The sequence below is a fragment of the uncultured Roseibium sp. genome (assembly GCF_947496995.1).
Lineage (GTDB): Bacteria > Pseudomonadota > Alphaproteobacteria > Rhizobiales > Stappiaceae > Roseibium.
The window spans coordinates 1-113671 of sequence record NZ_CANMFD010000004.1 but is presented as its reverse complement, the minus strand read 5'-3'; the positions used below and the strand labels follow the sequence as shown (position 1 = coordinate 113671).

At 60.3% G+C, this 113671-nt stretch carries 102 protein-coding genes, 1 tRNA gene and 1 pseudogene (1 of these 104 cut by a window edge); 50 read left to right on the top strand and 54 right to left on the bottom strand.

Annotated features, from left to right (window positions below; genetic code table 11):
* Positions 1–2990, top strand: the 3' portion of a protein-coding gene (locus Q1B40_RS16535) for an AAA family ATPase (RefSeq protein WP_299816770.1). The gene continues 844 nt to the left of window position 1, outside the view; 2990 of the gene's 3834 nt are visible here — the last part of the coding sequence; the start codon falls outside the window, past its left edge; its stop codon occupies positions 2988–2990.
* Between the two features lie 34 nt (positions 2991–3024).
* On the opposite strand, the gene Q1B40_RS16530 is transcribed toward Q1B40_RS16535, so the two are convergent.
* The gene (locus tag Q1B40_RS16530) at positions 3025–4839 is read right to left on the bottom strand and encodes an adenylate/guanylate cyclase domain-containing protein (protein WP_299816768.1); all 1815 of its coding nucleotides are present in this window, start codon (positions 4837–4839) and stop codon (positions 3025–3027) included.
* Between the two features lie 395 nt (positions 4840–5234).
* Between Q1B40_RS16530 and Q1B40_RS16525 the strand changes: the two genes are divergently transcribed.
* The 5 genes from Q1B40_RS16525 (at position 5235) to Q1B40_RS16505 (ending at position 10172) form a co-directional block, all read left to right on the top strand.
* Positions 5235–5909, top strand: a complete 675-nt coding sequence (locus tag Q1B40_RS16525; protein ID WP_299816766.1) for an ABC transporter substrate-binding protein — start codon at positions 5235–5237, stop codon at positions 5907–5909.
* A gap of 231 nt (positions 5910–6140) precedes the next feature.
* Positions 6141–6884 (top strand): ABC transporter substrate-binding protein, encoded by a 744-nt coding sequence (locus Q1B40_RS16520; protein ID WP_299816764.1) that lies wholly within the window; start codon positions 6141–6143, stop codon positions 6882–6884.
* Between the two features lie 164 nt (positions 6885–7048).
* Positions 7049–8227, top strand: coding sequence for an aminotransferase (locus Q1B40_RS16515; protein ID WP_299816762.1), 1179 nt, complete (start codon positions 7049–7051; stop codon positions 8225–8227).
* A gap of 69 nt (positions 8228–8296) precedes the next feature.
* Positions 8297–9325, top strand: coding sequence for an asparaginase (locus Q1B40_RS16510; RefSeq protein WP_299816760.1), 1029 nt, complete (start codon positions 8297–8299; stop codon positions 9323–9325).
* A 46-nt stretch (positions 9326–9371) separates the two neighbouring features.
* The gene (locus Q1B40_RS16505) at positions 9372–10172 is read left to right on the top strand and encodes a dimethylarginine dimethylaminohydrolase family protein (RefSeq protein ID WP_299816758.1); all 801 of its coding nucleotides are present in this window, start codon (positions 9372–9374) and stop codon (positions 10170–10172) included.
* 47 nt (positions 10173–10219) lie between these two features.
* Here the strand turns inward: Q1B40_RS16505 and Q1B40_RS16500 are convergent, their stop codons facing one another.
* The 3 genes from Q1B40_RS16500 to meaB all read right to left on the bottom strand — a co-directional run bounded on the left by Q1B40_RS16500 (position 10220) and on the right by meaB (position 13309).
* A complete protein-coding gene (locus tag Q1B40_RS16500; protein ID WP_299816756.1) occupies positions 10220–11590 on the bottom strand; it encodes a TIGR03808 family TAT-translocated repetitive protein in 1371 nt (456 codons plus the stop codon).
* A gap of 104 nt (positions 11591–11694) precedes the next feature.
* Positions 11695–12303 (bottom strand): peptidase C15, encoded by a 609-nt coding sequence (locus Q1B40_RS16495; protein ID WP_299816754.1) that lies wholly within the window; start codon positions 12301–12303, stop codon positions 11695–11697.
* 7 nt (positions 12304–12310) lie between these two features.
* Complete coding sequence (meaB, locus tag Q1B40_RS16490) at positions 12311–13309, bottom strand: methylmalonyl Co-A mutase-associated GTPase MeaB (RefSeq protein WP_299816752.1); 999 nt, start codon at positions 13307–13309, stop codon at positions 12311–12313.
* A 177-nt stretch (positions 13310–13486) separates the two neighbouring features.
* Between meaB and Q1B40_RS16485 the strand changes: the two genes are divergently transcribed.
* Complete coding sequence (locus Q1B40_RS16485) at positions 13487–14524, top strand: phytanoyl-CoA dioxygenase family protein (RefSeq protein ID WP_299816750.1); 1038 nt, start codon at positions 13487–13489, stop codon at positions 14522–14524.
* Between the two features lie 286 nt (positions 14525–14810).
* Here the strand turns inward: Q1B40_RS16485 and Q1B40_RS16480 are convergent, their stop codons facing one another.
* From Q1B40_RS16480 to Q1B40_RS16455, 6 genes are all read right to left on the bottom strand, one after another.
* Positions 14811–15401 carry a DUF1131 family protein gene (locus Q1B40_RS16480; RefSeq protein ID WP_299816748.1) on the bottom strand — a complete coding sequence of 197 codons (591 nt, stop codon included), beginning with the start codon at positions 15399–15401 and terminating at the stop codon, positions 14811–14813.
* A gap of 152 nt (positions 15402–15553) precedes the next feature.
* Positions 15554–16135: a TIGR00730 family Rossman fold protein gene (locus Q1B40_RS16475; RefSeq protein WP_299816746.1), complete on the bottom strand. Its 582-nt coding sequence runs from the start codon at positions 16133–16135 to the stop codon at positions 15554–15556.
* A gap of 96 nt (positions 16136–16231) precedes the next feature.
* Positions 16232–17620 (bottom strand): dipeptidase, encoded by a 1389-nt coding sequence (locus Q1B40_RS16470; RefSeq protein ID WP_299816744.1) that lies wholly within the window; start codon positions 17618–17620, stop codon positions 16232–16234.
* Positions 17621–17770: 150 nt separating this feature from the next.
* The gene (locus tag Q1B40_RS16465; protein WP_299816742.1) at positions 17771–19708 is read right to left on the bottom strand and encodes a mechanosensitive ion channel family protein; all 1938 of its coding nucleotides are present in this window, start codon (positions 19706–19708) and stop codon (positions 17771–17773) included.
* A gap of 94 nt (positions 19709–19802) precedes the next feature.
* Entirely contained in the window at positions 19803–20750 is a 948-nt protein-coding gene (locus tag Q1B40_RS16460) for a cation transporter (protein ID WP_299816740.1), read from the bottom strand.
* 8 nt (positions 20751–20758) lie between these two features.
* Entirely contained in the window at positions 20759–22318 is a 1560-nt protein-coding gene (locus Q1B40_RS16455) for a helicase HerA-like domain-containing protein (RefSeq protein WP_299816738.1), read from the bottom strand.
* A 244-nt stretch (positions 22319–22562) separates the two neighbouring features.
* On the opposite strand from Q1B40_RS16455, the gene Q1B40_RS16450 reads away from it, so the two are divergent.
* Together Q1B40_RS16450 and Q1B40_RS16445 are read left to right on the top strand one after the other, a co-directional pair.
* Positions 22563–22955 carry a DUF2780 domain-containing protein gene (locus tag Q1B40_RS16450; RefSeq protein WP_299816736.1) on the top strand — a complete coding sequence of 131 codons (393 nt, stop codon included), beginning with the start codon at positions 22563–22565 and terminating at the stop codon, positions 22953–22955.
* A gap of 45 nt (positions 22956–23000) precedes the next feature.
* On the top strand, positions 23001–23408 hold the full coding sequence (locus tag Q1B40_RS16445) for a DUF4332 domain-containing protein (protein ID WP_299816734.1): 408 nt from the start codon (positions 23001–23003) through the stop codon (positions 23406–23408).
* A 154-nt stretch (positions 23409–23562) separates the two neighbouring features.
* On the opposite strand, the gene Q1B40_RS16440 is transcribed toward Q1B40_RS16445, so the two are convergent.
* A complete protein-coding gene (locus Q1B40_RS16440) occupies positions 23563–24273 on the bottom strand; it encodes a helix-turn-helix transcriptional regulator (RefSeq protein ID WP_235867120.1) in 711 nt (236 codons plus the stop codon).
* Positions 24274–24774: 501 nt separating this feature from the next.
* On the opposite strand from Q1B40_RS16440, the gene Q1B40_RS16435 reads away from it, so the two are divergent.
* From Q1B40_RS16435 to Q1B40_RS16425, 3 genes are read left to right on the top strand one after another with little or no spacing between them, the layout of a single operon-like run.
* Positions 24775–26796, top strand: coding sequence for a methylmalonyl-CoA mutase family protein (locus Q1B40_RS16435; RefSeq protein WP_299816730.1), 2022 nt, complete (start codon positions 24775–24777; stop codon positions 26794–26796).
* On the top strand, positions 26793–28958 hold the full coding sequence (gene scpA, locus Q1B40_RS16430) for a methylmalonyl-CoA mutase (RefSeq protein ID WP_299816728.1): 2166 nt from the start codon (positions 26793–26795) through the stop codon (positions 28956–28958). The genes Q1B40_RS16435 and scpA overlap by 4 nt, the downstream gene beginning before the upstream one ends.
* A 26-nt stretch (positions 28959–28984) precedes the next feature.
* Positions 28985–29404 (top strand): GFA family protein, encoded by a 420-nt coding sequence (locus tag Q1B40_RS16425; RefSeq protein ID WP_299816726.1) that lies wholly within the window; start codon positions 28985–28987, stop codon positions 29402–29404.
* A gap of 34 nt (positions 29405–29438) precedes the next feature.
* Here the strand turns inward: Q1B40_RS16425 and Q1B40_RS16420 are convergent, their stop codons facing one another.
* The 6 genes from Q1B40_RS16420 to dctP form a co-directional block, all read right to left on the bottom strand.
* Positions 29439–29744, bottom strand: a complete 306-nt coding sequence (locus Q1B40_RS16420) for a hypothetical protein (protein ID WP_299816724.1) — start codon at positions 29742–29744, stop codon at positions 29439–29441.
* A 122-nt stretch (positions 29745–29866) separates the two neighbouring features.
* Positions 29867–30088: a helix-turn-helix transcriptional regulator gene (locus Q1B40_RS16415; RefSeq protein ID WP_299816722.1), complete on the bottom strand. Its 222-nt coding sequence runs from the start codon at positions 30086–30088 to the stop codon at positions 29867–29869.
* Positions 30089–30138: 50 nt separating this feature from the next.
* Positions 30139–30717, bottom strand: a complete 579-nt coding sequence (locus Q1B40_RS16410) for a DUF2975 domain-containing protein (protein ID WP_299816720.1) — start codon at positions 30715–30717, stop codon at positions 30139–30141.
* Between the two features lie 214 nt (positions 30718–30931).
* Positions 30932–32287: a TRAP transporter large permease subunit gene (locus tag Q1B40_RS16405; RefSeq protein WP_299816718.1), complete on the bottom strand. Its 1356-nt coding sequence runs from the start codon at positions 32285–32287 to the stop codon at positions 30932–30934.
* A 4-nt stretch (positions 32288–32291) separates the two neighbouring features.
* Positions 32292–33614, bottom strand: a complete 1323-nt coding sequence (locus Q1B40_RS16400; protein ID WP_299816716.1) for a TRAP transporter small permease subunit — start codon at positions 33612–33614, stop codon at positions 32292–32294.
* Between the two features lie 213 nt (positions 33615–33827).
* Positions 33828–34934, bottom strand: a complete 1107-nt coding sequence (gene dctP, locus Q1B40_RS16395; RefSeq protein ID WP_299816714.1) for a TRAP transporter substrate-binding protein DctP — start codon at positions 34932–34934, stop codon at positions 33828–33830.
* Here dctP and Q1B40_RS16390 point away from each other — a divergent pair.
* Complete coding sequence (locus Q1B40_RS16390) at positions 34933–35295, top strand: hypothetical protein (protein ID WP_299816712.1); 363 nt, start codon at positions 34933–34935, stop codon at positions 35293–35295. The two genes, dctP and Q1B40_RS16390, sit on opposite strands and share 2 nt — an antisense overlap.
* On the opposite strand, the gene Q1B40_RS16385 is transcribed toward Q1B40_RS16390, so the two are convergent.
* Together Q1B40_RS16385 and Q1B40_RS16380 are read right to left on the bottom strand one after the other, a co-directional pair.
* Complete coding sequence (locus Q1B40_RS16385) at positions 35279–35941, bottom strand: haloacid dehalogenase type II (RefSeq protein ID WP_299816710.1); 663 nt, start codon at positions 35939–35941, stop codon at positions 35279–35281. The genes Q1B40_RS16390 and Q1B40_RS16385 overlap by 17 nt on opposite strands.
* A 125-nt stretch (positions 35942–36066) precedes the next feature.
* Positions 36067–36501 carry a VOC family protein gene (locus Q1B40_RS16380; RefSeq protein ID WP_299816708.1) on the bottom strand — a complete coding sequence of 145 codons (435 nt, stop codon included), beginning with the start codon at positions 36499–36501 and terminating at the stop codon, positions 36067–36069.
* A gap of 281 nt (positions 36502–36782) precedes the next feature.
* On the opposite strand from Q1B40_RS16380, the gene Q1B40_RS16375 reads away from it, so the two are divergent.
* The gene (locus Q1B40_RS16375) at positions 36783–37640 is read left to right on the top strand and encodes a branched-chain amino acid aminotransferase (RefSeq protein ID WP_299816706.1); all 858 of its coding nucleotides are present in this window, start codon (positions 36783–36785) and stop codon (positions 37638–37640) included.
* A 39-nt stretch (positions 37641–37679) separates the two neighbouring features.
* Here the strand turns inward: Q1B40_RS16375 and Q1B40_RS16370 are convergent, their stop codons facing one another.
* Both Q1B40_RS16370 and Q1B40_RS16365 read right to left on the bottom strand, forming a co-directional pair.
* Positions 37680–38855 (bottom strand): YbfB/YjiJ family MFS transporter, encoded by a 1176-nt coding sequence (locus Q1B40_RS16370; RefSeq protein ID WP_299816704.1) that lies wholly within the window; start codon positions 38853–38855, stop codon positions 37680–37682.
* A gap of 206 nt (positions 38856–39061) precedes the next feature.
* Positions 39062–39394 carry a hypothetical protein gene (locus Q1B40_RS16365; RefSeq protein WP_299816702.1) on the bottom strand — a complete coding sequence of 111 codons (333 nt, stop codon included), beginning with the start codon at positions 39392–39394 and terminating at the stop codon, positions 39062–39064.
* 455 nt (positions 39395–39849) lie between these two features.
* Between Q1B40_RS16365 and Q1B40_RS16360 the strand changes: the two genes are divergently transcribed.
* The 4 genes from Q1B40_RS16360 to Q1B40_RS16345 all read left to right on the top strand — a co-directional run bounded on the left by Q1B40_RS16360 (position 39850) and on the right by Q1B40_RS16345 (position 42705).
* Complete coding sequence (locus Q1B40_RS16360; RefSeq protein WP_299816700.1) at positions 39850–40452, top strand: superoxide dismutase; 603 nt, start codon at positions 39850–39852, stop codon at positions 40450–40452.
* 269 nt (positions 40453–40721) lie between these two features.
* Positions 40722–41183 carry a cytochrome c gene (locus Q1B40_RS16355; RefSeq protein ID WP_299816698.1) on the top strand — a complete coding sequence of 154 codons (462 nt, stop codon included), beginning with the start codon at positions 40722–40724 and terminating at the stop codon, positions 41181–41183.
* A gap of 42 nt (positions 41184–41225) precedes the next feature.
* Positions 41226–42158: a cytochrome c gene (locus Q1B40_RS16350; RefSeq protein ID WP_299816696.1), complete on the top strand. Its 933-nt coding sequence runs from the start codon at positions 41226–41228 to the stop codon at positions 42156–42158.
* 28 nt (positions 42159–42186) lie between these two features.
* The gene (locus Q1B40_RS16345; RefSeq protein WP_299816694.1) at positions 42187–42705 is read left to right on the top strand and encodes a GNAT family N-acetyltransferase; all 519 of its coding nucleotides are present in this window, start codon (positions 42187–42189) and stop codon (positions 42703–42705) included.
* Here Q1B40_RS16345 and Q1B40_RS16340 read toward each other — a convergent pair.
* From Q1B40_RS16340 to Q1B40_RS16320, 5 genes are all read right to left on the bottom strand, one after another.
* On the bottom strand, positions 42693–43076 hold the full coding sequence (locus Q1B40_RS16340) for a hypothetical protein (RefSeq protein WP_299816692.1): 384 nt from the start codon (positions 43074–43076) through the stop codon (positions 42693–42695). The genes Q1B40_RS16345 and Q1B40_RS16340 overlap by 13 nt on opposite strands.
* Positions 43077–43306: 230 nt before the next feature.
* A complete protein-coding gene (locus Q1B40_RS16335) occupies positions 43307–44881 on the bottom strand; it encodes an ABC transporter substrate-binding protein (protein ID WP_299816690.1) in 1575 nt (524 codons plus the stop codon).
* A 175-nt stretch (positions 44882–45056) separates the two neighbouring features.
* Positions 45057–47141, bottom strand: coding sequence for a S9 family peptidase (locus tag Q1B40_RS16330; RefSeq protein WP_299816688.1), 2085 nt, complete (start codon positions 47139–47141; stop codon positions 45057–45059).
* A 90-nt stretch (positions 47142–47231) separates the two neighbouring features.
* Complete coding sequence (locus tag Q1B40_RS16325; protein WP_299816686.1) at positions 47232–48470, bottom strand: MFS transporter; 1239 nt, start codon at positions 48468–48470, stop codon at positions 47232–47234.
* A gap of 162 nt (positions 48471–48632) precedes the next feature.
* Complete coding sequence (locus tag Q1B40_RS16320) at positions 48633–49502, bottom strand: SDR family oxidoreductase (protein WP_299816684.1); 870 nt, start codon at positions 49500–49502, stop codon at positions 48633–48635.
* A 152-nt stretch (positions 49503–49654) separates the two neighbouring features.
* Here Q1B40_RS16320 and Q1B40_RS16315 point away from each other — a divergent pair, with 152 nt between their 5' ends.
* On the top strand, positions 49655–50074 hold the full coding sequence (locus Q1B40_RS16315) for a helix-turn-helix domain-containing protein (protein WP_299816682.1): 420 nt from the start codon (positions 49655–49657) through the stop codon (positions 50072–50074).
* Positions 50075–50111: 37 nt separating this feature from the next.
* Here Q1B40_RS16315 and Q1B40_RS16310 read toward each other — a convergent pair whose 3' ends face one another.
* The 3 genes from Q1B40_RS16310 to Q1B40_RS16300 form a co-directional block, all read right to left on the bottom strand.
* Positions 50112–50819: an ABC transporter substrate-binding protein gene (locus tag Q1B40_RS16310; protein WP_299816680.1), complete on the bottom strand. Its 708-nt coding sequence runs from the start codon at positions 50817–50819 to the stop codon at positions 50112–50114.
* Positions 50820–51022: 203 nt separating this feature from the next.
* Positions 51023–51493 (bottom strand): peptide-methionine (R)-S-oxide reductase MsrB, encoded by a 471-nt coding sequence (msrB, locus tag Q1B40_RS16305; RefSeq protein WP_299816678.1) that lies wholly within the window; start codon positions 51491–51493, stop codon positions 51023–51025.
* A gap of 163 nt (positions 51494–51656) precedes the next feature.
* Positions 51657–52646, bottom strand: coding sequence for a diguanylate cyclase (locus Q1B40_RS16300; protein ID WP_299816676.1), 990 nt, complete (start codon positions 52644–52646; stop codon positions 51657–51659).
* 563 nt (positions 52647–53209) lie between these two features.
* Here Q1B40_RS16300 and Q1B40_RS16295 point away from each other — a divergent pair.
* From Q1B40_RS16295 to Q1B40_RS16260, 8 genes are all read left to right on the top strand, one after another.
* Positions 53210–55594: a putative monovalent cation/H+ antiporter subunit A gene (locus Q1B40_RS16295; protein ID WP_299816674.1), complete on the top strand. Its 2385-nt coding sequence runs from the start codon at positions 53210–53212 to the stop codon at positions 55592–55594.
* Positions 55594–56013 carry a Na(+)/H(+) antiporter subunit B gene (locus Q1B40_RS16290; protein ID WP_299816671.1) on the top strand — a complete coding sequence of 140 codons (420 nt, stop codon included), beginning with the start codon at positions 55594–55596 and terminating at the stop codon, positions 56011–56013. The genes Q1B40_RS16295 and Q1B40_RS16290 overlap by 1 nt, the downstream gene beginning before the upstream one ends.
* Positions 56013–56390 carry a Na+/H+ antiporter subunit C gene (locus tag Q1B40_RS16285; protein WP_299816669.1) on the top strand — a complete coding sequence of 126 codons (378 nt, stop codon included), beginning with the start codon at positions 56013–56015 and terminating at the stop codon, positions 56388–56390. The genes Q1B40_RS16290 and Q1B40_RS16285 overlap by 1 nt, the downstream gene beginning before the upstream one ends.
* A gap of 5 nt (positions 56391–56395) precedes the next feature.
* The gene (locus tag Q1B40_RS16280) at positions 56396–57994 is read left to right on the top strand and encodes a Na+/H+ antiporter subunit D (protein WP_299816667.1); all 1599 of its coding nucleotides are present in this window, start codon (positions 56396–56398) and stop codon (positions 57992–57994) included.
* Positions 57991–58467 carry a Na+/H+ antiporter subunit E gene (locus tag Q1B40_RS16275; protein WP_299816665.1) on the top strand — a complete coding sequence of 159 codons (477 nt, stop codon included), beginning with the start codon at positions 57991–57993 and terminating at the stop codon, positions 58465–58467. Before Q1B40_RS16280 ends, Q1B40_RS16275 begins: the two co-directional genes overlap by 4 nt.
* Positions 58464–58820, top strand: coding sequence for a cation:proton antiporter (locus Q1B40_RS16270; protein WP_299816663.1), 357 nt, complete (start codon positions 58464–58466; stop codon positions 58818–58820). The genes Q1B40_RS16275 and Q1B40_RS16270 overlap by 4 nt, the downstream gene beginning before the upstream one ends.
* A complete protein-coding gene (gene mnhG / locus Q1B40_RS16265) occupies positions 58817–59167 on the top strand; it encodes a monovalent cation/H(+) antiporter subunit G (RefSeq protein ID WP_299816661.1) in 351 nt (116 codons plus the stop codon). Before Q1B40_RS16270 ends, mnhG begins: the two co-directional genes overlap by 4 nt.
* A gap of 316 nt (positions 59168–59483) precedes the next feature.
* Positions 59484–59900 (top strand): MucR family transcriptional regulator, encoded by a 417-nt coding sequence (locus Q1B40_RS16260; protein ID WP_299816659.1) that lies wholly within the window; start codon positions 59484–59486, stop codon positions 59898–59900.
* Positions 59901–60015: 115 nt separating this feature from the next.
* Here the strand turns inward: Q1B40_RS16260 and Q1B40_RS16255 are convergent, their stop codons facing one another.
* A complete protein-coding gene (locus tag Q1B40_RS16255; RefSeq protein WP_299816656.1) occupies positions 60016–60447 on the bottom strand; it encodes a SufE family protein in 432 nt (143 codons plus the stop codon).
* Between Q1B40_RS16255 and Q1B40_RS16250 the strand changes: the two genes are divergently transcribed.
* Positions 60434–60676, top strand: coding sequence for a hypothetical protein (locus tag Q1B40_RS16250; protein ID WP_299816654.1), 243 nt, complete (start codon positions 60434–60436; stop codon positions 60674–60676). The two genes, Q1B40_RS16255 and Q1B40_RS16250, sit on opposite strands and share 14 nt — an antisense overlap.
* Before the next feature lie 98 nt (positions 60677–60774).
* Here Q1B40_RS16250 and Q1B40_RS16245 read toward each other — a convergent pair whose 3' ends face one another.
* Positions 60775–61260, bottom strand: coding sequence for a DUF5330 domain-containing protein (locus tag Q1B40_RS16245; RefSeq protein ID WP_299816652.1), 486 nt, complete (start codon positions 61258–61260; stop codon positions 60775–60777).
* Positions 61261–61646: 386 nt separating this feature from the next.
* Between Q1B40_RS16245 and Q1B40_RS16240 the strand changes: the two genes are divergently transcribed.
* The 3 genes from Q1B40_RS16240 (at position 61647) to Q1B40_RS16230 (ending at position 64531) form a co-directional block, all read left to right on the top strand.
* Positions 61647–63305, top strand: a complete 1659-nt coding sequence (locus Q1B40_RS16240) for a hypothetical protein (RefSeq protein ID WP_299816650.1) — start codon at positions 61647–61649, stop codon at positions 63303–63305.
* Between the two features lie 8 nt (positions 63306–63313).
* On the top strand, positions 63314–64063 hold the full coding sequence (locus Q1B40_RS16235) for a peptidoglycan-binding domain-containing protein (RefSeq protein ID WP_299816648.1): 750 nt from the start codon (positions 63314–63316) through the stop codon (positions 64061–64063).
* A gap of 90 nt (positions 64064–64153) precedes the next feature.
* Positions 64154–64531: a DUF1491 family protein gene (locus Q1B40_RS16230; RefSeq protein ID WP_299816646.1), complete on the top strand. Its 378-nt coding sequence runs from the start codon at positions 64154–64156 to the stop codon at positions 64529–64531.
* A gap of 179 nt (positions 64532–64710) precedes the next feature.
* Here Q1B40_RS16230 and Q1B40_RS16225 read toward each other — a convergent pair whose 3' ends face one another.
* The gene (locus Q1B40_RS16225; RefSeq protein ID WP_299816644.1) at positions 64711–65853 is read right to left on the bottom strand and encodes a DUF2336 domain-containing protein; all 1143 of its coding nucleotides are present in this window, start codon (positions 65851–65853) and stop codon (positions 64711–64713) included.
* A 459-nt stretch (positions 65854–66312) separates the two neighbouring features.
* Here Q1B40_RS16225 and Q1B40_RS16220 point away from each other — a divergent pair, with 459 nt between their 5' ends.
* Positions 66313–67170, top strand: a complete 858-nt coding sequence (locus tag Q1B40_RS16220) for a hypothetical protein (RefSeq protein WP_299816642.1) — start codon at positions 66313–66315, stop codon at positions 67168–67170.
* Between the two features lie 147 nt (positions 67171–67317).
* Here Q1B40_RS16220 and Q1B40_RS16215 read toward each other — a convergent pair whose 3' ends face one another.
* The 3 genes from Q1B40_RS16215 to Q1B40_RS16205 are packed head-to-tail and all read right to left on the bottom strand — an operon-like array spanning position 67318 to position 70756.
* A complete protein-coding gene (locus tag Q1B40_RS16215) occupies positions 67318–67878 on the bottom strand; it encodes a hypothetical protein (protein ID WP_299816640.1) in 561 nt (186 codons plus the stop codon).
* Positions 67875–68561 carry a DUF1214 domain-containing protein gene (locus Q1B40_RS16210; protein ID WP_299816638.1) on the bottom strand — a complete coding sequence of 229 codons (687 nt, stop codon included), beginning with the start codon at positions 68559–68561 and terminating at the stop codon, positions 67875–67877. Before Q1B40_RS16210 ends, Q1B40_RS16215 begins: the two co-directional genes overlap by 4 nt.
* A complete protein-coding gene (locus Q1B40_RS16205) occupies positions 68558–70756 on the bottom strand; it encodes a transglycosylase domain-containing protein (RefSeq protein WP_299816636.1) in 2199 nt (732 codons plus the stop codon). The genes Q1B40_RS16210 and Q1B40_RS16205 overlap by 4 nt, the downstream gene beginning before the upstream one ends.
* Before the next feature lie 322 nt (positions 70757–71078).
* Between Q1B40_RS16205 and Q1B40_RS16200 the strand changes: the two genes are divergently transcribed.
* Positions 71079–71558, top strand: a complete 480-nt coding sequence (locus Q1B40_RS16200; RefSeq protein ID WP_299816634.1) for a YcgN family cysteine cluster protein — start codon at positions 71079–71081, stop codon at positions 71556–71558.
* 31 nt (positions 71559–71589) lie between these two features.
* Here Q1B40_RS16200 and Q1B40_RS16195 read toward each other — a convergent pair whose 3' ends face one another.
* A complete protein-coding gene (locus tag Q1B40_RS16195) occupies positions 71590–72207 on the bottom strand; it encodes a TetR/AcrR family transcriptional regulator (RefSeq protein WP_299816632.1) in 618 nt (205 codons plus the stop codon).
* A gap of 110 nt (positions 72208–72317) precedes the next feature.
* On the opposite strand from Q1B40_RS16195, the gene Q1B40_RS16190 reads away from it, so the two are divergent.
* Positions 72318–72899, top strand: a complete 582-nt coding sequence (locus tag Q1B40_RS16190) for an NAD(P)H-dependent oxidoreductase (protein ID WP_299816630.1) — start codon at positions 72318–72320, stop codon at positions 72897–72899.
* A gap of 86 nt (positions 72900–72985) precedes the next feature.
* Here Q1B40_RS16190 and Q1B40_RS16185 read toward each other — a convergent pair whose 3' ends face one another.
* The gene (locus Q1B40_RS16185) at positions 72986–73990 is read right to left on the bottom strand and encodes a P1 family peptidase (protein ID WP_299816628.1); all 1005 of its coding nucleotides are present in this window, start codon (positions 73988–73990) and stop codon (positions 72986–72988) included.
* A 55-nt stretch (positions 73991–74045) separates the two neighbouring features.
* Positions 74046–74573: a flavin reductase gene (locus Q1B40_RS16180; RefSeq protein ID WP_299816626.1), complete on the bottom strand. Its 528-nt coding sequence runs from the start codon at positions 74571–74573 to the stop codon at positions 74046–74048.
* A gap of 218 nt (positions 74574–74791) precedes the next feature.
* Between Q1B40_RS16180 and Q1B40_RS16175 the strand changes: the two genes are divergently transcribed.
* The gene (locus Q1B40_RS16175) at positions 74792–75898 is read left to right on the top strand and encodes a branched-chain amino acid ABC transporter substrate-binding protein (protein ID WP_367279138.1); all 1107 of its coding nucleotides are present in this window, start codon (positions 74792–74794) and stop codon (positions 75896–75898) included.
* Between the two features lie 50 nt (positions 75899–75948).
* On the opposite strand, the gene Q1B40_RS16170 is transcribed toward Q1B40_RS16175, so the two are convergent.
* Positions 75949–76569 carry a YceI family protein gene (locus Q1B40_RS16170; RefSeq protein WP_299816624.1) on the bottom strand — a complete coding sequence of 207 codons (621 nt, stop codon included), beginning with the start codon at positions 76567–76569 and terminating at the stop codon, positions 75949–75951.
* 297 nt (positions 76570–76866) lie between these two features.
* Here Q1B40_RS16170 and Q1B40_RS16165 point away from each other — a divergent pair, with 297 nt between their 5' ends.
* Complete coding sequence (locus tag Q1B40_RS16165; RefSeq protein WP_299817727.1) at positions 76867–77340, top strand: L,D-transpeptidase; 474 nt, start codon at positions 76867–76869, stop codon at positions 77338–77340.
* Between the two features lie 247 nt (positions 77341–77587).
* The gene (locus Q1B40_RS16160) at positions 77588–78502 is read left to right on the top strand and encodes a hypothetical protein (protein ID WP_299816622.1); all 915 of its coding nucleotides are present in this window, start codon (positions 77588–77590) and stop codon (positions 78500–78502) included.
* Positions 78503–78605: 103 nt separating this feature from the next.
* Here Q1B40_RS16160 and Q1B40_RS16155 read toward each other — a convergent pair whose 3' ends face one another.
* Positions 78606–79811 (bottom strand): VWA domain-containing protein, encoded by a 1206-nt coding sequence (locus tag Q1B40_RS16155; RefSeq protein WP_299817724.1) that lies wholly within the window; start codon positions 79809–79811, stop codon positions 78606–78608.
* 46 nt (positions 79812–79857) lie between these two features.
* Positions 79858–80796 (bottom strand): MoxR family ATPase, encoded by a 939-nt coding sequence (locus Q1B40_RS16150; RefSeq protein WP_299816620.1) that lies wholly within the window; start codon positions 80794–80796, stop codon positions 79858–79860.
* A gap of 162 nt (positions 80797–80958) precedes the next feature.
* Here Q1B40_RS16150 and Q1B40_RS16145 point away from each other — a divergent pair, with 162 nt between their 5' ends.
* Both Q1B40_RS16145 and Q1B40_RS16140 read left to right on the top strand, forming a co-directional pair.
* Positions 80959–81306, top strand: a complete 348-nt coding sequence (locus Q1B40_RS16145) for a cytochrome c (RefSeq protein ID WP_299816618.1) — start codon at positions 80959–80961, stop codon at positions 81304–81306.
* 137 nt (positions 81307–81443) lie between these two features.
* On the top strand, positions 81444–81716 hold the full coding sequence (locus Q1B40_RS16140; protein WP_299816616.1) for an usg protein: 273 nt from the start codon (positions 81444–81446) through the stop codon (positions 81714–81716).
* Between the two features lie 8 nt (positions 81717–81724).
* Here the strand turns inward: Q1B40_RS16140 and Q1B40_RS16135 are convergent, their stop codons facing one another.
* Together Q1B40_RS16135 and Q1B40_RS16130 are read right to left on the bottom strand one after the other, a co-directional pair.
* Positions 81725–82528: a methyltransferase gene (locus tag Q1B40_RS16135; RefSeq protein WP_299816614.1), complete on the bottom strand. Its 804-nt coding sequence runs from the start codon at positions 82526–82528 to the stop codon at positions 81725–81727.
* A 5-nt stretch (positions 82529–82533) separates the two neighbouring features.
* Positions 82534–82770 (bottom strand): DUF2007 domain-containing protein, encoded by a 237-nt coding sequence (locus tag Q1B40_RS16130; RefSeq protein ID WP_299816612.1) that lies wholly within the window; start codon positions 82768–82770, stop codon positions 82534–82536.
* A gap of 256 nt (positions 82771–83026) precedes the next feature.
* Between Q1B40_RS16130 and Q1B40_RS16125 the strand changes: the two genes are divergently transcribed.
* The gene (locus Q1B40_RS16125) at positions 83027–83962 is read left to right on the top strand and encodes a polyprenyl synthetase family protein (RefSeq protein ID WP_299817721.1); all 936 of its coding nucleotides are present in this window, start codon (positions 83027–83029) and stop codon (positions 83960–83962) included.
* Between the two features lie 82 nt (positions 83963–84044).
* Here Q1B40_RS16125 and Q1B40_RS16120 read toward each other — a convergent pair whose 3' ends face one another.
* Positions 84045–84926 carry a 4-(cytidine 5'-diphospho)-2-C-methyl-D-erythritol kinase gene (locus tag Q1B40_RS16120; RefSeq protein ID WP_299816610.1) on the bottom strand — a complete coding sequence of 294 codons (882 nt, stop codon included), beginning with the start codon at positions 84924–84926 and terminating at the stop codon, positions 84045–84047.
* Positions 84927–84937: 11 nt separating this feature from the next.
* Positions 84938–86725, bottom strand: coding sequence for a tetratricopeptide repeat protein (locus Q1B40_RS16115; RefSeq protein ID WP_299816609.1), 1788 nt, complete (start codon positions 86723–86725; stop codon positions 84938–84940).
* Between the two features lie 274 nt (positions 86726–86999).
* Here Q1B40_RS16115 and ppdK point away from each other — a divergent pair, with 274 nt between their 5' ends.
* Both ppdK and Q1B40_RS16105 read left to right on the top strand, forming a co-directional pair.
* On the top strand, positions 87000–89669 hold the full coding sequence (gene ppdK, locus Q1B40_RS16110) for a pyruvate, phosphate dikinase (protein WP_299816607.1): 2670 nt from the start codon (positions 87000–87002) through the stop codon (positions 89667–89669).
* A 44-nt stretch (positions 89670–89713) separates the two neighbouring features.
* Positions 89714–90667 (top strand): methylmalonyl Co-A mutase-associated GTPase MeaB, encoded by a 954-nt coding sequence (locus tag Q1B40_RS16105; protein WP_299816604.1) that lies wholly within the window; start codon positions 89714–89716, stop codon positions 90665–90667.
* Between the two features lie 16 nt (positions 90668–90683).
* Here Q1B40_RS16105 and Q1B40_RS16100 read toward each other — a convergent pair whose 3' ends face one another.
* From Q1B40_RS16100 to map, 3 genes are all read right to left on the bottom strand, one after another.
* Positions 90684–93005 carry a bifunctional diguanylate cyclase/phosphodiesterase gene (locus Q1B40_RS16100; protein ID WP_299816602.1) on the bottom strand — a complete coding sequence of 774 codons (2322 nt, stop codon included), beginning with the start codon at positions 93003–93005 and terminating at the stop codon, positions 90684–90686.
* Between the two features lie 204 nt (positions 93006–93209).
* The gene (radC, locus tag Q1B40_RS16095) at positions 93210–93887 is read right to left on the bottom strand and encodes a DNA repair protein RadC (RefSeq protein WP_299816600.1); all 678 of its coding nucleotides are present in this window, start codon (positions 93885–93887) and stop codon (positions 93210–93212) included.
* Between the two features lie 11 nt (positions 93888–93898).
* The gene (map, locus tag Q1B40_RS16090; RefSeq protein WP_299816598.1) at positions 93899–94729 is read right to left on the bottom strand and encodes a type I methionyl aminopeptidase; all 831 of its coding nucleotides are present in this window, start codon (positions 94727–94729) and stop codon (positions 93899–93901) included.
* Between the two features lie 288 nt (positions 94730–95017).
* Here map and Q1B40_RS16085 point away from each other — a divergent pair, with 288 nt between their 5' ends.
* Entirely contained in the window at positions 95018–95677 is a 660-nt protein-coding gene (locus Q1B40_RS16085; protein WP_299816596.1) for a DNA methyltransferase, read from the top strand.
* Positions 95678–95735: 58 nt separating this feature from the next.
* Here Q1B40_RS16085 and Q1B40_RS16080 read toward each other — a convergent pair.
* Positions 95736–95821, bottom strand: a tRNA-Leu gene (locus tag Q1B40_RS16080).
* Positions 95822–96121: 300 nt separating this feature from the next.
* Between Q1B40_RS16080 and Q1B40_RS16075 the strand changes: the two genes are divergently transcribed.
* Positions 96122–97693 (top strand): alpha/beta hydrolase, encoded by a 1572-nt coding sequence (locus Q1B40_RS16075; protein WP_299816594.1) that lies wholly within the window; start codon positions 96122–96124, stop codon positions 97691–97693.
* 225 nt (positions 97694–97918) lie between these two features.
* Here the strand turns inward: Q1B40_RS16075 and Q1B40_RS16070 are convergent, their stop codons facing one another.
* Both Q1B40_RS16070 and Q1B40_RS16065 read right to left on the bottom strand, forming a co-directional pair.
* Positions 97919–98263: a BA14K family protein gene (locus Q1B40_RS16070; protein ID WP_299816592.1), complete on the bottom strand. Its 345-nt coding sequence runs from the start codon at positions 98261–98263 to the stop codon at positions 97919–97921.
* 202 nt (positions 98264–98465) lie between these two features.
* Positions 98466–99167: a Crp/Fnr family transcriptional regulator gene (locus Q1B40_RS16065; RefSeq protein ID WP_299816590.1), complete on the bottom strand. Its 702-nt coding sequence runs from the start codon at positions 99165–99167 to the stop codon at positions 98466–98468.
* 393 nt (positions 99168–99560) lie between these two features.
* Between Q1B40_RS16065 and Q1B40_RS16060 the strand changes: the two genes are divergently transcribed.
* Positions 99561–100079, top strand: a complete 519-nt coding sequence (locus tag Q1B40_RS16060; RefSeq protein ID WP_299816588.1) for a FecR family protein — start codon at positions 99561–99563, stop codon at positions 100077–100079.
* 68 nt (positions 100080–100147) lie between these two features.
* The gene (locus tag Q1B40_RS16055) at positions 100148–101962 is read left to right on the top strand and encodes a CHASE2 domain-containing protein (RefSeq protein ID WP_299816586.1); all 1815 of its coding nucleotides are present in this window, start codon (positions 100148–100150) and stop codon (positions 101960–101962) included.
* 209 nt (positions 101963–102171) lie between these two features.
* Here the strand turns inward: Q1B40_RS16055 and Q1B40_RS16050 are convergent, their stop codons facing one another.
* Positions 102172–102420 carry a DUF1127 domain-containing protein gene (locus Q1B40_RS16050; RefSeq protein ID WP_299816584.1) on the bottom strand — a complete coding sequence of 83 codons (249 nt, stop codon included), beginning with the start codon at positions 102418–102420 and terminating at the stop codon, positions 102172–102174.
* Positions 102421–102932: 512 nt separating this feature from the next.
* Here Q1B40_RS16050 and Q1B40_RS16045 point away from each other — a divergent pair.
* From Q1B40_RS16045 to Q1B40_RS16035, 3 genes are read left to right on the top strand one after another with little or no spacing between them, the layout of a single operon-like run.
* On the top strand, positions 102933–103922 hold the full coding sequence (locus tag Q1B40_RS16045; protein WP_299816582.1) for an efflux RND transporter periplasmic adaptor subunit: 990 nt from the start codon (positions 102933–102935) through the stop codon (positions 103920–103922).
* Positions 103923–103944: 22 nt separating this feature from the next.
* A complete protein-coding gene (rbbA, locus tag Q1B40_RS16040; protein ID WP_299816580.1) occupies positions 103945–106740 on the top strand; it encodes a ribosome-associated ATPase/putative transporter RbbA in 2796 nt (931 codons plus the stop codon).
* Position 106741: 1 nt separating this feature from the next.
* A complete protein-coding gene (locus Q1B40_RS16035; protein ID WP_299816578.1) occupies positions 106742–107866 on the top strand; it encodes an ABC transporter permease in 1125 nt (374 codons plus the stop codon).
* Positions 107867–107966: 100 nt separating this feature from the next.
* On the opposite strand, the gene Q1B40_RS16030 is transcribed toward Q1B40_RS16035, so the two are convergent.
* On the bottom strand, positions 107967–108533 hold the full coding sequence (locus Q1B40_RS16030) for a cytochrome b (RefSeq protein ID WP_299816576.1): 567 nt from the start codon (positions 108531–108533) through the stop codon (positions 107967–107969).
* Between the two features lie 195 nt (positions 108534–108728).
* Positions 108729–108944, bottom strand: coding sequence for a hypothetical protein (locus Q1B40_RS16025; protein WP_299816574.1), 216 nt, complete (start codon positions 108942–108944; stop codon positions 108729–108731).
* Positions 108945–110111: 1167 nt separating this feature from the next.
* On the opposite strand from Q1B40_RS16025, the pseudogene Q1B40_RS16020 reads away from it, so the two are divergent.
* Positions 110112–113671: pseudogene (locus Q1B40_RS16020) on the top strand (hypothetical protein); the annotation flags it as partial.

Genomic DNA, 113671 nt, shown 5'->3' with positions numbered 1-113671 from the left:
AGCAGCTTGATGCCGAAGACAGCACCGAGCTCATGGAAACGATGGAAACCTTGTGCCGGGACACCGTTCCGAAATTCGGAGGCCGGTTCCTGGGCCGCTCCGGAGACCGGTGTCTGGCGATTTTCGGGTATCCGGCGGTGGGGGAACTTGACGCTGAAAGAGCCGTTTTCGCCGCAACGGATCTGCACGGCAAGAGCGTCGACACGACGAGCGGAGACGAGGTGCAGATCTGTTGCGGTATCGCCAGTGGAGAAGCTCTGGTGCAGATCGGGCAGGGGGATAACCTGACGCCTGGCGATGTGTCCGGCGGGTTGATCACACAGGCCACCACACTGAGTTTCACGGCCGCCGGCATCGGTGTCCTGGTGTGCGGAGCGACACTCGCGCTGATGCGCCGCGCCTTCAAGACCAGTTTTGTCCCGATCCCCGGTCACGCGACCGGTGCCTACCGTATCGGCAGTGAACGGGTCGCGGCCAACCGTTTCGACATCGGCGAACGGCAGAACACCCTGTCGTCCTTCACCGGCCGGGATGGAGAGCTGAAGACACTTGCCACTCTCTGGCAAAAAGTGCTCGAGGGCGGAGGGCAGGCTGTCTCGATTGTCGGGGAACCGGGCATCGGCAAATCGAGGCTGGTCCATCATTTCCTGCGCAACAAGGTGGTGGAAGTTGCCACGCGCCTGCATTTCAGCGGTTCGCTGCATCACAGGAACACGGCCTTTTATCCGCTTATCCAGGAACTGCGCAGGGTCATCGGGTTCAAGCCGTCGGATGACAGAGGCACGCAGGCAAAGGTCCTGTCGTCCTGGCTTGCGGAGCTCGGCCGCAGCTCGGAACAGGACCTGACACATCTCTGGACGCTGCTGGAACCGGATATCAGGTCTTCGGAACATGAGGCGGACGCGGCGGGGCTTCTCGGCACCATTCTCGGCTGTCTGTTGCAGATGGCTGAACAGGCACCGGTCATACTGGTTTTCGAGGATGTGCACTGGATGGATTCTAGCTCCTCGGATCTGCTGCATGCGCTGCAAATCGGCATAGCCGCCAGGCGTATCCTGCTGGTTTCAGTCACACGGCCGGTTTCGGAACCCGAATATCCGCTGCCTGAAACAGTCTGCCAGCTGGAGCTCAGCCGGTTGAGCAAGCAGCAGATAAGCTCGCTGGCGCGACACATCCGGCCCAGCTATCTCACCGAGGCCGATACCGCGGAAGTGGCCCGGCGTTCGGACGGCATTCCGCTTTTTCTCGAAGAACTGATGAACGGTCTGCCGCCGCAAGTCGAAGCTGCGGCGCAATTCGCCAAATCCCCGATCGTTCCGGCGAGTTTGCAGGAAACCCTGATGGCCCGCATTGACCGGATGGGGGACGAAAAAGAAATTCTTCACATCGCAGCTGCGATCGGCAAGGTGTTCGACTACGCCTTGCTGAAGGCGGTCACCGACTGCGGGGAGACTCGGCTGCAGGACTATCTGCAACAGCTGCAGGATCAGGATCTGGTGTTTCGAATAGGTCAGATCCCTTATGCCCGCTACGAGTTCAAGCATGCTCTGGTTCAGGAACTGACCTACATCTCGATCCTGCGCAGCACCTGCAGGAGCTATCACCAGCGCATCGCCGAAGCCCTTCAATCCGAGATCATGGCGACCAGTTCCATCGAGCCGGAGCTTATCGCATGGCATCTGGAAAAGGCCGGAGTGTCTGACAAGGCAATCGATTTTCTGGAAATCGCGGGCCGGCATGCGGTGGGGGTGTCGGCACATCACGAAGCCGCTCAGCACTTCCGCCGGGCGCTGGACCTGGCCAGCAGAAACAATGCGTCAGGCAAATACAATGAGAGGATCAAGCAGTTTCTCCTGTTACTCGGGCCCCAATTGCTGGCTGAAAGCGGATTTGCTTCGGCGGAAGTCAAATCCGTCTACCGGCGGGCGAAGTCCCTGTCGAATATCTGCGTGGACAAGTCTCAGAACAGCGAGATCCTGTGGGGGCTGTGGAGCAATTGCATCGTTCGCGCAGAACTCCACACGGCCGTCGAACTGGCAGAAGATTTTTTGAGCCTGGCACCGGAAACGGGTGACCCTCTCAACAAGATTGCCGGATTTTATGCACGCGGCATCTCCAGTTACTATAAGGGGGCGTTCGCACTGGCGGAACAGGACCTTGCGAGTGCGGTGGCTGCCTACGAGGCGCGGTTCGACGAGGAAATGGCCCTGCGGTTCGGGGTCAACCTGCGGGTTACCGCAAATGCCTATCTGCTCTGGATCCATAGCCTGTCCGGCAACTTTGACAGGGCCATCAGGTCCGCTGCGTCGCTGATCGGTGAAACGGAAGTCTGCAATCACGATGCCAGTACCGGATTTGCCCATAATTTCATTTCGGGCATGCATAATTTCATGGGCAACCACATTGAGGCGGAGCACCATGCGAAGGTGGCCGAAGTCCTCTCGGACGGCCAGGGTTTTGCCCAGTTTCGTGCGCAAGCCCGGATAAACCTGGGCCGGGCCCAAGACCGGCTCTGTCAGGCGCAGGGGCTGGAAATGCTCAGGCAGGGGCTTGCCGAGTACGTCGACACAGGGGCCCGGCTCGCCCTGCCTTATGCGCAAGCCTGGCTGGCCGAAGCCTTGCTGGAGCAAGGGAAACTGACACAGGCACAGGAAGCAGTTTCCACCGGACTGGATTTTTCGGCGCGTTCCGGCGTGCAATATTTCGACGCCGAACTCCTGCGCATCAAGGCGATCATTCTGGACCGGTTCGGCCCGTCTCCGGACGCGGAAATCATTGACATCTACGAGCAATCGCTCGCAGCCTCCAACAAGGTTGGAGCCTGCGCGCTCCATACCCAGGCTTCCGGCAGTCTGTTCAGTTTTCTCAAGCGCCGCGGCTATCACGAAGCGGCCAGCAGGATTGCAGTCGAAACACTGGAAACCAACGCCGTGAAAGGGTCGGCGCCGATATCGGAAAATGTCCACGAAGTGCTGTCCGGTTCAAGCTGAAGCCGCCACCCATGACCGGGCCGGCCCCGGGGATCTATTCTCCCAGCCGGACAACTTCCATCGGCTCGACGCGGCCCTTGACGGAGTGCGCGCCCATTGGCTTCTGCCGGATGTCCCCGTCCAGCCTTTCGGCGACCTCTCTCGAAGCCAGGATGATCACCTCCGCGTCCGGATCGATGTCCTTGCCGAGGCTTTCCAGTCTCGAGGTGGCGTTCACCGTGTCGCCGATGACCGTGTAGTTGACCCGCTCCGGGGCGCCGATGTCGCCGACGACGAGGGGGCCGACATGGATGCCGATGCGGATGCGGACAGGGGCCTCGCCGCGCTCGATGCGGGCCTGATTGTCCGCGTGGATGGCTTCTGCCATGCCAAGAGCGGCGCGGGCGGCCGGTTCGGCCGGATTGTCCAGATGCTCCGGCGCCCCCCAGAAAGCCATGACGCTGTCACCGATATATTTGTCGATGGTGCCGCCGTGCCTGGTGATCTCGGCGCCGAGCAGGGACAGGTGATGGTTGACGAAGTCGGCGGTCTGCGTCGCCGACATGCCTTCGGAGGCGGAGGTGAAACCGGCTATGTCGGTGAACAGCACCGCGACCTCGCGCGCTTCCGGAGGAGCGTCGGCGCGTCCTTCGCGCAGGAGCTTCTGCACGAGGGTCCTTGGGACATAGCGGCTGAACGCCTTCAGGCCCGAGACCATGGAATTGAAGCCGCCGGACAGGTCGTCCAGTTCGCGGATAACGCTGCCGGGGAGCGGTTCGACGTCGTCCAGGTTCAGGTTCGCAACCTGCATGGCCGCAATCGAGGCGCGCTGCACCGGCCGGGCGATACGCCGGGCCAGAAGCGCGGCGCCGACCAGGGAGAGCAGGAGAAGGCCGGCGCCAACGATGATCGCCACCATCAGTTCCTGAAGCGGCTGGTCGAGATAGCCGGCGGGGAAATGCACACCGATTCGGGCGGGCAGGCCCTTCAGGTCTTCGTTCTTCTGTTCGAGCACGACGAAGCGCTTGTTTCCGTTTTCATCGTGGCCATAGTGAAGATCCAGCCCCTCGGCGATGTCGAACGCCAGATTTTCGAGCTTCTGCATGTCTGCAAACGTCGCCAGAAACCCGTCGGAGATCTGGCTGACATGAAGCAGGGGCGTTTCAACACTCAGATGATCGAATTTTTCATGCAGGTCCTGATGGGCAATGATCTCGTGGCTGCCTTCCTTCATCAGGAAGACAGACATTTCATCGGTTGAAATAAACCAGGTGATCTCCGACATCCTGTCGAGAGACATGCCGATCAGCAGACTGCCGCGGTAGTCCTCCTCTTCGTAAAGCGGCTGGACATAGACGAAATAAGTGTGCTCGCGCTCCGGCATGAAGAGGGCGTCGCTCCAGAATGGCTCGGCTGTGCCTGCGGCCTTTTCGGTGAGCGGCAGGAGGGCCGGGATGTCGGCTGTAAGGTCCACGTCGCCGCCAAGCAGCACGCCATCGGCGTCCCCGCGGTCCACATCCACGCCTTTTCCCGTTTCATCGACCAGCACCAGAAAGGAGACCTGTTCCGTCGGAGCAAGGGCGCCGAAAAGAAAGCTGACCAAGACGTCCGGTTCATCGAAGGCGAGTTCTCCCTCTTGCCAGGCCAGCTTCGTGTATTGGCCGGTTTCGGTGACCGCGTGGAGCTGTTCGACGAATGCGGTTTGCGCGGACTCCAGGCCGAGGTCGACCAGTTCCCCCCCCAGTTGGCGGACGATCTTTTCCGAGGTGATGGCCTGTATGATCAGAATCGCCGCGGCGGTGATCAGAACGAAACTTCCGATTACGGTTGCCAGCGTCGGTGTAATGAAGAGTTTTTTACGCTGTGGCACGTTTTCTTTCCGCGTTTCCGCTGCCATAGGGCACGGCCCGAAACAGGCCTGACCAAATCCGACTATATCTCAATCTCTGTCAAATTCCGGACTTAAGCGCAATGCGCTTACAGGCCAGGGAAAGCAGGGCCGGGAAGGCAAGAGCGACCCAGGGCGGTGAGGGTGTCTTCATCCGGTCCCTGCCAGAGTGACCTAGCGTTTACAGGCATTTGCCGTGTAATTTCCGCGGGTAGATTCAATTATTCCTAACTTTTTGATATTATTAATTAATATCCTTCCTAATAATCGCGAAGCCTATTGAAATCCAGGGTTGCTATATGTCGTTTGTTCCCCTCCGGTGCTTGCTGCCGCTTCTTCTACTTGCAGCTGCGACTTTTCCGGTGAAGGCGGCCGAGATGCTGCTGGCAACGGACGAGTGGTCCCCAAGGACAATACCGGCACTCAGGAGCAAGGCGGGACCGGATGTGGATCTCATCAGGGAGATTGCCAGGCGAAGCGATGCGGACCTGAAGGTCGCCCAGATGCCCTGGGGACGGGGGCTCGCCTCGATGCAGAGCGGTGCCGTCGATGTCATGACCGGCCTGGCCTACCGGGACGAACAGGCCAAATACATCGTCTATACGGATACGCCCTATTTCCAATGCAGGACGGCGTTCTACTCGCTGCGCGGAGTGTCACAGGATATTCGCGGCTACTCGGACCTTGCCGGACACCAGATCGGCTACGTGCTGCATTCGGCCCATTTCGACCGGTTCGATACGGACGCAACCCTGAACAAGGTCGGCGTTCCGGCGGAACAGACCCTCATCGACATGCTGCTGAAGCGCCGATTTGCAGTGGTGATCGGGACAGATTGCCAATTCGATTATTATATCAGACAGCAGGGACTGGCTGCCGTCGTTGAAAAAGCGCCTTACAGTCCGGGCAGCGCCGTGGATCTTTTTCTCGGGGTCTCCAAGAAATCCGCGTGGGCCGGACGGATTGACACGCTGAACAGGATCATCAGGGATCTTGTCGATGAAGGCTATGTCGACAGGATTACCCGGGAATATTCCCGGGCACCGTCATAACGACATCCGCCTGTCCGGTTGGTTCGCAGCATGTGAATGCGCTTCTTCAACTGACGAGAGCGTTGTCCGCATGTAAATTCGGACAGTGTCATTATCTACGGGCGCAAAGCCGACAGGTTGCATTGGTCCGATAGCTACTCCTAGAGTTAAGGTGTGTTGAATTTCCGGAAATCTGTCTGGAACAGTCGTGATTTCACAAATCCGGCAGTTGCGCACCATTGGGGGGAGCATATGCACCGGCTACTTGTCTATGCCCTTTGTGGCATCCTGACATCCGCAAGCTGTGTATCCGCGCAAGAAAAACTGCGCTTTTCGGGCTTTACGGCGCGAGGTTTCACGCCGGTCGCCGAACAGATCCTTTCCAGTGCCTATGCGGAACTGGGTATCGAGATCGAGACAGTCATTTCGAACCCGCGCCGGGCTCTTCTCGACGCCGCTTCGGGCAAAACCGACGGCGAACTCGTGCGGATCAAGAATGTCGCCGATCGGTACGAGACACTGATCCGGGTCGATGTACCTGTCGTGGTCTCGCGCATTTCTGCTTTTACCCGCAATTCGCAATTGCAGGGAAAATCCCTGTCCGAGCTCAAGTATCTCAGGGCCGGGCACATATCCGGCGCGCGCTTCGGAGCTGAGATCACCGAGGGTTTTTCGGAAGTCTGGACGGCGGAAACACCCGAACAGCTGATGGAGATGCTTCTTCGGGACCGCGTCGACGTGGTTGTTATCAGTGAAAACTCCGGCCATCGGCTTATCAGCGAAATGGGTTTGAGCGATGTCTTCTCGATTCAGCCTCCGTTGAAGGAAATCGCCTTCTATCATTTCCTGCATGTGAAACACGCCGACCTGGTTCCCCTGATCGAGGACGTTCTCAGACGTCGGATCGGGAACACCGAAGGGGATGGGCAGGACGATTCCAATCGGCGTGAACCTGCCACCAAATTTTTGACCCGGCTCCAGTTCGAAATGAGCTGATATTCTAACTCTCCCGGTCTGGATCTTGAAGCGAAGAGGGGGAGGGCCGGTTGAATCCGGTGCTGAGCCCGGCACGCGCACGACTGTCTTCAAGCCGTCAGGAAAAAGCTCGACGCGCATCTTCCGGAGGATTAAAACCGCGCAAAATACTTGCGGGAGGAACCATGAAGCCGACCAATCCGGTGTTTACCGGCATCGACACGACCGTGTTTGAAACCATGTCCCGTCTTGCCATGGCTCATGGCGCGGTCAATCTGGGGCAGGGGTTCCCCGATGTGGACGGGCCGGAAGACATCCGCGAGGCCGCGGCGCGGGCGCTGCAGGACGGACCGAACCAGTATCCGCCTATGCTCGGCGTGCCGGAATTGCGCCAGGCGGTTGCGGAGACGAACAAGCGCTTTTACGGCCTCGACATCGATCCCCTGAGCGAGGTTCTGGTGACGTCGGGTGCAACGGAGGCACTTGCCGACTGTATTCTCGCGCTCGTGTCTCCCGGCGATGAAGTGGTGCTGATCGAACCGCTGTATGACTGCTATCTGCCGATTGTAAAACGGGCGGGCGGTGTGCCTGTCCGCGTGCGGGTGACACCGCCGGAGTGGCAACTGGACAGGCAGGCGCTGCAGAACGCGTTTTCCGACAAGACCAAGGCCATTCTCCTCAACAATCCGATGAACCCGACCGCCAAGGTGTTTTCCGACGACGAGCTGCAATTCATCGCGGACCTTTGCATCAAACACGATGCCTATGCGATCTGTGACGAAGTCTATGAGCATCTGGTGTTTGAGGGGCTTTCACACAGGCCTCTCATGGCTTTCGACGGCATGCGTGAGCGCACGGTGCGGATCGGGTCCGCCGGCAAGACATTCTCGCTGACCGGATGGAAGGTCGGCTATGTCACCGGACCGGCCGGCCTGTTGGACCCGATTGCAAAGGCGCATCAATGGGTGACGTTCACGACGCCTCCGGCTCTGCAAAAGGCGGTTGCCTTCGGCCTGCGCAAGGATGACGATTACTATCAGGCCTTCACGCATGACCTGATGACGAAGCGCGACCGGATGGCGGACGGTCTGGCCGCTCTCGGTTTCACTGTTCTTCCCTGCAAGGCGACCTATTTCCTGACGTGTGGCTTTGCAGGTCTCGGACTGGGCAGGACGGATGTCGAGGCCTGCGAGACGCTGGTGAAACAGGCAGGCGTTGCTGCCGTGCCTGTTTCGGCCTTCTACGGATCCGATGCGCCGACCGGTTATATCCGCTTCTGTTTCTGCAAGCGGGAGGAGGTCATCGACGAGGCCCTGGCGCGGCTCTCTGCCTTTTTGACTGCAGGGCGGGCCGAATCCGCCTAGGTTATCTGCTTGAAATGTTTCGCGTTCAGGTGGACGCGGAAAATGACCCTGTTCCGGATGAGAAACCACATGGACAATCCCGCACTCGTGGACGTTACCCGCGGCAGCCTGACCGAAAGTCTTCACCGCGGCAGCGTGGCGGTTTGCGATGCTGGCGGCAAACTCGTTTGCAGCATCGGCAATGTGGACGCCCGTGTGTTTCCCAGGTCCGCCATCAAAGCGATGCAGGCTCTGCCGCTGGTGGAATCGGGTGCGGCCGAAGCGCTGGCCCTGACGGATGCCGAGCTGGCGCTCGCCTGCGCCTCCCACAACGGCGAGGAAATGCATGCCAATGCGGCCAGGGTCATGCTGCTGAAGGCCGGCCTCACCGAAGACGCGCTGGAATGCGGGCCGCAATGGCCGCAGCGCATGGAGGATGCGGCCAAACTGATCCTCGCCGACGAGACGCCTTGTGGACTGCACAACAACTGTTCGGGCAAGCACGCCGGGTTCCTCGGGCTTGCAAAGATCATGGGCGTTGAAACCCGTGGCTATGTCGAACCTTTCCATCCTGTCCAGCGCGAAATCCGGCTGGTGATGGAACAGCTGACCGGCGACACCCTGACCGAAGACGTCTGCGGCACGGACGGCTGCTCGATTCCGACCTATGCCTCGCCGCTGAAGAGCTTCGCTCGTGCGTTTGCCGCATTCGGGACCGGAGAGGGGCTGGAACCTCTGCGGGCGGATGCCGCGCAGCGGCTGTTTGATGCCTGTATCAACGAGCCCTACATGGTTGCGGGGGCTGACCGTTTCTGCACCAAGGTGATGGAAGGCTTCCGTGGCAGGGTTTTCGTCAAGACCGGTGCGGAAGGGGTGTTCTGCGCCTCCATCCCCGAGCTCGGCTTCGGTGTGGCGCTGAAATGCGACGACGGCGCTACACGCGCGGCCGAAGTAATGATGGCAACCGTCATCGAGACGATGCTTGACCTCAATGACGACGAAGCCGTGCTTCTGGACGGTCTCGTCAACCCTCCGGTTCTGACGCGGCGGGGAATTCAGGCGGGGCATATCAAGCCAAGGCCGGAGTTCCTGTCAGAGCTGAAATCGGCGCTTAACTGAGGTCCCATCTCGGCTTTCCGCCTGTCATTCTGTCTGGAGATTTCTCATGCCACCGCGGGCCGGTCTGTCTTTCCGTTTCACCCATGCGATCACCAGAACCCCCGCCGACAGTGTCGCCGGGGGCCTTCGTGCGGTCGATGCAGGCAATCCCAGCGGCCAAAAATTCCGGCAGGAACACGAGCTTTACGTGCAGGCCTTGCGGGGCGCCGGTCTGAGCGTCGATGTTCTTCCGCCGCTGGAGGATTATCCGGACAGCTGTTTCGTCGAAGACCCGGCCTTCTGCCTTCCGGAAGGCGCGATCCAGCTGCGGCCCGGAGCTGAAAGCCGGCTGGGTGAGGGCCGGGAAATCCGCGCCGCGCTGGACCGGCATTTCGGCAAGGTTGTCGAGCTGCCGGGCTCGGGTCATGTCGACGGCGGCGATGTTCTGATGTTGGACGATGTCATCCTGATCGGCCTGTCCGCCCGCACCGACCGGGACGGCGCCAATGCCTTTGCGGCGCTGCTGGGGACGTGGGGATACAGGGCTGAAGTCTGTGACACTCCGGAAGGAGTGCTGCATTTCAAGACGGCCTGCTCGACGCTGGGAGACGGCGTCATTCTGGCAACGAAAGTCATGGCGGAAAGCGGCTTTTTCTCCGGACGCCGGGTGATCGAGGTGCCGGAAGGCGAGGATTATGCGGCCAACGTCATCCGTGTGAACGACGTGGTGCTCGTCCCGGAAGGCTATCCGAAGACGCTTGCCGCCATAAGGGACGCCGGGTTCGATACGGTTGTTCTACCGACCCACGAGGCGGGCAAGGTGGATGGTGGCTTGTCCTGCCTGTCCCTGAGGTTTTCTCTCGACTGATGCCGGCCGCCGGGTGCGGTCATGCCCTCATGTTCGAAAGGGAATACTCAGGCGGCGATCTGGTTGCCCTGTATGGTCAGGTTGTCAAATTCCGAAGCGTTGTTGAGTTCGCCCGTGACCTTTTCCAGCCAGCGGAAACCGTTGATCGATCCAGATTTTGCACCCTGGACGATATTGTTGGTGATGACGGCCGGCCCGGCGCCTTCGACCACGGTGACGGCAATGCCCGTGCCACAATCCCGGATGATATTCTGGGAAGCGGCGATGTTGCGCATGTAGGGTCCCCAGCCGAGCAGCAACCCGAATTTCGGCGCGCCCTCGATCACGTTGCCGGTCAGGGCGGTGTCGGCTTCCGCGGAAATGCCGATGCCGAAACCGGCGACTTCAGACGGGTAGGGGCCGACGTCGGAAATGTTGCGGACGAGATTTCCGGAGCACACGGCCATGCGGCCGCCATCCATGAAATTGGCGATTGAAATCCCCGTCGTGCCGCCGTCGACGATGTTGTCGGAGATCACGGCACCCTGAAAGCCGAATTCGGAATAGATCCCGGTTTCGCCGGAACGCAGGCAGGAGTTGCCGATGATCTGCACATTCGATCCGGTGTTGGAGCGGATGGCGGAAAAGGCGCAGTCGGCGATCCGGTTGTTGGATATCATCACGCCGTGGGCGCGGAACACGTTGATGCCGTTGCCGAACTGTCCCGTGCCGCCGTAGCGGGCGCCGATACGCTCGACCCGGTTTCCGGAGACGATGGTGCCGTCCTCCCCCTCGCGCCAGCGATGCACCCAGATGCCGCCATTGGCGCAGTCTGTGACCGTGTTGCCGGTGATCGCGAGGCCGACGGCCTCGTTGGACCGAAGCCCGGCTTCGGCTGCGCCTGAAATACGGCAGTTCTCCACCCGGCCCGAGCAACGGTCCATGACAAGGCCCATTTTGGACGAGCCGGTGATCTCGCAATTGTCCAGCACCGCATTGCGGACGCCGATGAAGTGCAGCAGGCCTTCGGTGAAGTCGCCGATGGAGCGGTTGGCGCCGTCGAAGGTGAGCCCGGTAAGACCGATATTGCTGACACCTTCGGCGCGGATGAGCTGTCCGCCGCCGCCCTGATAGACAAGCCGGGTGCGGCCCGGAACGCCGACGATGAGCGTGCCGGACGGCAGCCGCAGATTGGCGACTGGATAGGTGCCGGCAGGCAGAAACAGCGCACGGCCGCGTTCAACGGCGCGGTTGACGGCGTTCTGGAACTGGGCGGTCTGATCGTCCGAGGCGTTGGGAACCAGCCCAAGTTCGGCGGAATCTATGGAGCCCCTGAGGTCGGCGACCTTCATTTGCGCGGAAACCGCTGTCCCGGAAAGGCACAAAGCTGTCCCGGCAAGAAACGCTCGGCGGTTCAGTTTTGATGTTTCTCGTGTCATGGGCTCCGACCAGTTGCTTTCAGCGTCCCGGAATGGGAAGCGATCCGGTTTCCTTTCCGAAAGGAGCAAGAGGTGTGCCGGTTGCGGTCTTAACCTGAAGCGCTTCAGCGCAAGCGCCTGGCGGTTTCCTGCAGAAGACGGACTGCCGCGTCTTCAACCACATGGTAGGACGGACGCCCGTCGCGGCGGCCCCTGGGGAGCGCGGGAACATGTACGAAGATGCTTGGAATGCTGGAGCCGATGGAGTCCCAGAGCGTGGCGTTGCACAGATAGGTGCCGGCGTCGGTGGACACCAGCGCAGGCGCACCTGCTGCTCCGGCCGCCTGGCAAAGTGCCCGGCCGGGCAGGGTGCTGCTGCGGGTGCGTTCGAGGCCGCGGCCGAGTTCCGGACGCGCGGGCGCATGGCCCTCGGCATCGGGGCGCACACGGATCGCGCGGTTGACCGCACGGGTTTCGATATTGAGCGTGCGGCGGGTACCGTCGACACCGAAGTGAACAATGGCGTCCGGCCGGATCTCGCGGCGGAGCCTGTCCGTCACGTCGGCCCGGCCTGCCCAGGTCGTCGGCAAGACATGAAACAGGAAACGGCAGCCGGACCGGTTGCCGCCCAGCCGTATCGGCAGACGGCGCATCAGCCTCTCGGTCGGATTTACCGGAGCACCCGGAAACGGAGAGAAGCCTGTGACCAGAATGGTTTTGAGCGCATTGTTCATCCGTCGCTCATTCCTCCAGGCCCATCAGCTGTGCCAATTCGTCCACGGCGAAGGAAACGGCTGTCGTGCCGTCGCGAACGCTGGCTTCCAGGGTTTTCAGGCGGTCGGCGGTGTGCCGGTTGGTCGTGAGCGCTTCCATCATCCGCTGGCGCAGCATGTCCCACATCCAGGCGACTTGCTGCCGGCTGCGTTTTTCCTGCCATTCGCCGCTGGCCTGTGTGCGTTCGCGGTAGATGCCGATCTGCTCCCAGAGATGGTCCAGGCCCTCGTTGGCAAGACCCGAGATGGTGATCACCGGCGGCGTCCAGGTCGGGGATCTGGGGGCGAGGATATGCAGCGCGGCACGGTAGTTCGAGGCGGCGGACCTGGCGCCTGTCAGCCCGTCTCCCTCGGCCTTGTTGACGGCGATCATGTCAGCGATCTCCAGAACGCCCTTCTTGATCCCCTGAAGCTCGTCGCCCGCACCGGGCAGCATCAGGACGAGGAAGAAGTCGACCATGTCGGCGACCGTGGTTTCCGACTGGCCGATGCCGACGGTTTCCACCAGGATGACGTCAAAGCCTGCCGCCTCGCACAAGAGCATCGTTTCGCGGGTCTTGGCGGCAACTCCGCCGAGCGTACCTGCGGAAGGGGACGGGCGGATGAAGGCATTCGGATCGACCGCGAGCCTTGCCATGCGGGTCTTGTCACCGAGGATCGATCCACCCGTGCGGGTCGAGGACGGATCGACGGCGAGAACCGCAACCTTGTGCCCTGCGGCGGTGAGATTGGAGCCAAGCGTGTCGATCGTCGTGGATTTGCCGACGCCCGGCACGCCGGTAATGCCGACGCGCAGGGCATTTCCCGTCAAGGGCAGGAGATCCTGGACCAGACGATGGGCGAGGCGCCGGTGGTCGGTTTTTTTCGATTCCACCAGCGTGATCGCCCGCGCCAGCGCGGCGCGCTTTCCCGCCTTCAGATCGCAGGCGAGTTGCTCCGGATCGATGGATCGTGCCTTGGTCATCATGCATCAAGGCTTTACCGCAGGAATCGACAAAGGTCACGGTCGCAAAAGGGTGAACATGGAGACTCGTCCGTCCGGCCGGACAGGGGAGCTGTCCTCGGGAGGTTATCTCCATTGTGAAAATCGGGGCAAATCTGATAGATACGGGCTGATGATTTTTCCTGCATCTACCGGTACAGCATGACGCCCTTATCCTATCTGAAAGCCCCTCTCTGGCTCATTGGTCTTGCCGGGACGGACAAGTCCCCGCGCAAGAATCCCATTCTCGGCAGCGAACGGCTGAACACCTGGGGCCTGCACCGGAAGCGGGTGACGATTGCGGCGAAACTGGCATCGCAGCGGCGTGCGCGTCTGGCGGATAGTGTCGATCCCGAACACCGCGCGTTTTTCGACGAGAATGGCTATTTCCTGGTCAAGGACTTCCTGCCGGACGAGGTTTTCAGGCAGTTGAAGGAAGAGGCTTTCAGCCAGCCTTTCGAGACCCGGGAAATGCGCCAGGGGCAGGCGGTGACCCGCATGACACTGCTGCCGCCGGAAGTCCTGAAAAGGAATGCCGCCCTGGCAGCGGCCGTGCACGATCCGCGCGCACTTGCCATGATCCGTTACGCGGCTTCCCACGGCGGACAGCCACTCAACTTCCTGCAGACCGTGCTGGTCGAGCCGCTGAAGGTCAAGAAGAAGGATCCGCAGTCGGACGCCCATGCGGACACCTTCCACGCGACTTCCAAGGCCTGGCTGTTCCTGCAGGATGTGGGCGAGGAGGACGGGCCGTTCTTCTTCGTGCCGGGATCGCACAAGCTGACGCCGGAACGGCTGGAATGGGAATACCAGTGTTCCCTGTCAGCCGCCAAGGACCCGCGCTCCCATCACGCCAGCGGTTCGTTCCGGATCAGGGCCGATGAGCTGTCAGCGCTGGGCCTGCCGCAGCCGGTCAGGATGGCGGTGCCGGAGAACACGCTTATCGTTGCCGACACCTTCGCCTTTCATGGCCGCACGCCGTCGGATAAGCCGACCGTCCGCTCGGAAATCCACTGGCACATGCGGCGCAATCCGTTCCTGCCCTGGACCGGGCTCGACATCAAGTCGCTACCCTTCCTGAAGGATCGGGAGATGTCGATGCTGATGTCGCTGGCCGATTTTGCCGAAAAGACTCTTAAGCAGCGCAACATCTGGCGACCGGTCGGCGACGTGACGGTGCGCTCGGAGCCGCATGTCTAGTCCGAACCAGGGTTGGTAGCCTAGGGCGTAAACTCATAAATGAAGACGAAATGGCATGGGAAATGGCGAAACCCCGTTAGGAAGCGCGCGATGAGCGGGCTTACTGCCCGGTCAAGCACGCTGACGACACGGGGTGAAGCCATTTTCATGTCCTTCGGATTTGACCGAATTGGTCCTCCTCTGCGTCGCAAAAGGCTTGAAAATGAACCACATTTCCTGCGCTTTTGCTCCTTGATGAAGACCAATTCGCCTCAAACCATTTCATCTTCATTTATGAGTTTACGCCCTAGCTCTTCGGCGTCCAGAGAATGCGCTGAAGTTCGGCATCGAACAGGTCGTTTGATGCCGGTAACTGGTCGAATGGGCCCTGGTATCCGGGGATTGCGTAGACCAGCTCGACATTCGGATGACCCTGCGACTTGCAGATCGCCATGCCGCGCCAAAGGTTGTTGCCGACACGGCAGTCGACCCGCGCCGAGCCGACTTCTCCGAAGGTCATGCCGATGCGTTCGCCGTTCGGACCCTGAAGATGATGGGTCACACCATGCACCGTGCGGACCTTGCCGTCATTGCCCTTGAAAATCTGAAGGACCTGAAAGCCGTCGCTGTTGAAGGCGGCCAGTGCCCATTCCGTCCTGTCTTCCTCGGCGGTCTGAATGCCTTCGGTGGTGAAGCCGGGCAGGGCGGCTTCGATTGCCTTCGAGCCGTAGGTGGTCTCGCTGGTGATCCCGCCGATACTGTCCTCGGTGATCTGTACCAGCGTCAGATCGGAGGTCCTGACCAGGCGGCCCGATGTGCCGTCATAATCGCCGGTGGGAGAACACGCGGCCCCTGTGAGAGCAAGTAGACATGCAAAACCGGCAGCTCTTTTACGCATAAAAATATCTCGGAAGGAGTTTCGGCCGCGTGTCGGAACGCGGACTGGACACCGGACTTACCAATTAACGTGTTGTTTGCAAAGGGGCAGCTTGCCCTGTGGACAATCGACCCGGATCCACCCGTCACCCGGGGCGTTGCGCCCGCAAACCCTCAGGTTTCCTCCCGGTCGATCCACTTGGGAGAAGAGGGCGGGGTATAGGATGTGAACTGGTCGATCAGGTTTTCCGGCGTGCCGGCGAACATCGCCATGTCGCGCATCACCTTCTTGGTGAAGCCCTCCTGGGTCTGGTGATCGAGGAAGGCGATCAGGTGGTCGTAATAGCCTTCGACATTCAGGAAGCCGCAGGGCTTTTGATGATAGCCGAGCTGGCCCCAGGTCCAGACCTCGAAAATTTCCTCCAGCGTGCCGACACCGCCGGGCAGGGCGATGAACCCGTCGGAGAGGTCGGCCATCAGAGCCTTGCGCTCGTGCATCGAGCCGACAAGATGGAGTTCGCTCAGGCCCTGATGCCCGATCTCCTTTTCCTGAAGGGATTCCGGCAGAACGCCGATCACTTCGCCGCCGGCCGCAAGGGCTGCGTCCGCAACGGTTCCCATCAGTCCGACCTTGGCGCCGCCGTAGACAAGCCGGTAGCCCTGCTCGGCGATGACACGGCCGGTTGCCGCCGCCGCCTGGCCATACTCTTCAATGGCGCCGTGGCTGGAGCCGCAAAAGATGCAAAGGGATTTCATGAGTGCACTCCTGTGGGACGGGTGGAGATTTGTGGCGCCTGCCGCGACCCGCAGCTTTCACCCGACGTCTGCGAAAGCGGGATAGGTCCTCTCAATTCACTCGTCCGCCAGTTCGTTCAGCACGCGGGCCCAGGACCGGATGCCCTTGTGGAAACTGGTCAGATTGTATTTTTCGTTCGGGGAATGGATCTGGTCGTCATCCTGGGCGAAGCCGATGAGAAGGGAATCCATACCCAGCATGCGCTTGAAGTCGCCGACGATCGGGATGGAACCACCCATGCCGGTAAGGGCTGCCTCCTTGCCCCATTCATCCTTGAGCGCCTTTTTGCCTTTTTCCAGCGCCGGCATTGCAAAGTCGAGGCGCAGGGCGGGGCTGCCTTCCTTGGCGATGAAGTCCACGGTGCAATCGGCAGGTATTTTCGAGCGGACATAGGCGCGGAAGCTCTCCTGCACCTTTGTCGGGTCCTGATCGCCGACCAGCCGGAACGTGAACTTGGCATGGGCTTCGGCCGGAATGACGGTCTTGGATCCCGCGCCCTGATAGCCGCCCCACATGCCGTTCACTTCCGCGGTCGGGCGGGTCCAGATATGCTCCAGCGCCGTGCGGTCCTTTTCGCCGCGGGGATATTTCAGTCCCACCTCGCCGAGGAAGCTCTCGGCGGTAAAACCGAGTTTCTCCCACATCTGCTTGACCTTGTCCGGCACTTCGATGACGCCGTCGTAGAACCCGGGCAGCGTCACCCGGCCGTTTTCATCATGCAGGCCCGCGATGATGTCCGCCACGATGTGGTTCGGGTTCTGCGCAGAGCCGCCATACATGCCCGAATGCAGGTCGCGGCTGGCCGCCTTGACGATGATCTCGTCGCCGACCATGCCGCGCAGCATGACGGAGATCGCAGGAGTCGTAGGGTCCCACATGCCGGTGTCGCAGACGAGTGCCAGGTCGCAGGACAGTTCGTCCTTGTTGGCCTTGAGGAAGGGGTGAAGCGACGGCGAGCCGGATTCCTCCTCGCCCTCGAACAGGATGGTGACGTCGACGGGCAGATCGCCGGTTTCGGCGATGAAGGCGCGGGCGGCTTCCACGAAGGTCATGAGCTGACCCTTGTCGTCGGATGCGCCTCGGGCGACGATCACCTTGGTACCGTCCTCACGTGTGACGATGGCAGGATCGAAAGGGTCTCTGTCCCACAGGTCGAGCGGATCGACCGGCTGAACGTCATAATGGCCGTAAAACAGCACATGCGGTCCCTGTTTGCCGGACTGGCGGTGGCCGACAACCATCGGGTGACCGCTGGTGCTGCGGACCGATGCTGCAATTCCGATGGAGTTCAATTCGCCGGCAAGCCAGGTGGCGGCTTCGCGGCAGGGCTCGGCAAAGGCCGGGTCTGTGGAAATGCTCTTGATTTTAAGAAGATGAAACAGACGATCGAGGCTGGATTCGAGATTGGCGTCGATATGCGACAAGACCTTATCGATGGAACTCATGACGGATCCTTGAAATTTTGACGGATTCGAGCGGGCCGAACGAAAACGGCCTCTTTCGGAAGGTCCCTAAAAGGCCACAACAGAGCTTTGAGCGCAAATGGATATTGCGTTCTTTTCTGTTTGCTTTTGCTGCTTGCGACCGTCTCGCCCTCAGGCGACCTGCCGGTCCTTGCCGGGCTGCTGACCCGTCTTTGGGGTCGGGTCTTCGGCAGCCGGTTCGCTGCCTCTGGACAGGTAGACGGTGGAGGAAGGATAGGCAAAGCCCGAACCGTTGGTCTCGATGATGGCGCGGATCTCAAAGAGCATCTGTTCCTGAATTTCGAGAAACCCGGGATAGTCGGGAGCCAGCACATAGGCATAGGCCTCGACAGGGACGGCATAGTCGTTGAAGCCGATCATCCGGACACGCGTCGTTTCGGCAAGAACCCTCTCGTGAGCGGTCAGATAGTCGCGGATCGCGGCAAGAATTCTTTTCAGGTTCTCCGGTTCCGTCTCATATCGAAGCGCGAATACATGCCGGAAATGAAACTGGTCACGCTCACTGAAGTTGATGATCTTGCGTTTTGCGAGATCCGCATTGGCGATGGTGATGACCGTCCGGTCGAGGGCGCGGATGCGCGTCGATCTGATACCGATGGATTCTATGGTGCCGGCCAGTTCGTCAAACTGGCAGAACTCGCCGACACGGACCATCCGGTCGGCATAGAGGATGACGCCTCCGATCAGGTTTTCAATCGTCGGCTGGGCCGCGAGCGCGATGGCCAGACCGCCGACCCCAAGACCGGCGATGACGCCGTAGATCGGAATGCCGATCTGGGTGGCTCCGTAGCCGAGAACGATCAGGGCGATCGCCAGGGAAAACACCCGGAAACCGGTGCGCAGCAGGCTGGCGTCGAGGCCTTGCCGTGCTGTGCCCGGTCCACGCACGAACCACAGATAGATCAGTTGCAGCAGATGATAGACCAGCCAAGCGGTTGCGGACCAGATCACCGCTGTCGTGATGGTCGTGATTGCGACCAGGACTGCGCCGGTGATGTTGATATGCTCTTCACACAGATAGCGGAAAAAAGCGGCGCTCAGAATTACGAGAAGGGGGTTGAGAATCGAATGACCGACCCGGGTGCGCTCGTCGACGGAAACAGCCCGCCACCTGCGCCAGCGGACGAAATATCCCACGCAGGCCGCATAGGCTGCGAGCAGGACGAAGAGCGCCAGCCACTGCCAGTAGGCCTGGTCGGCGAAATGTCCGTGAAGCCAGTCCGGACCGGCCTGGATGAATTCATACCAGCGCGGGGCAATGAGATTGCCGGGGGTGTAGATGTAATACTGAAACAGGTCCTCGCCGCGGTCGGCGCGCAGGGGCAGAACGCTGACGACGGCATAGTCGTCGGGGATCCTGCGGACGGAGTCTGCCGAGAACAGGAAATTTCCCCGCTGTTCACCGGTCTCCTGACGCAAGATGCTGATGCTGGTGCTTGGCAGCATCCACCGGTCGGGCAGCTCCGCAGTACCGGCGGAATGCACGAAGCGGCCTGCGGCATGACCGGGAATCTCGGAAAAGTCGTGCGCGGGAATACGGTCGAGAATTTCCTGAAGCTGCAGGGCGATCTCGATGCCGGCCCGCTCGCGGGAGGTTACCGGTATCTCCGAAAGGTCAAAGGTTTGCGCCGCCTTTTCCAGCAGCGCCGTGATCATGACCTGTTTCGCGCGTTGTTCCTCGGTCAGGAAAATCCGGTTGCTGTTTTCATAGTCCTGCCGCACGGCGTTCCACAACTGGCTTGCCTCGCGCATGACGAAGACAAAGCTTTCGAGCGTCGCGCGGGGGCTCGTGGTGTCCGGAGGAGATATGGGGTTGTCGAGCAGATACATGCGGGCCTGTTCGACCCGCTCGGGATCAAGTGCCTCCGGTCCTTGACTGGTCTCGGGACCCGGCATGGCCGCATCCTGGGCACGGGCACTTCCCGGCAAACCGGGTACGAGCATGATGAGGGCCAGCCAGCACAAAAGCACCGCTCTTATCGTTGAAGGCGGTGGTTTCAGGCAGTTGTTGCTGCCTGAAAAGAGTGTCTCGTTGCCCCGGTTGCGCATAACGGCCTACCTGCGATTGATTGCCCGAAAAGCCTAACGCGGATGGGTAACGATCTTATTACCATGAGGATTTTTGACGTGTTGCAGTGCCGCGTTATGATCGGGGGTGCGCAAGGCCATCGGATGCGGTCACAACGACTTCCAATCGGGTCGGTCCGATCCGGTCCTCCAGGCGGGCTGCAAGGGCGTCGCGAAATGCATCCACTTCGTCTGCCCGGACAGGCTGCTCCGGATCGAGATAGACCACGACCCAATGCATGCGTCCTGCCTGCAGAACAGCAGCGCGGTGAAACTTGTAGCCCTTCTCCCGGGCAACATCGCGTGCCGCCCGCGCGGCCTTGGCATGGGTGCCGCTCGGGGCGCTGATACCGGCAAGGTCGGCAAGGGTTGTGCGGAAGGTGGCCAGGGGTTGCCAGATGATGGCCAGGATCAGCACAAGCACGATCACCGCGTCGCCGATGGGAACGTATGGCCCCAGAACCGTCCCTTCCAGAAAAGGCAGGGACAGCAACGCGGCTCCCGAGCCGAGGCTCAGCGCGCCGTCGATCACGGCGGCACGGGACTCCATCTTCAGGATCGAGCTGCGTTTTCCCGTCCGGCGGTAGGCGCGGTAGTAATTCAGGGCCAGGCCCAGGCAGATGGCAACGATGACCACGGCGTAGAGCGCGATCGGACCAAAAACCAGTTCGGGTACACTGCCGCCGGAGAAGAACGTCCAGATCTTCGTTCCCGCAACGAAGGCGGCGAACACTAGCACCCCGATCAGGATCAGGCTGCGGAACGTCACGTAGAGCACTTCGTCGAAGTCGTGCCCCCAGGGACGGGTGCGGGTCGGCGGCAGGCCGACACGCGCGCCAATTCGGGCTGCTGCAATCGCGGAGGCGAAATTCACGGCTGAATACAGCCCGTCCACCAGCATGGCATCGGATCGCGAGGCCCAGGCCGTTGCGATGCCGGCGAAGGCCATGAAAAGGTTGGCCCATTTGCCCAAGGCCAGAGCCTTGCGCTCAACGGCCTGATGCTTTGCCCTGTCGTCAGCCATGCGGTCGCTCAGTTGCCGCGTTTCAGGGACCCGAGAAGACCGCGGACCAGAGCTCTGCCGAGCGAGGTGCCGAGGCTTCGGGCTGCCGACTTGAGGCCGGCTTCCAGCACGTTGTCGCGCTGGCTGCGGCGGTTCGTGCGTCGTTGGACGCTGTCCCTGCGCGGGCGATCGTCGCGGCCGAAGTCGGGCAGCTGGAATCCCGAGCGGCTCCGGCGCGGTTCGCCGTGCTTGCGGACCTGATTTTCTTCCTTCTCCCGGCGGCGCTCTTCCTGGCGTTGCGTTTCTTCCGCACGGCCGGTCAGGATTTCATAGGCGGATTTCCTGTCCTTGGTGCGGTCGTATATGCCGAAGACCGGGCCGGATTGCATGAGCGTGCGCCGCTCGGCCTTTGTAATCGGGCCAAGCCGCGAGGACGGCGGGCGGATCAGCGTGCGTTCCACCACCGAGGGAATTCCCTTGCCTTCCAGCGTGGAAACCAGAGCTTCACCGACACCCAGCTCGGTGATGACACGCTCGGTGTTGAGGTCCGGATTTGGCCGGAAGGTTTCCGCGGCAGCCCGAACGGCCTTCTGGTCGCGCGGGGTGAAAGCCCGCAGGGCGTGCTGAATGCGATTGCCGAGCTGGGACAGCACGGTTTCAGGAACATCGAGCGGGTTTTGGGTGACGAAATAGACGCCGACCCCCTTGGAACGGATCAGGCGCACGACCTGCTCCACCTTTTCGACCAGTGCCTTGGGGGCATCGGTGAACAGAAGGTGGGCCTCATCGAAGAAAAACACCAGCTTCGGTTTTTCCGGATCGCCGATCTCGGGAAGTTCCTCGAAAAGCTCGGACAGCAGCCAGAGCAGGAACACCCCGTAAAGCCGCGGCGAGGTCATCAGCTTGTCGGCGGCCAGAATGTTGATCACGCCCCGGCCGTCCGGCGCGGTTCGGATCAGGTCGCGGATGTCGAGCGCCGGCTCGCCGAAGAAGTTTTCGCCGCCCTGGCGCTCAAGCACCAGAAGCCTTCTCTGGATCGCGCCGATCGAGGCTTTCGAGACATTGCCGTAAAGGGTGGAAAGCTCGGACGCGCGCTCGGCCACATGGGCGAGCATGGCGCGCAGGTCTTTCAGGTCGAGAAGCAGCAGACCTTCGTCGTCGGCCAGCTCGAACATGATGTTGAGCACGCCTTCCTGGGTGTCGTTGAGTTCCAGGAGGCGGGCCAGCAGCAGCGGACCGATTTCCGATACCGTGGTGCGGACGGGATGACCCTGCTCGCCGAACAGATCCCAGAAGACGGCCGGAAAGGCCTTGTAGCTGTAGGTTTTCTCCAGTCCGACTTCCCTGGCCCGTTTTTCCAGGAAATCCTTGGACACGCCTTCCGCGGCCAGGCCCGACAGGTCGCCCTTGATATCGGCGCAGAAAACCGGGACACCGGCCTTGGAAAAGCCCTCGGCCAGAATTTGCAGGGAAACGGTCTTGCCGGTGCCGGTCGCGCCCGCGATGAGACCATGTCGGTTCGCGAGCTTGAGGGCCAGGGTTTCGGTCCTGGTGCTGGCACCGATAAATATACTGTCTTTTGCCGTCACGATTCCGCTGTCTCCCTCCGAATCCGGTCGTCGTTGCGGCAGCCTAACCCAGCCCGGGAAAAAATGCGCGTCCCTGACTTAATACCAGGGAGCGGTGATTTTGCCCCATCGACGGACCTGCGTCCGGCCTTGTATAGAGGGTCAGCTTATTTTGAGTCCATAAACGAAAGCGCGGGGACCTGAAGCGCCGGCACTTGGTGTGCCGGGCGGATGCAGCGCAAGCTTGTTGAATTGGGAGAACGGTATGGAAGAACTCGTCAACCGGATCATGGCAGCAGCGGGAATCGATGAAGATGTCGCCAAGAACGCCATCGGCATCATCCTCGGTTTTCTGAACAAGGAAGGCCCCGAAGACAAGATGCAGCTTATCTTCGACGCTCTTCCGGGAGCAACCGAGCTGGTTGCCGCGCGTGAGCAGCAGTCTTCCGGCGGCGGCCTTCTGGGCGGCCTGGGCAGCATGATGGGTGGCGGAATGGGCGCCATGGCGGCGCTAAATGAGTTGACAAATGCCGGACTCGACATGAACGGGGTTCAAAGTGTTGTCAAAGAACTCATCTCCTATGCTAAGGAAAAAGCAGGGGAAGACGTTGTGGATGAAGTGGTTTCACAAATTCCGGGACTGAGCCAAATCGTCTGACTGCCCCAGCGTTCGGTCACCGGTCTGGAAGGGAGTTCTGTGCGGATGTCTTATTCAATTGCCGAAATCGAGGGCATCGGCCCGACCTATGCTGAAAAGCTGGGTAAGGTCGGAATCAAGACTACGGGAGCGTTTCTGGAACGGGCAAAAGACCCGAAAGGGCGCAAGGCTCTCGAGGACGAAACCGGAATTGAGGGCAAGCGCCTTCTGAAGTGGGCCAATATGGCCGACCTGATGCGCATCAGCGGCGTCGGAGAGGAATATTCCGAACTCCTGGAAGCAGCCGGTGTCGACACGGTCAAGGAACTCAGGAACCGGAACGCGGCCAATCTTGCGGCGAAGATGCAGGAAGTGAACGCGGACAAGAAACTCGTGCGACAGGTTCCCAGCGAAAGCCAGGTGACCAAGTGGGTCGATCAGGCCAAGGAACTGCCGCCGATGATGACCTACTGAGACAACTGGCGCTGCCGCCTGGCGTGGCGCGCCGGTCAGTCACGGTTGATGACGTCACCATGGATTTCAATTGAAAAAGGCGCGCCACCGGCGCGCCTTGATTGTTTGTGGCAGTGAAAACCCCGGAGGCGTTAAGCCCCATGGCTTTCCGAAGTTAAACGCTGATCTGGCCGTAGCGGAGCGCCTCGACAACAGTGTGTGTCTTGTTGGAAGCGTTCAGCTTGACGCTGGCGTTCTGCAGATGTGCATGGACAGTCCGCTGGGAGATGTCGAGCACGTCGGCAATCTGACCTGCCGTCTTGCCATAGGCGGTGAGTTCGAGAACACGGCGCTCGCGGGTCGACAGGGCGCCCGGGCGCTGACCGGAAATCACGCCGAGTTCGCGCAGACGGGAGAAGGCTGCAGCCGACAGAACTTCCAGGTTGGCAAGATCGTATTTGTTGACCTGCAGCGCGGGACCGCTTGCAAACACGAATGCCTGGAACGGATAGAGTTCGGTAACCGGAACGACCACGATCTGGCTGCCTTCGCCGGCGGAAGCCAGAAGATCCGAATGCTCCATGTCGCCTGCGGTAATTGTCCAGATCCGGGCTCTGTTGGAGCCGAGGCCAAGCATCAGTGCGCTGTCGTTTGCGGAAAGCGAAGTGCTTTCAATTCCGTCATTGCGCTGGTCGGGCCAACGAAACCGCTGAACGAGGTTGTCGATCGGACGGTTCGGCATCGGCAGGCCAGTGATGAGAATATGTGTCGCGCCCATGCGCCGAAGGTTGGATTCAAGAATATCCAGAACGTGGTGGGCTGCGTTTGCTTCCGAGATTGCTCTGAGTTTGCTTTTCAATTCCGTTTGATCAAGCACTGTGCACATCCTTTGCGGCCTGTTTTTTGCCGCTTTTTTGCAGACTCCTCGAAAATTCCTGAGGATTCGTCCGCTGATGGGTTAGTCACGTGTCCCGTCCAACCCTTGCAGGTGAAGACTGAACCCGAATGCCGCGCACTTCATTATCGGGGGGTAGAAATTCCCATGCGTCAACAGCCATAAGCTACAATACAATTGATGATCGTACCAATAGGGAAAATCGGTGAATTTGGCTTAATACGCCAAAAATTTGACAGTTTCTTGTCATCTTCTGCAAATTCTGCCTTCTTTCTACATGCTCATCGTCTTTTATTGTCGAAGAACAGGCGCAAAATTTGCGCTGTAAATTTATTTCCGGTGGGGAAGTAAGCACTTCGTCCATTCGGATTCTTGTCGGAAATCGCAAACATTACCTTAGGTCATGTCGTTGGCGGGCCAACCTTACCCTTTCTGCTGAGTTGCCAAGCTTGAAGGCCGGGGACTAAAACGGTGCCAAGGGAGATGATTGCAATGCCGCGCAGCTTTACCGGACCCGACAGTTTCTTTTCCTCTGACGAGAAGGCGTGGTGGGCATCCGTCGACAAGGCCCTGAAGGGAACGCCGAGAGAGAAACTTTTCGGATCGACCGAAGACGGTCTGGAGATTGCGCCGCTTTACGCGCGCCGCTCGGACACACCCGCCCGATCGCTCCGCTCCGGGGAGGGCGACTGGACGGTCGTTCAGAAGATCGACATCGCGGATCCGGACAAGGCCAATCAGCAGATCCTTGACGATCTCCAATCCGGAGCAAGCGGACTTGAGCTGGTTCTGCCGGGCGCTCTTGCGATGCATGATCATGCCATCGGCGTCGCCGATCTGGCAGGCATGGAAGCTCTTCTCAAAGACGTTCAGCCAGACCTTATAAATATACGCATCGATGCGGGGCCGCAGACACCTGAATTTCTGGCGCTGGTGCTGGCGCTTCTGGAAAAGCGCAAGATCGACCCGTCGCTGGTCGCCATCACCTCAGCTTTCGACCCCTATGGCTGGATGGCCACGAAGGCAGCGCCAGATCAGGACTTTGAAGTTGTCACGAAGCGTTTGCAGGACGTCGTCCTCGCCGCGCGGGAGATCGGCAGTCCGGCGCGGGTCATGAATGCCGATGGCGCGGTCTGGCACAATGCCGGTGCGACAGCGGTTCAGGAACTGGCTTTTGTGCTTTCGGCTGCGGTCGCCCATCTGCGCGCGCTTGAAGGCGCCGGTCTGCCGCCGGATGAGTGGGCGGAGCGGATATCCATGTGCCTGGTGGCGGACGCCGACCAGTTCGGCACGATTGCAAAGGCACGGGCGATACGTGCCCTGTGGTCCTGCGTGCTGGAGGAGGCGGGACTGCCGCAATCCCCGGCGGCGCTGCATATGACGACGTCTTACCGGATGCTGACTGCACGCGACCCCTGGGTCAATCTGCTGCGCAACACCGTTGCGGCCTTCGCAGCCGGTATCGGCGGCGCCGACAGTGTCTGCGTCCTGCCGCACACGCTTGCCGTCGGTCTGCCGGACGGTTTTGCCCGCAGGCTGGCACGCAACACCCAGTCCATTCTACTGGAAGAGAGCAATCTGGCGAAGGTGACGGACCCGGCTGCTGGATCCGGTGCGATGGAAGACAGGACCGAGAAACTCTGCAAGGCTGCCTGGGAGCTGTTTCAGGAGATCGAGGCGGCAGGTGGACTGGCGGCCGCGCTCAGCCAAGGGCTCGTCCAAAAGCACATCAGCGCGGCAAAAGCCGAGCGGGACAGCAATGTCGGCCGCAGGAAGCGCCCGATCACCGGAGTGAGCGAGTTCCCGGATCTCTCGGAAAAGGCCGTCTCCGTGCTTCACGAGAGCGCAGACGCCGTGCGTTCTGCGCAGCGAGAGCTGCCGGATCTTTCGGCACTGCCCGCGCCGGGCGACGGCCTGTGGTTCAAGGCACTGCGGACGCTGGCTTTTGAGGGTGCTCCCTTGGTCGATCCTGCCGCGAGAGAAGGTCAGGGGAACCGCGATCATTCCTTTCCCATCCTGGCTGCAGGCCGGATCGCCGAGCCCTTCGAAGAGCTGCGCGCAGCCGCGGCAAGCTTCGAGGCGGCAACCGGTGCGCCGCCAAAAATCTTTCTGGCAAGTCTTGGCACTCCGGCGCAGTTCACGCCGAGAGCCGCCTGGACGGCAAATGCCTTTGCTGCGGGCGGCATTCGGGCGGACGGACCGGCAGTCCACGCTTCGCTGGAAGCGCTTCTTGCTGCGTTCAAGGAAAGTGGCGCCACGCTTGCCTGCCTTGCCTCCTCCGATGATGTCTATGAAGTCGAGGCGGAAAGCGCGGCGCGCGCGCTGAAGGACGCCGGGGCCGCACATCTTTATGTGGCAGGCAGGCCGGGCGCGGGCGAGGCGGACTATAAAGGGGCGGGCGTGGACACATTCCTTTACGGCGGCTGCGATCTGCTGGCCCTTTTGAAAGACGCGCATAGGCACCTGAAATCGGTCTATGATGGCGGGCAATCTGATCAGGAGGTCCTAAAATGAGCAGGATCCCGAATTACGCTGGAAAGCCGTTCGGCAATTTTTTGAAGTCGGCGGAGCCCGGATCACAGCCGGGCTGGCGGACGCCGGAGGACATCGAGGTACCGCCGGTCTATCAGGCAGCGGAACTTGACGGTCTGAAGCATGTGGATACCTGGCCCGGCCTGCCGCCTTTCCTGCGCGGGCCCTATCCGACGATGTACGTGCAGCAGCCCTGGACCGTGCGCCAATATGCCGGATTTTCCACGGCGGAGGATTCAAACGCCTTTTACCGGCGCAATCTGGCCGCCGGCCAGAAAGGCCTGTCGGTGGCCTTCGATCTTGCCACCCACCGGGGCTACGACAGCGACCATCCGCGTGTTTCCGGCGATGTCGGCATGGCAGGTGTGGCGATCGATTCCATCTATGACATGCGCACGCTGTTTTCCGGCATCCCGCTGGACAAGATGAGCGTCTCCATGACCATGAACGGCGCGGTCCTGCCTGTTCTGGCGCTCTATATCGTTGCCGCGGAAGAGCAGGGGGTTGCCTGGAAGGACCTGTCGGGAACCATTCAGAACGATATTCTGAAGGAGTTCATGGTCCGCAACACCTATATCTATCCGCCCAGCCATTCGATGCGGATCATCTCGGATATCTTCCAGTTCACGTCGCAGAACATGCCGCGCTTCAACTCGATCTCGATTTCCGGCTATCACATGCAGGAAGCCGGTGCGACGGCGGACCTGGAACTGGCCTATACGATTGCCGACGGGATCGAATATGCCCGCGCCGGTGTCGCCGCCGGCATGGATATCGACCAGTTCGCTCCGAGGCTTTCGTTCTTCTGGGCCATCGGCATGAACTTCTTCATGGAAGTCGCCAAGCTGCGCGCGGCGCGGCTGATCTGGGCGACGCTGATGGAAGAAAACTTCCAGCCGAAGAACCCGAAGTCCCTGTCCCTGCGCACCCACTCCCAGACATCCGGCTGGTCGCTGACCGCTCAGGACGTCTTCAACAACGTGATCCGCACCTGTGTCGAGGCGATGGCGGCGACGCAAGGCCACACCCAGTCGCTGCACACGAACGCGCTGGACGAGGCGCTGGCCCTGCCGACGGATTTCTCGGCGCGCATCGCCCGCAACACCCAGTTGTTCCTGCAGCAGGAAAGCGGCACCACCCAGGTGATCGATCCCTGGGGCGGGTCGTATTATGTCGAGAAGCTGACCGCGGATCTTGCGGAAAAGGCGATGGCACATATTCGCGAAGTGGAAGAGCTCGGCGGCATGGCCAAGGCCATCGAGAAGGGCATTCCGAAGCTGCGCATCGAGGAAGCCGCCGCCAAGACCCAGGCGCGGATCGACGGCGGCGCCCAGACGGTGGTCGGTGTCAACAAATACAAGCCGGAGAGCGAGCAGGACATCGACGTCCTGAAGGTCGACAACGCGCAGGTGCGCGCTGCCCAGATCGACAAGCTGAAGCGGCTGCGGGCGGAGCGCAACGAAGCGGAAACCCAGGCAGCGCTCGATGCGCTGACGACATGTGCCGAAACCGGCGAAGGCAATCTGCTGGATCTTTCGGTCAAGGCGGCCCGCGCCATGGCGACTGTCGGGGAAATTTCCCTGGCAATGGAAAAGGTCTTCGACCGGCACAAGGCCGAGATCAAGTCGATTTCCGGGGTCTACAAGCGGGAGGCGGGCGCCATGTCCGGGACCATCGAAAAAGTTCAGAAGCTGGTCGAGGCCTTTGAGGACAATGACGGTCGCCGGCCCCGCATCCTCGTCGCCAAGATGGGGCAGGACGGCCACGACCGCGGCCAGAAGGTGATCGCCTCCGCCTTTGCCGATCTCGGTTTCGACGTCGATATCGGCCCGCTGTTCCAGACGCCGGAAGAAGCCGCCCGGCAGGCGGTGGAGAACGACGTCCATGTGGTCGGCGTGTCCTCGCTTGCCGCCGGGCACCTGACGCTGGTGCCCGCACTGAAGAAAGCGCTGGCCGAGGAAGGCCGGGAGGACATCATGATCGTCGTTGGTGGTGTCGTGCCGCCGGGGGATTACGATGCGCTCTACAAAGCCGGCGCGGCGGCGATCTTCCCGCCGGGAACGGTGATCGCGGAAGCCGCCGTCGGCCTCATCGGCAAGCTGAACGAACAGCTTGGCTACGGGTCTGCCGAGGCGGCCGAATAACACAAGATCGCAGGAGAAGCAGGCACATGTCCCGAAAGCTGACCGGAGGGTGCCTCTGCGAGGCGGTGCGCTATGTGTGCGATGCGCCGCCGACGGTCACGGTGAAATGCTATTGCCGGGACTGCCGCAGGATCGGTGGTACAGGGCACGCGACGCACAGCGTCTTTGCGCAAGAAGCCTTCTCGCTGACGGGCACGGTTACCGAATTTGAAAAGACCGCCGATAGCGGCCGGACCATCAACAGGCGGTTCTGTCCCATCTGCGGCAGCGCTCTTTATCATACGCGCGATGGCATGGAGGGACTCGTGGTCGTCCGGGCGTCGTCTCTGGATGATCCGGAAAGCGTCACACCGGAACGGGCCATCTACGTGTCACGCGCGCTATCCTGGGACCCGGTAGATCAGGAACTGGTCTGTTTCGAGGAAATGACACCGCAGGCAAAATAGGCGTCCGGCCCGGAGATTGCGGCAGGAATTCCTGTCAGGGGTCCACTGTCATCCCAAGCGGTATCGGCGGCTCCAGATAGGCGCCGAAGAGATAGGGGCCCATGCGCCAGCAGATCTGGGTGAATGCCAGTGTCAGATCCTTGTTGTCCTGAATAAGGACCCGGTCCGGTACGGACAACTCGGTTTCCGCCACGACAATGCCGATATCGCCGTCTTCCAGATCATAGAGCGTGCATTCACAGATCGGCTTTTTGTCCAGGTCGAACAGTTTGCCGGAACGCAGACGGGTTCTGGTCGCGGGTGTGGGCCGGTCTTCCGAGTAAAAATGGGTCTGTTGCATTCCAGCGGGCCTCACCTGTGTCAACCGGGGTGTCGTTGGACTCTCCAGTGTTGGAGTACCCGTTGAAACTTGCGCGGGGCTGTTGGGCGTTCGCGTTTGCCAGCACTGCTCCCCCTGGAGGATCAGTCTTTCGGCTCTTCGGGAGGTTGGTAGACGAGAATGTCGCCGGGCTGGCACTCGAGCGCGGCGCAGATCTGCTCAAGCGTTTCGAACCGGATGCCTTTCACCTTGCCCGACTTGAGCAGGGACACATTCTGCTCGGTAATGCCGATGCGCTCCGCAAGTTCCCTGGATCGCATCTTCCGGCGGGCGAGCATCACATCAAGTTCCACGATTATCGGCATTGCATTCCTTTGTTCACCGGATGGCGGCTGAAGGCTCCAGGAGCGCGGCGTCAGACAAACTGGCGGTTTTCGTTCGCAAGCGCGGCGGCCTCGCGCATGATCCAGCCGAACACGAGCATGAGCGCTCCGAAAACAAGGAAGAAGAACTCTCCGCCGTTCAATGCAATCTCAAGGCTGCGTTCGCCCGGCGCATTGTCCCAGGTCAGGAGTACGGAACTGATCGGGTCGCTGAGGATGTCGAAGACACCATAGGCCAGCAGCCAGAGACCGGCGTTCAGAACGTGAGCCTGCGTGGCGGGGGCGAAAAACGCGCCGCCCTGAAACTGGGCGAAGAGCTGGCGGATGTTCCAGAGAATTTTGCGGAGCAGGAAAAAGGCGAACAGCACCATTGCAATCAGGCCAAGGCGCTGGGCGAGGGGAATGTCGCCCAGTCTCCGCTCTTTCCCGGCCAGATCGAGCATTCCGGTCGAGATATCGAGAAGGGCGGGCAGCAGAAGGATGAAAACCAGAATTGCGCTGACAACGGAAATCAGGATCAGCAAGGCTGTCACAAACCATTTCATCACGTTCGAGAGCCGCCGTATCCGCGTCAGCCGCTTGTCCCGTTCAAGTCCTTCAAGGGTGCTCATAGCCGTCTCCACAGGGTCGATCAGATCGCGGTGATGCTATGCCGGACAACGGCATGGTTCAATGCTTGAAAAACGTTTTGCATTTAAAAATTATCGTAAAACAACAAATTTTATTTGTTTTGTGATGTTTCTCTCTTTGCACAGTAACGTTTCTCGCAGCAAGGGCCGCACTCATGACAAGTGCGGCCCAGGCGTTCTTCGATGCGGCTGAAAATCAGCCGTAGACCATGTTCGGCAGCCAGGTGATCAATTCCGGGAACATCATGCACAGGACAAGTCCGACGATCTGCAGTGCCAGGAAGGGCAGGGCGGATTTGAAGATGTCCGTCATCGGAATTTCTTTCGGCGCGACGCCGCGCAGATAGAAGAGTGCATAGCCGAAGGGTGGTGACAGGAAGCTCATCTGCATGTTGACCAGATACAAAACCCCGAACCACAGCACCAGATCGTCCGGGCTGTCGAGACCGAAGGAGGCCGCGCCCAGTGCCTTGATGATCGGCACGAAGATCGGCACGCAGAGGAGGAGAATTCCGACCCAGTCGAGGAACATGCCGAGCACGACCAGGACAAGCTGCATGATGATCAGGATGCCCCAGGGGCCGAGGCCCGTGGCTTCAAGCGCTCCTTGCACGAATTGCTGGCCGCCCTCGAGCACATACAGCCCGACGAAGATCGTCGCGCCGAACATGATCCAGATCACCATGGCGGACGCCTTGAGGGTGGTCAGGGACGCTTCACGCAGTGTCTGCCAGTCGAGATTGCGGTGAATGGCTGCGACGATGATGGCGCCGAACGTGCCGATCCCGGCCGCCTCGACAGGGGTGGCCACACCGGTGAAGATCACGCCCAGCACGATCACGATCAGGACGATCGGCGCGGACATGTTCGACAGCAGCCGCATCTTTTCCTTGAAGGGGATGCGCTCTTCTTCCGGGATCGGCGGGCCCTTCTTCGGGTCGATCACGCAGCTTACGATGACGTAGAGAATGTAGAGACCCGACAGCATGAGGCCGGGAACGACCGCACCGATGAAGAGTTCGCCGACCGACTGTTCCGCCACCACGGCATAGATGATCGCCAGGATCGACGGGGGGATCAGGATGCCGAGCGTGCCGCCGGCCATGATCGAGCCCATGGCGATCTTGGGATCGTAGGAGCGCTTCAGCATGGCGGGAAGCGCGATGATGCCCATGGTCACGACCGCCGCGCCGATGACACCGACCATGGCGGCCAGTATCGTCGAGGCAATGATAGTGGCCGCCGCAAGGCCGCCCTTGACGCCGCCGAGCACCTTGTAGATGACGTCGAACATCTCGTTGATGATGCCCGCTCGTTCCAGCATCGACGCCATGAAGATGAACAAGGGTATCGCCGAGAGCTGATAGTTGGTCATCAACGGGAAGATGCGTGACGGCACGATGTTGAGCGCGCGTTCATCGCCCAGCACGAACAGGAAGACGCAGGCGAGGCCGCCGGTCACGAAGGCAAGCGGCAGGCCGGCCATGAGCAGGACCAGCAGCGAGCCGAACATGATGAGTGTCAGCCACTCGATTCCGATTTCAAGTCCCATGGATTCAAGCCCTGCCCATTAGCGCGCGGAGATCCTGCGCGAATTTCGAAATTCCCTGAAGCACCAGGAGCAGGCCTCCGAGCACCATGACCCACTTCATCGGCCACAGCGGTACCTCCCACTCGTTGAAGCTGATTTCTCCCCAGCGTACGTTTGGATCCGTCCATTGGGAGAGGGACAGGCTGCTCAGCGCCTCGCCGACGCCGATCTGGCCGCGCGCCCAGTCTGAGACCAGGGCGTTGCCCGACGGGACGGCGATTGCGTCAAAGGCAAAGATCCAGGACGTGTAGAGCAACGTGCCGGCGAAGATGAAGAAGAAGATCGAAGTCAGCAGATCGACGACCGCCTTGCGGCGGCGCGACAGGGGCGCGTAGAAAATATCGACGCGCACATGGGACTCCGTCAGCATGGCGTAGGACCCGGCGATCAGGTACTGCATGCCGAACATGAGATACATCGCCTCGTGAGCCCAGTTGGTCGGGCTGCCGAAGACATAACGGCTCATCACCTCGAAGTAGTAGACGATGACCGCGATCACCGCCCAGTAGCTGACGAACTCGCCGCAGCAGAGCGACAGCCGGTCGATCCAGCCTGTCCAGCCGGAAGAGACGTGACTGGCGTCGTCCTTGCGCTCGGCTTCTTCCAGGGCCTTGAGTTTTCTCTCCGCCTCGCTGAGTTCCGGGTCGGGGGGCAGATTGGCGTTGGCCTTGCGCACCAGCGCGGGCAGCAGGACCGCATCGATCAGAACGCCTGCGAGCAGCAGCCAGAAGGCGTATTTCGCGAAGTTGCCCCAGAAGTCGAGTGTCTTGCGGGCTTCGTCCGCCGCCGGCCTGGCCGTCAACAGTGCGGTTTCCGCTTCGGCGATACGCTCGCGTCCCTGGTCTATCCGCTGATTTGCCCGGCGTACGTCGCGCTGGGCCCGGCGCTCGGCCATACTGCCTTCCTCGGCACCGGCCAGAGCGCTCTGCATGGAGGGCAGACCGGTTTCCGCCGCTGTGACGCGCTCCGTTTCGCGCTCGAGTGTCCGCTCGGACTGACGCACCAGGTTGTCCATGTCGGACACGACCGACCTAGCGTCGTGGCTCTGCGCATTGGCGAACAGGATGCAGATGAAGACGGGAATGTAGACCAGCCCCAGCAGGCTTTTCAGATAGAGCCTGTGCAGGCCGAGTATCCCGCCGGTGACAAGAATGAAATAGGCGAGCACCAGCGAATATTGCCGCTGTTTCGGCTTCGGCCGTTTCGCGAGAAATGTCGCAATGACCGGAAAGACGATCAGTCCGACCCAGTAAGCCCAATGCGGCAACGTGAAGTCCAATTGAGGCATGCCTCACCCTTCCCCAGGGGCGGCGGATCGGTGATCTCGCCCTGGCCCCAGTCGAATTCAAGCGGGCCCGCGCAGAAGACTGCACGGGTCCGGGTCTCATGGTGTCTTGAACGGGCCGGGACGTCCTGCGTCCGGATGCACGCAGGACGTCCCGGCCTTTAAAGGCCGATCAACTTTCAGGTGTTCAATCGATACCGATGAACGTCCGTTGATCTAGAGGTCGAGTTCCAGTCCTTCGACCTGCTCAGGCGTCACATATCCGAGCGAGCCGGACATCATGTAGTCGAGCTGGATCTTGAAGATACGGGCGCTGTCCTTGTCGCGGTTCGCGTAGTTGAACCAGATCGGCACGGCAACTTCCGTCATCAGTTCCACGTCGTCCTGGCTCAACCGGGTGATTTCGGTGCCGTCGGCCTCGAACTTCTCCCAGGCCTCCTGGTCGGCCTTCTGAATGGCCGCGTGGTGCATGTCGGAATAGACGTGCGTTTCCATTTCCACGAACTGCCGCATTTGCGGGCTGAGCGCGTTCCAGGCATCCATGCCGACGGTGATGTCCATAAGGTCGACCGGCTGGTACAGGGACATGAAGCCCGGAGGGCCCATGGAGATGTATTTGGTCACCTGGCTGAAGCCGAGCGAGTAGTTGACCGCGGGGCCGACATAATCGGCAACGTCGATCGTGCCTTTTTCAAGAGCCGGGAAGATTTCCGACCCCGGAAGAACGGTGGTTTCCGCACCGATTTCAGTGAAGACTTCGGCGACCATACCGCCCGGCAGTCGCATCTTGCGGCCGCGGAAGTCGTCGATGGAGCGAATCGGCACCTTGGAGTGAATGATGTTGGGCCCGTGATGCACAGGTCCGACGAACATCATGTTCTGCGCGGCGTAGAGTTCACGTGCGATTTCAAGGCCGCCGAGCGAATAGTAGAAGACATCCCATTCGTGCGGGTTGCGCAGTCCCAGCGGGTAGCTGGTCAGGAACGTTGCTGCCGGAATAATGCCCTGGGCGTAAATCGTGAACGGATTGACTGCATCCAGAACGCCGTTTTTCACGGCATCGAAGAGCTGGAAATCGCCGACGACGTCATTTGCGCCGAAGGCCTGGAAAGCCAGTTCGCCGCCTGTTTTTTCCTCGATGGTCGCACACCAGTCCTTGAAGATCTGAAGGCCTGCGCCACCGGGCCAGGACGACTGGATCTTCCAGGTCGTGGTCTGTCCCTGTGCCGATGCGACATGCGGTGCGGCAAGAGTTGCAGCACCGGCCGCGCCGACACCGGCGATCTTGCGAAGGGCCTGCCTGCGTGTGTTCAGTTGTTTCATGGTTTCCTCCCAATACGATCAAGGAGAAAATGAGCGCCGATGCAGGGCCCTGTTAAAGGACCCTCGTGCTCCCGAAGACGTCAAACCATTCGCTCGTGTTTTTAAGTCTTTGTTTTCTTGCGATTTTGGAGTGATCCCGCAGAAGCGCGCCGCTCTTCTTTTCCTCCCGATCAAGAGGAGAATATTACAGTTTCAAAATCCTGCAACCTTGTGGGGTGTTCAAAACATCTTTTCCAAAATGGAAACAATAGTTCTGACTGTCAAAAAAATGGATAAGCCCAGCAAGCAGGCTCCGGCGCAGGCAGAAGCGTTCGCCGGACCTGAAAATTCGGCCATGCAAGGTCTTACCCCAGAGCCGTGAGCCCGGTCAGGTCGGCCAGGACGGCCTTGGGTGCAAGATCCTGATATTCGTCCGGCATTCCCATCCGGTTCATCCACACGGTGCGGAACCCGAATGCGGTCGCTCCCGCGATGTCCCAGCGGTTCGAGGACTGGAAGGAGACTTCTTCGGGATAAATGCGGAAATGGGTGGTCACCATCTCGTAGACCTGCGGATCGGTCTTGAAGGTTTTCAGGTCGTCCACCGAAAAGATCTCGTCGAAAAGCTCCGTAAGTCCGGCCGCCTTGGCCGCAGCTTCCAGCATGGCGGGCGATCCGTTGGACAGAATGGCGACCTTGGCACCGCTTGCCTTCAGGTCCGTCAGCACCTGCGGGACTTCCGGGTAGCAATCCAGTTCCCAATAGGCGCTGAGAAGTTCGTCCCGCAGGGACTTGTCGGCGGAAGGGACCAGCGCGAAGGCCGTGTCGAGGCCTTGCTGGGTCAGTTCCCAGAAGTCCTTGTACTGGCCCATGAGGGCGCGGACCCACGAATATTCGAGTTGCTTTTCACGCCAGAGCGCGGAGAGCCTCTGCGCATCGGGCCCCAGTTTGGCGGCATGCTTGCGCACGGCGGCATGCACATCAAACAAGGTGCCGTATGCATCGAACACAAAAGCGGCATGTGCCATGGCCGGAACTCCAACGGATGATTTCAAGAACCGCGGAAGAGAACCGCGTGACACCTCCCGCGTCAAGCGCGCTCGTTGCGACAATAGTCTTAGCCGCAGGAATAATTTCAGGGACGCTCAGGTCTTCATTGTGGCGGCGGCAGCGTGATCGATCCGTCGTCCTCGATGGTCCAGAAGGGATTGTGGGCAATTTCCAGCAGGTGTCCGCCGGGTATCTCCACATAGGAGGAATATCCGCCCCAGAAGGCTTTCTCCGGTTGTTTGACGGGGCTGGCGCCGGCTGCAAGAGCGGTTTTGAAAGCTTCGTCCACCTCGGCTTCGGACCGCGCATTCCACGCCAGTGTGAAGGCGCCGGTCGTGTTGTCGGTCACTTCACGCCCGATTTCATCTGCAAGAGCCGACCGGCTGTAAAGCGCGAAGACGCAGCCGGGAACCTGGAAAAACACCACTTCTGGAGAGGGGGCCGCATTGACCTTCCAACCCAGTCCCTTCTCGAAAAACCGCCGGGCCTCGGCAACATCGGGGACCGCGAGTGTCGTCATTGAGATACGTTGTTCCATTGCGTAACGCCTCTTGGGAATGTGGGTGGAACATATAGGGAACAATGGAGTGGAGTTGTCAACAGGCCGATGCCTGATACATCTCCTGTTTCGGGAGGAATTCTGGAATGATCCGGTCGCTTTTTCTTGATTTTTTGCTGTTTTTTCCCTCCCGGGAAATCAAAACGGAATAAACTCGGCGAGTTTCCGGAAAATTTTGGCACGCTCTTGACCTGACCATGCGGCGGGTGTTGTTTCGGAACATCAATCAGATGATCAGCGGCCTCGAAAAGGGAAGAAACATGAGCGGATGGAGCGAAACCTGGACCTGGATCGACGGGACCTGGCAGGCAGGCAACCCGCCGATCATGGGGCCGCGCACCCACGCTTCCTGGCTGGGCTCCAGTGTGTTCGACGGTGCCCGGTTTTTCGAAGGGGTGATGCCGGATATCGATCTGCATTGCAAACGCGTCAATGATTCCGCGCTGGCCCTCGGCATCAACCCGACCATGCAGACCGGCGAGATGGTCGAGCTGACGCGGGAAGGCTGCTCGAAATTCGCAAGCGACAAGCAGATTTATGTCAAGCCGATGTACTGGAGCGAAAACGACGGGGCAGGGGTTATTGCCGGCGATCCGGAGAGCACCCGCTTTTGCCTGTGCCTCTTCGATGCGCCGATGGCGCCGAAGGATGCGTCCGTCAGCATAACGCTGTCGCCGTTCCGGCGCCCGACGATGGAGTGCATGCCGGTCAACGCCAAGGCGGGCTGTCTTTATCCCAACAATGCAAGGGCGATGCTGGAGGCGAAGAATCGCGGCTTCGACAATGCGGTCGTGCGCGACATGCTCGGCAATGTGGCCGAACTGACATCGGCCAATATCTTCATGGCCAAGGACGGCAAGGTGCATACACCTGCACCGAACGGGACCTTCCTTGACGGGATCACGCGGCAAAGGATCATCCGGCTGCTGTCCTCGGCAGGCTACGAGGTTTTCGAGCGCACCATGGGCTATGGCGAATTCCTGGAAGCCGACGAGATCTTCGCGACCGGAAACTACAACAAGGTGACGCCGGTCAAGCGCATCGAGGATCGGCAACTGCTACCAGGCCCGATCGCGGCTCGGGCGCGGGAACTCTACTGGGAGTTCTCCCACGCATAGGGAGCGACGCGTGTGGACACACCGGCCAAGCTGCGTCCCCTAACGCAGCATCAGAACGGCTGCGACGAGCAGCACCGCGGCCGCCGCCAGGGAAGGTGCCTGGAATGAGCCGGTTAGAGCGTGCAATTCACCGGCGAACCAAGGCCCGACGATCTGCCCGACGCCGAAACTGGCTGTCATCACGGCAAGCATTTGACGGATCGCGGCGGGGCCTGCGGAGCTTGCCGCGACCCTAGCCTCGATGAGGCCGAGAGCCGTGATGCCCATGAAGGTTGCGCCCAGAAGGGCGGCGCCCGCAAGAAACAGCACAGGTGCGGCGGCGACCGCCGTCAGGGCGACGCCGCAAGCTTCCAGCAGACAGGCGAGCGCGAACGCCCGGCGGGCGCCGATGCGAAGCGCGATCCGGTTCCAGAGGTAGATGGAGGGTGCGGCGGACAGGCCTACGGCAAGCCAGACGAAGGGTTCGGTGGACTGAAGCGCAGGCGTCGTGCGCGCAATTACCGAGACGAAGGTCGCGGTGATCACGTAGCCGAACCCGAACAGACCGTAGGCAAGGATCAGGCGCAGTACGCCGCCATTCAAATAGTGCGCTCTGGAGCCGGGGCCCGGGCTGTTCTGCGGAACAGCCGAAACGGGGCCGGCAGGTTCTCCGGGTACCAGTCTGGCCGCGACCAGCAGGAACACCAGGGTGGCAGCGCCGCTTGCCAGCCACAGGGCCTGCCAGTCCGCGCCCAACCGGCCCAGCCCGGCAACCAGCAGGGCGGAAAAGGCGATGCCGCATCCCACCCCGGCAAAGTGCAGAGCGGACAGGTCACCGCGGCCGCGCGCCGTCAGGCGTTCCAGCACCAGGGTTGTCGAAAAGACGAGCACGAAAGCGCTGGCGGCACCGGCAGTGAAGCGAATGAGCAGGAAGGCAGGCAGTGCGGTGGTTGTTGCCATGGCCGCGCTGGTCAGAGCACTGACAAGAAGGCCGCCCAGGAACCAGTAGCGGGCGTTTCCGGGAAGAGATTTCGAAGCCGCCGCAACGGCGCCGACGAGATAGCCGAGGAAATTCGCCGAAGCGATCAATCCCGCATCGTCCGCCGCCAGCTTCAGTCCGTCGCTCATGAAGGGCAGGATTGGTGTGTAGACAAACCGGCCGATGCCCATGGCTGCCGCAAGGGAAAACAACCCGCCAAAGGCAAGCGCGGCCGCTGCGCGGTCTTGTGATGGCATGCAGACCTCATGGAAGGCAGGTGAGGGAACGGCAAGAAAGCCGGGGCCGAAGCGTTTCGAACCTGCCATGCCTGCACGCGAAAGTCACCGGTAAAGCGGCATCCAATTGAACGCGGAAATGCTCCTGCCGCTTGTTCGATGACGGAAACGCAAAAGCCCCGCAATGCGTCCATTGCAGGGCTTTTTGCAGTTGAGCGGGTCGACGATCAGTTCGCGCGGCGGATCGGTTGAACGGTCGGGGTGACCAGAGTGGTGTTGGCGCGCTTGGCCTTGCGCAGGGAGCTGGACTTCAGCGATTTGACCTTGTTGGCCGGAATGACCGAAATCGCACTGTGAATGCCGTCGCAACGGTCCAAGCTTTCGTCGTAACAGCTGTTCGGATAGCCGGAGGTCTTGTCGTTGCACCAGGAAATCCAGTTGTTGTAGCACTCTCCGAGGTTACTTCCGTCACTGGGGCCAGCCATCGAAGACATGGTGGTTGCCAGAAGGATGCTGCCGGAAACAACAAGTGCGATTGAATATGTATTCTTGAAAATCATAACTTTCTCCAATCAGTTTGCAGCCGCAATTGGCTGTGTTGAAAAAGATAAGTGTTAATTCGAGACAGTGTCGTGCTGGAAATCACACTTGTTGTTTTTGGCGCACTATTGTTCACATCGCCGTGATCCTTTGCGCTGGCCGGAGCTGAACCATCGCTGATGCGGTCGCCGGATTAGTCCTGATGGACCAACGACAGGCCGATCTCCGGCCCTGGAGCAAATTAAAAAGAATTTTTTATTTTATTTTCAGGTTCCACGCTTGCCGTGCACGCTCAGCAATTCTATTTTGCCGCTCGACGCAGCCCGTCGGGCTTTGGATCGGCCCGCTCTCATGTGGAACCACCTGAAAGCGGGAGCGTTATACGATCTTGAGGTGTTGGAACCTCGTCGGGGTTTTTGTCCGTATGAAGGATGCCCCCGGGGCTGCCTGTCACCGACCTTTTGAGGAGTTTGTCATGTCTTTCGAATTGCCTGATCTGCCGTATGCATATGATGCACTGGCCCCTTACATGTCTGCCGAGACCCTCGAGTTTCACCACGACAAACATCACCAGGCGTATGTCACCAAAGGCAACGAGCTGCTTGCTGGCAGCGGCCTGGAAGGCAAGTCCCTGGAAGAGATCGTTAAGGGAAGCTATGGCAAGAACGCCGGCCTGTTCAACAATGCCGGCCAGCATTACAACCACATCCATTTCTGGAAATGGATGAAGAAGGACGGCGGCGGTTCGTCTTTGCCGGGTGCTCTGTCTTCCGCGATCGACAGCGATCTCGGCGGTTTCGACAAGTTCCGTGCCGACTTCATCGCGGCCGGTGTCGGCCAGTTCGGCTCCGGCTGGGCCTGGCTTGCCGTCAAGAACGGCAAACTGGAAATCATGAAAACCCCGAACGGCGAAAATCCGCTGGTTCACGGCGCCGCACCGATCCTCGGCTGCGATGTCTGGGAGCACTCCTATTACATCGATTACCGCAACGCGCGTCCGAAGTACCTGGAAGCTTTCATCGACAACATGATCAACTGGGACTACGTCCTGGAAATGTACGAAGCTGCAACGAAATAAGCCGTCTTCACAGACGCTTCACAAGACCCCGGTTCGCAAGAACCGGGGTTTTTTCATGGCCGGTCGCTTGCCGTAAGCCGCCGGACTGTCCACCGGTCGATTGCGACTTCACGGGAGCGTGATTTTGTTTCGCATGGTCAAACGGGCTGTACTTTGCTCTGATCGAACTGTTGTCCCGAGGACGCGCGGGATGTCTGAACCGTTTATCGGTTTTTAAAGTGCTGGTGCATCGAGCGCCGTCAGACTTGTTGATCGAGAGGGAGTTAAATATGCGCATTATCCGGAACGCCACGACTTTGGGCCTGATTGCCGGACTGGGCCTGGCGGGCGCGGTCGCTCAGGCGGCGGCTGATCCAATCCCAACCCGGCAGGCGATCATGTCGTCCGTCGGGGCAGCGGCCGGTCTCGGCGGCGGGATGATGAAAGGCGAAATCGCCTATGCCCCGGCGGCCGGAAAAGCGGCCATCGCCACGATGAGGGCGGCCTCGCTTTCCTTCGGAAATTTCTTCCCGGCCGGATCGGACAAGGGCAACAGCGATGCTGCGGCCAAGGTCTGGAGCGATGCCGCAGGATTTGCAGCTCAACTCGCGAAGTTCACGGCTGCCACGGCAAGCGCGGCGGAGGCATCCGGCAAGTCGGGGCCAGCGGATCTGGATGCTTTCAAGGAAGCATTCGGGCCCGTGCTGGGCACTTGCAAATCCTGCCACGAGACTTACCGTAAGCAGAAGTAACCGGGCGCGAACCGGACATTCATCAATCTTCGGAGAGGCCCGATGAAAAAGGCTGTGATTGCCGCTCTTCTGCTGGTCCTGGCGGGAGCGGGCATTGGCTGGGGCCTTTCCGCACCGACCCGCATGAGCGCGCAGGAAGCCGCCTTGCTGACGGAAGGCGATGCGGCAAGGGGAGAACTGGTCTTCTGGGCAGGCGGCTGTGCCTCGTGCCACGCCGCGAAGGGCGCAGATGGCGAGGACCTGCTCAAGCTGGGCGGCGGGTTGAGACTGGAAACGCCGTTCGGAGTGTTTGTCGCCCCGAATATTTCCCCGAGCGAAGCCGACGGGATCGGCGCATGGTCGCTGGTCGATTTCGCCAATGCGATGACCCACGGTACGTCACCCGGCGGCGAGAACCTTTACCCGGCGTTTCCCTACACTTCCTATGTCAGAATGAGCGCGGCGGATCTGGGGGATCTCTTTGCCTTTTTGAAGTCGCTGCCGATTGTCGAGGGAAAGGCCGCCGCGCACGAACTCGGATTCCCGTTCAACATCCGCCGTGGCCTGGGTCTGTGGAAGCGTCTCTTTCTGGATCCCGCGCCTGTGATCGCCTCGCCGCTGAACGGGGCCGACGTTGACCGTGCCGTGTGGGAGCGCGGCCGCTATCTTGTCGAAGGTCCCGGTCATTGCGGCGAGTGCCACACGCCGCGCGATTTTGCCGGCGGGCTCGTTCTTGCCGACTGGCTTGGCGGAGCGCCCGCGCCGACCGGCGAAGGGAAAATCCCCAACATCACCCCGGTTGAAGGCGGTTTCGGCAGTTGGAGCGCCGCCGACATTGCCTATTATCTGGAAAGCGGCTTCACCCCCGAATATGATTCGGTCGGCGGCGAGATGGTTCATGTTCAGGAAAACATGGCCAGGCTTCCGGCGAGCGACCGGGAGGCAATCGCCGCCTACCTGAAAGCGATCCCGCCCGTAAGTGCCGGTTCTGACTGACCGGCGATCCTCACCCGGAAACGCAGCAATGGCTCCCCTCGATCAATTCGCAATTTCTCCGGTTGAAACGGCTGAAGATCTGGACGTGGTCAAGACCCTGTTCCGGGCCTATGTGGACTGGCTGGGAATTGATCTTTCCTATCAGGGCTTCGAGGAAGAACTGGCCGGTATGCCGGGCAAATACGCCCGGCCGTCAGGCGCTCTCTTCCTGGCGAAGGATCCCGATGGCAGCAGCCTCGGCTGCGTGGGGTTGCGCCCTTTTGCCGAGAGTGGCGCCTGCGAGATGAAGCGGCTCTATGTGCTGCCGTCAGGGCGGGGGCGGGGCGTCGGCGCGGCGTTGATCGACCGGGTTCTCGACACCGCGGCATGCGCCGGTTACAGCGAGATGCTTCTGGACACACTGCCGTCGATGACGGGGGCGATCAAACTCTACAAGGCTGCAGGCTTCGAGGAAATTCCGGCCTATTACGAGACACCCATCCGCGAGACGGTCTTTTTTCGCAAGGTGTTACAGATGCCGGATGGTGGCCGGGCTCACGCTGTATAGGGGTTGCAGCGCATGAAGCGCGGAACGTCGATATAGCTGTGCATGACGCTCAGATAAGCCTGGCATTCCGACTGGGTCTTGAAGCACCCGGCTTGCGAAATCCGGTACTGGTCACCGAAGTTGTGCACCAGCCCGCTGGCGATCGCCTTCCAGCCGGAACCGCTGAAATTCCGGCAGTCGTAAGGCGTGTTGTAGGTATAGGGGATGCTCTGCCGGGTCGTGCTGAACCCCGGAGCAAAGAGCAAATCGGAAGGCGTCTGATACTGCTGGCAGGCGGCCATTCCGAGCGCGCTTGTGAGGACTGCGGCAAGGTGCAGGCCGGTCTTCAGGCCACGGGCCGCTGGCAGGGAACTGCGGATTATGCGGTACATGGCGAACTCCAGTGATCTGCGCGTTTAACTTTTGAAAGCAGGCCGGTCAAACGACTGATTTGCAATACCCCGGAATTGACCCGAAGACCTGGTCAAAATCAAGTCACGATCCGTTTCGGCGTATCTGTCGCGATGAATTGGGTTCAGGAAATCGCCCGAACGCATTTGCAATGCAAACGCTGCTTCGAGCGTCTTCCTGAACCCATGAAACCGCTTGAACGCGACACGCTTCAGTCGACCGTAACCCAGCGCAGCATCAGGAAATTGTCGGCGCGCTGGGTCAGGTCGATATTGGCTTTCGATCCCCAGAGCAGCGGCTGGATGTGCAGGGGAACATAAACGACGTCGTCCCTTACGATCCCGGCAACTTCATCCAGCATCGCCTGCCGGCTGTCCGGTTCGATTTCCTGCTGGATCTGCGGCAGCAATTCATCGACGCGGGCATTGGAATACCCGCCGAAGTTCCAGCTTCCGAGTTTTCTCTCGTCGTTCCTGGTCGTGACCAGGAAACGGATGGGATGTTCGGCGTCAAAGGTGCCAGGCGACCAGCCGAGCAGATACATGTCGAAATTGCCCGCCCGCAATTCCGGCCAGTAGTTGCGCACCGGCATAGCTTTCAGGGTCGCCTTCATGCCTGCCTGGGCGAGCATGGCGGTCATTGCCTTGCAGAGCGCCTCGTCGTTAATATAGCGATCGTTGGGGCAGGACAGGCCGAAAGAGAACCCGTCCGGATATCCGGCTTCCGCCAAAAGGGCCCTGGCGCCCTCCGGATCATATGCGAGCCGGTCGCTCGCCGCTTCGCTGTAACCCTTCATTTGCGTACTGACGAGTTGGCTGGCGACTTCCGCGTTGCCGCGCATGATCTTGTCGACAAGCGCCTCCGCATTGATGGCTTTTTGTACGGCCTGGCGGACCCTGACATCCTGAAACGGATTTTTGCCGGCTGTTTCCTTCGATGCTGTCAGCCCGTCATGCTGATGGCCGAAGCCCAGCATGATGACGCGGGCCTCGATACCCTGGTGCAGCGTCAGGCCGTCGTTGCGCTTGATACGGTCAACGTCCTGAACCGGCACCGGATCGATCAGGTCCACCTGGCCGCTCAAAAGAGCTGCGACAGCGGTTGCCGGATTGGCGACCGGAATGAAGGTTGCCCTGGTGAGATTATGCTGAGGCTCGTCCCACCAGCCGTCATTCGCCTCCAGGACAGTCTCGACACCCGGCTCCCGGGACACCAGCTTGAAGGGGCCTGTGCCGTTGGCGTTGAGTGTCGCGTGGGTCTGCGTTTCCTTCGCCGGCAGCGTCGCCCCGTTGGCCGTTGCCCAGTCCTTGTCCATGATCAGGAAATTGGCGATGGAATCGGGAAAGATCGGATCCGGAGCATTGGTCAGAAAGTCGACCGTGTAATCGTCGACGACATTGACCTCGCGGACGGGCGCGAACCAGGAGCTCACATCCGAGGCTTCCGACGAAGCGCGCTCATAGGAAAACAGCACATCCTCGGCGGTGAAATCCGCACCGTCGTGAAACGTCACACCCTCGCGCAGATGAAAACGCCAGCCATCGCCGCCGAGCGGCTCCCAGCTTTCGGCGAGCGAGCCTTCGATCGCCATGTCCTTGTCGCGCCGGACAAGACCCTCATAGACGTTGTTCAGAAATCCGAGCACGGGAGCGGAGCTCACCGCATGCGGGTCCATTGTCTGCGGATCGGTCGGTGACGACCAGCGCAACTCGGCGGCTTCCGCAAGCGCGGCCGATGCGAACAGGGCAGCGGCAAACAGGACCTCACGGCGTGGCAGCTTCGTCATGGCTCAATCCTCAGGCGTCTTGTTGTCTTCGTCGTGGCAAGACAACCTAAGCAATTTGAGTTCAAAGGAAATACCGGACCCGATATCGGGTCCGGTCCGGGCCTCACATATGCGTGAGCGGCCTTGTGTCTGAGCGGTCTCCGGCGGCCGGAGCGCTCGAAGCGCCCCGGAGTGCCTAAGCCTTTCCCGTCACCATCAGGGCGAACGCCTGGTTGAGGGCAACTTCCTTCAGCCTGTCGAAGCGGCCGGATGCGCCGCCGTGGCCGGCTTCCATGTTGGTCTTCAGCATCAGCAGGCTGTCGCCGGTCTTGAGTGCGCGTAATTTCGCCACCCATTTGGCGGGTTCCCAATAGGTGACGCGCGGGTCGGTAAGGCCTGCGACCGCAAGGATCGCCGGATAGTCCTGCGCCACGACATTGTCGTAAGGGGAATAGGATGCGATGTACTCGTAAGCGTCCTTGTCGGTGATCGGATTGCCCCATTCCGGCCATTCGGGAGGGGTCAGCGGCAGAGTGTCGTCCAGCATGGTGTTCAAGACGTCGACAAAGGGAACTTCGGCAAGAATGCCGCCGAATTTCTCGGGCGCGAGATTTGCGATGGCACCCATCAGCATGCCGCCAGCGGAGCCGCCCTGGGCGACGATCCTGTCGTGCGCGGTGAAGTTCTCCGCCACCAGATGATCGGCTGCGGCGATGAAATCCGTGAAGGTGTTCTTCTTGGTCTCGCGGCGACCGTCCTTGTACCAGCGGAAGCCCTTGTCCTTGCCGCCGCGGATATGGGCAATGGCATAGACGAAGCCACGATCCACCAGCGAGAGGCTGTTGGTGTTGAAGCTTGCCGGAATGGAGATGCCGTAGGACCCGTACCCGTAAAGCAGGAGCGGAGCCGAACCGTCGAGCTTGGTAGCCTTGCGGTAAAGCAGGGAGATCGGCACCGTCTCGCCATCGGCGGCCGGGGCCATCAGGCGGCGGGTCACGTAATCTCCGGCCCTGTGACCGGAAGGGACTTCCTGCTCTTTCCTGAGTACCCGTTCGCGGGTTTCGACGTTGTAGTCGAATGTCTGCGAGGGGGTGGTCATGGAGGAATAGGAAAAGCGGATGGTTGCCGTGTCGAATTCGTAACCACCGCCGAGGCCCAGCGAATAGGCTTCCTCGTCGAAGGCGATGGAATGCTCGATACTGTCCACCAGACGGCGGATGACGATGCGCGGCAGGCCGTCCTCGCGCTCCAGCCGGGTCATGAACGACTTGTAGACGCAATGGGAAAGGATCAGGCAACCGGGCTTGTGCTCGACCAGATCCATCCAGTTTTCCCTGCCCGGATTGTCCTTCGGCGCCGTGACGATCCTGAAATCTTCCGCATCCCCGGCGTTGGTGAGGATGTAGAGCGTCGGACCATTGTCATCGATGGAATATTCGATGCCGGTCTCGCGCGGTGCGATCAGAACCGGATCCGACGTCGGCCGGTCGGCCGGGATCATCCAGACTTCGGAGGTTTCGTGGTCGTGGATGTCGATGACGATTGTCTCGCCCGACTGGGTCTTGCCGACGCTCATGAAGAAGCCGGCGTCCTGTTCCTCGTAAACCAGCACGTCCCTTGCCGGGTCGGTGCCGATTTCATGGCGGAAGAGTTTGGAGGGCCGGTGATTGGCGTCGAGGCGGATATAGAAGACGAACTTGCTGTCGGCGGAAAAAACGCCGCCGCCACCGGTATCCTCGATCAGATAATCCATGTCCTTGCCGGTGGCCGTCTCACGGATCTGCAGGGAATAGAATTCCGAACCCTTGTCGTCATACGCCCAGGCAAGCAGGGCGTGATCCGGAGACTGTCCGGCGCCGCCAAGCTTGAAATAGGGCTTGCCTTCGGCTTCCCGGTCACCGTGCAGCAGCACCGTCTCCTCGCCGCCGTCTCGCGGTGTGCGGAAGAAAATCGGCTGCTGGCCGCCTGTTTCGAACCTCAGGCCGTAGGCATAGGGCCCGTCGGGCGAGGGAACGGAACTGTCGTCTTCCTTGATGCGGCCGCGCATCTCTGCAAACAGCTGTTCCTGCAGCTCGGCTGTCGGCGCCATCAAGGCGTCCTGATAGGCGTTTTCCGCTTCCAGGTAGGTGCGGATATCCTCGTCCAGAACGGACGGGTCCCGCATGACCTCCTGCCAGTTTTCGGCGCGGAGCCAGTCGTAATCGTCCTGACGGGAAATGCCATGGGTCTTGTGGGTGAGGGGGCGCGCGTCCGCGCGCGGGGGAAAAGCATCCTGTTTCATGGTTCCGGAGGTAGGATTTTTAGGCAGTGAAGGCAAGAGGGAGGAGGGCAACAAGATGGGTCGCCACGCACCAAGACCAGTCGACTGCGCCTATCTCCCCTCCGCCACAAAAGTCCGTGGCCGGCCGCTGAAGAGGATGAAGATCATGATCGCTATGGTGACGAAGTTCCAGGCGATGCCGTTAATGAAGGCCACCTCGTAGGAGGCGGTCAGGTCGTAGATCCATCCTGACAGCCAGCCGCCGAGCGCCATGCCCAGGATGGTGGCCATGATCACCAGGCCGACACGCTGTCCGGCTTCGCGAGCGGGCAGGTATTCGCGCACGATCACGGCATAGCTGGGAACTATGCCGCCCTGGGCGAGGCCGAACACAAGCGAAACCAGATAGAGCGAGGTCAGGCCGGTAAAGGGGATGAAAAGGAACAGGGCGGCACATTGCAGGACCGCCCCGGCCAGCAGGGTTTTGACGCCGCCGATCTTGTCGGCGAGGTAGCCGGAGGTCAGGCGGCTGATGATGCCGGCGCCGGTCATGAGGGCGATCATGTCCGCGCCGGGCGCCACGCCGTAACCGAGATCGACGCAATAGGCGACGATGTGAACCTGAGGCATCGACATGGCGACGCAGCAGCCCAGACCGGCGATCACCAGGAGGATCTGCAGGGCGGTGGGAGATAGTCCGCTCGAGTGTTGTCCGAAGGCTCGGGGGCCGGTTCCTGCCGACATTGCGTTTTCCGGCGGCGGGCGGCGCAGGATCAGCGATAGCGGCAGCATGGCCACGAGACAGATGACCGCGATCATGAGATAGGTCTCGCGCCAGTCCGCAGTGGCAAGGCTCCACTGAATGAGCGAGGGCCACAGAACCCCGGCGAGATAGTTGCCGCAGGCGACGCAGCCGACGGCAAAACCGCGGCGCTTCACGAACCAGTGGGAAACATCGGCGATCAGCGGACCGAATGTCGCGGCGGTGCCAAGTCCGATCAGCACACCCTGCGCCAGCGAGAACAGCCAGATATCGGGCGCGATTGCCGCAAGTGAAAATCCGGCGCCGAGGCAGAAGGCGGAGGCAATGACCGGCGGCACGATACCGAAGCGGTCGGCGAAACGGCCGAGAATATAGTTTCCGGCCGCAAACCCGAGCATGGTCGCGGTGTAGGGAAGGGAGGCGTCCGCCCGGTCGACACCGAAGTCCGCCTGCACGGCCGGAAGCACGATGACCACGGCCCACATGCCCGCGCCGCCGAGGGTGCTGAGCAGGATGGATATCGCCAGCCGGAACCAGGCGTAGGGTCCGTCCTGGATATAGGGGTCTGTGGCAGCGGTTACGGACATTGTCAGCGCTCGGTATCTTGCGTGACCTTTGGCCTATCAGCTTCTCGAAACCGGCACCAATGAATATCCTTGAAGCCATTGAGCAATTTTCTGAATGAAAGCCCGGAATCGCTGACCGGCTCCGGGCCTTCGTATGTGCTCGTTGGCCGGTTCCCGGACCCGTTATGTGGCGGCATCATCGGCGTTCTTGAGGCTCTCGGCGACGAATTCGCCAAGCGTCCGGGTCGGGTGGCCGATGAGGTTCCGGAGGTCGGTGGAGGCACTGTAGAGTGCGCCCTGCGCCGCGCCCCGGTCGGAGTCGGCCAGAACCGCGGCAAATCCTTCCGGAAGACCGGCCTGAACCAGCACACCGGTGTAGGCCTCTTCGGAGAGATTGTTGAAGGGAATTTCCCGTCCGAGGTGGCTGGAAAGTTCCGCAGCCAGATCTCCCAGGGTGAAAGCGGGGTGACCGGCCAGCTCAAGTGCCCGGGTGGACAGGTCGCTGCCGGAAATGATGCGTGCGGCGGCTTCCGCATAGTCTTCGCGTCCGGCTGCGGCGAACCTGCCGTCACCGCTGGCTCCCATCACCGCACCATGGGCGAGGGCCGTGGCAATGGCCCCGGCGAAGTTTTCAATATACCAGCCGTTGCGCAGAACGGCATGGGGTATGCCGCTTTCACTCAGATGCTTTTCCGTTTCTACATGTTCCTTCGCCAGGATAAGGCTGGAGCCGGGGACGTTCAAAAGGCTAGTATAGGCGATAAAGCCGACCCCGGCAGATCCGGCAGCGTCAATGACGGCAACATGCTGGGGCGTGCGCTTGCCGACCTCCGACCCGGAAATGAGCAACAGCCTGTCGACCCCTTCAAGGGCGGCGGGAAGGGTTGCCGGATCGTCATAGTCCGCCTTCACAACGGAGATCTGCCCGGTGGCCAGATCCTGCGCCTTTTCCGGCGAGCGCACCAATGCGCGAATGGGTTCATCGGTGAGGGCGGCGAGATGTTTGAGGACGAGGCGGCCCAGTTGTCCGTTGGCACCCGTTACTGCAATCATTGGTCTGCTCCTTGAAGATGGATCGGTGGCTTTTCGCCGGATGTCCCCCATATAGACCCATAACTTTCGTTATGTTAGTACATACAAAAAGGTTAGTTTTGAGATGTGATCCTGCCGGATCACTCAAACGGAATGCAAAGGAAAGGGATGCGATGACCGACAGGATGCGGATCGGACGCGACGGGGACTGGGAAGACGGAACGCCCCTGTCCTCCCTCCTGCGCAGGGGAGAACTGTTCAACACGAATTGTCCCTCCCGGGAAATCCTCAAGCATCTGACGAGCCGGTGGGGCGTGCTGGTGCTGATGGCGTTGCTGGAAGAAGACCACCGGTTTTCAGATCTTCGCCGGAAGGTCGGTGGTGTCAGCGAGAAGATGCTTTCCCAGACCCTGCAGACACTTGAAGCCGACGGCTTCGTCAACCGGTTCTCTCACCCGGTCGTGCCGCCGCGTGTCGACTACAGCCTGACGCCGATCGGGCGCGAGGCGGCACTGAAGGTGCGTGACTTCGCCGACTGGATCGAAATCAATATCGGCCGGATCCTGACCGGCAAATCACCGGTCGAGGCGTGACCTTTTCCCGGTTGCTCGGGTCAAAGCGCCGGGCCGTTCAGCCGGCGTAGCGGTCCACGATCTGCCAATAGCGGGGATCGCGCCAGACTTTCGACACTGCTTTGGTAAGACGCGCACGGATGTGCGGTTCGATTGACTTGTTTGCGGCAAGCCACTGAACGCCATGGGTAACAGGTGCACCAACGACGAGGCGCTTGGGGTCGTACCCGAGCTGCCTGAACATGTAGCTGGCCCTCAACGACATGGTGTACCAGGCATCGATCCGGCCGGTCTGAAGCATGGTGGTCATTTGCTCGGCGGACGGGATTTCGGCAAAATTGGTTATGCCCGACCGTTTGAGGATCCGGCTCCGCAGGCTGCCGAGATGGACGCCGACGAGCTTGCCGGCCTCGATCGCCTTGTCGAAGCTGTCGAGCGGCTGATCGAGGGTGACAAGGGAGCTTTCGGTATAAAGCAGGGGCGCGATGTACTCGAACTTTTCCCGTCTCTCCTGTGACTGGCCCAGGGTGAAAATCAGGGCGCCAGGGGTGGTTTGCGCCAACAGTTGCGCGCGTTTCCAGGGGGCAAAGCGAATGTCGATCTCAAGCCCGGCCGCCTCGGCGACGAGCTCCATCAGTTCGACGGAGATACCCTTGCGCTCTTCATCGATCGAAAGCGGTGGAAGATAACCGGTATAGGCGATGATGCGGTCGGCCGCCTGCCCGGGCAGCGCCAGCCACAGCAGCAAACCGAGAGCGTACGCCATGGCCAAAAAGCCTGCCGTTACCTTTCCCTGCAAGACAGACAAGAACCCGCTCCCACAATTATTGCAAATGCTATTGTGATTTATAGCAGGTAACAGTAACTGAAGTCTAAACGGACTTCGGATAGGGCATTGATCCCGCAAAGGATTTTGCGTCCGAATTCCGTTGGGTTATGCGGGCCGGGGCGTGCCTGCGGTCCTGGGCGTCAGCTGCGGCCGGTATCTCCGCCGTCCGAACCGGCCGGGGGGCGCCCGCCATGGACGAAGTTCATCGCATGGCCATTCATGCAGTACCGCCGACCGGTCGGCGGCGGGCCGTCGGGAAAAACGTGACCGAGATGGGCGTCGCAGGACTTGCAGCGAATTTCCGTGCGCACCATGCCATGGGAATTGTCGTCCAGTTCCCGGATCGCGTCCGGGCCGACCGCCTGGAAGAAACTCGGCCAGCCGCAGCCGGCATCGAATTTGGTGTCCGACATGAACAGCGGCGCCCCGCAGCAGACGCAATCATAACGGCCGATCAGCTTGTTGTCCCAGTAGGGACCTGTAAACGGGCGTTCGGTACCCGACTGCCGCGTTACGTAAAACTGCTCCGGTGTCAGCTGCTTCATCCATTCGGCAGTGGTCTTCCTGACTTTCGGGGCATCGTCGTCCTGCCGGACGGTGTCATCGCTCATGGGGATTTTCCTGTTTTCTCTTCGGCCAAGAAATAGGGAGAAGAGGCATCGGAGGCAAGGTGTGCGGCAAGGCAGGCCGCTTCACCGCTGCAATGGTAACGACGTGAGAGTGGGGAAAGCAAGGAATGCGGCCGGCAATCCTGATGGATGCACCAGCGTCGGATCAGCGCGCCAGAACGTTCATGACCGTCTTGACCCGGTTGCCACCCTCCTGGCGTGCCTGGAATACGCAGTTTTCCGCGGCCGATAGGATGAACTCGGGGCTTTCGTTGACCCCGGTCTGTTCAACCACAGCACAGGCCGCGCCGACGGAGGCCGTTACGACGCCGTCGCCGCGACCATTGTCCAGGTTGGGAATTCCGAGATCGCGGATCGCAAGGTGAATATAGGCGCTGATGGTCTCCGCACCCAGTTCATGGGTTCTGGGCAGCAGAATGGAAAATTCCGAGGTGGCCGTGCGGGCGGTTATGTCCGCGGGTCGCCGGGCGATATCCTTCAGGGTTTCCGCAACCTTGGTGAGGCAGTCTTCCGCCGCCGCCGGGCCGTTGTGCTCGGCCAGAGCGTCGAACCGGTCGAGCGAGATCCTTATCAGGCTTGTGTGGGTTTTTTCGCGCAGGGCAATTGCCCATTCCCGCTTCAGGGTGTCTTCGAAAGCACGGCGGTTGAAAAGCCCGGTCACTGGATCGGTCTGGGTCGCCGCCTCGAGCTGCGCTTCCAGTTCCTTGCGTTTTGCGATGCTGCGCAGATAGACGGCGAAGGCATAGGGTGAACCGGTGTGGTCTTCCAGAAGGTGTGTGGAGATTTCCGCCCAGATCACCGGTCCGAATGCGGATCTGAACTGAAGGTCGGCGCGGGGCAGGGGGCGGGCCGGGTCGCCATTGCCGGAAAGGATCTGCTGAAGCAGCTCCGCGTTTGCATTCGATCCGGTCACATGAACGAGACTGTCCAACTGGCCGACGAGCTTTTCCGCGCTCCAGCCGAACATGCGTTCCGCTGCCGGTGAGATGAAAAAGGGCTTTCCGCGCAGCTCCAGAAGTATAACGGCTTCATTGCTGAGTTTTACCAGCGCCTCAAAGTCGATGCCGGCCGGGCTGAACGGTTCCCGGTCTGAGGGTCGATCAGAGGGAATGTGCTTGCTGGAGTCCAAAGCCATCTTTGCCTCACTCAGAATGCCGGTGGCAGTCCCGACCAAAACTGAACGGTATTTACGTCGAGAAATCAAGATGTTTAGACATGACCCTGCCGCAGGAACGCGACCTCGGGACGCCGTGGATCGCCCGAAAAGGCCGGAAATTCGCCGGTGCCTGCAATCCTTCGTTGTAGCCACCTGCTGCAGCCGCTCATTACCATAAGAGCGGAGGAAAAGGCTTTCCTCGGCAAACGCACCGATGCCGGATTGTGACATTTCCGGATTTCGGGCCGCAGGAGCTTGAAGAGACAGGTTCATTTGCCTAGGTACGGGCACATGAAGTTGTCCTTTCAGGTCATTCGAAAAATGGCTGTCTTCGGGGTGGGGAAATCATGGGGTCCGGAAAGGTTTCCTGCCATCGCGTCAATGGAGACACTCATTTTTCCAACGACCTGAAAGCATAATTTTAACAGTCCGTATCCTAAGACATGTCATAAAATTTCAAGGCCGCTATTATCCGGCGCAAAGATGTTGATTCGCAGTAATCGGCATCGGCGGTTTCTAGCAAAACGTGACGAAAGATCAGTATGACGCCAGCAGTGATCGACGACACCACTCTTCTCGCCGTTCTGGCGCCCTTTGCGGCAGCAGTCGTCGCGCCTGCACTGACACGCTGGTTGAAGCATAACGCCGCCTGGCCGCTGGCGCTGGTGCCTGCGCTGATCTTCCTGCATTTCACCGGGTTCATCGGGCCGGTTTCCCAAGGCGAGACCTTTGTCGCGGCGAAAGCCTGGGCGCCCAGCTACGGCGTCAACTTTTCCGTCTATGTGGATGGATTGTCGACACTGTTCGCACTGCTGATCTCCGGCATCGGCACGCTGATCATCCTCTATGCGGGCGGCTACCTGAAGGGCCATGTGCAGCAGGGACGTTTCTTTTCGTTTCTATTCCTGTTCATGGGATCGATGCTCGGGCTGGTGCTGGGCAACAATCTGATCTCGCTGTTCATCTTCTGGGAACTCACGTCCATCACATCCTTCCTGCTGATCGGTTTCGACAACCTGCGCGCAGCGTCCCGGCGCGCCGCGTTGCAGGCGCTGCTGGTGACGGGGGGAGGCGGCCTGGCCCTTCTGGCGGCCTTCATCCTGATCATCTCTGCGACGGGCGAGATCGAAATGTCCGTCCTTCTGGGATCGCCGGACATCATCAAGGACACGGGACTTTACCTGCCGATCTTCATTCTGGTGCTTGGCGGGGCGTTTACAAAGTCGGCCCAGTTCCCCTTTCATTTCTGGCTGCCGAACGCCATGGAAGCCCCGACGCCGGTCTCTGCCTATCTGCATTCCGCCACAATGGTGAAAGCGGGCGTCTATCTGCTGATGCGCATGCACCCGCTGCTGGGTGACACGGTGCTCTGGACGACCGTTCTGCCGCTTTTCGGAGGGGTGACGCTGCTTGTGGGGACGGTGCTTGCGGTGCGCCAGACCGACCTGAAGCTGATGCTGGCCTATACGACCGTGGCCTCGCTCGGCCTGCTGGTCATGCTGACCGGCACCAGTCATGAGAAGGCCCTGGAAGGAGCGGTGCTTTATCTACTGGCGCATTCGCTCTTCAAGGGCGGGCTCTTCATGATTGCCGGCACCATCGACCATGAAGCCGGAACGCGGGATGTTACAAAACTGGGCGGGCTGCGTTCGGCGATGCCGATCACCTTTGCCGCCGCCTGCCTTGCGGCGCTGTCCATGTCCGGGCTGCCGCCTTTCATCGGTTTCATCGCCAAGGAAGTCCTTTATTACGGCACCTGGGGCTGGCCGGGAGCGGGGCTGGTGGTCACGATGACTGCGGTCGTCGGAAATGCGCTGATGCTGGTGATCGCCGCCGCGGTTGCGCTCAAGCCGTTCCTCGGGCCGAAGGTCGAAACGCCGAAACACGCTCATGAAGGCCCTGTTCTGCTCATCGCGGGACCCGTGGTGCTTTCCCTGACGGGTCTTGTCCTCGCGCTGATGGCCCACACGACAGGCCAGCTGTTTATCGGACCGACGCTGTCGTCCCTGACCGGCGAGTTCACGCAAGTGGATCTTCACCTGTTGCCCACATCGATCAACGCGCCGCTGATCCTGTCCTTGATCACCATCGGCCTTGGCATCGCGCTGTACACGCAGCTCGACAGGCTGCGCGGGCTGATCGCCTCGGTTCTGGCGGCCATCGGATGGGGCCCGGACAAGGGGTTCGATCAGTTCGTCTGCGGTGTCGTCGGCTTCTCCGGCCGTGTCACCCGGCTGGTCCAGACCGGCAACATGCAGACCTACATGATCGTGATCTTCGTCTTCACGGCGATTGCCGTTCTGCTGCCGGGCTATCTGACCGGCAGTTTTCCGACAATGCCGGAGATGCCGGAGTACCGTTTTTACGAATGGGGCATTCTCTTCATCGCGGTTCTGGGACTGATTGCGGTTCTTGTCGCCAAGACCCGTCTGACCGCCATCGTCTCGCTCGGCATCCAGGGGTTTGCCGTGGCGTTGATCTTCATGATGTTCGGGGCGCCGGACCTTTCCTTCACCCAGTTCATGGTCGAAACGCTTTCGGTGGTCATCCTGGCCCTCGTCATGACGCGGCTCAACCTGATGCCGAGTGACCATCGCTCCGTGCCTGCTGCGCTTCTGACGGGGATTGTCGCCTGTGCCGTCGGGCTCGGGCTGACGCTGACCCTGCTTGCCATCACACAGCAGCCGTTCGACACCCGCCTGTCGGACTTCTTCGCCCAGTTCAGCCGCTCGATCGCTCATGGCCGCAACATCGTCAACGTGATCATCGTCGACTTCCGCGGCTTTGATACGCTGGGTGAAATCGCGGTGGTGGTGCTGGCGGGCTTGTGCGTGCTGGCATTGATCAGGGTGCGGACCAAACCGGACAAGACCGTTGAGGGCTCCACGACGGATGCCGTTCAAGCCCAAGCGTCGGAGGCTCGCTGATGCGTACGATCATCTTCCGCACCATCGCGCCCTTTCTGACGGCGCTGATGGTTCTGTTCTCGGTCTTCGTGCTGCTGCGCGGCCATAACGAGCCGGGCGGCGGCTTTATCGGCGGCCTGATCGCGGCTTCCGCGCTTGCGATTTTCGGTATTGCCTGCGGGGTCGCTTCCGTGCGCCGCGCGCTTTACTTCCATCCCATGAGCGTGTCCGCCTTCGGACTGTTTCTGGGAGCGCTTGCCGGAATGCTGTCCTTTTTCAAGGCGCAGGCCTTCATGACCAGCCAGTGGCTGATTTTCGACCTCTTCGGCGTGGAAATCGCTCTGTCGACTCCGTTGGTTTTCGATATCGGCGTCTATCTCGTCGTAGTTGGAGCAATTGGTTCCATCGCCCTTGCACTTGAAGAAAGGGAGATCGACTGATGGAGACCGGTGTCGTCATCCTGATCGGCCTGTTTTTTACCGTGGCCGTTTACCTGATGCTCTCCCAGCAGCTTGTGCGCATGCTGCTCGGCATCGCCATTTTGGGCAATGCCGTGAACATGCTCATCTTCACGAATGGACGGCTGATCCGGGAAGTGCCGCCCCTCATCCCGGAGAATCTCTATTCTCCGGATGTCGTCACCGCGAACCCGTTGCCGCAGGCACTGGTGCTGACGGCGATTGTGATCTCGTTCTCGTTTTTTGCCTTCCTCCTGGTACTTGCCTTCCGGGCCTATCAGGAACTGGGAACGGACGGTGTCAATGAAATGCGTCTTGCCGAACCTGAAGACGACCAAACTCCGCCGCAGGGATACTAAACTTCATGGCCGGTTCTTCCGTTTCCGTTGATCTTTCCCAAGCTATGGCAACCGCTCCGGTCGCCGCAGGTGACTGGCTCGTGGTCGCACCGTCGCTGATCACCATATTGGGCGGGTCCCTGTGCCTGATGCTGCGCAAGAACACCGATCTGCAGCCCAAGGTGGGCATCGGGTTTCTTGGCCTTCTGGTGCTGGCCAACCTGGCGCTGCTGATCCGCGTGCTGGATCATGGCGTCATCACCATGGTGATGGGCAGCTGGCTGCCGCCCTTCGGGATCGCCTTCACCGTCGATACGCTAGGGGCAATGCTCTCGCTCATCGGCTCCGTCGTGGCGTTCTGCGCAGGTGTGTTCGGTGCGGCGACCATAGACAATACGGGCCGTCGCTACGGGTTCTATCCGTTCCTGCTGCTTCTGATGACGGGCGTGTGCGGCGCCTTCCTGACCGGCGACATCTTCAACCTCTATGTCTGGTTCGAAGTGCTCCTGATCTCGTCCTACGGGTTGCTGGTTCTGGGCAATGACCGCATCCAGCTGGACGGGGCTGTCAAATACGGCGTGCTCAATCTGGTGGGGACCAACCTTTTCCTGATCGGAACCGGTATGCTTTACGGCATTTTCGGTACGCTCAACATGGCCGACCTTGCCCAGAAAGTCGCCGCGCTGGAAGATCCGGCCTCCGGAACTCTGGCGACGGTCGCGGCTCTGTATTTTCTCGCCTTCGCCATGAAAGCGGCGGCCTTTCCGGTCAACTTCTGGCTCCCGGCGTCCTATCACACGCCGAATGTTGTGGTCTCGGCGGTTTTCGCCGGGCTTTTGACCAAGGTTGGGGTCTACGCGCTGATCCGGGTCTTCGTCCTGATCCTGCCGGCCTCGCGCGGTTATCTCTCGGATGTGATCTCCCTGGTGGCGATCGGGACCTTGCTAACCGGTGCGCTTGGCGCGCTTGCGCAAAGCGAGGTCCGGCGCCTTCTGGGATATCTGGTGATTGCCGGGATCGGGTCGATGCTGGCCGGGCTCGCGGTCGGTTCGACGCTGGCGATCTCCGGCGCTATCTTTTACGCGGTGCACTCGATCATCGTGATGACGGCGCTTTACATGGCGGCCGGCGTCATGGAGATGATGGGAGGCTCCTACGACCTTCGCAAACTCGGCGGGCTCTACCAGAAGAGCGCGGCTTTCGCCGCGGTGTTCCTGGCCCTGGCGTTTGCCGTGTCCGGTCTGCCGCCCTTCTCGGGGTTCTGGCCGAAGGTCATGCTGGTGGATGCCGCCTTTTCCGATGGCCGGGTGTGGCTTGGAACGGCTATCCTTGTCAGCGGCTTCCTGACGACGCTCGCCATGGGCCGGATCTGGATTTTCGCCTTCTGGCGGGGCGGTCCGGAAGGAACGCCCGACGGGCAGACCGCTCCGGTCACCGCCGGTACGGCGGTCTCGGAAGCGCAGCTTTCAGGCGGCGCGGTCTGGCTGCCACTGGGCATACTCACCGCGCTTGTCATCTATTTCGGGCTGCAGCCTGAATGGATGCTGGAACTTTCAACACAGGGCGCGAGCGGTCTCGTCGAACCGCTCGGCTACCTGAGATCGGTCTTTGGAGTCCAGGGATGACAAGTCTTTTCCTCGTCAACATTCTTCTGGCACTCGCCTGGGGTGCGGTTACGGGCAACTTTTCGGAGGTCAATCTTGCCTTCGGATTCGTGCTCGGCCTGGGAGCACTCTATCTCATCCGTGAACAGGTCGGCACGACGATCTATTTCCAGCGTTTCGCCAAGGGGATCGGGCTGGCGGCCCTGTTCGTCTACGAACTGGTCCTGTCCGCATGGCGCGTTGCGGTCATCGTGCTTCAGCCCCGGATCGAACTTCAGCCGGGGATCATCGCCTTTCCCCTGACCGTGGACAGGGATTTCGAGATCACCATGCTTGCCAATCTGATCACGCTGACACCGGGCACGCTCTCTGTCGATGTTTCCGAGGACCGCAAGATCCTTTATGTGCACTGCATCGATGTGCCGGACCCGCAGGCGACCATCGACGACATCAAGAACGGTTTCGAGCGCAAAATCCTGGAGGTGTTCAGATGACTTCTCTAGATGCCTTTGCATCGGTGTTTCTGGATGCCGCCGTCCGGATTTCGCTGGCGATCCTGACGGTTTCCTTCGTCATCATCGTGTTCCGCACCCTGAAGGGGCCGAGCCTACCGGACCGTGTTGTCGCTTTGGACATGCTGGTTGCCGTCGGCATCGGTTTTATCGCGGCCATCGGAATTCTGACCGGTTATTACCTTTATATCGATATCGCCATCACTCTCGGCCTCGTCGGGTTTCTGGCAACCGTCGCCTTCGCGCGCTTTGTCCTCAACCGGGGAGTGGCCGGCGACAAGACGATCGTGGCGGAAGTCGAGGAAAGCATCAAACGCAGAGAGGCGGGACAATGACTGCTGTCATAGAGATCATTTCCGGCACCATGCTGATCATCGGTGCGTTGTTTGCGCTTGTGGCGTCAATCGGTCTGATCCGGTTGAAGGATGTCTACATGCGTATGCATGCCGCGTCGAAGGCGGGTACGCTCGGGTCCGGTGTGATGTTGCTGGCCATGGCTGTTCATGCGAGCGATCTTGCCGTTGTGACACGTGCAATAGCCGGTGTTGTCTTCTTCTTGCTGACCGCCCCAATTTCGGCCCATTTATTGGCGAAAGCTGCTTATGCAGCCGGATACCGTCCCTGTGCCGATACAAAAGAAGACGCCCTGGCTGCGTCAATCCGGCCCGAGGGACAGGACTGATCACAGATTATGCATCGCTGTGGATAAAGACTGCGCACGCCGCAATACTTTCACTTCATTGTTGGTTATATGCATACCAATCAGTCAATATTTATAGAATTTGATTTTTATTGACACTATCTGCCTTTTATTTGATTTCTGGGGTTGCCGTATCAGGAAACCAGCGATATAAGGCTGTGACGATCTCCTGCAAAGTAGAATCAGGGTTGATTTCTAAAGTTCGCAAGTAACAGAATATCTATAAACGCTTGCGGCACCGAGTTTTTGCAGGTTAGCACCGAAATTTGAATTGAATTCAGTAAAGAACGGGTGAAATATGACTGATAGTCCGGTGGATGCAAATTTGATTGACCTAACGGCCGACATTGTCTCAGCTTATGTGAGCAACAATACCGTTGCGTCGACAGATCTGCCAAGCCTGATCAGCGACGTTTACGGCGCTCTGCAGAAGACCGCGACGGCCTCCAATGAGCCGGAGCCGGAGCCGTTGAAGCCTGCTGTACCGATCAAGAAATCCGTTATGCCGGACTTCATCATCTGCCTGGAAGACGGCAAGAAGTTCAAGTCGCTCAAGCGTCACCTTCGGACCCACTACAACATGACCCCGGAAGAATACCGGGAAAAGTGGGACCTCGGTACGGATTATCCGATGGTTGCTCCGAATTACGCAGCTGCCCGGTCCGAACTGGCCAAGAAAATGGGCCTCGGCCAGCAGCGCAAGCGCTCCAAGTAAAATCTGGCAAGTCCAGCAGAACTGAAAAAGAGCCGCCCACTGGGCGGCTCTTTTTTATTTACAGGCGCAATTCTTTTCAGATCTGCCGGCGCGATACAGGGCAAATATTTCGGCCCTATGCTGCGGCCATGGCCGCCTCTGCGTCCGCGCGGATCCGGCCGACCATGGATCGGAGGCCGTTGGAACGCTGCGGTGTCAGGTGGTCCTGCAGGCCGAGCTGGGCGAACACGGCATCGACATCCGTATCGAGGATCTCCCTGGCCGTCTTGCCGTTGAAGAGGGCGGTGACCACGGCGACCAGCCCCTGAACGATCAGGGCGTCGCTGTCGCCTCTGAACGTGAGCACAGGGACGCCGTCCGTGCCGGTGTTGACGGTCGTGATCAGCCAGACCTGCGAAACGCAGCCGCGGACCTTGTTGGTGTCCGTGCGCTCCTCGGCGGATAATTCAGGAAGTTCCCGGCCGATATCGATCAGGTATTTGTAACGATCTTCCCAATCGTCCAGAAATTCGAAGGTCTCGAGAATTTCGCTTATGTCTGTCGTCATCGCGCCCGTCTTTGAAGGTGTTGATGTTCTTCATATAGAGCGCTTTGCGATCGAAATGAACCATCTGATCGAAAAGCACTTCGCCAATGAGCCTGTGACCGGGGTGGCAAAGTGCAAATTCGCAGACAATGAGTGCGGCAACAGTGCTGAATCTTGGAAAAAAATATACGCCGCAGATGAAGTGGGCAGCTTCTCATCTGCGGCGCAGCGGACAGAGCCGCTGAAGTGAAGCTGTCTTGGCGGTGCTGCCAGGCAGCACCGCGCCAGCGTGGCGCAATCAGCCGTTTCGGGGTCAGGGGGGCAGATTGCCCTAAACGGCCTGCGTACTCAGGTCTCTCGGCCCGAGTGGGGTTTGGGCCGGGGAACCGGTCCAAAGTCTGTCTCCGCGGAGGAGGCCGTGTCCGATGCCTGCTGCAACAAGGCAGCGGCGGCAGGAACTGCGATCACCGGTCCCGATTTCGCCGCGGTGGTCGACCCTGTTACCAGCGCATCGTTTTCGGGGCGGTCCTCAACCCGAGCGTCGATATACTCATAGACAATGCGGACGCCGTCGCGGGCCCGGCTGCCGATGACGGTCAGGGCATTTCCGCCGGTCTCGCAGGCCTGCGGGTTGCGAGAGCAGAAGCCGCTGATATCCGAGACGGTTGCCTGAGCCACGAGAAACGCGGACACGGGGTCCACGGTTTCAGTGGGGGTGGTGTTTTCCTGATCCGACCCGAAGGGAATCAGAACCAGCACCAAGGTTAGCCAGAAGGCTGTCCTCAAGAGAAAAAACATGTCGCTACCCATAGTCTTGTCGATCTTGCGTGCCATTTTTTCTGCCAGCACGCGTGTTATGGAGACACCATAGCAAGGACATGAGAATGGCCGGTTGAATCGGAGCCGCGAATTTTCATAAAACAAATCAGGTATTTGAATCGTTTTTTCGGAAAAATTGATTCAAATTTTAGCCAATGGCCGGCAAGCGCCTGAACATAGTGACTTTTCGGGATTTTTTCCCCGTTTCGAATTCATCCTTTATCGTTCCTTAAGTGCTCCGCGACAGAATAGCTTTACAGGAGCTGCGAGCGGGAATTCCTGCGTCTGTCGTGTGGTAGTGTAGAGTGCGTAATCTTTTGATTTTTCTGCAGAAATTTCTGAGCCATTGGGCTTCTCGGGTCGACGGGATGATTCATCCTCACGCCGCCGGGGACAGCTTGTTGGCACCGTTGCACCGGTCTTTCCTGATCAGCTCCATGTTGAGTGGCGCCGCCGCGCTGTTTGTTCTGCCCCTGCATCTGGCGCTTGCCGGGCCGCCGCATGTTGCCGAAATTCTTGTGTTGGCGTGGATGCTGAGCCAGTGGCCTCTGGCGCTCTATCTCTCGCAATCCGGCAAGCTGAACCGTGTGATCGCCGTTTCCTCGTCCCTGTTTGCCTGTACTGTCGCTGCCATCTGCATCCTGACCGGAGGAGAGGCCTCGTTTGCTGCGATCTGGCTGCTGATCCCCCTGTTGGAAGCGGCCTTTTCAACCAGCCGGAAAACGCCAATCCTGGTCGCCGCGCTATGCGGTGTCCTGCTCGCCGCCATCACCTTCCTGCCGCTTCCGCAGCTTCAGTTCGAGCCTTTGCCGCTGGTGGCACATTTCATCGCCGTTCTGGCTGCGCTGATCTACGCCGGACTTCTGGCGTATCGCCTGTCGGGCGACCGCAAGCGGGCCCGCGATGCGGTGGTCGCATCGGAAAACCGGCGCCAGCTGATGAGCCAGAGTGCTTCCGAGGTTTTCTGCGAACTTGATCCGGGCGGCCGGATCCGGGTTCTGGGAGGTCCGGTCAAGCAGATTTTCGGCTGTCTGCCGGCCGCCGGGGGAGAGGACTGGCTGTTTCAACGGCTTCATGTGGCTGAACGGCCGCTTTATCTGACCAAACTGTCCGATGTCCGGCACAGTGGTGCGCCGGCGGTCTTCGACGCCCGCGTGCGGGTCGGCGCCAGCACGCCCGGCGAGACCGGCCAGGCGGAATACCGCCAGCTGCAATTGCATATCAAGCTTCAAGGGCATGAGGGCAGTCATGCGCCGTCTCCTGACAGGAAACTGCTGCTCCTGATCCGGCCAGCGGATGACCGCCTCGCATCGGACGAGGCTGAAGCTACGGCTTCGCCACAGGAAAGCCGGACGGCCGGCATTTCCAGAACCCTGCTTGAGACCGCGGGTATGGATGCCCGCCGGGCCTTTGCGGATATCATCGCCCAGGCAGAAGTGTTGCAGGCAGATGGTGGAGCGGGGCCAGGAACAGTTGCACATGCCGCTGCCGGCCGGCTGAAGGCGGCCGGTGAGGCAGGGCTTGAAGAGCTCGACGCGGTTCTGGATTTCCGGCCGAACCTGCCCGCAGTTCCTGAACCGGACTACGCGGCAATCGACATCCCTGCCTGTCTGGCGCAATGCCGCAAACTGGTGACGCCGATTGCCGAGCGTCGCGGTGTGGAGATTGAAACCGACGAAGCAGGCGAATTGCCGCCTGCCGTCGTGGACGGGAAATGCCTTCGCCAGGCTCTGTGTTATGTCCTGTCGGATATGGTTGAGACATCCAAAAGCGGAGCGGTTGTCACAGTCACCGGACAGGCGGGCCAGGGCGATCTGGAAATCGTGCTGTCGGTCAAAAACCGGCATTCCAGTTTGAGCTGGAGTTCGGATGTCTCCCGCCCGGTCCTTGAATTTGCCAGGGAATTGCTGGAGGGGACCGGCGGCAACCTTGCGGTTCAAACCACGCTTGGCCATGGCGAGAGTGTCGTCCTGCGCGTGCCTGTCCGTTCCGTCCATGTCATGCGCACCGGGCAGATCCTGTCGGATCCGGCCGGTCTGCCGGTCGCGAAATCGGCATAGGCGGCGGCATGGCGAAACAGGTCAAAAAGAAAAAACAGGCAAAGTCTCCCGACTCATTCATGACGCGGGCAGGCCATGTGGCGCTCGACAACCCCGTGGCTGCGGGCGGTACGGTTGTCATGGGGCTGACGGCCTGCCTGATTGTCGCCAATGCGGTCGGGCTGCAGCCGGGCCGCCACCCGGCACCGTTCTTTGCGACCCGTGAACGCTCCGATGCCTTGCAGCTTCCAGAACCGGGTGACCGCCGAGGCGAATTGCAGATCCAGGAGATCTCGACGCTGGTGCTCGATCTGCAGATCTCCCTGAGAAAGATCGGGCTCTATGAAGGGCCGCTCGACGGGCTGAACGGCCCGGCAACGGAGCGCGCGATCCGCGCCTTCGAACGCCGTGCCGGACAGCTGGAGACGGGCGAAGCCAGCGAAGCGTTGCTGGCGCTCGTCCTGATGCACGGGGATGCTCCGATTGCAGGGCAGTTGCCTGTCCCGCGCGCCAAACCGGGGTTCTCCGGCACGCCCGTTCAGGAAGCCGGTTCCGAGACGGTGGCCGATATCGATGCGGACCCCCGCCTGATGAAGATACAAAGGGCGCTGTCGGAACTCGGTTACGGTCCGTTGAAAGCCGACGGACTTATGGGCGCCAACACCACGACGGCGATCAAGCGGTTCGAACTCGACCGCGGTCTGCCGCTCACCGGCGAACCCGGTGCGAAAGTGATCGAGCGACTGGAAATGATCAGCGGGCGCTCCCTTTCCGGCTGATTTCTGGTATGAGACACCTCGGTTGAAGTTTCAGCCGCCACGCAATTCCGTCACAGCTGCATCCTGGCGCGTCCAGTCGAGGACCTATCAATGCGGGTCACGTCCGATTTTTTCGTCAGTGCGCTTGTCCGCCGGATATTCAACGCCGGAGGCTTCGCTGCGATTTCCAGGCGGGGAGCGCCGGAGGCCGGAGCTGTCTTCGTCAGCGTCGACAGGCTCGACGGGACCTATGATTTTTATGGCCCCGCACCGCAATCCATGTTCAGCGACCTGCCTGACGGGCGCCTGTTTGAGCGCGTCCTTCTGCAGGCCGATCGGGACATGCTGGCCGACCGGCTTCAAAAGGAAGGCCGGATGGATCCGGATTACTGGCTTGTGGAGATCGAAGCGCGAGACGGTCAGGTGGATCTGCCGCTCGCCACGGATGAGCCCAAAGCCGATCCCGGCAAGGGCGTGTTCCGGTTCTAGAACCTGTTGCGTTCAAGCTGATTCATGCTTTCAGGAAGAGGTCCGAGATAGTTTTTGCCATGCAAATGCGGTTGGCCGATCACTGAATTCAATTTGACGCAACGTGTTCCAAAAAGACTTCATTCGCAGGTGTCAGAGCTCTCTGAGAAAATATGAGCTGCAGATCCGGTGTTGCCGGATCAGCTGCCCGATTTCCGGCGCGCGGGGCTGACTTCGGCGCTGCCTGGGACCGTCCGTGCCGGTTCCTTGCGGCGGCTGCCTTCCTGATACTGGGGCACATGCCGGGAGGGTGTCGTTTCCGTTGTCTGATCCTGCAGCATCCACTGGCCGGCCAGTACCCCGGCCGCGCCGACGCTCAGTGTGCGATGGAGGCGCAGCAGACCGCGCAGGTCCGCCAAGGGCATCTGTTCGCCGAACAACCGGATCAGCACGGTGGCGGTCGGCGCGGCGGGCATGCCAAGGGCTTTCAGAGCAATCGTCAGGCCGTCACTCTGGTCCCTCTGCAGCATCAGGTCACATACCGGCTGCGGCAGGCTCAGGCCCTGGCAGAGGAGATCGGCGAAGCGGGGGCGGTCGCCGGCCCGTGCTTCGGCCACCAGGGCATCGCAAAGATGAAGGCCGGCGCTGCCCTGACGGTGAACCGGAGCGGTGCCGGGTGTCCGGGCCTGTTTTACCAAGCTGGCCATCTCGGCGGCGGCAATGGCTTTCGCCTTCAGCGCAGCCGGTAGATGTAGGTACTGGCCCATGAGGCCATCGGGGTTGAGAGCGTCCTGGCCGGCCAGCTCCATGCCGAGAGCTGCGACGATATCGCCTCGGCGGCTGAGCTTGTCGTGATGAACAGGCGCAAGGCGGATGTCGTCCCGTTGCAGGAGAATGCGTATGGAGTCCGCGCCGGCATGTTCGCACAGGGCGCTGAGCACCGATTCGCGTAGCGAGGGGCGGTTTGCAATTGCCCGGCGGAGAGACTCCCGCCCTGACTTGACTGTGCGTAAGAGGAGATCCACAGAAAGCCTTTGACTGTAACGGAGCGCCGGATAGGCGGTCAGTTCGTCCTCGTCGGAGGCCAGGGCTTCAAGCAGATCGTCGGGGATTTCAGGATGAGCTGCGAGCATGGAAGCAATCCGGCGGCGGTCCTGCAGCGTGGTCGCCGGCAGGAGATTGCGCGCCAGCTCCAGAAATATCTTTTGTTCTTCAATGTCATGCCGGGACTTGCCGACGAACAGTTCTGTCGCCGCGAGCAGGACACAACGATCCTGCGGCGGTTTTTTCCGGCCGGGTGCGGACATCTCATCGGGTTGATTGGAGTGAAGCCTTTGACGCATGACACCTGTCTACAAAATACAGAAGACCGGACCACCGGCTGAAGTTGTTTCATTCAAATTGCCCTAAAAGCGTTAGCATCCTGTTAACCCTGAGGACTTCTTAATGAAGCTCGCAGGAAGTAATGCGTCGCCCGTTTGACCGTGTTCCGCCGGTAATACGCCGCCGGAACAACAGGAACCGAAGGAGGAGACGATGGGCAATTTGTTGGACTTTGCGTCCGCACAGCGGCCCACTGCACGTGTGGGTCGTCATTCCGATAGCCGGCAGTCGACCAGCCGGGAGGCCTTTGGAGAAGTTATCCTCTTCCCAGGTGTCCGGTATGAGCACCATGACCTTGATCTTGCCGCACGAATCGCGACCATCGGGAAGGCTGCTGGACCGGCCGGTTCCGACAAGGACTGACGGTCGTATCGCTCCAGCCGCGTTGCTGACTTTCGAGCGGTCTGGAGAAACGCCCTATGGGCAATTGCGAAGCGGTACATCCCGGTTCCGCGAAGGGCGGGAGACACAGGCTCGGGCGGGTGCTGACACTCGGCGCTGTGCTTGTCGTTACCGTTTCCACGGCCGCCTGCGTGCGGCCGACCGGCGATTTCGACCGGGCAAGACCGTCCGTCATCCATGACGATCTCATGCCGAAAGCCGGTGACGAGGCCGCGCGTCTGCGCGGAGATCCGGTGTCGAAATTCAATTATACCAATGACGAAAAGCTGCTGCGCAACCGCGGCTGGACGCTGATCCGCCCACCCTGGACCAAGGACTGGATCGGCGGAACCATCGTCGAACTGGCGCGCACGCGGGTCATGCCGGAGACCGAAGGCCGGGTGCCGCCCGATCTCTACCTGATCTATCTGCGCTCCGACAAATTCAGATCTTCAGATGCCCGCTACGACAAGATCGCTTCCGACGCCACCGGCGACGCGGAACTGGTCATGCCGTTCTGCACGGTGGCGCTCCGGGTTCAGAAGGCGGATGACGAGCGGCTGAGAGTTCTGCAAAACAAGACGGTGACCACCGAGGAAACCTATGACGGCGCCAAGGCGCGGGTCTGGGAGAACCGGGTGATGACCAAATGGGTCGGCCAGGCGCTGCGCTACCGGATCATCGCCTACAAGAAGGCGCTCGAGGGCCTGGAGATCGAGACCCCGACCCAGAACCGGGTGTGGAAGGTCAACAACGCCATCCGTGAACTTGAGGGTCAGGTGAAACTGGCCGAAGAGAGCTGCGAACGCGGTGGCCGCTACCTCAACACCGCACCGGCCAAGAGATCGCGGATCTTTACCGGCTGGGGTGTCGAGCGGGCGCCGGTGGTGAAGTAGGGCACCGGACCCTGCACGTTTTCACCAATTCCAGTTTGATGGCATCCTGATCCTGTCCTGCTTCAGGCAGGCGACGCTTGGGTTGCGATCTTTTCCGCAGCCCGGATTTCGCGTTGTTCAAAAAGCGCTGCGCGCAATGGAAGGGCTTCAGATTGTCCCGCAACGGGCAGCCCTCAGAGCCCGGTCGATCTCGTCCGCTTTCGAGCTGTGCGGAACATACGCCCTCAGAAGCGCAAAGCCGCTGATTGGTTCCGGGGTTTCTATGACAATAAGGTCCTCAAGATTTTCCGGCGGGTTCTCGCGCAGGATGGAGAGCTGCGGGGTGGTCAGAACCAGCATGGAGAGGCGTTCGGCGCCGGCTGTGCGGTTGTTGAGGCTGTAGACGGCCTCACCGGCCGCGTTGAACAGGCCGATGGACCAGAAGGACACGGGAATGCTGGCGTCGAAAAGGACGGGTCCGTCGGCGAGCTGGAACCGGCAGGCGGCATGTTTCATCGCCGGGTCGAGGTCGGGAAGGGCTTCCTGGCCGGGTTTGACGTCGGGCAGAAGATTGAACTGCCGGTCGATCCCGTAGGTGGCGATATTGTCATAGGCGCTGTGCTGCACGTTGCGCGGGATGCTGAGCACCACAAGAATATGGATGACGGCCGCGAGGCACAGCGTCGCCAGAATTCCGACCGTCAGGGTGAAGCGGGGGGAAAGCGTCACGGGCAGCCCGTCCTTTCGATCACCGGCATGCTGACGCCGTCCAGAGCCGCGCCCGTGGTGACAGGCGCATCGTAGAGCCGCAGAACGAAACGCAGACCGTCGCTGGCGTTGGCTCCGGCGGCCAGCGGCAGCCAGTTGCCGGAGTGGGGGGCCGCCGCCGCGGTGATCTCAAAGGTGCCGTCCCCGGCGCGCAGCAGGTTCTGGCTGACCACATGCACCTGGCCGGGCAGGGTTTCAACAAGATCGCCTCTGCCGTTGACGGCGGTCAGGGTCCACAGGCGTGCGGACGGGGTCTGCCCGGCGATCCGGTAAACGCAGGTCGGGTCGAGGAGATGTTCGTTGCTGTCCACGCGCGCGACCAGGGCCAGCCCTTCACCGCTTGCAAGCGGAATGACCGCACCGCGCGTATAGATGGCCACCGAATAGGGGTCCGCCTCGGTCGTGCCCGCCTTCGGATAGGCCTGCCATGGCCCGATCGTGACCGCATTGAGCGGCTGCTCGCGCTCAATGACCAGATAGGCGGAACTGATCCCCAGAAGTGAGGCCAGGACCAGAACCAGGGAGATTGCCGTCAGGGTGCGCACGGGATGGCTGCGATTGGGCCGAATGACCCTGGGCAGTTCGTTCTCGTACCAGTTGGTTTCGCCGCTGGTGACGCGCGGCCGCAGGGACGTCTCACTCATTGCGCTGCCGCGACGCTGGTCGGGGCGGATGCCGTTGAGGGAATTACGCTGGCGTTGGACTGTTCCAGCAGCAGGCGGAGATCCTTGCCGATGCGCAGCAGCAGGTCCTGCGTGCGCCGCTTCAGGACGCGCGGCTGCGGGGTTTCGGCGTCCTGCGCTGCCGGTTTGGCCGGGCTCGCACGTGCCAGCCTCGGCAGGTTTTCCGCATCGACGCCGGGCATGGCGGCCAGTTCGATGCCGCTATGGGCAAATTCCATGTATTTCTGCCAGGTCATGGCGGGCAGGCTGCCGCCGGTCACGCGCCGGGTCGAGGTGAAATCGTCATTGCCGTACCAGACGGCGGTGGTGAAATTGCCGGTATATCCGACGAACCAGGCATCCCTGTATGCATTGGTGGTGCCTGTCTTTCCGGCCGCCACCACACCATCGATGCGGGCACGCCGGCCGGTGCCGGCCTCCACCACATTGACCAGGATGTCATTGATCTGATGCACCTTGTCTTCCGGCAGAACCCTTGCGGGGGGCGGTTCGTCCTGATCCCGGCGGTAGAGCACTTCGCCGGCGCTGTTCGTGACTTCCATGATTGCGTAGGCGGAGGCCTTCAAGCCGCCATTTGCAAAAACCGAATAGGAGGAAGCCATGTCGATCACGGTCACTTCGGAGGAGCCGATGGGAAGTGAAATGCCGTTTTCCAGTTCGTGGGTGATGCCCATGGCATAGGCGGTCTCGATGATCTTTTCGCGGCCGAAATCCAGGGAAAGGCGAACCGGGATCGTGTTGATCGACTTGGTGAGCGCCGTTCTCAGGGTGACGGGGCCGCGGTAGCTTCTGCCGTAGTTGCGCGGTGTCCAGTTGCCGATATAGACCGGCCGGTCGGGGACGATGCTTTCCGGCCCGTAACCGTTCATGAACGCGGTGATATAGACGAATGGCTTGAAGGAGGAGCCCGGCTGGCGCAGGGCATTGACCGCGCGGTTGAATTGGCTTTCGCCGTAGGAGCTGCCGCCCACCATGGCGACAACGGCGCCATCGGGAAGCATCGACACCAGCGCCGCTTCGTTGGCGTCGCGCAGCTTGCCATTTTCCCTCAGGACGGTTTCGACCGCCAGGTCGGCGTTGCGCTGCAGTGCGGGGTCAAGCGTCGTGCGCACAGTGACGATGCGGTCGCGGGCGAGGGCGGGATTGCGGCGGGCGAGTTTTTTGACCTCCTCCAGCGCCCAGTCGAGGAAATATTCCGGCAGCTGGTCCTGCGAGCGATCCACCGCGACGGCAGGATTGCGGCGGGCGCCGATAACCTGGCCCTCGGTCAGGAAACCGGCCTGCACCATGTTGGTCAGCACCTCGTTGGCGCGGGCGCGGGCGGCGGGCAGGTTGATATGCGGGGCATATTTGGTCGGTGCCTTGTAGAGCCCGGCAAGCATGGCGCTTTCGGCAAGGGTCAGTTCGCGGACGTTCTTGTTGAAATAGAATTCAGCCGCAGCGGTCACCCCGAACACCCCGCCGCCCATATAGGCCCTGTCCAGATAGAGTTTCAGGATTTCCTGCTTGGACAGGTTCGCCTCCAGCCACAGGGCCAGATAGGCTTCCTTGATCTTGCGGATCAGGCTGCGCTCGTTGCTCAGGAAGAGGTTCTTGGCAAGCTGCTGGGTGAGGGTGGAGCCGCCCTGGACGACGCCGCCCGCGCGGGCATTTTCAACCATCGCCCGGAAAGTGCCGACAAAATCGATGCCGAAGTGGATGAAGAACCGGCGGTCTTCGGTGGCCAGCGTTGCCTTCACGAGAGAATCCGGAATTTCCTCCAGTGGCACACTGTCGTTGAGCACGATGCCCCGTCGCCCGATTTCCTTGCCGAATCTGTCCAGGAAAGTGACGGCGAAGTCGTCGGTGGTTTTCCAGTCGGCGTAGCGTGTGGCCTCGAAGGCCGGCTGGGCAAAGGCCAGAACGACGATGAAGCCCGCAAGACCGTAGGTGAGAGCGTCGGAGGAAAGCTCCGCCAGGGCCCGCCAGATGCCTTTTGCCCGGAAACGGCGCAAGAAGGCGTCATAGCCTTCGAAAGTCCGCCGTATGGCGGCGCCGCTCTTCCACAGAGCGGTATCGACAAACGCGTCAAGGCCGAGAAAGAACCGGCGAATACGGTGGCGCTTGCGCGGCGGCTCATTGCCGTCCATGTCGTTTGAATGCTGTTCGTCGGCCACGCGAACGGGTTCTCCGGATCAAAATGGATCACCTCAAATTACCGGTTTTTTGTCCGCGTGGAAACCGGTCTCGTATGGCTGTCCTTAGTGTTGTGCGTTTACGCGCCTCCATGAATACCGGTTTCCGCCGGTATTGCTTGCGCAAACGCGGCTTGCGGCCGGGCTGCGCTTGCCGGAGGTGGACAGGCATGCTAGGCGCACCGGGAGATCCCGGATGACCTGAATGCTGCGTATTGTCTGAAACGCGCTCAGGATGTCCGATATCCGGACGCCCTGGCGGGACCGGAAAAAACGGCAGATTGCTCTGACAGGCGCGGATAAAATGAAACCGGCAGATATCGAGGAACATCTCCCGTTCTGGAAAACCAAGACGCTGGAGGAGATGAGCGGCCCGGAGTGGGAATCGCTGTGCGACGGCTGCGCCCGTTGCTGTCTCAACAAGCTGGAAGACTGGGACACGGGTGAAATCGTCTGGACCGATGTCGCCTGCACCCTGCTGGATGGCGACAGCTGCCGCTGCAAGGACTACGAACACCGGGCGGCGACCGTCCCCGATTGCATTCGCCTTACACCGGAAGAGGTGCGCACGCTTACCTGGCTGCCGCCCACCTGCGCCTATCGTCTCGTTCGCGAAGGGCAGGATCTCTACTGGTGGCATCCGCTGGTGTCGAAAGATGCCGAAACCGTGCACCAGGCAGGCATTTCCGTGCGCGGCAAATCCGTGCCGGAGGACGGTTTGGCCCTGGAAGAATACGAATTCCATGTCGTCGCCTGGCCCGGGGAAGTGCCCGACGCACGGTGACGGCCACCCCGTCTTGAAGATCCGGCTGTCCTCACGCGACCAGCAGATAGGCTTCCACATGACGGCGGAGCCTGGCTTCCAGTTCCCCACGGTCGGTAAGCTGGTGACTTTTCAGCAGGATCGCGCCATGCACCATGAAGGCCACCAGACCGTCGACCATTTCCGTCGGTGACCGGTCGTGCCGCAAGGCCGGCTTGATGGCCGCCGTGTCCTGCCAGATCTGAAGGAAAGCCGCGAGATCCGCGTCAAGCGCATCGAGCGTTTCGACGAATTCCGAGGCGCAATGCGGCTTCGTGACGCCGATATTGTCGAGGAACAAGCGCAGGATCGTCGGGTTGTCGGTGATCACGGCAATAAGAGACATCATCCGCCTCATAAGCGTGCCGACAGGATCCGACAGGTCTTCTGCGGGATCCCCTTCGTCCTGTGAAGGACCGCGCAGCGCGTTGAGCCTGTCCAGAAGCACATAGGACAGCAGCCCGTCCATGTCGCCGAAATGGGAAAATACGGTTCCTTTCGCGACGCCGGCTTCCTGCGCGACGGCATCGGCCGTGACGAGTTCCAGACCGTGTTTCCGGCTCAGATCCCTGGCTGCCTGCAGCACGCGGGCCCGGGTGGCAATGCTGCGTTGCTGCGGCTTGCGTGTCATGCACTCTCCAAAAAAATGACCGTGGTCAGGAAATATCTTGACCTACGGACAGGAAGATGTCAAAAAATGACCACGGTCAATTTTTACCCTTTGCCAGAATCGGACTTGAAATGACACGAATACTGATCCTCGACGGACATCCGGCCAGCCGCACATTTTGCGGTGCGCTTGCACAGGAATATGCCAGCAATGCCGAATCGAGCGGACATGAGGTGCGCTTGCGGCATCTTTCCGCGTTGGACTTCAATCCGGATTTCGGCGTCTCCAGCTTCAAGGATGCGCCGTCGCTGGAAGCCGATCTCCAGGCGTTGTGGGACGATATTGTCTGGTGCGAGCATTTCGTCGTTTCCCATCCGCTGTGGTGGGGCGGGCTGCCGGCAAAGCTGAAGGGTGTTTTCGACAGGGTTCTGCTGCCGGGCAAGGCGTTCCGGTATGTTGCCGGAAAGCCCATTCCGGAAAAACTGCTCAAGGGGCGCACTGCCGAAGTGCTGGTAACCTCGGACACGCCCGGCTGGTACTTCCGCTGGATCTACGGGGCAGGCGTCAGGAAGCAGATCGAAAAACAGATCCTCGGCTTCTGCGGACTGAAGCCAAAGGGCTATCACCTGTTTTCGCCGATCAGGGGATCGCAGGAGCAGCAGCGGGCGAAAATGCTCGTGCGGGCAGGGGGTCTCGGTCGCAGGGTCGCATGAATTCCAAAGCGCCCGACTGTCTCCATGGTCGCGGCATTAGCCTGCTGTCGCTGCTTACATGACGCCGGTTCCAAGAGAGGCAGCGCTTACGAACCGAAGCGCTGCTGCCACGTGGGAACGGGATCTCCGGTGGCCGGGGTTGCATGATAGATGCCTCTGGCAATGGCGCGGGCGAGGCAGGAGGCTGCCCCTGCGCCGAGCTGCACCATGTCCTCCAGGCCGTTTTCCATCTTACGGTGACCGGTAGACATGGCGAACACCAGATCTCCGTCTAGCGGCGTATGCGCGGGCCACAAGGCCCGGGCGAGGCCGTCATGAGCCATGACGGCGAGGCGCTTGGCTTCGCTCTTCGTCAGGATCGCGTCGGTGGCGACGGCGGCTATGGTCGTGTTGGCGCCGGCTTTCAGCCCGTCCAGCTTGGTTCTGACCAGAGTTGCGTCCTGCGGGAGGGGGTGAACCATGCCGAGGCCGCCGAATTCATCGCCGATCTCGAAAGGGGCGGCCCAGAAGTGTGCGCCGTCGCCGACCGTTGCACGGCCCAAGGCATTCACGGCGACGATTGCCCCTACGGTAACGCCGTTTTCCAGAACCATCGATGCGGACCCGAGGCCGCCCTTGAGGTTTGCCGTTGTCGCTCCGGTGCCCGCACCGATCGAGCCAAGGGGGAAATCATGGCCGATCGCATCCAGTGCGGCGCGCCCGAGATCGCGGTAAGGCGCGGCCTGTCCCCAGCTCTTGTCGCCACCGTTGAGGAGATCGAACAGGATGGCTGTGGGAACGATCGGAACCCGAAACGGACCGATTTCGAAGCCGTAGCCCAGTTCCGCTAGGCGCCCCTGGACCCCGGCGCCGGCATCAAGACCAAAGGCCGACCCGCCCGCCAGCACGATGGCATCGATCTTTTCCACGGTCTGTTCCGGCTCCAGAAGCGCGATTTCGCGCGTGCCCGGTGCACCGCCGTGAATGGCGACGGAGGTCACAGCAGGCTCGTCGGGAACAAGAACGGTCGCGCCGGATTTCAGCTCCTGGTCGGACGCGTTGCCGATTTTCAGGCCGGGAACATCGGTAATCAGATTGCGCAAGCCGGCCATAAGAGGTCTTTCCCAGAATTCGCGTAGCAGAACGAAGAGTGTGATCGTCCGCCGGCTATGTGTCGAGGCTTTTGTAGCCTCTTCGGACATAGAGCAGGGATTTGCCCGGATCCGTCATGCGCAAATCCGCAACCGTGCCGATGACAATTGAGTGCGTGCCCATCTCGGTGACCGCATAGACATCGCAATCAACGCTGAGACGCGCACTGTCCAGTGCCGGGCAGCCCGTCGCCAGCGGTGTCCAGTCTCCCTTGGCGAAGCGGTCCGGCATGTCAAGGTTTTCGCGCCCGGCAAAGGCATCGGAAATGGCTTCATGATCGTCGCTGAGTGTGTTGAGGCAGAAACAGCGGTTTTCCAGCACCGCGCCATGAATGCGCGTTTGTCGGTTGAGACAGATAAGGATGCTTGGCGGATCGTCACTTACCGAACATGCGGCGGAAACGGTTGCTCCCATCCGTCCAGCCGGCCCATCGGTGGTCACCACATGGACGGCAGCGGCAATGCGGCTCATCGCTTCCCGGAAAATCTTCATGTCGAGCGGCAGCCTGGTCTGATCTGCCGGATCTGATGAGGATGGGGGCATTCTGTCTGCTCCATGGGACAGCGGCGATGGAATCGGGCAAGGCCCCGGGCACGGCGGAAGTTTATGGCTCCCGGATCAAAGGTGCAATCGTCGCGGCCCGGTCGGCAAGGTCCGGGAATATATATTCGAACGGGGGAACACTAATTGAACAAGCCGGATTGAGCTCGGTATGCGCTCAGGTTAGGTGTAATGGACTTGAAAAAAGGATTTCCGGGAGAATGATGAAAAACCGGCAGCTTGCCGCCAGCATTGCCTTTCTGGTTTGCGGTCTCCTCAGCGGGCCGGCCCTCGCCGATATTCCAATTGCCGTCGCGGGGCCGATGAAGGGCCAGTTCGCTGCATTCGGCGCACAGATGCTGGCCGGCGCCGAACAGGCGGTCGCAGACATCAATGCAGCCGGCGGTGTGAATGGCGAGCCGCTTGTTCTCGAAGTCGCGGATGACGCCTGTGACGGAGAAACGGCAACCGCAGTTGCCAACCAGATGATCGGCAAGGGGGTCAGGTTCGTCGCGGGGCATTTCTGTTTCAGCGGATCGATCGCGGCAAGCGAGGTTTATTCCGGGGCGGGGATCGTGCAGATCTCTCCGGCGACCACGCTGCCGGCCTATACCGATCAGCGTCCGGGTGGCGGCATCTTCCGGCTGGCTCCAAGGGATGACCGGCAGGGCAGGCTTGCCGGGCGTCTTCTGGCGGAGGAATTCGCTGACGCGCGTGTCGCTATCCTCCACGACAAGACCGCTTACGGGAAAAGCCTCGCCGATGCGGTCAGGGCCGAGATGAACAGCCTGGGCAAGTCGGAGAGCATGTTCTACGGGTTCGATTCCGGTGGCCAGGATTACAGTGCGCTTGTCTCCCGGCTGGGCCTCGAAGATGTCGGCGTTGTCTATCTGGGTGGGTATTATCCGGAAGCCGGGTTGATCAGGCTTGAAATGAACCGCCAGGGACTGGACGCGGTGATGGTGTCCGGCGACGCACTGATGACGGAAGAATTCTGGTCGGTGACAGGACCGGCGGGTAACGGCACCCTCGTGAGCTATCCGCAGGACCCGCGCGACAGTCCGTCTGCCGGGGATCTTGTGAGCGTACTGGAAGAAGCGGGCAAACCCGCGGAACGCTATGCCCTGACAACCTATGCGGCCATTCAGGCCTGGGCGCAGGCAGCGGAAGCGGCGGGCGGCACGGATGAAGACCAGGTTACGGCAGCCCTGCGGGAAGGTTCGTTCCAGACCGTACTCGGGACCGTTTCCTTCGATGAAAACGGTGACAGCAATGTGCCGGACTTTGTCTGGCATGAATGGCGGGACGGCGAGATCCTGCAAAAATAGCCCTTCCGGATCGCACCGGACGGGCTATTTTTGAAAGTGGTGCAAGTATTTTATCCGCGCTGTCCGGTGCCGGAGATCTTCAGATTGACCTTGTCGGCATAGATCGGCAGGCCGATTTCCATGCCGTAAAGGCTTCTCAGGAACCCGCCGGTAACTTCAAAACCGACACGTCCGTCCGACCCGGTTCCGGTGACGGTCACGGACAGCTTGGTACGTTTCTTCATGCCGCGCAGCGTCAGAATGCCTTCGACCTCGGCGGAGTCCGCTCCGGTGATGCGTACCCTTGTGCTGCGAAAATCGGCAAGCGGATATTTCGCGACGTCGAACATGGCCGAGCTCTTCAGGAAACCGGTGACCTTGTCGTTGTCGGTCTCAACGCTTGCGAGGTCGATCGTCACGCTCACGCGGCTTTTTTCCGGCCGGTTCTGGTCGAGGACCATTTTGCCTGAAACCTTGTTGAATTGTCCGTTCACCGATCCCCGGCCGAGGACGCGGACGGAAAAGCCCGTGTCTATCTGGGCTGGCGAAAGCACATAGGTCCCCGAAATGGGGCCGGCCAGAGCCGGGGCGGGAACGGACGCGCAGAGAAGAACGAGGGCCAGAGCCGGAAACTTCCAGCAAGCTCTCAAGCGGTCGGCGAAAGCGGTCGGCGCGGTATCAAAAGAGGTCATGTTTCAGTCCTTCAACTGGATCTTCGGCTATGCAATCGACGAAGGCGGGGGGATCTCGCTCTCCTGACCGAAGCTGCAAGGGAATTATCGCTTTGAACCGCACTGGGCATAGTGCTCCGCGTCACAGCAGATAGGGCGCGGCGCTGTGCCGGCTATCGCTGCATTAACCTTTTGATAAGAAAATCATGGCGGATGCGTTCAATCCGACGGACCTCGGCTGTATTCTCCCGGAAACGATCGGGAAAAGCCATGTATTTGAAGTCCTTGTTCCGTGGCGTCTTGCCGCTGGCAATCATCATGATCCTCAGCGGCATGACACCGCCGGCAGATGCGGCCGAAGTGGTCGGGTTTGCAGATGCCAGGTTTCGGCCCGGCACGATTGTTATCAAGAACTCCGAGAAACGACTCTATCTGGTTCTCAGGGGGCAAAGAGCGATCCGCTACAGTGTGGCCGTCGGCAAACGGCAAAAAGCCTGGACAGGCAATGCTCTGATCACCGCGAAATATATCAAGCCCGACTGGGCACCGTCTCCGGAAGTCCGCCGGGACTTCCCGCATCTTCCCACGGTGATCCGGGGCGGAGCACCCAACAACCCGATGGGCGTTGCCGCGATGACCCTGTCGAATGGCAATTACGCCATTCACGGCACCAACCGCCCGGGATCAATCGGTCGTGCCGTTTCCTACGGCTGCATCCGCATGGCCAATCACGATATTCAGGATCTGTTTCAACGGGTGGGCGTCAGCACGCAGGTTATCGCACTGCCTTAGATCAATCACTTACAGATAACGCAAAACGCATTGGATCGAGTTGCTTCTGAATTGGAGCGTTTGACACCCATTGAGTCCGGTTTCGGTTATTAGGCAATTTTTACAAGCATGAATTACTCTTTGTAAATCTTGCCAAGAAAAGGCTATTTTAGATTTGAGTCAACTATTGCGTGTATTGTCAGTTTTCATATAGTTTATGTTTGCAATGCAACGTTCCCGATCTCCGGGTGACTGGTGCCGGCTGGACATGACCGATTTCGAATTGTCAGATTTTGAAAGTTCCCTGTTCCACCAGCTGATTGGCTGCTCGCTGCTGCTCGTGGTGATATTCGGCCTTGCACATAATGTCTTTCTTTCCGTCGGAGATCCTTTTTCCGGAACTTTGCCATCGACACATCCCCTGACCGCCGCCGGATTTCTCGTTCTGGCATGCGCGATTCTTTTTCGGCCGAAATGGGAGAACCCCGTCTGGCTCTGCGCCGGTCTGGCGTGGATTTTCATAGCGCTCTCCGGACTGCGCGTCCTTGAGGCTCTCTTCCCGAACCATATTTCGCCCTTCACAGACGGGTACATTACGGCCGCGTTGGAATCGGTGGGTCTGTATGGCCGATTTTCGGTGGAAACAGCGCTGTTCCTTATTTGCAGTTTCGCATATGTGCTGGCTCCGGAACGCCAGCTGCCGGTCAGGCTGTTGGCGGTTTCCTGCGCTCTGGCGGTGCTCTCGTTGGGATTGGTCGAAATGGCTTGTTCATTTCTTCTGTGGGGCAACGAGCTCTCGCTTATTACCCAGGTCGCGATGATCCTTGTCTGTCTCGACATGATATACCGGTTGCAAGATCAAGCGCCGTTTCACGTTGTCTTCCGGACGGCGCGGTCCTCGTTCTACTTTCAGTTCAGCGTGCTCGCACTTTACCTGTGTCCGATGATCATCGGCGCGGTTCTGATGCACAAGTTCGAGGTCTCGCCGGCATTCCGGACATCGTTCGAATTCGCCTTCGCCGGAACGAGCTGGCTATTGCTCTTTCTCGCCCTGGCTCTTGGAACCTACCTGGACAGTCGCAAGCAGGAGCAGTCGGGTCTCAGGCAACTGAACACGGGTCAGTCGCCGGGCCATGCCAGTCGTGCGAACCGTAGCTATCGCGGCAGCGATCACCTCTCCTGAGGATGCACCACCCTCCGGGGATCAATTCCTTTTTCCGAGTTTCATTGGCAGCAGGTTGTTCAGGAACGCATCACCGCGTGAGGACGCTGTTTGCCCACAAGCCTTAAAGCCACCTGCGGGGATCGGCGTCTGCCGTGCGAGGAGCACCGGAGAGGGCGGTGACAAGGTCCGCGACCGCATCCAGCGAGTGGACGGCGCGGAATTCATCGACGTGAGGCAGTATGGCGCGGATGCCCTTGGCCTTGGCTTCGAACCCTTCGAAGCGAAGCAGGGGATTGAGCCAGATCAGGCGGCGGCAGGAGCGGTGCAGACGGTCCATCTCCCGCTCCAGATCCTCGTCGGTGTCGCGTTCCAGCCCGTCGGTAATCAGCAGCACGGTAGGCTGGCCGGAAAGCACCCGGCGTGACCAGTGCAGGTTGAAATCGTGCAGTGCCGAGGCGATCCGCGTGCCGCCGGACCAGTCCTTCACGTCTTCAGAACAGGCTTCCAGGGATTCGTCCGGATCCTTCATTCTCAGCTGTCGGGTGACATTGGTGAGCCGCGTGCCGAACAGGAACGTATGCACGTCCCGCCGCTCGGCGGTCAGCCCGTGCAGGAAATGCAGCAGCAGGCGGGAATACTGGCTCATCGACCCGGAAATGTCGCAAAGCGCGACCAGCGGCGGGCGCTTTTCTCCGGGTTTGCGGAACTTGAGGTCGATGATGCCGCCACCGGCCTGCATGGAGGCGCGCAACGTCCGGCGCGGATCGACACGGCCCCTCGTGGCGGGCTTGAGACGGCGCAGCCGGATCCTGTCCACGGGCAGGGCCATCTTGCGCAGCGCGGATTTCGCCGTCGCAATCTCGTCGGCCGTCATCTGCGCGAAATCCTTCGTCTGCAGCAGTTCCTTGCCGGACACGGTGAACTTGGCGTCCACCTCGATTTCTGGAACGGTTTCCTCCGCGATACGCTCCCGCCTGGCCTCAAAGGCCTGCGAAACACGGGTCTGACCGGCCCGGGGTTTTTCCGGCGCGGTGCGAGCAGGGGCAACTGGGGACAGGATCGCCAGCATCTTCTCGACCAGCCCGCGGCTCTGCCAGTAGATCCGGAAAGCCTCGTCGAAAAGCACCCGGTGTTCGTGTTTGCGCACGAAGACCGCATGCAACGTCCAGTAAAGGTCTTCCCTGTTTTCAATGCCAGAGACTTCCACAGCGGAAACCGCATCGACCACGGATGCGGGGCCGACCGGGACACCAGCCTTGCGCAGAGTTCGGGCGAAATAGACGATATTGTCCGTTATGCGCGAGCGAATTTCAGGCGAAGGCTGAATGGGAGCCTCCCTTTCGGCGCGATAGGGGCAGGGGTGTGCGTGCCATCTAGATCGTCGGCATCGTCTGCTGGTGCGGCGTATCCTTGCGGATATCGTCGACCATCTGCCGCACCTTCGAGCCGCGGACCCGTTCGATGTCATCCTGGTATTTCAACAGAACGCCCAGCGTGTCGGAGGCCATGTCAGGGTCGAGCGCGATTTCATTCAGTTCGGAAAGCGCTGTTGCCCAATCGAGCGTTTCGGCGACACCCGGCTGTTTGAACAGATCCTCCTCGGCGCGCAGTTTCTGAACGAAGGCGACAACTTCAGCTGCAAGCCGCTGTGCGGCGCCGGGCACCTTGCGCCGGACTATCTCCAGTTCCCGCTCCGCATCCGGATAGTCGACCCAGTGATAGAGACAGCGGCGCTTCAGGGCGTCGTGAATTTCGCGGGTGCGGTTGGTGGTGATGATGACGATCGGAGGTTCGTCCGCCCGGATGGTTCCCAGTTCGGGAATTGTGACCTGATTGTCCGCGAGCACTTCCAGCAGAAAGGCTTCGAATGCCTCGTCGGCACGGTCCAACTCGTCGATGAGAAAGACGGGTGCACCTGAAAGGGACGGTTCCAGAGCCTGCAGGACAGGACGTTTGATCAGGAAGCGCTCGTCGAAGATCGACTTTGAAAGCTCGGTATGGTCCAGGTCGCCGGACGCTTCGGCGACGCGGATTTCCACCATCTGCGCCGGATAATTCCACTCATAGACCGCGGAGGCGACATCAAGGCCTTCATAACACTGAAGCCGGATGAGGTCGCGGCCGAGGGTGGTGGCAAGCACCTTGGCGATTTCCGTCTTGCCGACGCCGGCCTCGCCCTCGAGAAAAAGCGGCCGTTTCATTTTCAGGGCAAGATGAAGGACGGTCGCCAGGGACCGATCCGCGACATATCCCGCCCCGTCCATCAGTTTCAGAGTGCCTTCGATGGAATCGGGTAGCGGGGTCGGGCTCATGTGTCCTCCAGTGCATCGGTGTTCTTCGAACTATATATAGCCAGATGCGCAATGAAGCCATGCCACAGTGTGTGTACGGCGTCATCCCCGTGTTCATCCTAATGTCTTTCCCGTTCCGGACCCTCTATAAATCAGAGAGGGATTCAAGGAGAGGATACATTCGTGTTGAAATGGGTACCGGTTCTGGGGCTTGTCGTCCTGTCCATGTCCGGCGGTCATGTCGCTGCTTCGGACGGAGGCTATCCGACTGACGCCGCCAGTCTCGCTTCCGGACGAGAGCTGGCGGAAATCCACTGCGCGGTCTGTCACGCGGTAGGGCCGGATGATGAGAGTGCGCAGGCAGGAGCACCGGCGTTCCGCGATCTTTCCAACCTCTATCCGCTGGAAAGCCTTGAGGAGCCGCTGGCCGAGGGCATCGTCACCGGTCACGACGGCATGCCCGAATTTGCCTTCGCCCCGGATGACATCGACGCCTTTCTGGGGTATCTGGCTTCCATTCAATCCCGTTGATGCCGTGCAGGCCGGTTTGTTAGCAGCTTTGTTCAGCTGCTGCCAAAGTACTGGTTATAAACAGTATTTGATCGAGAGCCGGGTCAGGTTATCCTGATTTCGTGACATTCTTTCTTGGCAACAGAGAAAGGACCGGCATGAAAACCAGCTCAGACTTTGAAAAGCGACTTCTCGGCTACGGCCTGCTGACGGCTGAAATCCTCTATCGGATTCCCGACCATCCGAAACTGCTTCAGAGCTTTCTCTGGCAGACAGAGGATCTCGCTCCGAAATTTCCGGAACTAAACCGGTTCCTGAAATTCTGGGAAAGAGAAGTCGAGGGCAGAATTCACTCTGTGCGCGTCGCCCATCAGAAACTCGTCACTCCGGTAGACTTCCGCTTTGCCGACGGCGAGATCGTGATGCACTGAAAAGACCCTTATCGGCGCAGGGAAAGTCCGAGGCCTTGGCCGTCGCGCATGATGGTCTGGGCCTGGCTTGTGAAGTCGGACCCTTCACCTTTGTGCAGGACAAAGCCCGGCAGCAGCCGCATGGGCGCCTTGCTGGCGCGAATGGCACGGATGAGTATGCGGGTTGCCGGTGCTTCCTGGCGCGGGCGCAGGGGAATGACGTCAATCGCCCCGAAGCGGCCCTGAAGGATGTTCAGCAGGTCCGGAAGACCGTCTCCCCGGAAAATGACGGTGAGGCTGCCGCCGTCGCGGACAATGTCCGTCGCCGTTTTCACCCAGGGCTCAAGCCCGCGTTCATCGAGCATGTGAGCGCCGGCCCGCGCTTCCTTCGGCGAAGCCCGGAACCTGTCGGCCTCATAGTAAGGCGGGTTCATGATCACGTGGTCGGCCATCGAGGGCTTGAGGCCCGCGGCATGGCGGAAGGTTCCCTTTGCGATGATATCGGCTTCCAGCAGCGTGACCCGGTCGGCAAAGGCCACGTTGTGCGGATCTTCCAGTCCGCGCCCTGCGAGGGACAACGCTGTGGGATCGAGCTCGACCAGGGTGACGCTGATGTCCGCCAGACGGGCGGCGGCGCAAAAGCCGGCGGTTCCGACACCGGCGCCCAGGTCGACCACATGTCCGCTTGTCGTCTCCGGCAGCGCGGCCGCAAGGTAGACCGCGTCGAGACCGGCCCGGTGACGCCCGTATCTGGGCTGATGCACATAGACCCTGCCGCCCAGAAAAGCGTCGCGTGTCGTCTCCGTGTCGTTGGCGGCGAGCTGCGTGTTCATGAGTGTCAGACCTGCCCGGTTTCCGGCCGCAACTCGCCCTCCAGGCCGGCTTCGCGCACCAGCATGCGGGCCTTCTGGATCTGGTCGGAATGAACCAGGAGTCGGCGCGGGATGATGCCGAGCGAGCCTTCCAGAACGCTCATGTTGCCGTCTGCGACAAAATGCTTGATGCCGGCCTCCTCCAGAATCGATTCCAGGTACGAAATCAGGACGGGATCATTTGTTCTGACGAGTTCTTCCATTGGATTCCCGGTTTTAGCTGCCTACCAAGATACGGTCCGAAAAAGCACCGTCCGGCACCGGTGTCCAGCAAAACCCGTCAAATGTGGCATTTCAACAGCTTGTCTGCCGATTGGCGTCTTGCCCCGCGCGCAATCGCACCATATTGTCCGCTCAAACATTCAGGGAGTGCCGTGAGTGGCCTTTGTTGCGACCTATACTGACAGTCAGCCGCGCCGTGCGAGCATTCAATCTCTCGTGGAACTCGTTTCCCCGGGCATGACCAGCGTCAACAACCTGATCCTCTCCAAGGCGGGATCCAATGTCGATCTGATTCCGGAAATCGCCAAACACCTGATCTCGTCCGGCGGCAAACGGCTCCGCCCGATGCTGACGCTCGCCTGCGCGGATATGTTCGGCTACCAGGGTGACGGGCATGTCACGCTGGCGGCCAGCGTCGAGTTCATGCACACGGCAACGCTGCTTCATGACGATGTCGTCGATGAAAGCGACATGCGCCGCGGCAAGCTGGCAGCCCGCAAGCTCTGGGGCAACCAGGCAAGCGTGCTGGTGGGAGATTATCTGCTCGGGCAGGCGTTCAAGATGATGGTGGATGTGGGCTCGCTGGAAGCTCTGCGCATCCTGGCCTCCGCGTCCGCAGTCATTGCGGAAGGCGAAGTCTTGCAGCTCGGTGCCGCCAAGAACATCGCCACCAGCGAAGAGGACTATCTGCGCGTGATCGAGGCCAAGACGGCGGCCCTGTTCGCGGCAGCGGCGGAAGTCGGGCCGGTGATCGCCGGTCAGAATGATGAGATGAAACAGGCTGCGCGCACGTACGGCATGGAGCTCGGCTATGCCTTCCAACTGGTCGACGACGCGCTGGACTACGGCGGCTCCTCTGCTGATCTCGGCAAGGATGTTGGCGATGATTTCCGCGAAGGCAAGATCACGCTGCCGGTCGTGCTGGCCATTGCCCGCTGCACGGACGGTGAGCGGACCTTCTGGAGTCGTTGCCTTGAAGGCGAAGAAGTCGAGGACGGCGATCTGGAGCAGGCTATCGAGCTGCTGAGGAAATACGACGCCCTCTCCGATACGGTTCAACGTGCCCGCGATTACGGCGAGAAAGCTCTCCGCGCGCTCGATCCGCTGCCTAACGGGGCGCATAACGACGCTCTTGCGGACGCTGTCGCCTTCTGCATCTCACGTGTGAGCTGATTGCTGTAACGCGCTGATATTTAAATCAGAGACGGGATCATGCTCGCTGCGCGAAACGGCATGTTCTGTCGTGTTCCTGAAGCTACGACAAGGGCCCTGAAGCGATCCACCATTCGGGGTGGTCGGCTCTGAGGCTGCGCTCGATCTCCGCGGCGTGTTCCCGTTTGCACAGACCGAAACAGGTGGCACCGGAGCCGGACATGCGGGCGAGATCGATCCGGCTGTCTGCCTCAAGCACCGACAACACGTCACCGATGCCGCCGCAAAGCTGCATGGCCGCATCCTGCATGTCGTTTCGGCAACTTTTCAGATAGCCGGTGAGTTGCGCCAGAGTGTCGAAGCTTTCGGGTAACGGCGGCAACGGCGGGTTGTCGCGCCGGGTCATCGATCGGAAGACATCCGGAGTGGAGACGGCGGCCTTCGGATTGACCAGAACCATCCCGCAGGCCGGTAGTTCCGGCCCGGTTGCCAGTTCATCGCCGATACCGCGCATGATCTGGGGTTCGGGAATGAGGCACACGGGAACATCGGCGCCGAGCGACAGCGCCAGGGCGTGAAGGTCTTCCTCGGGCAGATAGGTTTCGGTGAAATCCTCAAGAAGACGCAGTGTTGTTGCCGCGTCGCTGGAGCCGCCGCCGATCCCCGAAGAGACAGGCAGCCGTTTAGTCAGCGTAAGGCGGATGTCGGGGCAGGGCAGGTTCGCCCTGTCCGCGAAGGACCGGACAGCCTTCAGGATGAGGTTGTCCTCGTCAGGTCCCTCGAGATCGCGCGCGAAGGGACCTTCCAGAACAAGCTCCAGCTTTTCCGAAGGTTCCAGCGCGATGCGGTCCCCGATCTGCGGAAACACGACAAGCGACTCCAGCAGATGGTAGCCATCGGAGCGTTGCCCGGTAATGTGCAGGGCCAGGTTGACCTTGGCACGGGCAAGTTCCACCCGCGGAGAGGGAGGGTGGGAAAGAGACATAGCGGCCGCGGTCAGCCGCCGTTCTGGTCGTTTTCCGCCTTCGCGGCGTCCGTCACAGGCGTGTCCGGCATGCCGTTGGCGATCTTGTCCAGGATCGTGGGAAGATCCTTGTCGTCCGGTCCGAGGTCCCGCGCATGGTTCCACTGGAACCGGGCTTCGTTGCGGCGGCCCACCATCCAATAGGCATCGCCCAGATGGTCGTTGATGACCGGGTCGGCCGGGCGCAGCTCGATGGCACGCTCCAGTTCCTTGACCGCTTCCTCGTAACGTCCGAGGCGATAGTAGACCCAGCCGAGACTGTCGACGATGTAGCCGTCCGATGGCCGCAACTGGACAGCGGTCTTGATCATGTTCAGAGCTTCGTCGAGCTTCAGACCCTGATCGACCAGCGAATAGCCGAGATAGTTGAGGACCAGCGGCTGGTTTTCGTTGAGTTCAAGCGCCTTGCGGAAATCGGCTTCCGCCAGGTCCCATTTGTCCAGCCGTTCGCGGCTGATGCCGCGGAAATAGAGCAGCAGCCAATGCTGCGGCGCCAGCTCGGAAATCGTGTCCAGACCCTTGGTGTAGATGACTTCCGCGTCGTCATAGATCTCGTGGGATCGCAGGATATTGCCAAGTGCAATGACCGCTTCCAGATCGGAGGGATCCTGATCGATCAGTTTCTGCAAATGCGAACGGGACTCCTCGAGCTGGTCGAGGGCGTTGTAATTGAGCCCGACCTGGATCTCCGCTTCGCGTTTCAGAACGCTGTCGTCGGGCACCTTCGTCAGGGCAGCTATCGCCCGTTCCGGCTGATCCATGCGTTCGAAAACGGCTCCGAGGGCAATCGCCGCGAATTCCGCGTTCGGGTCCAGATAGAGCGACAGCTGCAGGTAGGAGGTCGACAGTTCCTCACCGCCGTCACGGCCGATCACCGCACCCAGGCCGTAAAGGATTTCCGCCATGCCTTCGGCCGGCTTGGTGACCAGCGGCGGGATGATGGCACCGCTTTCGAGAATCGCTCTCGTCTGGTCGAGCTTGGGATGGCCGCGAAACTGCTGGTCATACTGGTTGAGGACGTCGAGCGCTTCTTTCTGGCGGGCGTTGGCGGCCAGAATACGGGCGTAGGCATCCACGACGCGAATGGCGCCCTGGTCAATCTCGTAGGCGCCTTCAATCGCCTCGAGGGCGTCCTGATTGCGGCCGGCGGCGAACAGAAGATGGGACTTGTGAGTCGCCTTGAAGACCTCGAACCAGTCCGGCCCGTTGAGCGAGTCGATCATCTCGACCGCTGCGTCGATCTGCCCGTTGCCGTAAAGGGCCCATGCGCGGGAAATGCCGACGGACAGTTGGGCGAGAGGGCCGTTTCTGCTTTTCGCCAGGGCTGCATCCGCTTCCGCGTAGCTGCCTTCAACCATGCGCTGCGCGCCCACGGTGAGCTGGGCCAGGAAATTCTCCAGCCCGTTCTTTTCCATTTCATCGGCATAGACAACGGCCTGCTCGACGTCGCCATTGGCCAATTTCAGCAGGAACGTGCGTTCCAGAAGCATGGTGTTGGCCGGGTCGGCCGCCAGGGATTCCTCATAGAAGGCGGCCGCCTGTCCGTAGTCCTTCTGGAAACCGGCAAGGCGTCCGGACAGATAGCTGCCCGACAGAGTGAACGGCAGATCGGGGGGCGTGCCGAAGGTGTCCGCCTGCGCATTGGTTTCAGCGCCGGCTGCGGCGGGCAGGAGGGCGATTGCGCTGACCAGCGCAAGGAGCTTCAGTTTGAAAGGCCTGCGGTCCATCCTGGCAACGGCGCCGGTCACTTGTGTCATCATTCTTCGCACTTCCGATTGCTGAGCCGGTTCGATTGTTGCTTATTGCCTTCGACAATGGCGTCTTTAAGGCTGAGCGGCAAGGCAGCCGGGATAACTTTCTGAGGGTTTAAATCCTTTCAATTTTGCCGATCGTCAGAATTCTCGAAGCTTGGCGTGCGAGGAAGCGGATTTCGGCCTAAAAGGACTTGATGACGGTGATCTGCCGTAGCAGGTATGTGCCCTGCAACATTGACTGAAGCGCGGGCGTACCCTGCGCGGCGCGAGGAGAGTTGACATGGCCAAGTGGGTCTACAGTTTCGGCAACGGGTCTGCGGAAGGGGCAGCGCACATGCGCAACCTTCTGGGTGGCAAAGGCGCCAATCTTGCCGAAATGAGCAGCCTCGGCCTGCCCGTACCACCAGGCTTCACGATCACCACAGAAGTCTGCACCTGGTTTTACGACCATGACAATTCCTATCCGGAAACGCTCGTCGCCGAGGTTGTGGAAGCGCTGGACAGGATCGGCGCGGCGACGGGCCGCACGTTCGGCGGCGAGGAGCGCCCGCTTCTGGTTTCGGTGCGCTCCGGTGCCCGCGTCTCGATGCCCGGCATGATGGATACGGTGCTCAATCTCGGATTGAACGACCGAACGGTCGAAGCTTTGGCGCAAGAGTCAGGTGACCGGCGCTTCGCCTACGACAGCTACCGCCGCTTCATCCAGATGTATTCCGATGTGGTGCTCGGGGTCGATCATCATGAATTCGAGGAAATCCTCGAGGACTACAAGGAGCGCAACGAGCTGAAGCTCGATACGGATATCGACGCCGATGCATGGCTGGGTCTGATCGAAAAGTTCAAGGCCCTGGTGGAAGAGGAACTGGAAAAGCCGTTTCCGCAGGATCCCCAGGAGCAGCTCTGGGGCGCCGTGGGAGCGGTGTTCGGGTCCTGGATGACACCGCGTGCGGTCACTTACAGGCGGCTGCACGATATTCCCGGCAGCTGGGGAACCGCCGTCAACGTTCAGGCAATGGTGTTCGGCAACATGGGGACGAACTCCGCCACCGGCGTTGCCTTCACGCGCAATCCGTCCACCGGCGAAAACGCGCTCTACGGCGAATTTCTGGTCAATGCCCAGGGAGAGGATGTCGTTGCCGGGATACGTACACCGCAGGACATCACCGAAAAAGCGCGGCTGGAAGCCGGTTCGTCCAGTCCTTCTCTGGAAGCGCTGATGCCCGCAGCCTTCGCTGAATTCCAATCCTACTGCGCAAGGCTGGAAGCCCATTACACGGACATGCAGGACCTCGAATTCACCATCGAGGAAGGCAAGCTCTGGATGCTACAGACCCGCGCCGGCAAGCGCACGGCAAAGGCCGCGCTGAAGATCGCCGTCGACATGGTCGCCGAAGGTCTGCTTGGCGAAGAAGAAGCGATCGGCCGTGTCGAGCCGGGTGCGCTTGACCAGCTTCTGCATCCCACCATCGATCCGAAGGCGGAACGCGATGTGCTGACGACCGGCTTGCCGGCATCGCCAGGCGCTGCCTCCGGAGCCATCGTCTTTACCTCGGCGGCCGCGGAAGACGCGAAGGCCGAAGGCAGGAAAGTCATTCTGGTGCGGGTGGAGACAAGCCCGGAAGACATTCACGGCATGCATGCAGCCGAGGGCATTCTGACCTGCCGGGGGGGCATGACCAGCCACGCGGCGGTGGTTGCCAGGGGAATGGGCAAGCCCTGTGTCGCCGGCGCCGGCATGCTGCGTATCGATTACCGCAACGGTGTCATGAATGCGGCCGGACGCCAGTTCAAAGAGGGCGACATCATCACTATCGACGGGGCGAACGGCCAGGTTCTCTCCGGCAAGGTGAGCATGCTGCAGCCCAAGCTGTCGGGCGATTTCGGCACGCTGATGGGCTGGGCCGACAAGGTTCGGCGCATGACCGTGCGCGCCAATGCGGAAACACCGCAGGATGCCAAGGTTGCCCGCGACTTCGGTGCCGAGGGGATCGGCCTGTGCCGGACGGAGCATATGTTCTTCGCAGGCGAACGCACCGTTGCCGTGCGCGAGATGATCCTCGCGGAGACAGAAGAAGGACGGCGGACGGCGCTTGCCAAGCTGCTGCCGATGCAACGGCAGGATTTTATCGAGCTCTTCGAGATCATGCATGGCCTGCCGGTGACCATCCGCCTGCTCGATCCGCCGCTGCATGAGTTCCTGCCGAAAACGGACCATGAGCTTGCCGAAGTCGCTGCGGCGATGGGAGCCGATCCGGATCTGCTGCGGGACCGAGCTTTGGCCCTGGAGGAATTCAATCCGATGCTCGGCCATCGAGGCTGTCGTCTGCTGGTCTCCTATCCTGAGATCGCGGAAATGCAGGCCAGGGCGATCTTCGAGGCCGCCGTGGAAGCTGCGCGGGTGACCGGCGCGCCGGTCGTTCCGGAAATCATGGTGCCGCTGGTCGGATTGAAGAAGGAACTGGATCTGGTCCGGCAGAGCATCGAGGCGATGGCCGCTGCCGTGCAGAAAGAGACCGGGGCGGAACTGACCTATCAGATCGGCACCATGGTCGAATTGCCGCGCGCGGCGCTCAAGGCAGCCGAAATTGCGCAGTCCGCTGAGTTCTTCTCCTTCGGGACCAACGATCTTACCCAGACCACCTTTGGCATCTCGCGTGACGACGCCGCATCCTTCCTCGGCACTTATCAAAGGAAGGGCATTCTGGAACAGGATCCTTTCGTGTCCCTCGATCAGGAAGGGGTGGGCGAGCTTATCCGCATCGGTGTGGAACGCGGCCGCTCGACCCGTCCGGACATCAAGCTTGGCATATGCGGCGAGCACGGCGGCGATCCCGCCTCGATCGGATTTTGCGAAGAGGTCGGACTTGACTATGTGTCCTGCTCGCCCTTCCGGGTGCCGATTGCTCGTCTGGCTGCCGCGCAATCGGCCCTCAAGTCCAGATCGGGCTGACCGATGCGGTGCGGCGAAAAGGCGGTCGGTGCCGCAAGGACGGAATGAGCGGGGCTTTCCCTTCGCTGGAAGACCTGCGTGCGGGCGGCAAGCGGCTGCTCGCAAGGGTTCTCTCCCGGCTGGAAACACATGCCGGAGATGCCGAGACGGCTGCCTTCCTGGACCGCATCTGTACCAGTGTGCGTGCCGAGGTCGTCGGATTGACGGGACCGCCCGGCGTTGGCAAATCCAGCCTGAGCGATGCTCTCATCAAGGTTTATAGATCGGAGGGCAGGAAGGTCGGCGTCCTTGCCGTCGATCCGTCTTCGGCCCTGACGGGAGGCGCACTGCTCGGCGACCGCACCCGGCTGAAGACCGATCCGTCCGATGACAACGTCTTCGTGCGATCCATGGCGGCCCGTAACCGGCTGGGAGGACTTTCCGACCATGCGGTTGCGGCCATTGTCGTGCTGAGAGCCGTCTGCGACCGCGTTATCGTCGAGACGGTCGGTATCGGCCAGTCGGAAGGCGATTTGAAACAGGCCGTTGATACGGTGATCTTGTGCATTCAGCCCGGGTCCGGTGACAGCCTGCAATTCATGAAGGCCGGCATCATGGAACTGCCGGATGTGGTGGCGGTGACCAAAGCGGATATGGGCGTTTTAGCACGCAGGGCGGCCTCGGATGTCAGGGGCGCGCTCTCGCTGAGCGGGGCCGGTACGGGAGGCTGGCAGGTTCCGGTGTGCGAGGTTTCAGCCGAAACCGGACAGAGCATTCAGGAGCTGACCGTGCTGACGGCCCGGCATCACGCCCATCTGGTCGAAAGCGGCACTTTGGATCCGCGCCGGCAGGATCAGCAGGCCGCCTGGTTCGGCGACATGGTGCGGACGGAATTCGGTCTGACGGGTCTTCGATTGGCCGAGCAGCCACCGGCCGATGTCCGGATGGACAGGGCGAGAACCGAACCTTTTACAAGCTTTGCATCTTTCGCAGCGGATTTCAGGCGTCGGCTCGGCTGACGAAGGTAGACATGCTCTAGAAGCCCACGCCGGCCTTGCGGGGCTGGAAGCTGAGATCGGTTCCGAACCCGCCGCTGCTGTCGCCGTTGAAGTCCTCCAGAAACGCTGTCAGATCGGTTTCCGAACGCGGTTTGGAAATGTAAAACCCCTGCATCCGGTGGCAATCATGCGCCTGAAGGAAACGAAGCTGTTCCAGCGTTTCGATACCTTCCGCAACGATCGTCATGCCCAGGGCCTTGCCGAGCTGAATGATCGACACAAGGATGGCTTCGGCCTCCGGATTGCCGTTCATGCCGGAGAGGAAATCGCGGTCGATCTTGAGTGTATCGAAGGGGAAGCGGCGCAGGTAGCTCAGGCTGGAATACCCGGAGCCGAAGTCATCGAGCGCGACCTTCACGCCGAGGTTTTTCAACCGGCGCAGTGCCTTGAGGACGGAATCGTTGCGCCCGGCGAAGACGCTTTCGGTGACCTCGATCTCAAGGCGCTGAGGCGGAAGATTATTCGCGGCAAGGATCGCCATGACCTTCTCGACGAAACGCGGATGCTTGAACTGGTTGGGTGAGACGTTCACCGCAACGATCACGCCCGGCCAGTCATGTGCCTTGGCGCAGGCCTTGTTCAGGACCCAGATGCCGAGTTCGTTGATCAGGCCGGTTTCTTCGGCAACAGGAATGAACTGGGCCGGGGAGACAATCGTGCCGTCCGCCTTGGTCCAGCGGGCAAGGGCCTCGACCGATACGATACGGCGACAGCCGGTGTCGGATTGCGGTTGATAGGCAAGGTCCAGTTCGTCGTTCTTCAGCGCCAGGCGAAGCTCTCTCGACATCTTGTCTCTCGACTGAACCTGGTGCTCCATGTTCGCTTCGAAAAAGGAACGCCGGTTGCGGCCGTTGGCCTTGGCGTCATAGAGGGCGATATCGGCTTTGCGGAGCAAGTCGTCGGGGTCGTTACCGTCCCTGGGGGCGACGGCCACGCCTATGGAAAGGCTGGCAAACAGCTCGCGGCTGCCGATCATGATCGGGCGGGCGATCTCGTCCTGTACCTGGTCCAGTATGTATTCCAGCCATTCGTCATCTTCACAGTTCCGGATGACCATGGTGAATTCGTCGCCGCTGATCCGGGCGACAATACCGTTATCGGGAATGACCCGCTGCAAACGTTGCGCGACCGCCACGATCACCTGGTCACCGGCCGAGTGGCCCAAGGTATCGTTGATGTCCTTGAAGTGATCCAGGTCGATATAGACGACGGCGGTGTTCTTTTGTTTTCCGGTGCTCTTTTCGAGAATTTCTTTCAGAAGCGCATGGAACCGGGCTCTGTTGGGAAGCCCTGAAAGTGCGTCATGGCGCGAGGCGAAAACGGCCTTGGCCTCGCTCCTTGCCAGCCGTTTGGTCATCAGCCGGGTAAAGACGATGACCGCAATCACCAATGCGGCGATCATGAAGGCGGCCAGGGCGAGGAACGGAGTGATGCGGTCGAGCATCTGGCTGCCGGGAAGAGTGGTGTTCCAGCCCAGGACCCCGACCAACCTGCCAAGCGGCGAGTAGAGCTCGAACCGGCCGGCGCCGTCCCGGTCTGACTTCACGTTCGGAAGGGGATCTGCCCCGGCACCTTGCTCAAAGCTTTTCAGGACAAACCCGTCCAGCCGCGTCATCTCCGCGATATCGTGCAGTTTTTCGCCATTCAGCGGCATCAGGCTCACGAGTGTTACCGGAGGACTGCGCTTCTTGGAAATGGACAGGATCTGCGGCACGACGGCCGCTGCGGTGAACAGGTGAGGGCGGCCGTTTATGCTGATAACGCCGGTTTCGGCGATCGACCGGCGGGTTTCGTTGTATTCGGGCGCGAACCGGAACAGACCGGACGGCGTTTTCTTCATGGCAACGATGTAGCGGGCGCGTACCTTGGCGATTGCGGGCCGGAGATCTTCGATCAGGCCCCTTGTCATCCACATCTGGGTGAGGTCATGCGCATAAACGTTCTGAATCGCGAGGTCGCGGTCAAACAGCACTGATTTGGTGAAGCCGTGATTCTGGTACAGCCAGTGCGTCATGTTGTTGTGAATCCAGCTCTTATCCGGATCCAGCTGATTGACAACATGGTAGGCTTCCTCCCAGATCACAACGCCGGTCTGCTGTTTGACCAGATGGTTCTGAGAGAGCTGCATGGCCCCGGCAACGAGGGTGTGCTGCGACTGTTCGGCGTTGCGGTCGGAAAGACGGGCGGACCAGTGCATCACGCCGAAAATGCCGAATACGGAGATCAGCACGATGGCGACCATCGGAATGATGATCGCGCCTGCAATCTTTCCGCCTGAATTTCTTGCCGAATAGTTCATCTGCCGCCCGATTTATTTTGCGGCAGTATGCCCTCACGGGGTTAAGGAATGCCCCTAGTTTTTTAGTAAAATTACCGTAAAGAGAGCTTAGTTCAGCAGCGGAAGTTTCAGCGAAATCAATCGGTATTGCGATTCCCGCATTCAACGGCGAACATCGGCCCGGCGCACCATTGCGCATTAACCCGCGTCAGGTGGGGATGCGGGTCAGATCAGTCGCAGGCTGCGGAAGCTCACATTCGTTCTCATGCCGACGATGATATGGTCATGAACCTCGATACCGAGCGGGTTGGCTATATCGATGATCTTTTGGGTCATCTGGATATCCGCCCGCGAGGGGGTGGGGTCTCCGGAGGGGTGATTGTGGACCATGATGAGGGCGGTTGCCGAATGGTCCAGGGCCCGCCGGATCACCTCGCGCGGGTAGACCGGCGTGTGATCGACGGTGCCGGTCTGCTGGACTTCATCGGCGATCAGGCCGTTTTTCTTGTCCAGGTAAAGCACCCTGAACTGTTCGATGCCGGAATGTTCCATCGAGGCCTGCAGATAGTCGATGACCTTTTGCCAGCTGTCGAGCGGCCGGCGTTCGTTCAGTTCAGAGCGATGGTAGCGGGCGATGGCAGCATGAACCGCCTGAAGACTGTCGATGCTGATGTCCGACAGACCGTCGATTTCCTTGAGGCGCGCTCTGGGGGCGGCAAGGGCGGCGGAAAAAGACCCGAAGCGCTTGAGAAGCGCCTTGGCGATCGGTTTGGTGTCCTGACGGGGCAGGGCGGAGAATAACAGGAATTCCAGAAGTTCGTAGTCGGCGAGGCTCTGTTCACCGGTGTTGCGAAATCGCTCCCGCAGTCTTTGGCGATGCCCCTTGTGATCCTCGGCCCCCATGGCGTCCGGCCCTAGTCGTTCGGGAGACCGGGCTTGTGAAGACCCTTGGCCGATGTGGTGAAGATCTGGCATCCGTCCTCGGTAATACCGATGGAATGCTCGAACTGTGCCGACAGCGACCGGTCGCGCGTCACGGCCGTCCAGCCGTCGCTCAGAACCTTCACATGGGGGCGCCCCAGATTGACCATCGGCTCGATGGTAAAGATCATTCCGGGCTTGAGTTCGACGCCTTCGCCGGGGCGGCCGTAATGTAGGATGTTCGGGGTATCGTGAAACAGAAGCCCCAGTCCGTGGCCGCAGAAATCGCGCACTACCGAGCAGCGTTCGGCTTCCACGAAGGTCTGAATCGCCGCGCCGATATCGCCGGTGGTGTTGCCGGGACGGGCCGCCTCGATGCCGCGCATCAGCGATTCATAGGTCACGTCGATCAGCCGTTCGGCCGCGCGCTTGATCGTGCCGACCGGGTACATGCGGCTTGAATCACCGTGCCAGCCGTCGAGTATGAAGGTGACGTCGATGTTGACGATATCGCCTTCGCGCAGCGCCTTGTTGTTGGGAATGCCGTGGCAGACCACGTGATTGATCGACGTGCAGGATGACTTGGTATAGCCACGGTAGTTGAGCGTTGCGGGAATGGCGTTGTGGTCCATGCCGTACTGATAGACAAAATCGTCGATTTCCTCGGTGGTCGTCCCGGGTTTGACGATATCGGCGAGCTCATCGAGGCAGGCGGCCGTCAACTGGCCGGCGCGCATCATGCCCTCGAAATCGGCAGGACCATAAAGGCGGATCTGGCCGGTGTTCTTCAGGGGAGCTTCTGCAGCGTCAATGTAACTGACCATCGTGTACTCGTGTCTTGCAGCTGGATCGCGCCGGCCCGAACGAGGTTGGTCGTGCAGCCCGGCACCATTGATTGTTCTTCTGTCTCACATGATCACATACAGTCACGGAGTGGCAATTTCCAGTTCCACTTGCGGTAAAGTGACGGGAATGGCTCTCTCCCGATCCGTCAATCGTTGCATGCGCCTGCCGGTGGGCCGGTCGAAATCTTCCGCAAATTGGCCACCAAATCGTTGGATTGCAGTCAAAAGGCGTGCTCTCATCGTCAGGTGTCGACAGGAAAGCGAAACATGCCGATTTCCGAATTGCTGACGGTTCCATACAGGTACAAGCGTGTGCTGCCTGACTTTCAGAACAGGGACGACATCAGGTTCCCGGACACCCTGGTTGCTGCCTTGCTCGACCGGTTCACAAAGCCTGGAGACAAGGTCATCGATCCGTTTTGCGGGCTGGGAACCACTTTCTTCGTCTGTGAGGAAAAAGACAGGATCCCCTATGGAATCGAGGCTGACCGGCAAAGGCATGACTGGGTGAAATCCCGCGTGAAGACAAAAGAAAACCTCTTGTTCGGCGACAGCGCAGACATCGTGTCTTTCGACTTGCCCGAAATGGATTTTTCGCTCACGTCACCGCCGTATATGCCTCACTGGCATGAGTGGAATCCCCTGTACAACGGAGATCCCCGATACGATGGTTATGACGTCTATCTGGAAAGGGTTCAAAGCATATATGCCGGAATTTGCCGGGTTCTCAGAAAAGACGCCCATGTCATCGTCCAGGCTGACAATCTGACAAATGAGCGTTTTTCAACCCTCGTGTGGGATCTCGGGAAGGCCCTGTCGGAGGTCATGACACTTGAGGGCGAGATTATCGTGAACTGGTCGGAAAATGTTGAAAATGACAAGCAGTTCACACAATGCCTGGTGTTCAGGAACAATATGAACCTTTAGCTGATCGCTGTGCCGCCATCCACCGGCGCCTTTGCCGGATGAGGTGGATGCGGGGGAATGGTGCGGGCGGCGGGACTCGAACCCGCACGGCCTAGGGCCTCCGGATTTTAAGTCCGGTATGTCTACCAATTCCATCACGCCCGCTTCACTTCGTCTGCAATTCAGGCGAAGCGATTCAGGTGAATAGCGACAGGGCTTTTGAAGCGCAACCCGCAAGACCGAATCCGCTCTTGCATCCGATAAATGTACACAAGTGCGATCCCTGCCGGTTTGCCGGCGGCAAGTCATTGTTTGGCCGGTCAGAGGCGGGGCCGGTTTTTCACCAATTGAACGGCTATGCAAGGCGGGGCGGTCCTTATTCGCCGAGCGTTGTTGTCAGCGTTGTCAAAAAGGTGATAATTATCTTCATCTTATAGTTTTCTTCCAGCCAGACGGGAAACATGAATGGCTCAGGACCTTGAGATCTCTCTCCTGGGTGAACTGCGGGTTCTGTCCTCGGGCGAGGAGGTCTCCTTGCCCGCTTCGCGCAAGGCGAGGGCGCTGCTGGCCTTTCTGATCGCCACCGGGCGGCCGCATCGCAGGGAGCGTCTTTGCGAACTGTTCTGGGATATTCCCGACGATCCCAAGGCGGCGCTGCGCTGGGCGCTCAGCAAGCTGCGCAAGACTGTCGACGGTCCGGACGAGGTCAGGATCGTTGCCGACCGTGAGCGGGTGCAGTTCGTGCCCGGCGGCATTCGCATCGACATCACCGATATTCATGCAAGATTGCGCGACAGGGACCATCCGCCCGCGGTCGAGGACCTGGAAGAGATGGCGCACCGGCTGGAACAGGTGTTGCTTGATGGGTTGGACGGTGCCGGTGACGACACGTTCGACGCCTGGCTGACGGCTGAACGGGAGGACGCCCGGGCCGCACAGGTGGAAGTTCTGAAACGGCTGGCAACCCATCCCGACACCGGCTCCATCGCGGCCAGAAAGTGGATGCGGCTGTGGGCGGAAGCCGACCCCGAGGACGCGGACGCCCATCGGCAGTCGGTTGCCAGACAGAACGCTGCCAGGAGCTCCGAGAGATCGGGAGAGGCGCGCGCGAAGCCAGCCGAAACCGGGATTTATGAAACAAGAACGCAGGATGCCCAGAACCGGGTCAGGAAGGCGCGGGCGCGGGCCTTGCGGGCGCAGCGCATCGGCTTCTGCGAGGTCGCTGACGGTACGAAGATTGCCTTTGCGAGCATCGGCTCCGGGGCGCCGGTGCTGAAAGCCGCGAACTGGCTCAACCACCTTGAATTCGACTGGTCGAGCCCGATCTGGGGGCGGAGCTTCGCCGAGATAGCCCGCCGCCGCACCTTCATCCGCTACGACGAGCGCGGCTGCGGCCTGTCCGACTGGGACGTGAAGGATCTGAGCTTCGAGGCCTTCGTGGAGGACCTTGAGGCAGTGGCCGATACGCTTGGACTGGAGCGCTTTCCCCTGATCGGTATTTCCCAGGGATGCGCGGTTTCGATCGAATATGCCGTGCGGCATCCGCATCGTGTGTCCGGGCTGATCCTGATTGGTGGCTATGCGGCCGGTTGGCGGCATCTTGCCAGCCCGGAAGAACAGGCAAGGCGCGAAGCGGTGCTGACCCTGACAGAGCTTGGGTGGGGAACCGACAATCCCGCCTACCGGCATATCTTCTCGCAGACCTTCATGCCCGAGGCGAGTGCGGAAACGCTGGCCTGGTTCGACGAATTTCAGCGCCTGACAACATCGCCGCGAAATGCAGCCCGCTTTCAGGACGCCTTCGGCCATATCGATGTCCGCCACCGGCTGGCGGATGTACGGGCACCGACCATCGTTCTGCATTCAAGGCATGACCAGCGGATCCCGCTGGACCAGGGCCGGGCGGTTGCCTCGGGCATCCCGGGCGCGCAATTCGTGCCGCTGGAAAGTCACAACCATATTCTGGTTGACCAGGAACCTGCATGGCAGGTCTGCCTGAATGCCATCGGCGCGTTCCTCGAGAAACACGAGATTTAGAACAGGCCGCGTTGAATTGAATTCAGGAAATCGCCTGAACGCATTAGCAATGCAAACGCTCCCTCGATCGTCTCCCTGAACCCTTGAATCCGCTTGAACCTGATACGCTCCAGAGCAACGCAGTGCGCAAAAACAAACCCCCGGCTTCAGCCGGGGGTGTCGCCGGCATTCACCGGGTGGAGGTCTCGGGCAGGGGGAGCCCAAGCAGTCAGCTATTCGGCAGGGTCAGCCCTTGAAGTAGGGGGAGCTGCACAGCCTGCGCTGGCCTTTGAATGGCTGGAAAGTGTTGTTCTGGGCGCGGTAGGATCTGTACCGGTCGGAACACCAGGCCACATGCTGCTGCCAGTTGTTGCCACGCTGAACCTTGTAGGTATTGTGGCGGTACCAGTAGTTATTGTGGCGGAAACCGCGGTTCTTGTGGTGGTAGCCGTGGTTCTTGTGATGATACCCGTGGTTCTTGTGGTGGTAGCCGCCTTTGTGACCATGGCTTCCGGCGAATGCGGAGGTCGTGGACACAGCCGCCGCCAGGCCGACGATCGCCAAAGTGGTGAGAATTGCTTTCTTGAACATCAGGATTTTGCCTTTGTGTTGGTCCCGGCGAAATCGTTTCCGCCGATAACCAATACTTAGGTTTGCCCCCCTGGCAGCACATGTGACGCGCAACACCACACGGTCGAGGCCCTGAAAATCTTGCCGGGAAATCCGTTGCCTGCCCCCTGAGGACCGGCGCGTTTTCCGTGTTCACACGATCCTGCCCGAGGTTCGGGCCGAACTACTCGCCCTCGGCTATTGTCTCCAGGCCTTCCCGGTCCCGCAGGATGAGCCAGCCTTCCTTCAGGTCCACAAGGTCTGCCTTCTGCCATTTGCGCAGGCAGCGGTTCACGTTTTCCCTCGTGTTGCCGATCATGGAGGCCATTTCGGACTGGGACAGCGACAATTTCGTCAGGGGTTTCTCCTCGCTTCCTGGCGCGGCCACGGTTATGCGCAGCAGCAGCCGGGCGAGGCGCGAGGGCAATCCGAGGAAGGCGATTTCCATCATCCGCTCGTCGGAGCGCCGGACCCGTTTGCACAAAAGTTCAATGATGCGGATCGAAAATGCCGGATTGCGTTGCAGGACTTCCAGCAAGGCGCGTCTTTCGAGCACCACCAGGGTGCAATTGGTCAGGGCGCGTACATTGGCCGACCGTTCACCGCCATCCAGCAGGGCTATTTCTCCGAAGACGTCCCCCGTTGTCAGCTCCGCCAGTGTCACGTCACGAGCGTTCGGCGTCGGCATGGCGACGCGCACGGTGCCTTCGGCGATGGCCATCATGCTCTGGCCGGGCGTTCCCATATCGAAGACGGTTTCACCGGCAGAATAGCGTTTGACATGGGCGAAGGCGGTCAGGTCCCGCCGGCTCTGTTCGTCAAGCGCTTCAAAGACAAAGCTTTTTCCCAAAAGCTTTTCCTTGTTTACGGCCTCGTCTGCTGTCATCCGCTCCACTTTCTTCACATTTTTCTCGATGTACAACGCTGGCTACAACGTTACAGGTGTTTTAGAACTTACCCTTGTAAAAAAGATTGAAGGGGCAGGATTGAGTTTGTTCCGAACAAGCTGCGCTCGTGTGCCGGAAAAGGTCTGTTTTCCGACACTCCGGAACGCTGCTTGCGGATAAACGCCTGCCGCTCTCAAAGCGTGATAAAAGCGGTTTTGATTTGCTGTGGCAATGCTTCCGGGGCCAGGCAGGACGTTCGTTTGGCACATGTCCGGTCGTCTCCTGGTCGCTTGCCGCGATAATTCAGTCTGATTTGTGAGGTCGTGGTCCTATCAAGGCCAAAAATTCGCCAGATGAAAAGACTTAATTGCCAGAACCGTATTGAGAAACCCATGTCGACTATACGCATAAAAACATTTTTAACGGCAGCCCTGTTCCTGGCTGCTGCCTGTGTGCAAAGCGCGGCTCAGGACGTCAACGGCTGCGTCAAGACCGATGCGCCCAATCCGCCCAGGATCGTTTACCAGTGCGCGAACGGGCTGGTGTTCGAAGCGGAAGCGGCCGCCGAGATTGCGGTTGAAAATGCACCGGGACAGGTTCGCCCCGGAGCGGTCCAGCTGACCGAGGATGCTGTCCTCATCGAGGTTGAGCCGGACAGCGGGCCTTTTCAAATCCTCACCCCGCATGCAATTGCCGCAGTTCGGGGCACGATCTTTGTCGTGGACGTGAAGCAGGAGATGACCTCCGTGTTCGTCGTTCGCGGACAGGTGGAGGTGTCCCGGCCGGACGGCTCCGAGGCGGTGACCCTGTCCGACGGTGAAGGTGTGGAAGTCACCGAGGATGATCCCTTGACCGTGAAAACATGGCCGCAGGAAAAAGCCGACAGGCTGCTTGCCCGTTTCGCGCGATGAAATCGAGACTGCCGATAAGGCTTGCGCTCATTGCGCTCCTTTTCGGCTGTCTCTGGACAGGGTGGCTCGTGCAGACCCATCTTTCCGGCCGCGCGAGCGTGCTGGACCGGGCTGAAACGGTTCTGCTTGACTTGCGCATTCTGATCAACGGGCCGCGCAAGGTCTCCGATGACATCGTCATTGTGGCGATCGACGACGAGACCGTCTCGGGCACGGGCAGCTATCCGCTCGGACAGGACGATCTGGCACGCCTGATCGACAAGATCAGACAGGCCGGAGCACGGTCGCTCGGGATTGACATTCTGCTGACGGGAAATGCCCAGGATGGCGGTACCAAAAACCTTGCCACCGCGCTGGGCACGCTCCCGGCGGTTATCGCGGCAGCAGGGCAGTTCATGGACGAGCGAAGCGGCGGCTCCTATCTTCCCAAGCCTGACAACGTGCTCAATCCCCTGTCTTCGTTGCGCAACGAGGCCGCCACGGGGCTTGTCAACGTCTCGACAGATGCAGGCGGCACCCCGCGTCATATTCCCCTCGTCTTTGCCACCAGGGACGGTCCGGTTCCATCCTTCGTGCTTTCGGCAACGGGGCGCTATCTCGGTTCGGATCCCACGCTTACGCGCAATGCAATTCGCCTGCAGGAACGGCTGCAACCTCTCGACTACGCCTGGCATCTGCCGCTCAACTATTACGGCCCCCGCGCCACCTTCAGAACCTTGAGTGCGCAATCGATATTCGATGGCAATGTTGCCGCCGGTGCGCTCGAGGACCGGCTGGTGCTGGTCGGGGCGACGGCGACAGGCGTGGGAGACCGGTTCAGCACGCCGTTCGATCAGATCCTTCCGGGTGTCGAGGTTCTGGCAACCGGCATCGCCAACCTTCTGGACGGATCGGTACTTGTCAGGAACATCACGATCCGGCGGATCGACGCGGTCGTTTCGGTCTCGATCATGCTGGTCGCCCTGAGCGCAGTGATTTTTCTGCCGCTGGCGCAGGCGACAATCCTCTATTTGCTGCTCGTCGGCATCTGGCTCGTCGTCATTACATTCGCCTATGGGCAGGGGTACTGGTTCAATGGTGCGCTTCCGGTGGCGGCAAGCCTGCCACCGCTCGTCCTGATCGCGATTGTCCGTGAAGTTTTCGACAGGCGCCAGGCCAGCCGTTTCGCTGTGGCCAATGAGGCCCTCAGCCGGTTTCAGGCGCCAGGTCTGGCCAGGCGCATCGCGGAGGATCCCGGTTTCCTGCTTCGTCCCGTGGAGCAGGATGTGGCGATCCTGTTCATCGACCTTGCAGGTTACACGGGACTGACCGAACGCCTGGGGCCGGGCGGCACCCGCGACGTGCTGAAAGCCTTCCACACGCTTGTGGTCAATGAAACGGCAAGGCATCACGGCGTGGTGCTGGACTTCATGGGCGATGGCGCGATGATCTGTTTCGGCATTCCCGACGCCCGGCGGCGGGACGCTTCAGACGCGTGCCTGTGTGCTTTCGATCTCGTGGCCGCTGTTCAGGAGTGGATCACCTCGTCGGATCTGGGCGAGGACATCAGCGATGTGCGTGTCGGTGGCCATTACGGTCCCGTGGTCCTGTCGCGTCTCGGACACGAAACCCAGCAGCAGATCGCGGCCACGGGCGATTGCGTGAATGTCGCCAGCCGGCTGATGGAAACCGGAAAGGCCTTTGACGCTTCTCTCGCTCTTTCCGTGACCATGCTCGATGTGGCGGACCGGTGCACTTTCGTTCCGCCCCGCATAGAAGCCGCCTCCATTCGCGGCAGGCGGCAGAACGTTCAGGTCGCACTGTGGACAGCGGCGCAGGCCGGTGCGCCTCGATCCGGTGTCGCTGGCCGTCTGGACCCCTTCACGGCGGGTAGCGGGACTTAAGTTCTGTTTTCAAGACAATAAATTTCAGCCTGATTGCCAGGCGGTGCGAACAGTCCTCATTATTGGGGGCATCTTGAGGAAATGGACGGAGGAAAACCTCCGTCCACCCGTTCCGCCGGGCGGTTCCGCGGTGGGGCGCGGGATCCCGATCGGCAGGACCTCTGCAACAACCAATCCGGAGTGATCCGGGCTTGTTTTTGAATGTGCTGCTATCGGCGTTTCGGTCTGACCGGAGACTTTTCGAACCTGGCCGCCATGACATCCGAGCGCGAGAGGCCGATGTCATCGAGCAGGTGGTCCGGCAGATCCAGAAGCTCCCCGTAGACCTTCCGGTTGCGGCAAAACATCCTGAAATTGAGGATTTTCCGCCAGATGGCGGCCGGATCCGCCGTGTGTGATGTCAGGCCGTCCATACGGACGGAATATTTTCCGGCCGATGCGGCGTCGTCAGAAATCATTTTTCCTTCCTTTCCAGGACAACAAGCAATTCGAGATTGCCCGTGAAAACTCGGTGCGCAGACCGCGTGGTGGTGTCCATGCCAAAACAAAAAACGCGAAATACTGCGCTTCGGGGATGGCGGTTCTGCAACGGACAGATCAAAGGGAGTTGCTTCCGGGGGAGCGCTCCGGAAGCCGCCCTGCCTCCAGCCGGTGCTGCCGGCACATGTTGGATCTCCTGCAGGGCGTCGGCGGTGAGGTTCCTCATCGCCGCTCAAGCTGATTTAGTCGTTTTGCATCCGGAAGCGTGTGACGGGCGACACTGCGCGGGATTGCCGGGCCGGTCCGGCTCAGGAAATCCCTGCACGGGTACTGGAAGGCGCTATTTCATGCCCCCGTCGGCAGATTTGAGATGCCTCAACTCCCCGGGCGGATCGCCGGGCTATAGTGCGTCAAACTTCCTGATCTTCCTGCGTCCGGCTTCGGAGTCCGAAGCCTTCCGGGGCGCTGAAACCTTCAAGGCGATGCAAATATGTCCGTAAAATCCAGGATTTTAATCCTGATCCTGCTTGTTCTGGCGGGCGCTGGAGGGGGCGCATACTGGTGGTATGTGAACCAGGACAGGCTGCCGGAGGGCATTGCTTATGGCAACGGCCGGATCGAAGCCGAAACCGTGCAGGTGGCCACAAAAAGCGGCGGGCGTGTGCTGGAGGTTCTGGTGGACGAGGGGGATCTTGTCGAAGAGGGCCAGCTTCTTGCCCGCATCGACACGGACGAACTCCAGGCCTCGCTCGCCGGCGCAGAGGCAAATGTTGCAGCGGCCGGAGATCTCGTGGCGTCGATAAAGGCGCAGACGGTGCAGAGGGAAAGCGAGCTGAAATATGCCGCCCAGGAGCTGCTCAGGGCGGAAACCCTCGTGGCCAAGGGGCATATTTCCCAGCAGGAAGCCGACCAGCGGCAAACCGCGAGGGAAACGGCGCAAGCCGCGCTGGAGGCGGCTCAGGCCCAGCTCAAGAATGCCGGAAGCCTGGTGGATGCCGCGCGTGCGGAGGTGAAGCGGATCGAAACGCTTATCGAGGAAGCGGAGCTCAGGGCGCCGATTTCCGGCCGCGTGCAATACAGGCTGGCTGAGCCGGGAGAAGTGCTGTCGGCAGGAGGACGAGTGATAACCCTGCTCGACCTTTCGAATGTCTACATGACCATCTTTCTGCCGACGACGGAGGTCGGGCTGGTTTACATCGGGGCGGAGGCGCGGATCGTTCTCGATGCGGCGCCTGAATACGTGATTCCGGCCAATGTTTCATTTGTCGCGGCGGACGCCCAGTTTACCCCTCGTGAAGTCGAAACCCGGAGCGAACGCGAGAAGCTGATGTTCCGGATGAAGATCAGCATTCCGGCGGAACTTCTGAAGGAACACATCGAGAAGGTACGCACCGGGCTTCCGGGAGAGGCCTATGTGATGATGGCGCCCGGCACAGACTGGCCGGACGATCTCGCGGTGCATTTGCCTTCCACCAACTAGGGTGTGAACTCAGGAGTGTTTCATGTCCGCTGATCATCCGGGCGAACGACGTGCCGGTCCGGTCGCAAGCCTGGCCGGGGTGCGGCATATCTATGGCGGGACAGCCGCGCTGGACGGGGTAACCCTGGATATTCCCGCCGGCCGCATGGTTGGCTTCCTGGGGCCGGACGGTGTCGGCAAGTCGACGTTTCTGGCCCTGCTGTCGGGGGCGCGCAAGATCCAGACGGGCACGGTGACGGCGCTGGGCGGCGACATGGCGGACAAGAGCCACCGGAGAAATGTGCTGCCGCGCATTGCCTATATGCCGCAGGGGCTCGGCAAGAACCTCTACATGGACCTGACGGTCCGGGAGAACCTGGAATTCTTCGCCCAGCTTTTCGATCAGGGCAGGGTGGAGCGGCATGCGCGCATTGACGATCTGACCCGAAGCACGGGCCTGAGGCCGTTTCTCTCGCGCCCGGCCGGCAAGCTTTCCGGCGGTATGAAACAGAAGCTTGGGCTGTGCTGCGCCCTGATCCACGACCCGGACCTGCTCATTCTGGACGAACCGACAACGGGTGTCGATCCGCTCTCGCGCCGTCAGTTCTGGTCGCTCGTCGGGCGCATCCGTCAGGACCGTCCACATGTCAGCGTTCTGGTGGCGACCGCCTATATGGACGAGGCGTCCGGCTTCGACTGGCTGGTGGCGATGAACGACGGCAAGGTTCTGGCAGAAGGAACGCCGGCGCAGATCCTCCAGACGGCAGGCGCGAACACTCTGGAAGAGGCGTTTGTCAGCCTGTTGCCGGAGGAGCAACGGCGGGACCACAGGCTGCTGGAAATACCGCCAGTTTCCTTCGCCGACCATGACAAGGCCATCGTTGCCAGAAACCTCGTCCAGAAGTTCGGCACCTTCACGGCCGTCGACGATGTCAGCTTCGAGATAGCGCGCGGCGAGATTTTCGGATTTCTCGGCTCCAACGGCTGCGGCAAGACAACAACGATGAAGATGCTGACCGGCCTCTTGAAGCCGACCAGCGGTCAGGCCTGGCTGTTCGGGGAGAGTGTGGACGGCGAAGGGGTCGATACCCGCAGGCGCGTTGGCTACATGTCGCAGTCCTTCTCGCTCTATGGCGAACTGACAGTGCACCAGAACCTCGTCCTTCACGCGCAGCTCTTTCACTTGCCGCCCGAAAAGGCGCAGCAGCGGATCGGGGAACTGATCGAGCGCTTCGACCTCGGCTCTCATGTGGACGATCTGCCGGAAAAGCTGCCGCTTGGGGTGCGCCAGCGTCTCTCGCTGGCGGTTGCGATCGTGCACGAACCGGAGATGCTGATCCTCGACGAACCGACATCGGGCGTCGATCCGGTTGCCAGGGACCTTTTCTGGGAGCTCTTGATCGACCTGTCGCGCAATCAGGGCGTGACGATCTTCATCAGCACCCATTTCATGAACGAAGGGGAGCGCTGCGACCGGATTTCGCTGATGCATGCCGGCAAGGTTCTCGCCTGCGACACGCCTAAGGTTCTGATTGAAAACCGGGGTGCGGACACGCTGGAAGGGGCTTTCATCGGCTATCTGGAAGAAGCGATCGGAACCGGGCCGGACGCCGATACGGACACCGGGGAAAACACCGGGGCAGCCGATGGTGCGGCCGAGGATGCAGGCAGAACCGCTCCGCGGCCTGTCACCGTTGCCGCGCCGCGCAAAGGTTTTTCCCTGCGCCGCATGCGCGCCTATTCGCAGCGTGAGAGCAAGGAGCTGCTGCGGGATCCGATACGTCTGGCCTTTGCGCTGGTCGGTACGATGATCCTCATGATGGTGTTCGGCTTCGGGATCACCACGGATGTCGAGAAGCTGAACTATGCGGTGCTCGATCAGGACCGCTCGCTGGAAAGCCGCCAGTATCTGGAAGGGCTGTCCGGCTCGCGGTATTTTTCCGGGCAGGCCGCCCTGGCGGACCATGCCGATCTGGACAAACGGCTGCGCAGCGGCGATATCGTTCTGGCCATCGAGATCCCCCCGAATTTCGGTCGCGACCTGTTGCGCGGGCAGAACCCGGAAATTGCCGCGACGATCGATGGCGCCATGCCTTTTCGCGCCGAGACGACCGCCGGCTACGTCGCGGGGATGCATCAGGAATATATTCTGGATCAGTACAGCCGTCTTTACGGTGAACGTCCGGAGTTGCTCGAAGCCTCGATCGAGACCCGGTTCCGCTACAACCAGGACTTCAAGAGCGTCTATGCCATGGTTCCCTCGGTCATCGCGCTCCTGCTGATCTTCATACCGGCGATCCTGACAGCGGTCAGTGTGGTGCGTGAGAAGGAACTGGGTTCCATCACCAATCTCTATGTCACGCCGGTCAGCAAGCTTGAGTTCCTGCTGGGCAAACAGCTGCCCTATGTTGTGCTCGGGTTCATGAACTTCGCCCTGATGACCGTCATGGCGGTCACGGTGTTCGCCGTGCCCGTGAAAGGCAGTCTGGTGACCCTCGGGGCAGGGGCGGTCATCTACGTGTTTGCCTCAACGGCGTTCGGGCTGTTCTTTTCCAGTTTCACCCGGACCCAGGTGGCCGCTCTTGCGGCAACCGCGATCGGAACCACGCTTCCGGCCATCCAGTTTTCCGGAATGATGCAGCCGGTCAATACGCTCGATGGATTTGGCGCGTTCATTGGCGCGGTCTTTCCCATGTCCCATTTCCTGACGATCAGCGTCGGGACGTTCACAAAGGGTCTGGCCTTTTCCGACCTGACGGCGAGTTTCCTGGCACTTGCTCCCGCCGGTCCCATCCTGATCGCCCTGAGCGTCGTTTTGCTGGCCAAGCAGGAGACCTGATATGCACAGCCTCCAGAACATCGTGCGTCTTGTTTTGAAGGAACTTTACAGCCTCAGAAGGGACGCGGTGCTGCTTGTGCTGATCGGCTGGTCCTTCAGCATGGGGATCTACGTCGCCGCCAATGGATTTGCGGTGGATCTGCACAACGCCGCAATTGCCATCGTGGACGAGGACAGGTCCCAGCTTTCCATCAGGATCAGTCAGGCTTTCCTGGAGCCTGAGTTCCGCACTCCGGAGTTTATTTCCTACGATGAGATCGATCCGGGACTGGATACGCGCCGCTACTCCTTCATCCTGGTGATCCCGCCGGAGTTCGAAAAGGATGTGCTGCGTGGGAACCTTCCGGCGATCCAGGTCAACATAGACGCCACAGCGACGATGCAGGCCGGGATCGGGGCGACTTACATCGCCAATATCCTGACCCAGGAGATTGAACGCTACGGCGCGGAGCAGGGCCAGAGTGTGTCTGTGCCCCTGTCGCTCGTCACCCGCTATGCCTTCAACCCGAACCTGACCAGCTCCTGGTTCTCCAGCGTGATGGAAATCATCAACAACGTGACCATGCTGACCGTGGTTCTGACCGGGGCGGCATTCATCCGCGAACGCGAGCACGGCACCCTCGAACATCTGATGGTCATGCCGGTCGCGCCGTTCGAGATCATGCTGGCCAAGGTCTGGGCGAACGGGCTCGTCATCATCCTGGCGGTTTCCTTCGCGCTCTGGGTGATCGTGGAGAGCGTTCTTGCCGTGCCGATTGCCGGGTCGATCCCCCTGTTTCTGGCAGGGGTGGCCCTCTATCTGTTCTTTGCCTCGGCGCTGGGCATTCTGCTCGGCACGATGACCCACTCCATGCCGCAATTCGGCCTGATGTTCATCCTGGTCATCTTGCCGATGATGCTGCTTTCGGGAGGGGAGACGCCGCTGGAAAGCCAGCCGGTCATCCTTCAGAACGTGATGCGCCTAATTCCCTCGACGCAATTCGTCAGCTTCGCCCAGGCAATTCTCTACAGAGGTGCCGGGTTTGATATCGTCTGGCCGCATTTTCTGATGGTGACCGTCGTCGGTCTTTCCCTGTTTGCCCTCGCCGGGCACAGGTTCAGAAAGAGCATTGCGGCGATCAGATAGGTGGCAGGGAGAGAAACCGGCCGGATCAACAGACCTCCAACCGTATTCGTTGGAGGCCTGATAGTTGATCGGTGCTTCTGTGTTGAAGCAGGCAGGGGGGTCAGATGATCTTGTAAAGCGTCTGGTCGCGTTTGATTACGTGGTGGAACAGCACCGCGGCGAAATGCAGGGCGAACAGGCCCAGGAGAATCCAGGCGCTCCAGGCGTGGATGCCGGACAGCGTCCAGGCAATGTCCGGCGATTTTCCGATCGGGCTCCAGATCGGAAGAACTCCAAACCATGTCAGCGGAAATCCGTGTGCATTGGTCGCCAGAAAACCGCTGATCGGCATGATGATCAGAAACAGATACAGCAAACCGTGCACGCTGGTGGCGGCAAAGCGTTCGATGAACGGCCCTTCTGCCGGCGGCTTGCGGGCGATCAGCATATTTCCCACACGCACAAGCATTACCCAGAGGACCAGGAATCCGAAGCTTTCGTGCAGCAGGTAGAAGTCCATGGACACTTCGTTCTTGACGAAGTCGATGAGGAAGCCGAGGGGCCAGGTCGCCAGCACGAGCGCGGCGACAAGCCAGTGCAGGATCCGGGTCGCTCCCGTATGACGGGCGGGTTCGGCAAGGGGTGACACGGCAGACGCGGGCGTCCCGCTTTCCAGTTTTTTCAGCATTTCAGTCTCCATGTGGTGCGCAAGTCATTCACGGACAAAGACGCCGGAGACTGCCGTTTGGGTACGCCGGCCGCCGTTGCCGGCCGGAACGAGAACCTTGTTAGCGATCATGCGTTGTCGTGAGCGTTTGAATCCGCTGTTGAATGTATCGGATGCCTTGCTCTTTCGCGATGAATGAGGAGCGATCCTTTGCAATCACGGCGTCTGGTCATGATCGAACCATCCGCGCAGATCGTGCCGGCGCAAGCCGGTGTCACCGGTCATTGTCTCGGGATATCCGAGTAGGTCGAATTCAGCCCGGAATGCGTTTGCGGCACGGACGAGAGCTGCGAAAACCTGCAGGCGGCTTCCGACGGCGAGACACAGGGAACGGGCTATCGCCGTTGAAGAGGGACGAAGGCCTGAACACATGGCACATCTCCTGCTGTTGGCATGACATGTCAGCGACTTTTCTCATCGCGGTCAGCCCACATGTAGGACAGGTATCAAGTCGTGGCCTGTGACGGCCGGCACACTGCATTCAGCCCCCTGAAATCGTGGCCGTTCCGATGCTTCGGCTCGCCTTGTCTTCTAGTGTTTTTTTGTTCTCGAATGAGACTCCCGCCCCCTCGCCCGAGGCGGGAAACTGCCTTTTAAAAAAGGGGCGGTTGTACTGCGCCGGGAGTAAAATACGTCGAGTGAACCACGCTTTTTGCCGTTGACGAGAGGCCTGACGTGACTCGACGCGCGATCAGCGCACAACGCCAATAAAACCTCTGGTTGTTCATTGGCATTTTTACCCCATATCGAGGCGCAATAGGACGTGATTCGATTGACTGATTTATTCTTTGATTTTCATGATTAAATTCTATTCAATTATTTATATACTATATCAGCTTATTATATATCGCCATTTTCCATTAAATTTGAGATTGTATATTGTATTTATGATGTATTTTTTTGATTTTGTCATTTTAAATTGCTATTAAGTGCTAATGTATACAATTTATCTAGCTATAAATACCAATTAATTCTGCAAATTATTTTATAATGAAGGTTATTTATGCAATTGTGGCCTGTTTGTCACAGTTTATATTTTCTTTGCGTGGAGGTGCACAGAATTTCATGCGCATCTCAAATGTGGTTTTGAATATTTACAGTGTATGTGGCTTGAATATTCAGCATATCTTTGATTTTATTTGTAAAATTATATTGTGAAATTAAACTAATCCAAGTGAGAGTTGTTATATTTATTTCAGTTTGTTAACAATATTCTTTATTCTTCCTGTGTGATTAAAAATTAACTAAAATTAATACGCATTTCAACTGTGCCTGTGATCTACATCACACTCTTTAACTCGGCAACGTGCGTTTACCTTTTTTTAAGGAAACCAAACTTTGGGTTTCTATCACTGTTAAAATTGGGTAAATGAATACTAACAATTTTATGCAATTTTGACTTACAGCGCAGAGTGACTTGCCATGAATGAGTTCGTTCGGATCGCACAGGCTTCCACCGGTACTAATACGGGCGGCAGTGAAACGCAGAGTGACGCAACTGTAGCTCTCGCGCTCTCTCGACCAGCAGCACAGCAAAGCGTGGTTTCTTTGAGGGTTCCGGGGCAACTGGTTGATTTCCGGCAGATCCTCAGTGAGGACATCTCGTTCATTCAAATCGGCGACGACCTGCAGATGATCTTCACCGATGGCGGCATGATTATCGTTCAGGACTTCTTTCTGGGCGACGGCGGCTCGCAGGTGGCGCTCGTCGGTGAAGATCAGGTTCTTTCAATCGGTGAGTTCACATCGGTTGCAAACATTCAGGCAGCAGACGAAATACAGACCGCTGCGGCGGAGACCAGCAATCTGGCGACGGCCCTGGGCGGCCCGCAGGGCTCCGGACAGAATTTTCAGAATGCGGAAATCGATGGTCTCGGTGGCGGCACGAATACGCTCGGTCTGCTTGCCGGTGGCGATCCCGGCGCCGAGGGCGGGGCAGCCGCCGAATTCGCCGATGCCGAAGTGGATACCGTTCCGACACTCATTTCCGATGCCGATGCAGGTTTTCTGGACGAAGGCAATCTCGCTGAAGGAAACGAAGCAGGAGAGGGGCCGCTTGTCGCGACCGGCAGCCTGGGAATCAATTTCGGCGAGAACGCCGGCCCGACACCAAGCCTGACCTTCGACACCGATGGCGCCGGCATTCCGCTGGATGCCTCTGGCGTTGCGCTGGCTCTGTCCTCGGATGGCATCGCTCTCACCTATACGATTGTAGACAATGCCGACGGCGGACAAACGCTCACCGCGGTAAAGGACGGCACAGACGAAGTCGTCTTCACGGTTACCGTGGCGATCGTTCCGGGCGTCTTTGCCGGAGGTGCGTCCGGCGCGACCTACACCTTCACGCTCATCGGCAACCTCGATCACCTCGATGCCGCGACAGATGTTATCCTGCCGGTTTCCTTCAGCGTCACTGCCGAAGATACGGACGGGGACGCGATCGGCACGGCGTTTACGGTCAATGTGACCGACGATGACGCTGTCATCGGCGACACTGAGGACAGCTCCGTTGACGAAGAGGGCCTGGGCGGCAACGTTGACAGCGGCTACGACGGCGATCTGGCCGGGGCCGCGATAACGTCTTCCGGCGACCTTGCCATTTCCTGGGGCGCCGACGATGCCAACCCGACCGATGGCGGCGGCACCGGTGACCGGTCGGTCGTCTTCGACACCGCGCAGCCCGGGCTGGAAGGCCTGAGTTCCAACGGCGCGGCAGTCTCCATCGCTGTTCTGTCCGACGGCACGCTTGTCGGTTACACGGGCGATTCCGTCCCCACTGCGACCGGCGATGCCGGTGTCGTTTTCTTCGCGACACTTTCCGACGCAGACAGTGGCAGCTACGCGTTCACGCTGGTCGACAATCTCGACCATCCGGAGGCCGACGTTGAAGACGATGTTGATCTGACCTTCGCCTTCACCGCAACGGACGGCGACGGCGATACGGCCTCTTCCACATTTACGGTGACGGTGAACGACGATGCGCCGGTGATCGGTGCTGCGGAAGCCTCTTCCGTTGACGAAGAAGGCCTTGCCGGCGGCAACGTCGACAGCGGTTACGACGGCGACCTGGCCGGTGCCGCAATAACGTCTTCCGGTGAGCTGGCGATTTCTTGGGGCGCTGACGACGGTAATTCGAATTCCGGTGGAAACGGCGACCGGTCCGTCGCCTTCGATGATGTCCAGCCGGGGCTGGAAGGCCTGTTTTCGAACGACCGACCTGTTTTTGTTACCATTCTGTCCGACGGTACACTTGTCGGCTATACGGGTGATGCTGAGCCGACCACCACTGGTGATTCCGGTGTCGTTTTCTTCGCGACGCTTTCCGACGCCGAGAGCAGTGGCAGCTACGCGTTCACGCTGGTCGACAATCTCGACCATCCGGATGCCAACACAGAAGACGATGTTGATCTGACCTTCGCCTTCACCGCAACGGACGGCGACGGCGATACTGCCTCTTCCACGTTCACGGTGACGGTGAACGACGATGGACCTGTTGCTTCGGATGTTGTTGCGGGCGTTGAGCTTGACGACGAGGCGCAGAGTGTTGTGTCTCCCGGGAACGAGGGCGACAGCTTCTTCGGACTGACCGATACCTCTTCGGATGTGAAGACGGTTTCCGGTGATGCGGGCAGCCTGTTCACGACGGGAGCGGATGGGTTCGGATCGATCACGCTTGATGTGGCGCCTGACTTTGACGTTGTCTACAAGGACGCCGACGGCTTTGCACAGACGGAATCCGTCTCGTGGAGCGCCGGGAGCACGGATGCGAACGGCACGACGACATGGACGGCCTACAGCACCAACTATCCTGAAGGGGATGGAGGTGCTGCGGTTCTGGTGATCAACGCGGACGGTTCCTACACGTTCACGATGAATGCCCCGATTGCGCATGGGATTGCGCTGCCGGCGGTCGAGGAGAACGAAGAGCTGTCGTTCTCGTTCACGGTGACGGACGGGGACGGGGATACGGCGAGCGGCAGCCTTGAGGTGAGTATCGACGACGATACGCCGGAGCCTGTTCTCGAATTCGTCAGGGCCTCCACGGTTCTCGACGACGAGGGCCAATCGGAGTTCCTGCCCTCCAATCCCGGAGGACGCCGGGATGCTGATGGTGAGGAAAAGAGCGTGTCGGGAGGCGCCGGTACCCTGTTCTCCATGGGCGCGGACGGCCTCGGCTCGATCTCTCTGGACCTGCCGGACTTCTCCGTCGTCTATGACGACGGCACCGGCTTCGCGAAGATTGAAGAGGTCACCTGGAGCGGGGGCGTGCGCAGCAGCGGCGGGGCGACCACATGGACGGCGACGAGCGACAACTATACTGAAGGCGATGGCGGTGCTGCGGTTCTGGTGATCAACGCTGATGGTTCGTACACCTTCACGATGAATGCGCCGATTGCGCACGACCGGTCTTCGACACGGGAAGACGACGAGTCCCTGACCATCGGCTACACAGTGACCGACGGCGACGGCGACGGGGCGGCTGGCTTTTTGACCATCACCGTCGACGACGACACGCCGATTGCCTATGAGGTTGTTGCGTCGGATCAGACAGACGACGAAGGCAAGGGTGATTTTGCCGCTGACAGCAATGCGGGCGCGGCCGATCCTTCGGGCGACTTCGACGACACGGACGGTGAGATCAGCGGCGGAGCGGGCACGCTGTTCAGCGCCGGTGCGGACGGTGTGCGTTCTGTGACCATGACCAGCCTTCCGGTGATCTCTGCGATCTACGACGCCGGCACGGGTGTTGCGTCCATCGAGACGGTGACCTGGACGAGCGAGACGACCAACGTTGGAACCACGGTTTGGACGGCAACGGGCGATGCGAGCGGCGACACCGTCGCAACGCTGACAGTCGGTAACGACGGCTCCTACAGCTTCGTTCAGTCTGCGCCGCTGGTGCACGGTTCTGACGATGCCACCGAAAGCGACGACCTTGACCTGACCTTCATGTTCCGCGTGACGGACGGAGACGGCGATACCGCCAACGGCAAGCTTACCGTCTCCATCGATGACGACACGCCTGTTGCTTCGGATGTTGTTGCGGGCGTTGAGCTTGACGACGAGGCGCAGAGTGTTGTGTCTCCCGGGAACGAGGG

Excerpts from the sequence above, each read along its gene's own strand:
- Q1B40_RS16525 (WP_299816766.1), top strand. The coding sequence starts at position 5,235 with ATGCTGCTGGCAACGGACGAGTGGTCCCCAAGGACAATACCGGCACTC.
- Q1B40_RS16520 (WP_299816764.1), top strand. The coding sequence starts at position 6,141 with ATGCACCGGCTACTTGTCTATGCCCTTTGTGGCATCCTGACATCCGCA.
- Q1B40_RS16515 (WP_299816762.1), top strand. The coding sequence starts at position 7,049 with ATGAAGCCGACCAATCCGGTGTTTACCGGCATCGACACGACCGTGTTT.
- Q1B40_RS16510 (WP_299816760.1), top strand. The coding sequence starts at position 8,297 with ATGGACAATCCCGCACTCGTGGACGTTACCCGCGGCAGCCTGACCGAA.
- Q1B40_RS16505 (WP_299816758.1), top strand. The coding sequence starts at position 9,372 with ATGCCACCGCGGGCCGGTCTGTCTTTCCGTTTCACCCATGCGATCACC.
- Q1B40_RS16500 (WP_299816756.1), bottom strand. The coding sequence starts at position 11,590 with ATGACACGAGAAACATCAAAACTGAACCGCCGAGCGTTTCTTGCCGGG.
- Q1B40_RS16495 (WP_299816754.1), bottom strand. The coding sequence starts at position 12,303 with ATGAACAATGCGCTCAAAACCATTCTGGTCACAGGCTTCTCTCCGTTT.
- meaB (WP_299816752.1), bottom strand. The coding sequence starts at position 13,309 with ATGATGACCAAGGCACGATCCATCGATCCGGAGCAACTCGCCTGCGAT.
- Q1B40_RS16485 (WP_299816750.1), top strand. The coding sequence starts at position 13,487 with ATGACGCCCTTATCCTATCTGAAAGCCCCTCTCTGGCTCATTGGTCTT.
- Q1B40_RS16480 (WP_299816748.1), bottom strand. The coding sequence starts at position 15,401 with ATGCGTAAAAGAGCTGCCGGTTTTGCATGTCTACTTGCTCTCACAGGG.
- Q1B40_RS16475 (WP_299816746.1), bottom strand. The coding sequence starts at position 16,135 with ATGAAATCCCTTTGCATCTTTTGCGGCTCCAGCCACGGCGCCATTGAA.
- Q1B40_RS16470 (WP_299816744.1), bottom strand. The coding sequence starts at position 17,620 with ATGAGTTCCATCGATAAGGTCTTGTCGCATATCGACGCCAATCTCGAA.
- Q1B40_RS16465 (WP_299816742.1), bottom strand. The coding sequence starts at position 19,708 with ATGCGCAACCGGGGCAACGAGACACTCTTTTCAGGCAGCAACAACTGC.
- Q1B40_RS16460 (WP_299816740.1), bottom strand. The coding sequence starts at position 20,750 with ATGGCTGACGACAGGGCAAAGCATCAGGCCGTTGAGCGCAAGGCTCTG.
- Q1B40_RS16450 (WP_299816736.1), top strand. The coding sequence starts at position 22,563 with ATGGAAGAACTCGTCAACCGGATCATGGCAGCAGCGGGAATCGATGAA.
- Q1B40_RS16445 (WP_299816734.1), top strand. The coding sequence starts at position 23,001 with ATGTCTTATTCAATTGCCGAAATCGAGGGCATCGGCCCGACCTATGCT.
- Q1B40_RS16440 (WP_235867120.1), bottom strand. The coding sequence starts at position 24,273 with ATGTGCACAGTGCTTGATCAAACGGAATTGAAAAGCAAACTCAGAGCA.
- Q1B40_RS16435 (WP_299816730.1), top strand. The coding sequence starts at position 24,775 with ATGCCGCGCAGCTTTACCGGACCCGACAGTTTCTTTTCCTCTGACGAG.
- scpA (WP_299816728.1), top strand. The coding sequence starts at position 26,793 with ATGAGCAGGATCCCGAATTACGCTGGAAAGCCGTTCGGCAATTTTTTG.
- Q1B40_RS16425 (WP_299816726.1), top strand. The coding sequence starts at position 28,985 with ATGTCCCGAAAGCTGACCGGAGGGTGCCTCTGCGAGGCGGTGCGCTAT.
- Q1B40_RS16420 (WP_299816724.1), bottom strand. The coding sequence starts at position 29,744 with ATGCAACAGACCCATTTTTACTCGGAAGACCGGCCCACACCCGCGACC.
- Q1B40_RS16415 (WP_299816722.1), bottom strand. The coding sequence starts at position 30,088 with ATGCCGATAATCGTGGAACTTGATGTGATGCTCGCCCGCCGGAAGATG.
- Q1B40_RS16410 (WP_299816720.1), bottom strand. The coding sequence starts at position 30,717 with ATGAGCACCCTTGAAGGACTTGAACGGGACAAGCGGCTGACGCGGATA.
- Q1B40_RS16405 (WP_299816718.1), bottom strand. The coding sequence starts at position 32,287 with ATGGGACTTGAAATCGGAATCGAGTGGCTGACACTCATCATGTTCGGC.
- Q1B40_RS16400 (WP_299816716.1), bottom strand. The coding sequence starts at position 33,614 with ATGCCTCAATTGGACTTCACGTTGCCGCATTGGGCTTACTGGGTCGGA.
- Q1B40_RS16390 (WP_299816712.1), top strand. The coding sequence starts at position 34,933 with ATGGTTTCCTCCCAATACGATCAAGGAGAAAATGAGCGCCGATGCAGG.
- dctP (WP_299816714.1), bottom strand. The coding sequence starts at position 34,934 with ATGAAACAACTGAACACACGCAGGCAGGCCCTTCGCAAGATCGCCGGT.
- Q1B40_RS16385 (WP_299816710.1), bottom strand. The coding sequence starts at position 35,941 with ATGGCACATGCCGCTTTTGTGTTCGATGCATACGGCACCTTGTTTGAT.
- Q1B40_RS16380 (WP_299816708.1), bottom strand. The coding sequence starts at position 36,501 with ATGGAACAACGTATCTCAATGACGACACTCGCGGTCCCCGATGTTGCC.
- Q1B40_RS16375 (WP_299816706.1), top strand. The coding sequence starts at position 36,783 with ATGAGCGGATGGAGCGAAACCTGGACCTGGATCGACGGGACCTGGCAG.
- Q1B40_RS16370 (WP_299816704.1), bottom strand. The coding sequence starts at position 38,855 with ATGCCATCACAAGACCGCGCAGCGGCCGCGCTTGCCTTTGGCGGGTTG.
- Q1B40_RS16365 (WP_299816702.1), bottom strand. The coding sequence starts at position 39,394 with ATGATTTTCAAGAATACATATTCAATCGCACTTGTTGTTTCCGGCAGC.
- Q1B40_RS16360 (WP_299816700.1), top strand. The coding sequence starts at position 39,850 with ATGTCTTTCGAATTGCCTGATCTGCCGTATGCATATGATGCACTGGCC.
- Q1B40_RS16355 (WP_299816698.1), top strand. The coding sequence starts at position 40,722 with ATGCGCATTATCCGGAACGCCACGACTTTGGGCCTGATTGCCGGACTG.
- Q1B40_RS16350 (WP_299816696.1), top strand. The coding sequence starts at position 41,226 with ATGAAAAAGGCTGTGATTGCCGCTCTTCTGCTGGTCCTGGCGGGAGCG.
- Q1B40_RS16345 (WP_299816694.1), top strand. The coding sequence starts at position 42,187 with ATGGCTCCCCTCGATCAATTCGCAATTTCTCCGGTTGAAACGGCTGAA.
- Q1B40_RS16340 (WP_299816692.1), bottom strand. The coding sequence starts at position 43,076 with ATGTACCGCATAATCCGCAGTTCCCTGCCAGCGGCCCGTGGCCTGAAG.
- Q1B40_RS16335 (WP_299816690.1), bottom strand. The coding sequence starts at position 44,881 with ATGACGAAGCTGCCACGCCGTGAGGTCCTGTTTGCCGCTGCCCTGTTC.
- Q1B40_RS16330 (WP_299816688.1), bottom strand. The coding sequence starts at position 47,141 with ATGAAACAGGATGCTTTTCCCCCGCGCGCGGACGCGCGCCCCCTCACC.
- Q1B40_RS16325 (WP_299816686.1), bottom strand. The coding sequence starts at position 48,470 with ATGTCCGTAACCGCTGCCACAGACCCCTATATCCAGGACGGACCCTAC.
- Q1B40_RS16320 (WP_299816684.1), bottom strand. The coding sequence starts at position 49,502 with ATGATTGCAGTAACGGGTGCCAACGGACAACTGGGCCGCCTCGTCCTC.
- Q1B40_RS16315 (WP_299816682.1), top strand. The coding sequence starts at position 49,655 with ATGACCGACAGGATGCGGATCGGACGCGACGGGGACTGGGAAGACGGA.
- Q1B40_RS16310 (WP_299816680.1), bottom strand. The coding sequence starts at position 50,819 with ATGGCGTACGCTCTCGGTTTGCTGCTGTGGCTGGCGCTGCCCGGGCAG.
- msrB (WP_299816678.1), bottom strand. The coding sequence starts at position 51,493 with ATGAGCGATGACACCGTCCGGCAGGACGACGATGCCCCGAAAGTCAGG.
- Q1B40_RS16300 (WP_299816676.1), bottom strand. The coding sequence starts at position 52,646 with ATGGCTTTGGACTCCAGCAAGCACATTCCCTCTGATCGACCCTCAGAC.
- Q1B40_RS16295 (WP_299816674.1), top strand. The coding sequence starts at position 53,210 with ATGACGCCAGCAGTGATCGACGACACCACTCTTCTCGCCGTTCTGGCG.
- Q1B40_RS16290 (WP_299816671.1), top strand. The coding sequence starts at position 55,594 with ATGCGTACGATCATCTTCCGCACCATCGCGCCCTTTCTGACGGCGCTG.
- Q1B40_RS16285 (WP_299816669.1), top strand. The coding sequence starts at position 56,013 with ATGGAGACCGGTGTCGTCATCCTGATCGGCCTGTTTTTTACCGTGGCC.
- Q1B40_RS16280 (WP_299816667.1), top strand. The coding sequence starts at position 56,396 with ATGGCCGGTTCTTCCGTTTCCGTTGATCTTTCCCAAGCTATGGCAACC.
- Q1B40_RS16275 (WP_299816665.1), top strand. The coding sequence starts at position 57,991 with ATGACAAGTCTTTTCCTCGTCAACATTCTTCTGGCACTCGCCTGGGGT.
- Q1B40_RS16270 (WP_299816663.1), top strand. The coding sequence starts at position 58,464 with ATGACTTCTCTAGATGCCTTTGCATCGGTGTTTCTGGATGCCGCCGTC.
- mnhG (WP_299816661.1), top strand. The coding sequence starts at position 58,817 with ATGACTGCTGTCATAGAGATCATTTCCGGCACCATGCTGATCATCGGT.
- Q1B40_RS16260 (WP_299816659.1), top strand. The coding sequence starts at position 59,484 with ATGACTGATAGTCCGGTGGATGCAAATTTGATTGACCTAACGGCCGAC.
- Q1B40_RS16250 (WP_299816654.1), top strand. The coding sequence starts at position 60,434 with ATGTCTGTCGTCATCGCGCCCGTCTTTGAAGGTGTTGATGTTCTTCAT.
- Q1B40_RS16255 (WP_299816656.1), bottom strand. The coding sequence starts at position 60,447 with ATGACGACAGACATAAGCGAAATTCTCGAGACCTTCGAATTTCTGGAC.
- Q1B40_RS16245 (WP_299816652.1), bottom strand. The coding sequence starts at position 61,260 with ATGGCACGCAAGATCGACAAGACTATGGGTAGCGACATGTTTTTTCTC.
- Q1B40_RS16235 (WP_299816648.1), top strand. The coding sequence starts at position 63,314 with ATGGCGAAACAGGTCAAAAAGAAAAAACAGGCAAAGTCTCCCGACTCA.
- Q1B40_RS16230 (WP_299816646.1), top strand. The coding sequence starts at position 64,154 with ATGCGGGTCACGTCCGATTTTTTCGTCAGTGCGCTTGTCCGCCGGATA.
- Q1B40_RS16225 (WP_299816644.1), bottom strand. The coding sequence starts at position 65,853 with ATGCGTCAAAGGCTTCACTCCAATCAACCCGATGAGATGTCCGCACCC.
- Q1B40_RS16220 (WP_299816642.1), top strand. The coding sequence starts at position 66,313 with ATGGGCAATTGCGAAGCGGTACATCCCGGTTCCGCGAAGGGCGGGAGA.
- Q1B40_RS16210 (WP_299816638.1), bottom strand. The coding sequence starts at position 68,561 with ATGAGTGAGACGTCCCTGCGGCCGCGCGTCACCAGCGGCGAAACCAAC.
- Q1B40_RS16200 (WP_299816634.1), top strand. The coding sequence starts at position 71,079 with ATGAAACCGGCAGATATCGAGGAACATCTCCCGTTCTGGAAAACCAAG.
- Q1B40_RS16195 (WP_299816632.1), bottom strand. The coding sequence starts at position 72,207 with ATGACACGCAAGCCGCAGCAACGCAGCATTGCCACCCGGGCCCGCGTG.
- Q1B40_RS16190 (WP_299816630.1), top strand. The coding sequence starts at position 72,318 with ATGACACGAATACTGATCCTCGACGGACATCCGGCCAGCCGCACATTT.
- Q1B40_RS16185 (WP_299816628.1), bottom strand. The coding sequence starts at position 73,990 with ATGGCCGGCTTGCGCAATCTGATTACCGATGTTCCCGGCCTGAAAATC.
- Q1B40_RS16180 (WP_299816626.1), bottom strand. The coding sequence starts at position 74,573 with ATGCCCCCATCCTCATCAGATCCGGCAGATCAGACCAGGCTGCCGCTC.
- Q1B40_RS16175 (WP_367279138.1), top strand. The coding sequence starts at position 74,792 with ATGATGAAAAACCGGCAGCTTGCCGCCAGCATTGCCTTTCTGGTTTGC.
- Q1B40_RS16170 (WP_299816624.1), bottom strand. The coding sequence starts at position 76,569 with ATGACCTCTTTTGATACCGCGCCGACCGCTTTCGCCGACCGCTTGAGA.
- Q1B40_RS16165 (WP_299817727.1), top strand. The coding sequence starts at position 76,867 with ATGATCCTCAGCGGCATGACACCGCCGGCAGATGCGGCCGAAGTGGTC.
- Q1B40_RS16160 (WP_299816622.1), top strand. The coding sequence starts at position 77,588 with ATGACCGATTTCGAATTGTCAGATTTTGAAAGTTCCCTGTTCCACCAG.
- Q1B40_RS16150 (WP_299816620.1), bottom strand. The coding sequence starts at position 80,796 with ATGAGCCCGACCCCGCTACCCGATTCCATCGAAGGCACTCTGAAACTG.
- Q1B40_RS16140 (WP_299816616.1), top strand. The coding sequence starts at position 81,444 with ATGAAAACCAGCTCAGACTTTGAAAAGCGACTTCTCGGCTACGGCCTG.
- Q1B40_RS16135 (WP_299816614.1), bottom strand. The coding sequence starts at position 82,528 with ATGAACACGCAGCTCGCCGCCAACGACACGGAGACGACACGCGACGCT.
- Q1B40_RS16130 (WP_299816612.1), bottom strand. The coding sequence starts at position 82,770 with ATGGAAGAACTCGTCAGAACAAATGATCCCGTCCTGATTTCGTACCTG.
- Q1B40_RS16125 (WP_299817721.1), top strand. The coding sequence starts at position 83,027 with ATGACCAGCGTCAACAACCTGATCCTCTCCAAGGCGGGATCCAATGTC.
- Q1B40_RS16120 (WP_299816610.1), bottom strand. The coding sequence starts at position 84,926 with ATGTCTCTTTCCCACCCTCCCTCTCCGCGGGTGGAACTTGCCCGTGCC.
- Q1B40_RS16115 (WP_299816609.1), bottom strand. The coding sequence starts at position 86,725 with ATGATGACACAAGTGACCGGCGCCGTTGCCAGGATGGACCGCAGGCCT.
- ppdK (WP_299816607.1), top strand. The coding sequence starts at position 87,000 with ATGGCCAAGTGGGTCTACAGTTTCGGCAACGGGTCTGCGGAAGGGGCA.
- Q1B40_RS16105 (WP_299816604.1), top strand. The coding sequence starts at position 89,714 with ATGAGCGGGGCTTTCCCTTCGCTGGAAGACCTGCGTGCGGGCGGCAAG.
- Q1B40_RS16100 (WP_299816602.1), bottom strand. The coding sequence starts at position 93,005 with ATGAACTATTCGGCAAGAAATTCAGGCGGAAAGATTGCAGGCGCGATC.
- radC (WP_299816600.1), bottom strand. The coding sequence starts at position 93,887 with ATGGGGGCCGAGGATCACAAGGGGCATCGCCAAAGACTGCGGGAGCGA.
- map (WP_299816598.1), bottom strand. The coding sequence starts at position 94,729 with ATGGTCAGTTACATTGACGCTGCAGAAGCTCCCCTGAAGAACACCGGC.
- Q1B40_RS16085 (WP_299816596.1), top strand. The coding sequence starts at position 95,018 with ATGCCGATTTCCGAATTGCTGACGGTTCCATACAGGTACAAGCGTGTG.
- Q1B40_RS16075 (WP_299816594.1), top strand. The coding sequence starts at position 96,122 with ATGGCTCAGGACCTTGAGATCTCTCTCCTGGGTGAACTGCGGGTTCTG.
- Q1B40_RS16070 (WP_299816592.1), bottom strand. The coding sequence starts at position 98,263 with ATGTTCAAGAAAGCAATTCTCACCACTTTGGCGATCGTCGGCCTGGCG.
- Q1B40_RS16065 (WP_299816590.1), bottom strand. The coding sequence starts at position 99,167 with ATGACAGCAGACGAGGCCGTAAACAAGGAAAAGCTTTTGGGAAAAAGC.
- Q1B40_RS16060 (WP_299816588.1), top strand. The coding sequence starts at position 99,561 with ATGTCGACTATACGCATAAAAACATTTTTAACGGCAGCCCTGTTCCTG.
- Q1B40_RS16050 (WP_299816584.1), bottom strand. The coding sequence starts at position 102,420 with ATGATTTCTGACGACGCCGCATCGGCCGGAAAATATTCCGTCCGTATG.
- Q1B40_RS16045 (WP_299816582.1), top strand. The coding sequence starts at position 102,933 with ATGTCCGTAAAATCCAGGATTTTAATCCTGATCCTGCTTGTTCTGGCG.
- rbbA (WP_299816580.1), top strand. The coding sequence starts at position 103,945 with ATGTCCGCTGATCATCCGGGCGAACGACGTGCCGGTCCGGTCGCAAGC.
- Q1B40_RS16035 (WP_299816578.1), top strand. The coding sequence starts at position 106,742 with ATGCACAGCCTCCAGAACATCGTGCGTCTTGTTTTGAAGGAACTTTAC.
- Q1B40_RS16030 (WP_299816576.1), bottom strand. The coding sequence starts at position 108,533 with ATGCTGAAAAAACTGGAAAGCGGGACGCCCGCGTCTGCCGTGTCACCC.
- Q1B40_RS16025 (WP_299816574.1), bottom strand. The coding sequence starts at position 108,944 with ATGTGTTCAGGCCTTCGTCCCTCTTCAACGGCGATAGCCCGTTCCCTG.